Source organism: Aceticella sp. 75b-Ac, assembly GCF_056032965.2.
Map to the genome: position 1 here is coordinate 417672 of NZ_CM190971.1, position 115343 is coordinate 533014.

Here is a 115343-nt window from a genome sequence, read left to right on the forward strand (position 1 = left end):
ATAGAGGTGCGGGTTTTAACCTCTATAAATATAAGGTTATTATCTTTTTCAGTTATAATATCTATTTCACCAATGCTGCATTTAAAATTTTTATCTATAATTTTATAGCCTGAATTTTTCAAAATCTTTTCAGCTATTTTTTCACCTAAATTGCCTACAATTTTGTTATTCACCTTAAGTTCATTCCTTTCACAGGGCTATTTTAATATTTTATGTAAAAACGTAGTTCTATGTAATGGACATGGTCCATATTTTTTTAATGCTTCAATATGAACTTTTGTTCCATAACCTTTGTTTTTATTAAATCCGTATTGTGGATATTTGTAATGATATTCCTTCATAATCTTATCACGTTTAACCTTTGCAATAATAGATGCTGCAGCGATAGAAATACTTTTTGAATCACCTTTAATTATAGATGTTTGATGTATGTTAATATCAGGAATTTTAATAGCATCTACAAGCAAACAATCAATATTTATATTGATTTGTGATATTGCGATTTTCATAGCCTTATATGTAGCATTTAAGATATTAATCCTGTCAATTTCATCGTTTTCTACAATACCAATACCATATGCTATTGCATGTTTTTTAATTACATCAGATAAGATTTCTCTTTTTTTTTCACTGAGTTTTTTTGAATCATCAATATCAGGTATAAAACTGGATTTTGGTAAAACAACACAGGCAGCAACAACAGGTCCTACAAGAGGACCTCTACCGACTTCATCCACTCCGGCTATGAAATTATAATTTAAATCATACATTTTATTTTCAAATATATTAAGCATGTTCATCCTTATAATCTCATTAGTTAACCATTTTTTTGCATTATCTATTAAATTCAAATTATTTAGATTGCATGGTCCATTTTTATATATGTATTCTTTTAAATTTTTTATATTGATCTTTTTATTTTCCAATTTAATCACCTATTTTTAAATTCGACATGTTAATGTGAAATTCCTTCATTTTTAAATATATTTATATTATAATGTAAGTGTTTTTATGTTATGAAATTTTTGTAAGAAGGTGTAATGATGGATAATAATAAGGTTTTTGCAATATGGTTAAGTTCCATTAATGGAATAGGATCAAAGACTTTTAATAAATTAGTTGATTATTTTGGCAGTCCAGAAGCTGTATATAAAGCGGATAATAAAGAACTTATAAAATATCTGGGGAATGGCGTTACATATAAAAATATAGTAGAAGCAAAAAAGCAAAACCCATTTAAGAATATAGATATTTTGATAAAAAATAAAATTGAGGTCTTACTGATAACTGATGAGGATTATCCAGAATTACTTAGAAATATTTACAATCCTCCTCCAATACTTTATATAAGAGGAAAATTAAAAAAATGTGATGAAATATCCATTGCTGTTGTAGGATCACGTAATGCGACTGCATATGGTAAGTTTATAGCAGAAAAGATTTCCTATGATATTGCAAAACATGGTATGACAGTTATAAGTGGAATGGCAAGAGGTATTGATAGTTATTCGCATAAAGGGGCAATGAAAGCCCAAGGAAGAACAATTGCTGTATTAGGCTGTGGCGTTAATATTACCTATCCTAAAGAAAATGAGAAACTGATGAATGAAATTATAGAAAATGGAGCGGTTATATCAGAATTTCCTATTGATTATTTACCTGTTTCAGGTAATTTTCCAGCCCGAAACAGAATAATAAGCGGTCTTTCATTGGGAGTTCTTGTTGTTGAAGCAAGTGTCAAAAGTGGTTCCTTGATAACCGCAAAATTTGCGCTTGATCAGGGAAGGGATGTTTTTGCGGTACCGGGGAATATAACCAGTGCATATAGTAAAGGAACTAATGAGCTGATAAAACAAGGAGCTAAATTAGTTAATGATGTTAATGATATTCTTGAAGAATTTGATTTAAGAACCGATATAAAAGAAAGAATAAATGAACAAATGATAAATACACTAAACAATGACGAGAAAAAAGTTTATGAATTTATATGTGATTGCACACGGGATATAGACGAGATAATCAATTACATGAATTATTCTGTAAGTAAAATAAATTGTATATTGACATCTTTAACTGTTAAAGGTTTTATTAATAGAGTACCAGGAAATAAATATGAAAAGAATTTTGAAAAATTTTAAAAAGTTGATATACTGAGAAGTATTTGGGGGTATAAATATGTCTAAATCATTAGTTATAGTTGAATCACCGTCTAAAGCAAAAACAATATCGAAATTTTTAGGTAAAGGTTTCAGGGTTGAAGCTTCTATGGGTCATATAAGAGACTTGCCTAAAAGTCAGCTGGGAATAGATATTGATAATAATTTTTTGCCAAAGTATATTACAATTCGAGGAAAAGGAGAAATCATTAAAAAATTAAAAAAAGAAGCCAAATCTGCATCAAAGATTTACTTAGCAACAGACCCTGATAGAGAAGGTGAAGCGATATCATGGCATCTTGCCAATATATTAAATTTAAATATTAATGATTTATGCAGGATTGAATTTAATGAAATCACAAAGAATGCTGTTCAAAATGCCATAAAAAATCCACGTAGCATAAATATGAACTTAGTCGATGCACAACAGGCAAGAAGGATATTAGATAGACTTGTAGGTTATAATATAAGTCCTCTATTGTGGAAAAAAATCAAAAGGGGTTTAAGTGCAGGAAGAGTGCAGTCTGTTGCTACAAGATTAATTTGTGATCGTGAAAAAGAAATAGAAAACTTTAAACCGGAGGAGTACTGGTCTATTTCAGTATTTTTATATGAGGAGAATCCTTCTCATGCTTTTGAAGCCAAATTTTATGGCAGTTTAGAGAAAAAAATAGAACTTAAGAACGAAGAAGATGTAAATAAAATAATAAAAGATTTAAAAGATGAATATATTGTATACAAAGTAAAGACAGGAATTAAGAAAAGGAATCCATCACCGCCTTTTATTACAAGTACGCTTCAGCAAGAAGCCTCGCGAAAACTTGGTTTTACTGCAAAAAAAACTATGATGATTGCACAACAGTTATATGAAGGTATTGATATAAAGGGTGAAGGGAGTCTTGGACTTATAACATATATGAGAACGGATTCAACCAGGGTATCAGAAGAAGCTAAAAAGGCAGCATATAAATATATACTTGATAAATATGGAAAAGAATATACAAATCCTGGTGCAACCTATACTAAAAAAAAGGGGAACATTCAGGATGCCCATGAAGCCATAAGGCCTTCATATATAGATAAAGAACCTGATATAATTAAAGAATCATTAAAATCAGATCAATATAAATTATATAAGCTTATTTGGAGCAGATTTATATCCAGCCAGATGTCACCTGCTATATATGATACAATAAATATGGATATTATTAATAATAACTATATTTTCAAGACATCAGGTTCAAAAATTAAATTTCCGGGTTTTACGAAGGTATATACAGAAAATGCAGGTCAGGAGGAAGAAGAAAAAAACTTACCGCTTCTTTCTGAAGGACAGAAACTTAAGATTAAAGAGTTAAAACCTCTTCAGCATTTTACAAAACCGCAGCCAAGATATACAGAGGCTACCTTAATAAAAGAGCTTGAAGAAAAAGGTATTGGAAGACCCAGTACCTATGCGCCTATAATATCTACATTATTAGACAGAGGATACGTAATTAAGGAAAGTAAAAATCTAAAACCGACAGAACTGGGTTTTATTGTCACAGATGTTATGAAAGAATTTTTTGCCAATATTGTCAATGTAGAGTTTACGGCAAATATGGAAAAACAACTTGATCAGGTAGAAGAAGGTATTAAAAAATGGATAGAGATTATCGACAGCTTTTATAATGATTTTAATCATTTGCTTAAAATTGCAGAAGAGCAGATGAAGGACATTAAGCTTAAAGATGAGGAAACCGATATAAAATGTGAATTGTGTGGGCGAAATATGGTTATAAAATACGGACGTTATGGGAAATTCCTTGCTTGTCCAGGTTTTCCGGAATGCAAAAACACAAAACCCATAGTTGAAAAAACAGGTGTTAAATGCCCTAAATGTGGTGGTGAAATATTATCAAAGAAAAGCAAGAAAGGGAAAAATTATTATATTTGTGAAAATTCTCCGAAATGTGATTTTATATTGTGGGATAAACCTGTAAATGAAAAATGTCCCAAATGTGGTAGTATCCTCATTGAAAAACACAGAAAAAATAAAAAGATAATAAAATGTTCTTCTTGTGATTTTGTTAAGTAATTTAAATTTAATAAAAATTATGAATTTATATTGATATTATGTTAATTTTGTGATAATATAATAATGCTTTTGGGGGTGAAAAATTGTTTAAAGGAACTACAATAGTCGCTATAAGGAAAGATGGTAAGGTTTCGATGGCTGGAGATGGTCAGGTAACGTTTGGTGAAAATACAATATTAAAACATGGGGCTAAAAAAATACGCAGATTGTATAACAATGAGGTAATAGTTGGTTTTGCTGGGTCAGTAGCAGATGCTCTAACATTATCAGAAATGTTCGAGGAGAAACTTGAACAATATGGTGGAAATCTTAAAAGAGCTGCTGTTGAACTGGTAAAGGAATGGAGAAATGATAAAATTTTAAAAAAATTAGAAGCTCTCTTAATAGCAGTAAATAGAGAAGTTACTTTGGTAATATCAGGAAATGGAGAAATTATTGAGCCAGATAATGATGTGATTGCAATTGGCTCTGGTGGTAATTATGCAATGGCAGCAGCACTGGCTTTAAGGTATAATACAGAACTTTCTGTTGAAGAAATAGCCAGAAAATCCCTTGAGATTGCATCAGAAATATGTGTATTTACCAATAATCACATTACTGTCGAAAGTTTATAAGGAGAGAATTTTAAAAATGAAGAATTATACACCAAGTGAAATTGTAAACGAACTTGATAAATACATTGTTGGTCAGGAGATGGCAAAGCGCTCTGTTGCAGTTGCACTTAGAAATAGGTACAGGAGAAATCTTCTGTCTGAAGAAATGAAGTCTGAGATAACGCCGAAAAACATTCTTATGATAGGACCAACCGGTGTTGGAAAAACTGAAATAGCGAAAAGGATTGCTAAATTAGTTGAAGCTCCTTTTGTAAAAGTTGAGGCAACAAAGTTTACGGAAGTAGGTTATGTTGGAAGAGATGTAGAATCGATGATACGAGATCTTGTGGAGGCATCTATAAGAATGGTAAAAGAGGAAATGCTGCAAAATGTTATGGAACGGGCGAAATTACTTGCTGAAGATAGAATAATTGATTATATAATTCACGGTAAAAAACGGGGTTATACTAAAAATCCCTTTGAGATGATATTTAATAGCCAAAACGAAAAAAACATTCAGGATGTCGATGAAAATGAAAATAGTTTCAAAAAAAATGAGTTAAGACAGAAATTAAGGTCAGGAGAATTAGATGATAGAATTATCGAAATCGAGATAACTGATACGTCCTCACCTATGCTTGAAATGTATTCAAACATTGGCTCTGAAGAAATGAATATAAATTTACAAGATATGTTTTCAGATATTCTTCCAAAGAAGAAAAAATACAAGAAATTGCCAATAAAAGAAGCGAAAAAAGTTTTAGAGGCTGAGGAAGCTCAAAATCTTATAGATATGGACGATGTAATTAATGAAGCTATAGAAAGAGCTGAACAGGACGGGATAATTTTCATTGATGAGATAGATAAAATTGCAGGGAATGGTTATTCTAATGGTCCAGATGTTTCACGGGAAGGTGTTCAAAGGGATATATTACCGATTATTGAAGGTAGTACCGTTATGACGAAATATGGACCGGTAAAGACGGATTATATTCTTTTTATAGCGGCAGGAGCCTTTAATGTTTCTAAGGTTTCAGATTTAATTCCAGAACTTCAAGGCAGATTGCCTGTAAGAGTAGAGTTAAAGTCACTTACAAAAGGAGATTTTGTAAGGATATTAAAAGAACCTAAAAATGCTTTAACGAAACAATACAGTGAATTATTAAAAACAGAAGGTGTTGATATTAAATATACAGATGATGCTATTGATAGAATTGCTGAAATAGCATATTTAATAAATCAACAAACCGAAGATATAGGTGCAAGAAGACTTCATACAGTAATGGAAAAATTATTCGAGAAACTTTCATTTGAAGCACCTGAAAGAAATAATGAGCAAATATTTATTGATAAAAAATATATTGACGAACAATTAAAAGATAGTTTAAGTAAATTTGATGTAAATAAATATATATTATAAATAGGAATAAATAGGAGGATTTCCATGGAAAAACTTTTAGATAAAACAAGAAAAGTCAACAGGATTTTACAGCAAGCTAAAAAGGAACCATTTGATTTTAACGAATTAGCTCAAATATTAAATGATGTAATAGACTGTAATGTTTATATCTTAAGCAGAAAAGGGAAATTGCTGGGGCTTAGTTTATTGGAGAATTTTGAAACATCGCTTGGAGAAAGCAGCATTGTTACAAATAAAGCAATTTCAAGTATTTATAACAAAAAGCTTTTAAAAATATCTGAAACAAAGCAGAATGTAACAATAAAAGATAATATTTATCCATTTGAAGAATCAGATAAATTTAAATTTATAACGATTGTACCTGTAAATGGCGGCGGGGAAAGATTAGGAACCCTACTGCTTGCTAAGATTGATAATGAATTTACAGAGGATGATTTAATTTTAGCCGAATATGGAGCAACGGTTATTGGACTTGAAATATTAAGGTCCAAAAACGAAGAATTAGAAGAAGAAACGAGAAAAAGAGCGGTAGTGCAGATGGCTCTTGGAACCTTATCATATTCAGAGCTTGAAGCAGTTAATCATATTTTCAATGAACTTGATGGTAACGAGGGATTACTTGTAGCAAGTAAGATTGCTGATAAGGTTGGTATAACAAGGTCTGTTATTGTAAATGCGTTAAGAAAATTTGAAAGTGCCGGTGTAATAGAATCAAGGTCACTTGGAATGAAAGGTACCCATATAAAAGTTCTTAATGATAAGTTGATAGAAGAATTAAAGAAAATCAAAAGATAAGGAGGTCCTATGGAAAATAGGACTTTTTTCTTATAGTTAAATATTGATAGAGATGATATAATAATATCTGACAAATATTGATATAATTTAACATGAATATTATTTTTATTGATAAATAATAAATTTTTTTTATTTAATCAGGAGGATTTTTAAAAATATTGTCGAATATTAAAATTGAAAGAGAGGAGGGTTAAAATTGGTTGGATTAGATTTTGGTAATATTAATTTCATGGGAAAAGCGCTTGATGCTGCAATGTTAAAAAACAATGTTATAGCTAATAACATCGCAAATGTTGATACAGTTGGTTTCAAAAAATCCGAAGTCAGATTCGATGAAATTTTAAAAGATTCTATTGATAACCAAAAACTTCAAGGTTTAATAACAAATTCAAAACATATTCCTATAGGTGTACCTTCATTAGATGATATAAAACCCCAAGTTATTCAAGATAATAATACTTCAATGAGGCTTGATGGGAATAATGTAGATATCGATGCCGAAATGTCAAATTTAGCCAAGAATCAGATTTATTATAATGCAATTGTTCAGAGGGTAAATGGTGAATTAACTTCTATAATGACTGCTGTCAAGGATGGGAGGTAATAATAATGGGTTTTTTGAGTTCCTTTGATATCAGTGCATCTGGCTTAACAGCACAAAGACTTATGATGGATGTAGTATCCCAGAATATTGCAAACGTAAATACAACAAGGACGAGCAGTGGTGGACCATATAGAAGAAAGCTCCTTGTTTTTAAAGAAATACAAAACGATCAAAACTTTAGCAACATGTTAAATATGGCAAGAGGAACAAATCTTGGAAATGGGGTTGAAGCAACAGAAATTATTGACGATACAAAGACACCTTTACGAATGGTATATGATCCGGGCAATCCTGATGCTGATAATACTGGATATGTAAAATTGCCGAATGTAAATGTTGTATCTGAAATGGTTGATATGATATCGGCAACAAGAGCATATGAGGCAAATGTTACAGCAATAAATGCTACAAAATCAATGGTACAAAAAGCTTTAGAAATAGGAAAGGCTTAGGTGAATTTAAATGATTAATCCGGTTTCACAGATAAATACGATTAACCCGATTAGCAATATATCAGATAACAATACAGTAAATTCATTTAGCGGTCTTCTGCAATCTGCTATGAATGAGGTAAACAATTTGCAGATTCAATCACAAGTAAATGACAAAAAACTTGTTACAGGTGAAATTGACAATTTACATAATGTAATGATTGATGCAACAAAAGCAGATATAGCATTACAGTTTACTATCCAGATAAAAAATAAAATACTTGATGCATATCAGGAGATAATGAAAATGCCTGTTTGATTTCTGAGGTGAGGTGGATAAATGCCTGTTTTTATTAACAATATAAAAAATCAAGCTGTAGATTATTGGAATAAACTTGAAACAAAGCGAAAATATCAAATTGGGATCATATCTTTATTAATAATTGGAAGCATTGTGCTATTAGTCTATTTAATAAACAGGCCTAATTATGAAGTTTTATATTCAGGTTTAAATGTCAAAGATGCCGGTGCAGTTATTGATAAACTTAAGAACGATATAAAAATTCCATATAAAATTACCGGCAATGGAAGTACCATCATGGTTCCGGCGCAATATAAAGATGAAGTAAGAATGAAGTTGGCGACAGAAGGAATCCCTCAAGGTGGATTTAGCTTTAATGATGCGATGAATAATTCTCTTGCAACGACTGACCAAGAAAGAAGACAAAAATATTTATATTTCGTGCAAAACGAGATACAAAATTCCTTAAAAACCATAGATGGAGTTCAAGATGCAAAGGTAAATATTGTCGTGCCAGATCAAAATAATTTTGCATTATCTAATAATGAAAGCACAGCATCTGCTGCTATCATGCTTGTATTAAAGAACGGAACTACCTTGTCGGCACAACAAATAAACGGTATTACAAGTTATGTTTCAAAAAGTATAGAGGGTTTAAAGCCTGAAAATGTTACTATAATAGATGGCAATGGTAAAATACTTGTAGCTCAGAATGATAATAATACTGACAATGCAAACAATCAATTTGAATTGCAGAATAAGGTACAGAATGACCTTCAAAATAATATTCAGTCTCTTTTGGAGCAGGTATTTGGTCCCGGAAATGTTATAGTAAGAGCAAATGTAAGTTTAAATTTTGATAAAGAGGTTACGGATAAGGTTGAATGGCAGCCTGTAATAGATAACAAAGGTATTGTAAGAAGTACACAAGAATTGAAAGAAGTAGCTACAGGCGGAGCACAAGGTAGTCCCAATGGTACACCCAATAACAATACACCACAATATCCAGGCAGCAGTAATAATAATTCTAGTTATAATAAGACAGATACTACAATAAATTATGAAATTAATCAGATTAAAACAACCCTTACATCGGCACAGGGTAAAATACAGAAAATATCTTTGGGGGTTGTTGTTAATAATAACAATTTAAACAGTTCAATGAAGCAGCAAATAAGCGATCTTGTATCAAATGCCGCCGGAGGCAAAAATGTTTCAGTTACTGTTCAGGGGATTAAGTTTAATACTGATTTATTGAATCAAATGAAAAATCAGAAAAACGCTGCAGGTTTTCCTTATGTTTGGATACTTCTTATATCGGTTTTAATAATGATAGGAGTTTATTCATATTTAATGTTTAAACGTAAAAAGGCTGCGGAAAGTTTGACAGGAGAAGAAGCTGTTTCATTAATAAGACCAATAGAGGAAATTGATGTTGAAGCAACTGAAAAAGACGAAAAGAAAAAACAAATAGAGAAATTCATTAAACAAAAGCCTGAAATTGTTGCACAATTAATAAGAACATGGCTTAGTGAAGAATAGGAAGGTGTCACAATGGGAAGGAGTTCGATGACCGGAAGGCAAAAATGCGCAATGTTATTAATTGCATTAGGTCCATCAAATGCAGCACAAATATATAAACATTTAAGAGAAGAAGAAATTGAACAATTGACACTCGAAATAGCCAATATAAAAAATATAAAACCTGAAGAAAAGGAAAAGATTCTTGAGGATTTTTACAGCATGTGCCTCGCACAGGAGTATATAGTCGAAGGTGGTATCGAATATGCTAAAGACATATTAGAAAAGGCATTAGGTACACAAGAGGCATATGATGTTATCAATAAACTAACATCAAGTTTAAAAGTTAGACCTTTTGATTTTATTAGACGTGCTGATCCATCACAGGTATTAAGTTTTATACAAAATGAGCATCCACAGACGATTGCGATGATTCTATCATATTTAAAACCACAACAAGCAGGGACAATACTTTCATCACTTCCGGAAAATATACAATCGGAAGTTGCAATGAGGATAGCAACGATGGAAGGAACATCTCCTGAAATAGTGAAAGAGGTTGAGAGAATATTAGAGAAAAAACTCTCATCACTTGTTACACAGGATTATACAGCCGTAGGAGGCATACAGGCAATTGTAGAAATACTAAATTCCGTTGATAGAGGAACTGAAAAAAATATTATTGATGCACTTGAAACAAAGGATGTAGAGCTTGTAGAAGAAATCAAAAGAAGAATGTTCATTTTTGAAGATATTATTACGTTGGATTCTCGCTCTATTCAAAGGGTTCTTAGGGAAGTTGAAAATCATGATATTGCTCTTGCACTTAAAGGTTCCAGTGAAGAAGTCCAGAAGGTTATATACAGCAATATGTCAAAGCGCCTTGCCGATATGATAAAAGAGGATATAGAATACATGGGTCCTGTAAGATTAAAAGATGTGGAAGAGGCGCAGCAAAAGATTGTCAATATAATCAGGAAACTTGAAGATGCTGGTGAAATAGTAATTTCCCGTGGTGGAGGAGATGATATTATTGTTTAAGGTTATAAAAACAGGTGCTGTAGATATTTTACCTCCAGTCGAGATAGATAAATCAATAAACCTTAAAAAAGACATAGGGAATCAGGATACATTAAATGAAGAACATTTTAATTTTATAAAGAAAGAGCTAAAAAAAATACAGAATATACAGAATAAAATCATTGAAAAAGCTCATATAGAAGCAGAAAACATCTTGGAAGAAGCCCATATGAAAGCCAGCCAAATTGAAAAAGAGGCTGAAAAAAGTGGATATGATGTAGGCTTTAAAAAAGGTTTTGAAGAAGGAATAAAAAAAGGTAATTTTGAAACAAGCAAGATTATTGATGAAGCGAAGAAAATCAAAGAAGAAATACTGATTGAAAGGTCAAAGCTTTATGATGAATATGAAAGTGACATGGTGCAAATTATTATAGATTGTGTAGAAAAACTAATAGATATCAATATGGAAGATAATAATGATTTAATAATAAATTTAATTAAAAAAGGAATGGAGAATTATGAGGCTTCTGATAAGGTTATAGTAAGAGTTTGTGAAAAAGATTATGACTATTGTATAAAAAATAAAGAAAAAATAATAAAAAATATTAAATTTGTAGATGATATAAATTTTGTAAAAGATTTATCTCTTAAAAAGGGAGATTGTGTTATAAATACACCGTATGGAATGATAAATTCCGGAGTATTAGTTCAAATAAATACATTAAAGGAAATATTAGAGGGTGTATTAAATGAGCAATAAAATCTTGGATAAATATAAAAATATCCTTATGGAAAAAAATTTTATACAATATTCAGGTAAAATATCACAGGTTATTGGGTTGACAATTGAAAGCATTGGTCCGATTTCAAATATTGGAGAGGTTTGCAAGATAAAATCCATAAATGGAACCACTATATTAGCTGAAGTTGTTGGCTTTAAAAAAGATAAAGTATATTTAATGCCGTTTGACAATATGGAAGGCATAGGTCCGGGTAACAGTGTTATTGCAACAGGTCAAAAATTAAAAATTGGCGTAGGTGAAAATCTGTTGGGAAGGGTTCTTGATGCACTTGGAAATCCATTAGATGGAAAAGGCTGTATCAAGTTTAAAAAGTATACCAGCATAAACAATACGCCACCCCTTCCACTAAAAAGAAAAAGGATTCATGAGGTCATGCCTCTTGGTGTAAAAGCTATTGATGGCTTGTTAACCTGCGGGAAGGGTCAAAGAATAGGTATTTTTTCCGGCAGTGGGGTAGGGAAAAGTACATTGCTTGGTATGATGGCAAGAAATGCAAAAGCAGATTTAAATGTTATAGCTTTAATTGGCGAAAGAGGGAGAGAAGTTAATGAGTTTATTGAAAAAGATTTAGGTGAAAAGGGACTTAAAAAATCTATATTGGTTGTTGCAACTTCAGATACACCTGCTTTAATGAGAGTAAAAGGCGCTATGACAGCAACAGCAATTGCTGAATATTTCAGGGATAAGGGTCTTAATGTACTTTTGATGATGGATTCAATAACTCGTTTTGCTATGGCACAAAGAGAAGTTGGTTTATCAGTGGGTGAAGCACCTGTATCCCGTGGATATACTCCATCTGTTTTTTCGGTTTTGCCAAAGCTTTTAGAAAGGACAGGATGCTCTAATTTAGGTTCTATTACGGCACTTTATACTGTTTTAGTTGACGGCGATGACCTAAATGAGCCTATTACAGATGCCGTAAGGGGAATATTAGATGGACATATTGTTTTATCAAGGAAATTGGCTAATAAAAACCACTATCCTGCGATTGATGTTTTATCAAGTGTTAGCAGGGTTATGAATGATATAATTTCAGATGAACATAAAGAACTAATTGCAAAATTTAAAAATATATTGACGGTTTATACAGAATCTGAAGACTTGATAAATATAGGCGCATATACATACGGAAGTAACCCTAAAATCGATGAGGCAATCTCATTAAATAACAGCATGATGGGCTTTTTAAAGCAGCAGACTAATGATGTATACAGTTTTAAAGAAACTGTTGAGATGCTTAAAAATATTTTAAACAGGTGATAAAATGAAAAAATTCGAGTATTCACTTCAACCAATTTTAAGTTTTAAAAAACATACTCAAAAACTTGAAGAGGAAAATTTGGCTGTTGTAATTAATAAATATGAATATCATAAAAAAAGATTAAATGAATTATCAAAAGAAGTAACAAGGCTTATAGAAAATAATAATAAGCAGACAAAAACGGGTATGAAAGCAAGAGATATTATTCAAAACAACTTATATATGAACATAATATACAAAAAAATAGACGAACAAAAAAATATTATATGCGAATTAAAAAAAGAAATAAAATTTAGAAGAGAAAAACTTATTGAGGTCAATAAAGAAAAAAAATCCCTTGAAAATTTAAAAGAAAGAAGATATTTGGAATATCTGTATTTGCAGAGTATAGAACAAAATTTATTCATAGATGAACAAATTTGCTTTAAGATTGCAAAATCTATAACAGAACTATAATAGGAGGAAGAAATTCAATGGAAAGTCAGCCATTAAAAAAAAACGGTCTATTAAATTATTAATGATAATTTTTATATTAATAATTGCTGCTGCTTCTGGTGCATTATTTTACTTTAATATTGGTGGTATTAGCAATCGAGTATTAACACAAATCAGTAAAATACCAATATTTAAAAATATGATTTCTGCTAAAAAGGTTGATAATAGTCAGGATCAATTAAAGAATTTAGAAAATGAATTATCACAAAAAGAAAAAAAATTAAATGAAAGAGAAGCAAGCCTTAATGATAAGCAAAAACAGCTTGATGATTTGCAAATGCAATTAAATAAAAAAGAAAGTGATTTAAATAATTTAAAGCTGCAACTGGATGCAAAAAAAACGAGTATGAAAGACCTTGCAACATATTATGATAATATGGACCCACAAAATGCGGCAGGTATTTTAAACAAAATAAGCGACGATAATATTGTAATAACCATATTAAGTAATATGAATAAGGATAGTGCATCTAAAATACTAAGCTTTATGAATGCAGATAGAGCAGCTCAGATAACAAAAATATTAGTAAATAATACTCAAAAAATTCCATAGAAAGGAGGTGAAATAATGATTCAGCCCGTAATACAAAATATAGTCCAGTTAAAGATGGCAAAAAGCAATACAGAAGATAAAAACAATGCAGTAAAATCTTTTAAAGATGTAATTGGTGAAAATCTTGATATAGAGCTATGTAAAACGGCATTATTTTCACAATTTAAAAGTAGTAAAAAAATTAATAATACGGTTTTTACCTTAAATTCTTTGAAAGATAATACTATATCAGAAAAAAATGCAAATCCTTTAACATTATCAATCCTTCAAAACATGATAAATAATATATTAAAAGATATTAACAAAGGAAATATTACAGCTATGGATAATAATGAATTACAACAATTTGGAACAAATCTAATAAAAAATTTGAGTATAAATAATCTTGATTTAAAAGAGGTATCAAAAAAGATTTCGCAAATTTTAGAAAATAATTTTGGTATAAAAATTGCTCCTGATGATATTTTGAAAGGCATGAAAGAAAATAAGCTTGATAAAATAAATGATGACTATGATACAAAAGCTGATATGACTTTAAATAACAAAGCAGCTTTAATTTCAGAGGTAAATAGTGGTAAAGATTCTGTTTTAGTTACAAATATGCAAACTAAAGCAGAAAGTACTCATTTGCTTGTTCCATATGAAGAATCAAATATAAAGAACAAAGAAAATATAAAAGCAAAAAATAATATTGATGTGGAACAAATAGAAGACCAAAAAATAATTAAAAATATAAAATACGTAAATCAGCAAAGAAATTTTCTCCAAAATGATAATCAGACAATGAAAGATGACAGTGGCATTGCAGAAGATAATATAATTAAAATTAAAAATTCACAGGATAAACAAAGTGAAAATAAACCACATGAAGATTTCAAAATGAGTTTTGAGAACAATCAGAATATTTCAAATGATTTTCCTTTAAAAACTACAACTAATAAAGTGATTTCAAATAATAAAGATGTAAGGCTGCCTGATAAGGATGTTGATATTATTAACCAGATTGTTAAAAATATTAATCTTTCCAAGACTGAATCTACGTCAATATTAAAAATACAATTAAAACCGGATTTTCTTGGAAAAGTGGAGATAAACCTGCAATCAAACGGCGGCAATTTAATTGCAAATATAATTACAGAAAATGAAAAAGTCAAGCATCAAATTGAGGCTAATGTAGGTATCTTAAATAGCCAACTGGAGGCAAAGGGCATAAAAATTGATAACTTTAACGTTTCTGTTGATAAAAATATGCAGTTTGCATCCCAGTATAATGGACAGAACTTTAAAGGGGAGGGAAATAGTCAAAATTCAGGCAATAGAAGTTTCATGTTTACTTCGTATAATAACTATTTTTTAGAAAATAGTGCTGTATCAGAGAATATAAATAATTTTATATCAGATGACCATGTTGATGTCATGGTATAAGAAGGGGGCTAAGTCAATGGATATTAATACTAATTACAACAATTATTTAAACACAAATGCGCCGGTTGCAAACCCTAATTCTGCCCTGGGTAAAAATGATTTTTTACAGCTTCTTGTAACACAATTAAAAAATCAAGACCCTTTAAATCCAATGGATGATAAGGAATTTATTGCTCAAATGGCACAGTTTTCTTCATTAGAGCAAATGCAGAATTTAAATTCAAGTTTTAATGCGGTAAAAGCATATAACCTTTTGGGTAAAACAATATCTGCTACAATAAATGACGGAGGAGTATCAAAAAATATTAATGGAAAAGTAGAAGGTGTATTTTCTCAAGATGGTCAATTTTATCTAAAAGTTCAAGATGCAGATGTTCCTATTGATTCAGTTGTAACTGTTACTACTTAAGGTGTTGATACTAATGGATAAAATAAAATTAACAGGATATGTATATGTTAATGGTATTTCAAATAAGACAAGCAGTGTAAAAAACAATAAATTTGAAGATATATTTAGCAAAAAGAAAGAAGAATTAAAATTTTCCAAACATGCAATAGAAAGAATCAGTATGAGGAATTTAAATATTTCTGAAACCGAATATAATAAGTTGATTGAAGCTGTAAACAAGGCTGAATCAAAAGGTATTAGAAATACTTTAATATTAATCGATAGAAAAGCCTTTGTAGTTAATTTAAAGAATAGAACAGTAATTACTGCCATGGATGGACAAGCACTAAAAAATAATGTTATAACAAATATTGATGGTGCTGTAATAATATAAGCTGGACCATTATGGAGGCTTGTTGCTTTTGAACGATAGATAAAGCAGACAGCACAGAATAAAGGAGGATAAAAGAATGTTAAGGTCAATATATTCTGCAGTTTCAGGTTTAAGGGCACATCAGGCAAAAATGGACGTTATAGGAAATAATATAGCAAATGTCAATACTATTGGATATAAATCCAGCAGGATGACATTTAAGGAAATATTTAGTCAAACAATAAAAGGTGCTTCTGCGGCACAGGGAAATGGCGGAGGTACAAATCCACAGCAGATTGGGCTTGGAGTTGCTATTGGTTCAATTGATACTAATTTTTCAAGAGGTGGTGCGCAGAGAACTGACAACTCAACTGACCTTTCAATAGATGGTAATGGCTTTTTCATTGTTTCAAACGGAGGAGCTAATTTGTATACACGAGCAGGAAATTTTTCCTTTGATTCAAACGGTGAACTTGTAACACCTGATGGTTATAAGGTTTTAGGATGGATGTCGTCTGATGGTAAGACAATTAGTACAGATTCTAGCAGTATTAAGCCTATCAGCTTAAAAGACTGGTCTAATACAAATCCCGCAACAACAACGCAATTACAAATAGGTGGTAATCTCAATGCTGCAACACCAATAAATAGCAGTGCATCGTATAATGTAACAGTTTATGATTCGCAAGGTGGAAGCCATATTGTGACAATAAATTTTAAAAGAACTGCTTCTAACACTTGGGATTGGAGTGCAAATTCATCAGATTCCAGTATAACATCTATTACAGGTAATGGTACTTTGACCTTCGATGCTAATGGTAATATTTCTGGTACTGCAACTGGAACATTAACATTTACCATGGATATCACTAAAACCAATGCTACAATAGGTCCGGTTAATACAGATTTGTCAAAGCTCACAATGTTTTCTAATGATACAGATATACGGGAGCTTAGTAAAGATGGGAATGCTGCCGGTTCTCTTGAAAATATAAACATTGATAAATATGGTGTAATATCAGGAATTTATTCTAATGGTAGAAGACAGGTTATTGGCCAGATTGCAACAGCAGATTTTCAGAACCCGATGGGGCTTGAGAAAACCGGAAATACCATGTTTATCAATACCGTTAACTCAGGCGATCCAATGATAGGAGCACCGGCAACTTCTACGAGGGGTGCTTTAAATCCCGGTACACTGGAAATGTCAAATGTTGACATTGCAAACGAATTTTCCGACATGATTACAACAGAAAGAGGATTTCAGGCAAATTCTAAGGTTATCACGACATCAGATGAAATACTTCAGGACCTTGTAAATTTGAAAAGATAATATAATCAGGCTTATAATGCCTGGTTATATTAAGGTGGTGTAATATGATAAGTGTAACGAGGATTAATGGGGATGAATTTATAGTTAATGCTGATTTAATAGAATTTATTGAAGAAACACCTGATACTGTTATTAGTCTTACAACCGGCAGAAGGATAGTTGTTAAAGAGAGTAAAGATGAGATTATTAATAAAGTAATCCTCTATAAAAGGAAAATTTATAAGTGACTGATATAATAGATTATATACTTTAAGAAAACCAGATAGAGGTGTTTGTATGAAAAAGAATATGTTAATAATAATTTTAATTGTAATAATCATTGCTTTAGGAGGTTCCTTCTTTTATTTTAGCAATAATTCAAAACCTAAGCCTATTGAATACTATAATTATTCACCCGGCAAAGAATTTGTAACAAACCTTAAAGGTGATAATAAATTTATTAGGGCTGTAATAGAATTTCAAGTAACTGATAAGACCCTTTTGGATTCATTGCAAAAGGAAAACCCTAAAATAAGAGATGTAATAATTCAAATTTTAAGGAATAAATCGTCAGATGATATAGACGGTGCACAAGGGCAATTGAAGCTTCAAAATGAAATAAAAACAGAGGTAAATAAAATAATTGGATCAGATAAAATTAAAAATGTATATTTTGACGATTTTATTGTTCAGTAGAAAAGGAGGGTTCTAATGGCAGAAATATTGTCACAAAATGAAATTGATGCACTTTTAAAGGCCTTTGATTCCGGAAAAATCGATGTAAAAGAAATTAAAAATGAAAAAAAAGAAAATAAGATTAGGCCTTATGACTTTAAAAGACCAAATAGATTTTCAAAAGAACAATTGAGAACTCTCCAGATGATTTTTGAAAATATGTCAAGAAGTTTTACTACTTTTTTATCTGGCTATTTAAGAACATTGGTACAGGTATCTGTTGTTTCTGTTGAACAAATTACATATTATGAATTTAGTAATTCCCTTACAAATCCCGTTTTTATTGCAATAATTGATGCAGAACCTTTGGAAGGTCCTATATTGCTGGAACTAAATAGCAATACAACATTTGCAATTATTGATAAAATTTTAGGCGGCGTTGGGAAAACAGAAATGTTGCAAAGGGATTATACGGAAATAGAAATAGGTTTATTGACAAGGATAGCAAAGCAGTTAATGCCTTTTGTTAAGGATTCATGGAATAATGTTACAGAATTTTCTCCTGAAATAACAAAGATAGAAACAAATTCGCAGTTTATGCAGATTATATCTCCAAATGAAACAATTGCTTTGTGTACATTATCCATAAATTTAAATGAAAGTGAGGGATATATAAATTTTTGCATACCACATATTGCAATAGAACCGGTGTTGCCAAAGTTAACTACTAAATTTTGGTTTTCTAATAATAATAAACAAAAGGAAGGAAATATTCAATATTTAAAGAGTAAAATAAGCAATACATATGTGCCAGTAACAGCAGTTATTGGTACGTCACAAATTACTGTTAAGGATTTATTGAATTTTGAAATTGGGGATATCATTCTTATTGATAGAAAATATAAAGAACCTATTGATATTATGATAAATGGTAAAGTAAAATTTAAAGGTAAGCCAGGGATAAAAAATAGGAGAAACTGCGTGAAAATTACTAAGACGGGCATCAAAGGAGATGAAGGAAATGAGTGATTTTTTATCACAGGAAGAAATAAATGCACTATTAAGCGGTGTAAATGATGATGATATATTGACGGCTGAAGAGCAAGATGTCCTGGGAGAAATAGGTAATATAAGCATGGGAGCATCTGCAACAACCCTTTATACATTATTGAGAAACAAAGTTACTATAACTACCCCTCGTGTAAGTATAATATCATGGGAGGAGTTAAAGCAAGAATTCAAAATTCCATATGTTGGGGTTCAAGTTGAGTATACAGAGGGTCTTAAAGGTAACAATTTATTAATATTGAAAAAGGAAGATGTTCTTAAAATTACCGATTTAATGATGGGTGGTAATGGAGATGTTAAGGAAGAAGAAATAAGCGAATTACATTTAAGTGCAATTGGTGAGGCAATGAATCAAATGATTGGTTCTGCTTCAACATCACTTTCAACCTTGTTAAATATGAATATTAACATTTCACCACCTAAGGCTTTTATTGTAGATGTTAATACCCGTTTGCCTGAGGATATATCTTTTACGGGTGACAAAGTAGTCAAAATTGCCTTTAAAATGGTAATAGGGGAAATTATCGATAGTGAAATTATGCAGTTATTGCCTATAAGTTTTGCAAAGCAGCTTGTAGAACATGTTGTTACAAAAAATAGAGAAGAAGATAAAAAAGAGTCTTTTCAGAGTGATAAAAATGAGATAATTGACAACAGTACTGAGATTGAAAATGAAAAGACCACAGAAAATAATGAAAAGACCATAAAAGAAAAACAAAGGGTACCAGTTAAGCCTGTTATTTTTCAAAACTTTGATGATATAGCAACTGAGGGAGGAGAAGAGAACGAAGATAATTTAAAATTAATTATGGATATACCTCTTAATGTTACAGTTGAGCTGGGAAGGACAAAAAAATTAATAAAAGACATATTGGAATTAAATGAGGGTTCAATTATTGAACTCGATAAAATTGCAGGTGAACCTGTTGATATACTTGTAAATGGAAAATTTATTGCAAAAGGAGAAGTGGTAGTTATCGATGAAAACTTTGGAGTTAGGATAATTGATATAATTCAGGAAAATAAAAGGATTAATTCCATATAATTAAGGGGAGGAATAGATGATGAGTAAGATACTAATTGTTGATGATGCAGCATTTATGAGAATGATGATTAAAGATATTTTAACGAAAAATGACCTTGGAACAGTAATAGAAGCGGAAAATGGTGGAATAGCAGTAGAAAAATATATAAAGGAAAAACCCGACCTTGTAATTATGGATATCACAATGCCTGAAGTTGATGGAATACAGGCTGTAAAACTTATTAAAGAAAAAGATCCTGATGCCAAGATAATAATGTGTTCAGCGATGGGACAGCAGGCAATGGTTATTGAAGCTATACAGGCAGGTGCAAAAGATTTTATTGTAAAACCCTTTCAACCTGATAGAGTGATAGAAGCAATAAAAAAGATGTTGAAATGAGGAGTAAAATATGACGGGCTTCACAGGAACATTATTTAATATCATATGGGTTTTGGCGATTTTTGTATTTATTCTATTTATGGCTTATTTTGTAACGAAAATATTGAATCAGAAAACTTTAAGTTATACCAAAAGTAATAATATGCAAGTAATTGAACATATATTTTTGGGACATGATAAAAATCTCTATATTGTAAAAGTAGGCAGCGAATACATATTGATTGGCGTAACAAGCAGTAATATAAATTATATAAAAAAGATAAAAAAAGAGGATATAGCAGTAATGGAAAACAAAAAAAATGATTTTAAATGCAATCTGGATATTTCACTTAAAAAATTAAAAACCTTATCTAATAAGTATTTAGGCGGTAATAAAAATGATATCGATGAAAAAAATTAGCATAGTTACAGGGATATTAATTGTTTTACTCACAGGAACTGCCTATGCAGATCCTGCAACTCCAAATTTAGGAATATCCTTAGGTTTTTCATCAAATCCTAAGGATATAGCAACAAGCCTTCAAATTGTTTTATTGTTAACTGTTTTATCCCTTGCGCCATCAATATTAATTATGATGACATCTTTCACAAGAATAATAATAGTGCTATCCTTTTTAAGGAATGCCCTTGGACTTCAGCAAATGCCTCCGAATCAAGTATTGATAGGTCTTTCATTATTTTTAACATTGTTTATTATGGCACCAATAGGTACTCAAATAAACAATAATGCTTTACAGCCTTATATAGCAGGCAGAATATCAATACAGCAGGCATATACAAATGCAAAAGAGCCCTTAAAAAATTTCATGCTAAAACAAACAAGAAAAAATGATTTAAATTTATTTATAGAATTGTCGAAATCCAAGGTAAATAATGTTGAAGAATTGCCAATGAGAATTGTAATACCATCATTTATAATAAGCGAATTAAAAACGGCATTTGAAATTGGTTTTTTAATATATATACCTTTTTTGATAATAGATATGGTAGTTGCCAGTGTTTTAATGTCAATGGGAATGTTTATGTTACCTCCGGTATTAATATCTTTACCGTTTAAGTTGTTATTGTTTATATTAGTAGATGGCTGGAATTTACTTGTCAAATCATTAATTATAGGATTTAGATAGGGGTGGTTTTTGTGAATACAGGTATAGTACTTGACATAGGAAGAGAGGCATTAAAAATTACTATTTTGATATCTGCACCTCTCCTTATTATAGCTCTTTTGGTAGGACTTATAATCAGTATTTTTCAGGCTACTACGCAGATACAGGAACAAACATTGACATTTGTTCCTAAAATAATAGCTGTATTTATATCGATTATCTTGTTTGGACCATGGATGTTAACAACAATGATAAATTATACACAAAAATTATTTATGAATATAAATAATTTTATTAAGTAGGTTAAATATGTGGATAAGTGATGTTATATTAAACAATATTCAATATTTTATAATTATTTTTGTAAGAATATTGGGTATTTTTATACTTACACCAATATTTGGGACAAAAACACTGCCATCTATATTTAAGGTTGGATTAGCTTTTTTTACAACCCTTATACTGGTGAATTTTGTTCAGGTAAACATTGATATGAATAATATATACCAATATACATGGATAGTTTTTACGGAATTTATTGTTGGTTTATTAATAGGGCTTGCTTCAATGATTTATTTCAGTGCAATTTATCTTGCTGGTCAGCTCATAGATTACCAATTAGGATTTGGGATAGTAAATATACTGGATTTGCAAAGTGAAACACAGGTACCTCTTATGGGAAATTTTATTTACATAATAACCTTGCTTTTGTTTTTGCTAATTAATGGACACCATGTTTTGTTTATTATGCTTGCCAAAAGTTATGTTTTAATACCCGTAGGAGGAATATCATTCCAATTAAACAATATGAATAGTATAATAACAAAAATAGTATCAACGATGTTTATATTAGGTTTTAGGATTAGTTTTCCAATAATCCTTGCTACAATGTTGTCGGATTTGACGTTAAGCATTATATCAAGGACAATACCACAGCTTAATGTTTTTATGGTTGGTATGCCTTTAAAAATTTTTATAGGAATTTTTACTTTGTTCATTATGCTGCCGATGTATCTGTCAATAATTGATGTCTTGTTTAACGGCATGTATGCAGATATATTTTTGTTAATGAAAGCAATGATAAAAGGATGATGTTTAAGCTATGAATATACAGCTTTTTGCCGGTGGAAAAACTGAGCCGGCTACACCTAAAAAAAGACAGGATATTCGAAAAAAAGGTCAGGTTTTTCAAAGTAAGGAAATAACATCGGCATTAATTTTGATAACCGGATTTTCAGTTTTATATTTATCATTGGATTCAATAGTAAGTAAATTTATTAATTTGTTTAAATATTTATTTTACACTTATCCAGGTGCAAATGATGAAGTGTTTACAGTTAAAGGAATAGAACGGTTTGGAAATGTTATTTTTTCAAATTTCATAGGAATTATATTGCCAATAATATTAGCAGTTTTTTTGATATCCATAGTAGTTACATATGCACAAGTTGGATTTCTATTTACATTAGAGCCTTTAAATATAAAGATTGAAAGAATAAATCCTTTTGAAGGATTCAAAAGAATATTTTCGAAAAAAGCATTGTTGGAGCTTGTTAAAGCCGTAGCGAAGATTTCAATAATGATATATGTAATTTACTCTTTTCTAATAGGACAATATAAAGGAATACCAGAATTGCTTGATATGTCTGTACAGGATATAATGAAGTACAGTCTTTGCATAATAAGTGGTGTGCTTTTAAAAATATCAATTGTTTTAATTGTACTTAGCATAATAGATTATATATTTCAGTGGAGAGAGTTTGAAGCAAATATAAAAATGAGTAAAGATGATATAAAAGAAGAATTTAAAGAAACAGAGGGAAATCCACAAATAAAATCGGCAATCAAAAGAAAACAAAGGCAGATTTCCATGAGGAGAATGATGAGGGATATAAGTAAAGCAGATGTAATCATTACAAATCCTACTCATATTGCAGTTGCATTAATGTACGACAATAAAATAAATGATGCACCTATTGTTATTGCAAAGGGGCAGGACCTTGTAGCTATTAAAATCAAAGAAGAAGCCCAAAAATACAATATCGCTATTGTCGAAAACAAGCCTTTAGCACAGGCTCTTTATAAATCAGCGGAGATAGGAGATATTATTCCACCTGAATTATATCAGGCTGTTGCGGAAGTTCTTGCATATGTTTATAGTTTAAAGGAAGAATAGGAGGATTATTTTGAAATACTCTGATTCACTTGCAGCCATTTTTGTCGTTTGTATAATATTGATAATTATCATACCGGTACCGACTGAGATAATGGATTTTTTGTTAATTTTAAATATAACTTTATCGATTATAATACTACTTACAACAATGTACATAAAAGACCCAATGGAGTTCTCAATATTTCCTTCCATACTTCTTGTTACCACATTATTGAGATTATCTCTAAACATTTCAAGCACGAGGCTTATTTTAAGTAAAGCCTTTGCCGGACAAGTAATACAGGCCTTTGGTAGTTTTGTCATAGGTGGTAATCCTATAGTAGGTTTACTTGTTTTCATAATAATAGCAATAGTTCAGTTTATTGTTATTACAAAAGGTGCTGAAAGGGTTTCAGAAGTTTCTGCAAGATTTACTCTTGATGCAATGCCAGGAAAGCAAATGTCTATCGATGCGGACTTAAATGCTGGTATTATTACTGATAAAGAAGCAACAAACAGAAGAAGGAAAATACAAGAAGAAGCAAAATTTTACGGTTCCATGGATGGTGCTAGTAAATTTGTCAAAGGTGATGCAATTGCATGTATTATAATAATGGTAATAAATATATTAGCAGGGTTGGTTATTGGTATAACAATGAAGGGAATGGATATCACTCAAGCTGTAAATACGTATACTATTTTAACTGTTGGAGATGGACTTGTAAGTCAAATCCCTGCGTTATTGATTTCAACTGCAACAGGTATAATAGTAACCCGTTCAGTTTCAGAATCAAATATAGGTACTGAAATTTTAAAACAGTTATTTCGCGAACCCCAAATATTAAAAATCACGGCTGTTTTGCTGTTTATCATGGCATTTATTCCGATGTTGCCAGCAATACCTTTGTTATTAATAGGTTCATTATTTGGTTATCTCGGTTATATTAATGATAAAAAAATTATTCCTGAGGAAGATGAAAAAACTGAAAATATAAAAGAGCTTGAAGAAATACGGGATCCTAAAAAGGTCTATGATTTATTACAGGTAGATCCAATTGAATTAGAATTTGGTTATGAATTAATACCTTTTGCAAGCAACGAACTATTAGATAGAATTGTAATGATTAGAAGGCAGATAGCCCTTGACCTTGGAATAGTTGTTCCAATGGTAAGATTAAGAGATAATATACAATTAAAACCAGATGAATATGTAATAAAGATAAGGGGTACAGAAGTAGGAAGGGGGAAGGTTTATATTAATAGATATTTGTGCATGCAAGCTGGAGATAAAAATGATAGTATCAAGGGAATCCCCGATAAAGAACCTGCTTTTGGATTTCCTGCCTTGTGGATTGAAGAAATCGAGAAGTCAAAAGCTGAAGCATTAGGATGTACGGTTGTTGATGTGCCATCAGTTATATCAACACATTTAACAAATATCATAAAAAAACACTCATACGAATTAATTGGCAGGCAGGAGGTACAAGGACTGCTTGATAATATAAAAACAACCAATCCTGCTCTTGTTGAAGAAATAGTACCAAAATTATTAAGTCTTGGAGAAATTGAAAAAGTCTTAAGTAATTTATTAAGAGAAGAACTATCAATAAGAGATATGGTAACAATACTTGAAACCCTTGCTGATTATGTACCAACAACAAGAGATACGGATATTTTAACAGAATATGTAAGACAGGCGTTATCAAGAACTATTTCGAATAAATATGCTGTAAATGGCAAAATAAAAGTTATAACATTGGAGCCTTCAATTGAACAGTCGATACAGAGTGCAATAAATCAGACGGAACATGGTACCTACCTTACTTTAGAACCTGATTTAATGCAAAAGATTATAAGGGCTGTTAATGATACGGTAAGGAAGATTATGTTACAGGGGGATCAGCCAATAATTTTAACGGCTCCTGTAATAAGATTTTATTTTAAAAAATTAGTTGAACAAATATCAAGGGACATTGTTGTATTATCATATAATGAGTTATTACCAAATATTGAGATTTTATCAATTGGGATGGTGAAATTAAATGAAGGTTAAACGCTATATAGCAGATAATTATCAAGATGCTTTGCAAAAGATAAAATTAGATATGGGAAGCAACGCAATAATACTACATCAAAATAAAATAAGAAATAAGGGGATCAAAGGTTTTTTTCAAAAGAAAAAAGTGGAAGTTTTTGCAGCAGTAGAAGAAAATCATATATCAGAAAGTAATATTTTAAAAAAAGATGTTTCTGAGATAAAAATGCTGCTGAAAGCATTAAAAGATAAGGAAAAAGATGATGCTGTATTTGAAGAAACAAATAATTTAGTAGAATTTTTATTAGAAAGAGGCGTTGATAAAGAATTGACCTCTTTATTGACTGAGGGCTTAATGTCTATCAATAATGAAACTATTGAATTATTACGTAAAAGAATGAAAACTTTTATGGGTATTCCACAACAGTTGAAGATGTCTGAAAAAAACAGGATTCTGTTTATTGGACCAACAGGTGTTGGAAAAACTACAACAATTGCAAAGATAGCTTCTAATTTAATTTTAAAAGAAAATAAAAAGGTTATTCTTGTAGCAGCAGATGTTTTTAGAATAGCTGGCGTGGATCAATTAAAAATTTATGGTGATATTCTTGGTGTACCTGTAATAGTAGTTAATAATATTTTTGAATTGCATAAAGCCAAAGAAAAACTTGATATGTATGATATGGTTCTTATTGATACTGCTGGAAGAAGCCACAATGATGAAAAAAAGATTAATGAGTTAAAAAGTTTTGTTCAATACAGTGCTTGCAATAAAGTCTATTTATGCTTAAGTGCTGCTACTAAATCAATGGATTTGAAAAAAATTATTGATACATATGAATTCATAAACAATTATAGTTTGATTTTTACAAAACTGGATGAAACAGATAATTATAGTACAATATTAAACTCTGTGTATTATTCAAAAAAACCTTTATCTTACATAACAAATGGACAAAATGTTCCTGATGATATACAATTGGCTGATATTGATATTATAATTAAAAATATATTAAAGGTGAATTAATATGGATCAAGCACAAAAATTAAGAGAATTATTTTCAAAACCTTCCCATTCAAAAAGCAGGGTAATTACAGTAACTGGAGCAAAGGGGGGAATTGGCAAAACATGCATAGCAGTAAATATATCCCTTGCTCTTAAGAAATTAGGTTATAATACACTCCTTATTGATGCAGATATAGGTTTTTCAAATGTTGAAATAGAGCTTGGTACTATATCTAAATATACTTTGTATGATGTACTTTATAATAAAAAGAAAATAATCGATATAATAAACGAAGGTCCTCTTGGATTAAAGTATATTACATCCGGTGGTGATTTTGATTTTTTAAAATCAGATATGGATTTTGATATATTTTTAAACAATATAAGGATTTTAGATTATTATTCAGATTTTATAATAATTGATACAGGAGCAGGTATTAATAGTACCGTACAAAAGTTTATTAATGCAGCAGATGAAGTGTTAGTAATAATTACTCCAGAGCCTACATCAATAATGGATGCTTATTTATTGATAAAAAACTTGCTTGCTAAAAAAAATACTGTAATCAATATTATTGTGAATAAAGCAAAAAATTACAATGAGTACAAAAAAGTATTTAATAGATTTAATAGTGTAGTATCTCATTTTATAGGTATTAAAATTAATGATTTTGGATTTTTATTAGAAGATGGGAGAATAAGTGAATGTATAAAGGCGCAAATTCCTATACTTATTAAATATCAAAATAGCAATATATCAAAAGATATTATGGAAATAGCAATGAAAATTTCAAAAACAGAAGTAAAATATAAACAAGATGGGTTGATGGGAATTTTTAAAAAAATTTTTAAAAGATAAATGGGGTGTTAAATATGCTAAAGAATTTAAAACCAGGTCAAAGAATAGAAATTGGTATAGGAAGAAATAAAAAATATTACTTTACTAAAGTAGAAGATGTATCAAAAGATGGGACAATATTGATTGATACACCCATCTATCATAATCATTTAGTTCCGATACATCTAAGCTCAATTATTCAGATAATATTTTTTAATAAAAATGGTCAATTTGCTTTTGATGCAGAGGTCATCAATAAATTTTCTGGAAATCTATCTTTTTTACAGGTAAAACAGATATCAGAAATAACTAAAATTCAAAGAAGAAAATATTATAGATTGGAGAAAATAATTCCTTTCACTTATAAAGAAGCAGATGATGAAAAAGAAAATTTTTTTACAGGTTTAATAAAAGATATCAGTGGTGAGGGATTTAAAGCTGTAATAAAACATAGGAATACAAATAATTCAATTATTTTTTGTAATATAAAATTATCTGATTTATTAAAGGAAATTGCGGTTAAAGGTAAAATTATCAGATGTGATTTAAATAAGGATAGATATGAGATTGGAGTACAATTTGTTGATATAAATGATAAACTTCGTGACCAGATAATAACTTTTATCTTTGAAGAAGAAAGGAAATATAAAAAACGTGATATGTATTTTTAGCATGTATTGGAGGAGGAAAAATGGATAATAATCAATATCTCGAAATGTTTTTACAGGAATCCCAAGAACATATTGAAAGCTTAAATAACAATCTGCTTGACCTTGAAAAGAACAGTAATGATAAACATATCATAGATGAAATATTTAGATCTGCTCATACAATCAAGGGAATGGCGGCTACAATGGGTTTTGGGAATATGAATAAATTATCACATAAGATGGAGGACTTACTACAGGATATCAGAAATAATACAATTGAAGTTACAGATAATGTAATGGAGATATTATTTAAATGTGTTGATACACTAAGTGAAATGGTTGATTTGATAACAGAAAAAGGTAATGATACATTAAATGTTGAAGATTTAATCAATTTACTTGATAATATAAATTCCGATAAAAATGAAATAGCTGCAACAAATATTAAGGTAACTCCAACAGAAACAGAACAAGATATAAATATATATGAAAAAGATCTCATTGAAGAGGCCTTGAAACAAGGATATAACTCATTTAGGATTAAAATCGTTATTGACAAAAGCTGTATAATGAAATCTGCAAGAGCTTTTATTATTTTTAATGAATTGGAAAAGATGGGTAATATTATTAATTCTTCGCCATCTATAGAGGACATTGAAGACGAAAAATTTGAAAGTGAATTTTCAATCCATTTATTAAGTAAATTTGATAAGGAATACATAAAAGAAAAATTGCTTTCGATCAGTGAATTAAAAGAGATAACAATTGAAGAAATATTATTTCCAAGAGAAATGTCAAAAGTCGAGAAGAAAGAAGACAATGAAATCAAAAATGTTCAAAAAAATACTAAAACTACAAAAACAGTGAGGGTTGATATTGAAAGACTTGATAATCTGATGAATCTTGTAAGTGAACTTATAATTGTAAAGACAAGATTAGAAGATATTGAATCTGATAATAAAAATTCTGAAAAAGCTTCTACAATAGAATATCTTGAAAGAATTACAACGAATCTACATGATGCTGTAATGAAGGTTAGAATGGTACCAGTCGAAAGAGTTTTTAGTCGTTTTCCAAGAATGGTAAGGGATGTTTCACGTGAATTAAACAAAAAAATAACATTAAATATGTATGGGGAAGAAACTGAAGTTGATAGGACCATAATTGATGAAATTGGTGATCCACTTGTTCATTTAATAAGAAACTCAATAGACCATGGAATTGAGACACCAGAAGAAAGAATAAAGATGAAAAAATCAGAAACTGGGATTATAAACTTGAAAGCATATCATGAAGGAAATAATGTTATTATTGAAGTTAGTGATGATGGAGCTGGCATTGACTTAGACAAAATAAAAACAAAAGCTATAGAAAAGGGCTTTATGTCAAAAGAAGAGCTAAATCAAATTTCAAAAGACAAGATAATAAAAATATTGTTTGAACCCGGGTTTAGCACCTCTGATAAAATATCCGACATTTCAGGTAGAGGTGTTGGTCTTGACGTAGTAAAAACTAAAATTGAAGCGTTAAATGGTGATGTTGATGTTATAACTGAGAAAAACAAGGGAACTAAATTTGTTATTAAGTTACCTTTAACATTAGCAATTATACAGGCTCTATTAATAAAAGTCGGAGATGAGAAATATGCTTTTCCACTTAATTCAATTTCAGAAGTTGTACATAAAAATATAAATGAAATTCACAAAGTACAGGGGAAAGAAGTAATATTATATAGAGGCAAGGTAATACCCTTAATTAGATTAAATGAAATACTAGAAATAGAAAACACAGGATTAAATGTTGATTTAATATGTGTTATTCTTAAAAAAGGTGAAAATTTAGCTGCATGTATCATTGATGAATTAATAGGTCAGCAAGAAATTGTTATAAAGCCACTTGGGAAATATTTAAGTAACATTAAAATTGTTTCAGGTGCAACAATACTTGGCGATGGACAAGTTGCTTTAATAATAGACTCTAATAATTTATTTTAAAGGGGTGTTTTTAATTGAGTTTATATATTGTTACTAAAGTAGAAGATGAAGATTATGCAATTGAGATAGATAAAGTTCAATCAATAGAAAAGATAATGAAAATAACAAGGGTTCCAAAGGCTAAATCCTATGTGGAGGGTGTTGTAAATATACGCGGCGATATAATCCCGATAATATCATTGAGGGAAAAATTAGGATTTAATAAAAATCAATTAAAAGATAAAAACCGTATTGTAATACTGAAACATGATGATATTTTAATAGGAATAATTGTTGATAGTGCAAATGAGATTGTAGAAATCGATGAAAAAAACTTAGATGTTACAGAAGATAATGATAATTCTATTACAGGCTTAAATATGGTCGATAAAATTTGCAAAATTGGTAATAGAATTTTACTTATTGTTAATTTAGATAAATTAATATCTTAATAGGATGTGAAACAATGGAAATAGAGAATTTAAACAATAAATATTTGGATATATTGAAAGAATTGGGTAATATTGGGGTAGGAAATGCGATTACGGCACTTGCTACAATGCTTAATCAAAAAATAGATATGAAAATTCCTAAGGTAAAAATTATGGATTTTACTCAGCTACAAGAGATTTTTGGTTTGCCGGAAACAATCATAGCAGGTATTTACTTCAATTTAGAAGGAAGTATAAATGGAAACATATTATTTTCTTTAGATATAGAAAGTGCAGCATTCCTTGTTGAATATTTAATGGGAGTTAAAATAAATAACAAATTTGATGAAATGGCAAAATCAGCTTTACAGGAAATAGGTAATATAATGGCAGGTAGTTATATATCTTCATTATCCACTTTAACATCATTAAATATAAAGATATCGCCTCCTGCAATATGTATAGATATGGCAGGGGCTATATTAAGTGTACCGGCAATTAAATTTGGTGAACTATCTGATAAAATATTATTTATTGAAACGCAATTTTCTGAAGGAAATAAACAAATACAGGGAGACTTTTTTCTGATACCGGATATAGATTCTTTTAATTTAATTTTAGATTCACTTGGAGCTGAATAATATGGAAGATTTTAACAACATAAGGGTTGGAATGGCAGATGCCAAGGTAATTAAATATCCGGGGAAATTGCATACAATAGGCTTAGGGTCATGTGTAGGGATTGCACTTTATGATATTGATACTAAAATATCTGGGCTTGCACATATTATGCTTCCATATAGCAGCATAACTGCTCATAATACAAATAAATTTAAATTTGCAGATACTGGTATTGAAATGTTAATTAATATGATGGAGGAAATTGGCGCAAAACGAAAAAAAATAGTTAGTAAAATAGCCGGTGGTGCTCAAATGTTTTCTTCTAAAGTAAATTTAGATATTATGAATATAGGTAATAGAAATGTTGTTGCAACTAAGGAAGTTTTAAGTGAGTTTAATATTCCTTTAATTTCAGAAGATACAGGTGGTAATTATGGAAGAACAATAGAATTCAATTCAAATGACGGTAAAATGCTTATTAAAACTATAGGACATGGTATAAAATTTATTTAATGGGGGATGTTTTTTATGTCCATTATAGAGCAAGATTTATGGAGAAAATATATTTCCATGAAAGACGATAAGATAAAAGATGATATTATAATTAGATATATGCCTCTTGTTAAGCATGTAGTAAAAAAATTATGTATTTCAGAAATAAGTCAGGCTGACTTTGATGACCTATTAAGCCAGGGAATGATTGGCTTAATTGATGCAGTTAATAAATATGACATATCAAAAGGAGTAAAATTTGAAACATATGCTTCCATAAGAATTAAAGGTGAAATAATAGATTACTTAAGAAAAAAAGATTGGATACCAAGAAGTTTGAAAAAAAAGTATAAAAAAATTGAAATAGCAATTGAAATTTTACAACGGAAATATAAGAGAGATCCCTCAATAGAAGAAATAATAGATGTTTCAGGTTTGCCAAAAAATGATATTTTAAAGACATTAACTTATATCAATGCTGGCATTATAAGTTCACTTGAGGAGGCTATTGAAAATAATATAAAGATAAATTCCTTGACAAATAATGATTTAGTAAATCCAGAAGACGAAATAATAGCACAGGACCTTAAAAAAAAGATTGCAAAGGCAATTGATGAATTACAAGACAAAGAAAAACTGGTAATATCTCTTTATTATTATAAAGATTTAAATTACAAGGAAATAAGTCAAGTTTTAGGACTTACAGAATCCAGGATATCTCAAATCCATTCAAAGGCAATAAATAAATTGAGGGGAATTTTATCTAATTATTATTAATTTACATCTGGAGGATTTAATATATGTATGATTTAAGATACAGTTTTAAAATTGATATCACAAAAGATAAACAAGAGGCTTACTTAACAATTGTAAAGGATTTAGATGGAGAGATATTAACAGAAGTTAATATTTTAAATACTTTGAAGAAATATAATATTTCATTTGGAATTATATATGAGAATATAGAGAAAATTTGTAAAGAACATAGTTTAAATAATAAGATTCTGATAGCACAGGGTATTAAACCAATTGATGGTCAAGACGAAAAAATAGAATTGAATATTGATTTTAATAATATTTCAACTCTAAAGATATTGAAAAATGAATGTGTAGACTATAAAGATTTGCAATTATATAAAAATGTTAAGAAGGGTGATCTTTTAGCAAAAAAACTGGATTCTGTTCCAGGCAAAGATGGTATTAATATATTTGGAGAAATAGTAAAATGCAAAGAAGGAAAAAAAGTAGATTTACCAGCGGGGAAAAATACTTATATTGAAAACAATTTATTACTATCATCAATTGATGGACATGTTATAAAAAAAAATGGAAAATTAGAAGTTAATGAAGTCATTGAAGTAAAAGATATTGATGCATTTGTAGGAAATATAAAAACGAATGCAAGTTTAATTATATCTGGAAATATAAGGTCTGCTTTTTCTGTAGGAAGCGAAGGAGATATAGAAATATTTGGTGTAGTAGAAGGAGCAACAGTTAATGCCAAAGGTAATATTATAATACATAAGGGTATTCAAGGTAATGGTAAAGCCAAACTGATTTCTGGTGGAGATATAGTTTCAAAGTATATACAAAATTGTGATATTTCAGCAGATGGCGACATAACAAGTGAGGCTATAATTTATAGCAATGTTAGGTGCAATGGCAGCATAAACATGATAGGTAAAAAAGGGTTAATTGTTGGAAGCACAGTTGTAGCAGCAAAATCAATAAATGCTAAAAATGTAGGTTCAAAGACGTCTACACGAACTGAACTTCAAGTAGGGGTTTCACCTGAAAAAAGATTAAGGATAAAAGAGATATCAGACAAAATAAATGTTAATACAAAAAATATTAATGATCTAAAAAAAATTATAGATTATTTTGAAAAACTTGGCATATCTGATAATAAAATTGAGATATATAAAAAAGTAAAGATTTTTGTAGAACAATTAGTTGAAGAAAATCAAATACTTTTAGATGAGTTAAATGAATTAAATATGATCACAAAAAAAGAAGGTTATGGTATAATAAAAGTGTCGGAAAATATTTATCCCGGTTCAAAAATTATTATTGACGAAATAACATTGCAAATAAATGATACATATGAATATACTATGTTTATTAAAGACGGTAGTAACATTAAAATTTTACCATATAAATAAGGGGATGATGTTATGTCTATTAACCCTCTTGACCTGCAGGTTGCCATACCGAAATCAGTTGAAGTAAGTAATATTAAGCAGATAGAAATTCAAAAAAATGATGTTTATGTTCAGCAATTTGCAATATCATATGACAATGAGAATAAAATAAAAAAGAATAGAATAAATAAAACAATGAAACATTTAAGATGCATATAAAAGGAAATAATGAAAAAAGAAATGAAAAAGAAAAAAAGAAAAAGAAAAATAAATTTTTAGGGCATATTGACATTAAGGTTTAAATTAAAATCATTAGTTTTTGCAGAAGCAAATTTTACGGCAATATTTACTATAGGAAAAAATGAATACAGTATAAATGGACAACCTTATCCAATGGATGTTGCACCATATATAAAAGATGACAGAACATTTTTACCGTTACGTTATATTGCTTATGCCGATCGATTTAAAAACTGTATTTACATTCTAAGACAAACCAGCATGAATCTTCTAAAAAATATTGACACATTTTTATATTAAAGCTATAATAACAAATAAACAAATGATATCGAGAATTGCAATGATTAGGAGAGTAGTAATAACAGGTATACAGGGAGAAGATACCGTGACTGAAAGTATCTTTATATTCATGTGATTATGAAAGACACCTATGAGCAGAATAGCCGATATGTAGGTTATATCCGTGAATCTGCGTTAAAGAAATAAGTTATAATCAGGGTGGCACCACGGGAAAAACCTCTCGTCCCTGCAATGAATATTGCAGACGTGGGGTTTTATTTTATGTAATTTTAAGGAGTTGATACAATGTTAACAAAAGCCCCAAGAGGAACAAGAGATGTATTACCATTAGAAATATATAAATGGCAGTATATAGAAAATAAAATTAGAAACATATGTAATAATTTTGGATTTAAGGAAATTAGGACTCCATGTTTTGAACATACTGAATTATTTTTAAGAGGTGTGGGTAAGTCAACAGATATCGTACGAAAAGAAATGTATACTTTTACTGATAAAGGAGGCAGAAGTATAACACTGAAGCCTGAAGGAACTTCGCCTACTGTCAGGGCGTTTATAGAACATAACCTATATGCAGAAACTCAACCAACAAAACTTTATTATTTTACACCTGTATACAGATATGAAAGACCACAATCGGGTAGATTAAGAGAACATCATCAATTTGGTGTTGAAATGTTTGGAGCAAAAGATGCCTCCGCTGATGTTGAAATAATAAGTATTGCAATGACGTTATTTGAGGAATTGGGATTAAGAAATCTTGAACTTAATATTAACAGTATTGGTTGTTCTGAATGCAGAAAGGAATACAATAAGGTTTTAAGAGGATTTTTAAAAGAAAATTTAGAAAATCTCTGTGATGATTGTAAAGCCAGATATGAGATAAACCCAATGAGGGTTTTAGATTGCAAGGTTGAAAATTGTAAGAAAATCTTAAAAGATGCCCCGCTTATTTTGAATTTTCTTTGTGATGATTGTAAAAAGCATTTTGATGATTTGAAAACATATTTGACAGCCATAGGGTTTAAATTTTTAATTAATCCGAGAATAGTAAGAGGACTTGATTATTATACGAGGACAGCATTTGAAATAATATCAAATGACCTAAGTACACAGGGAACGGTTTGCGGTGGAGGTAGATATGATGGTCTTGTGGAAGAATGCGGAGGTCCCGCCTTTCCAGCTGTTGGTTTTGGATTAGGTCTTGAAAGGCTTATTCTTTTACTTGGAAATAGCGGAATAGAAATACCATTACCAACAGGACCAGACCTTTTTATTGCATGTGCAGGTGAAAATACAAAAAAATATATTTTTTCTCTTGTTTATAAGCTTAGGCGTGCAGGTTTAAGTGTTGAAATGGATAGCATTAAAAGAAGCCTAAAGGCACAGATGAAATATGCCAATAAGCTTAATGCTAAATTTGTAATTATAATAGGGGAAGATGAAGTTCTAAAGAAAAGTGCTAAGCTGAAAAATATGGCAGATGGTTCTGAAATAGAGATAAAAATTGATGAAATATATGAAAAAATAAAAGATTATATAGGGAGGAATAAATAATGGAAAAACAAAAAAGAACTCATATGTGTGGGGAATTAACATTAGATGATATAAACAAAGAAGTTGTTTTAATGGGTTGGGTTCAGAAAAGAAGAGACCTTGGGGGATTAGTATTTATTGAATTACGAGATAGGACAGGTCTTATACAGATTGTATTTAATGAGCAAATTTCAAAAGAAGCTTTTGATAAAGTACAATCTGTAAGGACAGAATATGTTTTAGCTGTAAAAGGAAAAGTAGTAAAAAGATCTGATGAAACCATAAATTTAAAATTAAAAACAGGTAAAATAGAGGTCTATGTAGAAACATTAAAGATTTTAAGCAAATCAGAAACACCACCATTTATGGTAGAGGAAGACAATAATGTTTCTGAAGCAGTGAGGCTTAAATATAGATATATAGACTTAAGAAGACCTTCAATGCAAAAAACATTTATGACAAGATATAAAATAACAAAGTTAGTAAGGGAATATCTTGATAAAAATGGGTTTATCGATATTGAAACACCTTTACTAATAAGAAGTACGCCAGAAGGCGCAAGAGATTACCTTGTTCCAAGCAGGGTACAACCGGGTAAATTTTATGCACTGCCGCAATCTCCCCAGATATTTAAACAGCTTTTAATGCTGTCGGGTTTTGATAGATATTATCAAATTACTAAATGCCTTAGAGATGAAGATTTACGTGCTGATAGACAACCGGAATTTACGCAGATTGATATGGAAATGTCTTTTATAGATGTTGATGATATACTTTCATTAAATGAAAAAATGATAGCAAAGCTATTTAAAGAAATATTAGATGTAGATGTTTCTTTACCATTTAAAAGAATGACATATCAGGAGGCTATGGACAGGTTTGGCTCTGATAAACCTGATATGAGATTTGATATGCAATTAAAAGATTTAACAGATATTGTTTCAAATTGCAGTTTTAAAGTATTTAATGATGCTATTTTGAATAAAGGTTCTGTTAGGGCAATAAATGTAAAAGGTGCAGCTGCAATTCCAAGGAGACAGATAGACGAATTAATAGAATTTGTTAAAACATATAAAGCAAAAGGAATGGTATGGATACAAGTAATGGAAGAAGGTATTAAATCACCTGTTGCAAAATTTCTTACAGATGAGGAAATGTCTTTAATTTTAAAAAGAATGGAAGCAGATAAAGGTGACTTGATATTAATGATTGCCGATAAAAATAATTCAGTTGTTTATGATTCATTAGGGCATTTAAGACTTGAGATGGGCAGAAGATTTAATTTGATTGATAAGAATAAATATGAATTTTTATGGGTGTTAGATTTTCCCCTTTTAGAATACAGCGAAGAAGAAAAAAGATATGTTGCAATGCATCATCCATTTACATCTCCAAAGGATGAGGATTTGGAATTGCTTGATTCAAATCCGGGAAGTGTAAGAGCAAAAGCATATGACATGGTAATAAATGGTGTTGAAATAGGTGGAGGAAGTATTAGAATACATGATACAGAACTTCAAAAAAAGATGTTCAAGATATTGGGTTTCAGTAATGAAGTGATCCAAGAAAGATTTGGATTCCTTGTTGATGCATTTAAGTATGGTGCACCACCACATGGCGGTATTGCATATGGACTTGATAGGCTTACAATGCTTATGACCGGAACAGAGAATATAAGAGATGTCATTGCATTCCCTAAAACTCAAAATGCTGTCTGTCTTATGACAGATGCACCATCTCTTGTATCAGAAGGTCAGCTTGAAGAATTGCATATAAAAATTGAGAAATAAACGTTTACTATTGAAATAAAATTAAAAAAGTGTTAAAATATAAATAGAAAAAGTAGATACCCTGTGGTGTTCGTGTAATACGGTCATTGTTTTGAGCCAACACATATTAAATGGGAGCTTAACTCTGACAGCGGAATATATGCCATCTACGAATGGAAATATGAAACTGCCAGGAGAGCACCCACCTGCGAGAGCAGGTTCAAAACTGCCGCATAACGGCACCATGGGGATTTATTATTGGAGGAATATAATGTTTCATTCTTTTTCAAGAACGGAATTATTAATAGGCAAAGAAAATCTTGATAAATTGAAAGTTAGTACGGTTGCTGTATTTGGAGTAGGCGGTGTTGGTTCATATACAGTTGAAGCACTTGCAAGGTGTGGTATTGGCAAGCTTGTAATTGTAGATAATGATATGATTTGCATTACAAATATAAATAGACAATTAATTGCCACAAGAAAGACCCTCAGAAAACCAAAGGTAGAGATAATGAAAGAAAGAATCTTAGATATTAATCCTGATGCAAAGGTATTAGCATATAAAGAATTTTATTGTGCTGAAAACAGTGAAAAATTATTGTCACAAGATTATGATTATATTGTAGATGCCATCGATACGGTTTCTTCAAAGATTGACCTTATTACTAAAGCGAAGGATATGGGTATACGGATTATAAGCTGTATGGGGGCAGGAAATAAGCTTGAACCTACAAAATTTGAAGTAGCTGATATATATGAAACCAGTGTATGCCCACTTGCAAAAGTTATGAGACATGAACTTAAAAAAAGAGGGGTGGAATCTTTAAAAGTTGTCTATTCAAAGGAAAAGCCTTTAAAGCCATTTTATGAAATTGATATAAATGAAGAAAATTACAGTTTAATCAGCAATGAAAAAACTTCTACTGAAAGAAATCATATTCCCGGAAGCATTTCATTTGTTCCATCAGTTGCAGGTCTTATATTAGCTGGTGAAGTAATTAAAGATTTAATTGGTTACCAAACTTATTTAAGCCAATGAGAGAATGAAAGCATAACTTTAAACTTTTTACTGAAAAAGCAAGGTGAGAAAATACCTTGCTTTGTACTTGAAATATTATTCAAGCGATCCAGTTCCAAGTTGTAAAAAGAATAAAGAAAAAAGCTTGAATCATTGGTAATGCGATCATAAGAGCTATTTTTAAGTTAGGTCTATCCTTAACCATCTGTGCCAATGTAACCATTATGGGGAAGATTACAACAATATAACGTGACATACTGGCTAATGGTGTCATGGAATGAAGAGTAGGGGCTGACATTGGAATCAAAACACAAATCAAAGCAAATATTATCCATGACCAAGGCAGCCCGTAGCGACGTCCTAAAAGAGATAAAAATATTCCAGCCAAAGCTGATACTCCGTCAATCAAGCTGTAAAATGGAGCAAATTGCGGTTTCCAGGCACTTATATAAATATTTTTTGACCATATGAAGGGTGGCGCAGGTGTTACTATTCGATAAAAAGCCATAGCAATACCCATCCATGGCGGTTGCAGGACTCTTCCCCAGCCACTCTCCGCATGAACAAACCGTAAAGGGTCTTTAGTATTCCACCACAGAAATAATGCCCAAAGTGCAAAAGCCCCCGGAATAAGAAGAAGTGGTATACATTTACGCCAAGCTCTTTTGCCATATTGTTCCCATACAAGCAATATTAAAGGAATAATAAGCATGATACCTAAATTACGTGTTAAGGTAGCAATAGCTCCTCCTATACCCGCCAGCCACCAACGGTTGCGATCTGCAGCCCAGAAGGCTATCACTGTTCCCATCAAAAAAAGGGATTCAGTATAAATTGCAGAAAAAAAGAAGGCTGTTGGGAAAAGTATAAGAAAAAGCACTGTTGTATGAGCTACTTCTGAACCAAAGCGCTGTTCTACTAATTGGTTGAGAAATAACAATCCAACAATAAAAAAGAGGTTAGAAAGTATTACACCAATTATTACAGGAGGAATACCTGTAAGCCTTTCAACCAAACCTATTAACATAGGGTAAAGCGGAAAAAAGGCTTGTGGAGAATAATGAGAATTAATTGGAATATTGTAGCCATGTTGTACAATAGCAAGATACCATTGGGAATCATATCGGTCCCACATAGTAAATAAAAGTGGTTCATTTGGCATAGGCCAAGGTTGTGATGGATTGCCTCCTGGGATACGAAGATTTGCCCCCCATCCTATAAAAAGCAAAGCAAGACGTGAAATAGCCCATGCTGATAAAATCCATAATATTTGTTTTAAATTATGCTGTTTGTACATATGATTTCATGGTTTATATAACCATTTCTCTCCCTTCATTCATTTTTTATTTTTGATGCTTGATTTAATATATTTTTCCTTTATGATTATATCATAAATTTGTCAACAACTTAAAAAATATGCAAACAAATATAAAAGAATAGTATATAGCATACTTTTTTAGATTTGGGATATAATCAAAAGTGGTATATGAAGACATTATCATAAATCAATCAGTTGTAGGAGAACTCAAAAAATGGATATATTGACAAAACATCATTAATGAATTATAATTAAGGTACCTTATAGGGGTATAGGAGGATAGGATATATATGGATTCTTATAAAAATAAAAAAGATGATTTGATTAGAAGGTTAAGGAAAATTGAAGGTCAAGTTAAAGGATTGCAAAAGATGATAGATAAAGACACGTATTGTATAGATGTGCTTGTACAGGTTGCAGCAGTTAGGTCTGCCATAAACAGTGTTGGTAAAATACTTCTTAAAAGTTATACATGCAGTTGCGTTAGAGATGCAATGACGACAGAAAAACAGGATGTAATAATAGATGAACTTGTGGATGTATTTATAAAATTTATAAAATAAGATATCTTTAAATATTAAAGATATAAAATTAACTGAGGAGGAATTAAAAATGTCTATAACTGAAATTACAAATCAAAATTTTGAGAAAGAGGTTTTAAATTCCAATATTCCGGTTGTAGTAGATTTTTGGGCTGAGTGGTGCGGTCCGTGCAGAATGGTATCACCAATAATTGATGAATTAGCACATGATTATGAAGGCAAAGTCAAGGTAGGCAAGATAAATGTAGATAAAAAAAATGAACTTGCTATGAAGTTTAAAGTAATGAGTATTCCTACAATTATAATATTTAAAGATGGGAAAATAGTTGAAAAGATTGTTGGTGCAAAACCCAAAGCAGAATTTGAGAACTTTATTAATAGAAATTTATAATGATTTAAATAAAATTTTATCATACAGACAAGAGAACCGTCCCTTGTCTGTCTTTGCGAAAAGGTGATATATATGAATATGTTTGATATGGCAAGAAATAATTTTAGAAACAAAAATGCTCCGTTGGCAGATAGAATGCGCCCTAAAACCATTGATGAATTCATAGGGCAAAAGCATATTCTTAAAAAAGACAAACTGTTATACAGGGCAATAAAGGCTGATAAAATAACCTCACTTATATTTTATGGACCACCCGGTAGCGGTAAAACAACACTTGCTAATATTATTGCAAATACGACAAAATCCAATTTTGAAAAAATAAATGCAGTTACATCAGGTATTTCCGATATAAAAAAGATTGTTGCTGAAGCAAAGGACACCCTCTCAATGTACGGCAAAAGGACAATTCTTTTTATTGATGAAATTCATAGATTCAATAAATCACAACAGGATGCATTGCTTCCATATGTTGAAGATGGAACGGTTATTTTTATTGGTGCAACTACAGAAAATCCTTATTTTGAAGTTATAAAACCATTAATATCAAGGTCAATGATTTTTGAGCTTTTTCCTCTAAGCAATGAGGATATTAAGGAAATATTGTTAAATGCAATTACTGATAAAAAAAGAGGATTGGGAAATGAAAATATAAGAATAACAGAAGAAGCGCTCAATCATATAATAAATAATGCCGATGGAGATGCTAGAGCTGCTCTAAACGCTATAGAACTTGCTTGTTTAACAACATCACCTGACAAAAACGGAATTATATATATAGATTTAAATGTCGCACAAGAAAGTATACAGAAAAAAGCATTGAAGTATGATAAAAATAGTGATAACCATTATGACACAGTATCTGCATTTATAAAAAGTATGAGAGGCTCTGATCCTGATGCAGTATTATACTGGCTTGCAAAAATGATATATGCAGGTGAAGATCCAAAATTCATTGCAAGAAGAATTGTAATATGCGCTGCCGAAGATGTCGGAAATGCCGATCCCAATGCTCTAATTCTTGCTGTATCTGCTTTTAATGCAATAAATTTCATAGGCATGCCTGAAGGAAGGATTATATTAGCACAAGCTGCGATATATGTTGCTTGTGCTCCTAAAAGCAATTCGGCTATTAAAGGTATAGACATGGCATTAGAAGATGTAAAGAGCTTAAGGACAGGTACAGTACCAAAACATTTGCAGGATTCTCATTATGAAGGAGCAAAAAAATTAGATCGGGGTATTGAATATAAATATGCACATAATTATAAAAATCATTATGTTATTCAGCAATATCTGCCAGATGAATTAATTGGGCGTAAATATTATAGTCCTTCATTCTTGGGATACGAAAAAAAGATGAAAGAATGGCTGGAAAACTTGAAAAAATAAAATAAGGGAGGATAAGGATGTGGAAGCTGTCGGGATTGAAGATGGGTATTGCACATTAAATAAGGTTCACGCTAAAGCATGATGGCATTTTAGCGGGTTCAACATATGAATATTTAAAAAAATTATTAAAACGGTATAAAAAATTAATTTTTTATACCGTTTTAATGTATACTTTATTCTTTAAAAGGAAATAATCTTATTACTAAAATAAATTATAGATCTGGAGGAATATATTTGTATCGCATACCTGACCATATAGGCATAATTCCGGATGGCAATAGGCGTTGGGCTGTTAGCAAAAACATGTCCAAAGAAGCGGGATATGTTTTTGGATTAAACCCCGGCTTAGAATTATATAGACTTTGCAAACAACTAGGCGTTAGAGAATTAACATATTACGGTTTTACACAAGATAATACAAGAAGACCACCTGTTCAAACGATAGCTTTTCAAAAAGCCTGCGTGGATGCGGTGAGAATGCTTGAAAAAGAAGATGCGAACCTTCTGGTAATCGGTAACTACAATTCACCTATGTTTCCGAAAGAACTGCTTCCATATACCAAACGGATTCAATTAGGAAACGGTAAAATAAAAGTTAATTTTCTTGTTAATTATGGATGGCAATGGGATTTGAATTCTGCATTTATTAATTACAAAAATGCAAACGTCAATGCTAATATATTGAGTTTTTTGCCGTCAGCAGATATATCACGGGTAGATTTGATAATAAGATGGGGAGGGAGAAGGAGACTGAGCGGTTTTTTGCCTATACAGTCCATTTACGCTGATTTTTATGTAATAGATGATTACTGGCCTGATTTTAAACCTGAACATCTATATAATGCATTAGAGTGGTATTCCAGACAGGATGTGACACTTGGAGGTTAAAAAAGCTCGTTTATGGGAGCTTTTTGTTTTATGTAGAACACTTTTGGTTATTAACGAGATTTACGAATATAAGAAATTATAAAAGTTTAATAATATAAAACAAAGGAAATTTGAGCAAACTGTGATTTTAATAAACTATGATATTGACAAAACTCAAATATAGTGGTATTCTTTTTATGTAATTCCGAGCTGAATAGTAGGAATTAGGAGTGTGGTTCCATGAAATTATCAACAAAAGTCAGATATAGTGTACGAGCAATGTTTGAACTTGCATTGTATTATGGAGAAGGACCGATTTCTTTAAAAACAATTGCTGAAAATGAAGGATTATCTGAACAATACCTTGAACAACTAATAGCAATACTTAGAAGAGCGGAACTTGTAAAAAGTGTAAGAGGAGCGCAGGGAGGATATATGTTATCCTTACCACCTGATAAGATAACCGTTGGTGATGTTATTAGAACACTTGAAGGGTCATTAGCACCTGCAGATTGTGTTATAGAGGATGTTCCTTTCGAATGTAATAGAGCGGATAAATGTCCGACAAAAATTGTTATGGAAAAGATAAGAGATAGTATAAATAAAGTTATTGACTCAATAACATTGCAGGACATGTTAGAGGATTACAAAAAAACGGATCAAAAAAACGCATTTATTTTATAAATTTATTATAGTATTTAGGAGGAATTTTAATGAAAAGAATCTATCTTGATAATGCGGCAACCACTCCTGTAAGATCCGAGGTATTAGAATCAATGCTGCCGTATTATAAAAATCTCTTTGGAAATCCATCTTCCTTATATTCATATGGGCAGGAAACAAAAAAGGCAATAGAAGAAGCAAGAGATAAGGTTGCAAAAGCAATTGGAGCTAATTCAGATGAAATATATTTTACAAGCGGCGGTTCAGAGTCTGATAACTGGGCATTAAAGGGTGTTGCTTATGCGTTGAAAAACAAAGGCAATCATATAATTACGACATCAATAGAACATCATGCCATCCTTCATACATGCCAGTATCTTGAAAAGCAGGGATTTGAAATTACATATCTCCCTGTTGACAAATATGGATTAGTGAGCCCAGAAGACTTAAAAAATGCGATTACAGGTAAAACAATTCTTGTGTCTATTATGTTCGCAAATAATGAAATAGGTACGATAGAACCAATTGAAGAACTTGCTCGGATAACGCACGAAAAAGGAATATATTTTCATACAGATGCTGTACAGGCAGTTGGAAACATACCAATAGATGTGAAAAAAATAAACATTGATTTATTATCGTTGTCTGCTCATAAGATATATGGACCTAAGGGTGTTGGAGCATTGTATATAAAGAAGGGTGTTAAGTTGCATTCGCTTATACATGGTGGAGCACAGGAGAGAAACAGAAGGGCAGGTACTGAAAACGTAGGCGGTATTGTGGGACTTGGTACAGCAATAGAGCTTATTACAAACGATCTGGATTCTCATATAAATAAACTGAAATATTTAAGAGATAAGCTTATAAATGGAATATTGGAGAAAATACCTTATACAAGATTAAATGGACACCCAACAAAAAGGCTTCCAGGTAATGTCAATGTATCCATAGAATTTGTTGAAGGTGAATCAATGATTTTAAGCCTTGATATGGCTGGAATATGTGTGTCAAGCGGTTCGGCATGTACTTCCGGTACACTTGATCCGTCACACGTATTGCTTGCAATCGGGCTTCCGCATGAAATAGCACATGGCTCATTGAGACTGTCTATAGGCAAAGAGAATACAGATGAAGATGTTGAAAAAGTTTTAGAGGTTTTACCAAATATAGTTAATAGATTAAGGGAAATGTCACCATTATTTAAAAGGGTTAAGGAGGAGAAAAAACTTGTATAGTCAAAAAGTCATGGATCATTTTATGAATCCAAGAAATGTGGGAGAAATTGAAGATGCGAACGGCGTTTCTGAAGTTGGCAATCCTGTTTGCGGAGATATAATGAAGATGTATCTTAAAATTGAAGACGGGATAATTGTTGATGTAAAGTTTAAAACCTTTGGATGTGGTGCAGCAATAGCAACAAGCAGCATGGCAACCGAAATGATAAAAGGAAAAACGATAGATGAAGCGCTTAAACTTACAAATAAAGCTGTTGCAGATGCTTTGGACGGACTACCACCTGTTAAAATGCACTGTTCCGTCCTTGCTGAACAAGCTGTAAAAGAAGCTATTGAGGACTATTATAAAAAACAAGGTGTAGAGGTAAATAAATGAGATAAACAAAAAATAATTAAATATTAATATTAAAAAATGTACATTTAATGTGTGCATTTTTATTTTATTTAGGGGGAAAATAATATTGTGCTAAAAAGGGGGGATTAGGGTGATATTTTTAAAGAACATAATCGGTATGCCAATAGTATCCCTACAGGATAAAACAACATTAGGTGAAATAAATAATATTTTATATAAAAATATAAATGGAAAAATAATTGGGATATTAATTGATGAAGAAGGCTTTCTGAAAAACCCAAAAATAATTTATAATGATGATATAATAGATATCAATAAGAAAATATTTATTAGAAATTCAGAATCAATATTTGATATTGACAAAAGCAAAGTATTGCTTGATATTATTAATGGGAAATATAATATTTTAGATAAAGATGTTTATGATTTGAAAAATAATTTTTATGGTAAAGTATATGACCTTATATTAGATGAAAAAATGAGAACAATAAATTATATAGAAATAAGTAAGGGCTTTTTAACAGATTTAATGAATGGGTTAAAATTAATTAAAACTAAAGATTTAGATATAATAGAAGATAAGATAATATTAAGAAACCCTACATTTTTTACAAGGGGAGGTATAAAAAACTTATTATAAAAATACAGAAGGAAGGTGCTATCATGAACGAAAAAGGAAAATATATAAAAAGTTTTCTTGCTGGTGCAGCAATGGCAGCTTTTGTATTTCCAAGAATAAAATCAAAAAAAATGAGACAGGTTTTGCAAATGGGATTATCAAAATTATTTCACAAAGTTAATAAATTATAAAGGGCCAAAGTGCCCTTTTATTTTAAGGTGGAGGTTATGAAATCTATTAAAAAATATATTATATATGTAATTGGAACTTTAATAATAATATTTTTTCTATATTTCATTTTTAAAGATACAGAAAAAATTAAAGAGATATTATTTCCATTTTTCATATCCTTTGTAACAGCATATTTAATAAGTCCGTTTGTAAGATATTTTGAAAAGAAAGGTTTAAATCTGACAGTTTCAATAATAGTTGTATTTTTATTGTTATTAATTTTAATGTTTGTGTTTGTATTATATATAATTCCGTTTATTTTAGATGAATTTGCCAATATATTTAAAATGCTGCCTGTATATATTAATCATATCAATGATTATCTGTACAATATAAAACATAATTACCTTATATATCTGCCAAGAGAATTCGAAGATATTGCAGATAAAAATATTGAAAAAGCAAATGCATTTTTTGTAAATAAGGCAAATAATATTATTAAACATATATTATCATTTACTGGAATAATTATGAATCTAATATTAACACCTATTATAACCTATTATTTAATTAAAGATAAAGATATATTTAAAAATGAAATAAAAGACATAATACCTGAAAAAAATAAGGATAAATTTATTTTGGTTTTAACTGATATTGATAAGGTTTTAAGCAAATTTGTAAGAGGGCAAATTTATATTTCGCTTTTTGTCGCATTGTTTACCTCCTTAGGCTTGCTTTTAATAAAGGTGAAGTATGCCATAATAATAGGTATAATAGCAGGAGTATTAAATATTATACCTTATTTTGGACCAATTTTAGGGGCAATACCTGCGGTAGGGATGGGACTGCTGGATTCGCCTTATAAGGGAATGTGGGCTTTTATTATTTTCATACTTGTACAGCAGGTGGAGTGTGGCTATTTAGCCCCAAAAATTATGAGCGATAGTGTTGATCTGCATCCTATTACAATCATTGTATCTTTGCTTATTGGAGAAGAATTTTTTGGGATATGGGGAATGCTTTTTTCAGTACCGATTACAGCTATAATAAAGGTTATATTGAAGGATATATTTATTGAGGTATAAAAATTAAAACTTAACGCTATTATTGACTTAATATCTTTTTTTCAGTATAATATACTCAAAAAAGAAGGAAATTCCCGTCCCTCTGAGGACGGTTTTTTAACAGTTTAAGGAGGTAAACATGGAAAAACTCGGAATGAATGAGTTAAGGGAGAAATATCTAAGTTTTTTTGAAAGCAAAGGGCATTTAAGGTTACCAAGTTTTTCATTAATTCCTAAAAACGACAAGAGCTTATTGCTAATAAATGCTGGAATGGCACCGCTTAAACCATATTTTACAGGGAAAGAAATACCTCCCAGTAAACGGGTAACAACATGTCAAAAATGCATAAGAACACCAGATATTGAAAGAGTCGGAAAGACAGCAAGACATGGAACATTCTTTGAGATGCTGGGAAATTTTTCGTTTGGTGATTATTTTAAAAAAGAAGCTATACTCTGGGCATGGGAATTTGTTACCAAAGAACTTCGATTACCTGAAGAAAGGTTATGGGTTACAATATATGAAAAAGATGATGAGGCATTTGAAATATGGAATAAAATCGTTGGGCTTCCTGCTGGGAAAATTGTTCGTATGGGAAAAGAAGATAATTTTTGGGAAATTGGTATAGGACCATGTGGTCCCTGCTCAGAAATATATTTTGATAGAGGAGAAGATAAAGGTTGTGGTAAGCCTGAGTGCGGCATAGGCTGTGATTGTGATAGATTTATTGAATTTTGGAATCTTGTGTTTACACAATTTAATAAGGATGCAGAAGGTAATTATAATCCTCTTCCAAATCCTAATATTGATACAGGGATGGGACTTGAGAGAATTGCAACAGTAATGCAGGATGTTGATAGTATTTTTGATGTGGATGTTGTTAGAGGTATAACGGATTTTGTTGGAGAAATTTCAGGCGTAAAGTATGGAACAGACAAAAAGGCGGACATATCCTTGAGGGTTATTACTGACCATATAAGAGGAGTTGTTTTTATGATTTCTGATGGTATCCTGCCGTCAAATGAAGGAAGAGGATATGTTTTAAGAAGAATTTTGAGAAGGGCTGCTCGTCATGGTAAACTTCTTGGTTTAAATGAAGCTTTTTTATATAAAATTGTTGATGTTGTCATTAAACATTATGGAGATGCATACCCTGAATTAGTTGAGAGAAAAGATTATATAAAGAAGATTGTAAAAATTGAAGAAGAAAGATTTAAGGAAACAATAGATCAAGGGTTGAATATTCTTAATTTATATGTTGAAGAGCTTAAGAATCAAGGTGAAAATATACTTGATGGCGTAAAGGCATTTAAGCTTTATGATACATATGGATTTCCTATAGATTTAACAAAAGAAATTCTTCAGGAAGTTGGAATTGATGTTGATGAAGAAGAATATAAGAAAGAACTTGATAAGCAGAGGATAAGAGCGAGAAGCAGCAGAAAAGAAGATAACAATATATGGGAAAAGGATATATATGAAGGTTTAAAAGATATAAAAACACATTTTGTTGGTTATGACAATGTAGAAACACACTCCAAAGTTTTATCCATAATAAAGGATAACGAACTTATTGAAAGTGCAGAAGCGGGTGATGATGTCAGCATTATACTTGATGTTACACCATTTTATGCTGAAAGTGGGGGTCAAACAGGGGACCAGGGAATTCTTAAAAATGAAGATGTTTTAATAAAAATCAATGATTGTAAAAGGGTTGCAGGTGATAAATTTATACACATAGGCACTATAGAAAGAGGTATAATAAACACTGAGGATATGGTGGAAGCCTTGATTGATATTGATAAAAGACTTGATACTGCCAGAAACCATACAGTAACACATCTTCTCCATAAAGCATTAAGAGATACTCTGGGGGAGCATGTGCACCAAGCAGGTTCATATGTGTCATCTGAAAGATTGAGATTTGATTTTACGCACTATCAGGCAGTAACAAAAGATGAATTAAAACGTATAGAAGATATTGTAAATGAAAAAATATATCAGAATATTGATGTCGCAGTAGAGGTTATGACATATGATGAAGCATTGAAAAATGGTGCGATGGCATTATTTACAGAAAAGTATGGAGATGCTGTCAGGGTTGTTAAGATTAATAATTATAGTAAGGAACTGTGTGGTGGTACACATGTAAAAAATACGGGCTTTATAGGTCTTATTAAGATTATATCTGAAAGCGGTGTAGCTGCAGGTACCAGGCGTATTGAGGCTGTAACGGGTCGCAATGCAATTAAATACATAAATGAAAAAGAATTAATTCTTGATACGGCTGCTGAAATTTTAAAAGTTCCAAAAAAAGATATAATAATTAAAATAGAACAGTTAAATCAAAATCTTAAAGAAATGCAAGATGAGACAGCACAATTAAAAATGAATATAGCCATGTTAGTATCAGATAATTTGGAAAAGTCCCATATTGATGTACAAGGTATAAAATTCGTATCTGCACGTTTAGAAGATTTTGACATGGATAGCTTAAAAATAATAGGCGATATACTTAAGGAGAAATTAAAAACTACTGTTTTAATTTTTACCTCTCAAAAAAATAATAAAATTAATTTCTTAGGAATGGCTACAAAAAACACAGTGAAAATGGGTGTAAATGTAGGAAATATTATAAGGGAAATATGTAAGCTGACAGGTGGCAACGGCGGTGGAAGACCTGATATGGCTCAAGGCGTAGGTAAAGATGCCAATAAAGTTGATTATGCATTACAAGAAGCTTTTAATATCCTAAAAAAGCAAATCAAATAAAAGCTTGATTATTTCCATTATTTAATATATTATAAAATTAAAAGATATTAAATAATGGGTAATTTACCTTAGGAGTGATATAAAATGGTTAATAAAAATAATGAAACGATGAGATACCATGTGGAAAATGAAAAAAACAAAGCTAAGGAAATATTGCTTAAGGTGTATAATGCTCTTTCTGAGAAGGGTTATAACCCTATTAATCAGATAGTTGGCTATCTATTATCAGGTGACCCAACATATATAACAAGCCATGAAAATGCGAGAAACCTAATTAGAAAGATTGAAAGAGATGAATTAATCGAAGAACTCGTGAAAAATTATTTAGAAAAATAAATATCCACCTCACATAATTGCTGTGAGGTGGATATTATAGTTGTTGAATGGGGAGATAAATATTGCGCATAATAGGATTAGATTTAGGCGATAAAACAATTGGTATTGCTGTTAGTGATCCATCAGGTCTTATTGCACAGGGAATGAAAACAATAAGGAGAACGGTAGAGAATGAAGATATAGAAGAAATAAAAAAGATCGTCGAAAATTTTATGGTTGAAGAAATTGTTGTGGGATTTCCTAAAAACATGAATGGTTCGATAGGACCTCAAGGAGAGAAGGTCATAAGATTCGTTGAAAATCTTAAAAAAGAAATAAGTTTACCGATTTTTTTATGGGATGAAAGACTTACAACTGTTGAAGCAAACAGGATGTTGATAGAAAAAGCGGATGTAAGGCGTTCAAAAAGAAAATTAGTCATTGATAAAGTAGCTGCAACGCTAATACTTCAAAGTTATCTTGATTCAAAAAGAAAAGATTAACTTTGCTTGACAGGAAAAAAATTGTATTATACAATTAGACTATCTTAACAGAAGAGGTGATTTTTTTGGATAATGAAATAATTCAATTGGTTGATGACGAGGGAAATGAGGTAAATTTTGAACTTATTGCATCATTTGAACTGGACGATAACAAATATGCGGTTGTTGCACCGATTGACGATGATAGTGATGATGCTTATATTTTAAAAGTTGAGCAGGATGAAAACGGAGAAGACTTATTTGTTGGAATAGAAGATGAAGATGAATTTAATGATGTGGTTGAAGCATATAATGAGCTTATGGAGGAATATGGTGAAGACTGCGATAATAATGAATGTAATTGCAATGATGATAAAGGATGTAATTGCAGTCATAATCATGAAAATTAAGATATACCAAATGGTATATCTTTTTTAATAAAGATAATACAAATTAAAAATAAAATTTATCCTTTTAAACATAGACTTATAAAATATTGTTTAATAAGTTTTAAACAGTATTTTTATTTTTTATTGACAATTGAGAATGTAAAGCATAAACTAATAAAAATGAATCAAATCAAGGTGGGGGAAAAATGAATAATATAGACAATCTTAAAAATAGTTTAAGGCAAAAGGGATTTAAACTTACAACACAAAGACGTGTAATACTTGATGTTATTATGGAAAACCAAGGGAAGCATTTATCTCCGGAGGAAATATATGACCTTGTCAAGAAAAAAAATCCAGATATAGGACTTGCAACTGTTTATAGAACCCTTCAGCTTTTTGATGACCTTGGAATCATCTTTAAAGTGAATTTTGATGACGGTAGAAGCAGATATGAGTTGCATCATGATGAAAATCATCAACATCATCATTTAATATGCCTTAAATGTGGAAATGTAATAGAAATGGAAGGAGACTTATTGGAAAATCTTGAGGAAATCATTGAAAAAACAAAACACTTTCAGGTTATTGACCATAATGTGAAATTTTTCGGTTACTGCAGTAAATGCAGAACAAATCATTGAAAAAGCTTGCCAGTAAAAGCAGGCTTTTTCAGTTTTCTCTGACTACTCCCCGTCACAAGTGGCGGGGTTTTCTGTAAATTTACTTGAACTAATTAATTAAATAAAGTATAATAAAATTAATTAGTGTGTTGTACGGGTAAAGCTGTTTTTGATCTATATTAAATTGGACAAAATAATATTACAAATATAAACCTGAAGGGAGATATGTATTTGACAAATAAAGCAAAATTAAAAATAATTCCACTGGGTGGGCTTAACGAGATCGGTAAGAATATGACTGTATTTGAATACGGAAACGACATAATAGTTGTGGATTGTGGTCTTGCCTTTCCGGATGATGAGATGCTGGGAATAGATCTGGTTATTCCGGATATATCCTATTTGTTGAAAAATAAGGACAAAGTGAAAGCTATTGTTTTGACACATGGACATGAAGATCATATAGGAGCACTTCCATATGTATTAAAACAGTTAAATTTACCTATATATGGAACACGTTTAACTTTGGGTCTTGTTGAGAATAAATTAAAAGAGTACGGTTTATTAAGGGATAGCAAATTAATAACTGTAAAACCAAAAGAAACAGTTAAGATAGGGCAATTCAAAATAGAATTCATAAGAACAACACACAGTATAGCAGATTCAGTTGCACTGGCAATTCACACACCGGTGGGAGTAATATTTCATTCCGGGGACTTTAAAATTGATTATACACCGATTGCCGGAGAGGTTGCTGACTTTCACAGGTTTGCAGAACTTGGAGCACAAGGAGTTTTGGTAATGTTATGTGATAGTACAAATATTGAAAGACCCGGTTATACAATGTCTGAAAGGACAGTAGGAGAAACCTTTGACAACCTTTTTAGAAAAGCGGAACAAAGGATTATTGTTGCAACATTTGCATCAAATATACACAGAGTCCAGCAAATAATTGATTCTGCACATAAGTTTGGACGCAAAGTTGCCATTTCCGGAAGAAGTATGATAAATGTTGTAAATGTTGCAAAGGAACTGGGTTATTTAGATATACCTGCTGATATATTAATAGACCTTGATGAAGCAAATAAGCTTTCCTTTGATAAAGTTGTTATAATAACGACAGGAAGTCAAGGCGAGCCCATGTCTGCACTTACGCGTATGGCATCATCGGAACACAAAAAGGTGGAAATTGTTCCCGGTGATACTGTAATTATTTCAGCATCAGCAATCCCAGGAAATGAAAAGTTTATTTCCAGAGTAATAAATCAATTATTTAAAAAAGGAGCAGAAGTTATTTATGATACATTAGCAGATGTTCATGTATCGGGTCATGCTTGCCAAGAAGAAATAAAATTACTTCACACACTAATTAAACCGAGGTTTTTTATTCCCGTACATGGAGAATATCGACATTTAAAACAGCATGCGCATCTTGCTGAAAGTCTTGGCATGGATCCAAAAAATATTTTTATTGCTGATAATGGTACAGTTCTTGAATTTACAAAAAGTTCTGGAAGAATTACCGGTACAGTAACAGCAGGTAAGGTTCTAGTGGATGGACTGGGAGTAGGAGATGTTGGAAATATTGTATTAAGAGATAGAAAACATCTATCACAGGATGGATTGTTTGTAGTTGTAGTTACAATTTCGAAAGAAAAAAGAAGCATAATAGCAGGACCTGATATTATATCACGTGGTTTTGTTTATGTCAGAGAATCAGAAGATTTGATTGAAGAAGCAAAAAACCTTGTTAGAAAGACATTGAGTCAATGCGAAAAAGATGATATATGTGAGTGGACTTCAATAAAAACAATGATAAAAGATTGTTTAAGTAGTTTATTATACGAAAAAACCAAAAGGAATCCTATGATATTACCAATAATAATGGAAATCTAATGGAGGTAATATTATGAATGTATATGATAAGGCATATGAGTTGAAAAAGGCAATCGAACAGTTACCGGAATATATTTCTTATAAAGAAGCTATTAAAAAAATAAATTCAAACGAAGAAAATAAAAGAATGTTAAAGGACTTTAAGGAAAAACAACTGGAAATACATGCTAAAGAATTATCCGGTAAAAAACCAGATGAGCAGGAAATAGAATCTTTGAAAAAGTTATATGACATTTTAAATTTGAATCCGGATTTAAGTTCATATTTGTATGCAGAATATAGTTTCTCGAAGATAATGGATGATATAACGAAGATTATAATGGAGGTCGTTAACGTAAATTCTACGAACAAGTGAGCAATTGCTTGCTTGTTTTTCTTTGTTTAAAATTATATAATCTTTGTATAATAAATGTATTTTAGGAGAGAATTTTATGATAAATGTAAAAAACAAAAGAAAAAAGGGGAGTAGATTATTAATAATTATTGTAATATTTTTTATTTTATCTTCTTTTTTGTATTATGAAAATTTATTTACTCCTGTTAGTAATAGCAATATACAGAAAATTGTTAAAATACCTGATGGTTATACAACACAAGATATCGCAAAAGTTCTTTATTCGGAAGGTCTTATAAAAAATAAATCATTTTTCATACTAAGAGTAAAAGCTAATAATTGTGAAAATAAAATTAAAGCTGGAAAATATCTTTTAAGTACAAATATGACTACAGATGAAATAATAAATAAACTTAAATCCGGAAAATCTCAGATTGATACAATAAAATTTACTATTCCGGAGGGATTTACGGTCGAAGACATTGCTAATAGGCTTTCAGATATGGGGCTTGCAAATAAAGATAAGTTTATGTGGGAAGCACAGAATGGGGTATTTAATTATGATTTTTTAAAGAATATTCCTCAAAATCGTCCTGATAGATTAGAAGGATATCTTTTTCCTGATACCTATGAGATAAGTATTGGTACTAATGAACATGACATAATAAAATTAATGCTTTCAAGGTTTGATAATATATATCAAAAGTATATTAGAAATAATTCTGCAAACATTGGAATGAATCCTGATCAGGTTGTAATTGTTGCATCAATGATTGAGAAAGAGGCTAAGGTAGAAAAAGATAGACCCTTGATTGCTGGAATTATATATAATAGACTAAAAAAAAATATGAAACTGCAAATAGATGCTACAGTACAATATGCATTAGGAGTTCATAAGGATAAGTTGTCATATAAGGATTTGGAAATTAAATCTCCTTATAATACCTATATAAATTTTGGCTTGCCGGTAGGACCTATAAGTAATCCCGGTTTGAAGTCTATTGAGGCTGCATTATATCCTAAACATAATGACTACTATTATTATTTTGCAAAAAACGATGGTACACATGTGTTTAGTCAGACATATAGCCAGCATTTAGAAGAACAGAAGAAAATAGAAAATCATTAAGGATGAAAGATATGAGTGAAATTGAAATGAAACATTTAAGACTATATAGAACCAAAGAATTATTAAAAGAAATAGAATTCTATGCTGAAACAAATTATATTCCTATTATCAAACCGGAAGTAGCAAATTTTTTAAACATAATTATTAAAATAAAAAAACCTCTAAATATCCTTGAGATAGGTACTGCAATTGGATATTCTGCTATCATTATGTTAAATTCATATAAAAATGCAAAATTGCTGACAATAGAAAAGGATATAGACAGAGCAGAAATGGCAAGGAATAATTTTAAAAGGGCATCCCTTCTCGACAGAGTAGAATTGATATTGGGTGATGCGATAGAGGTTCTTCCAAATTTAAACAAGAAATATGATGTAATATTTATAGATGCTTCTAAAGGTCATTACGAAGAATTTTTTAATGAATGTTTACGAATCTTAAATAAGGATGGCTTACTTATATGTGATAATATATTGTATAAGGGATATATAGAAGGTGAAATGAGTGTGAAGCATAAGAGGAGGACAATTGTATACAGAATGAGAAATTTTATTGATACCCTTGTTAATAAAAGTGAACTTACAACATCAATAATACCGATTGGGGACGGATTGTCTTTAAGCATTAAGGAGGAAGCAAAAAATGATTGAACTTTTATCACCGGTAGGGGATTTGGAAAGGCTTAAAATTGCAGTAAACTATGGAGCAGATGCTGTTTATTTCGGAGGGAAGTCTTATGGCTTAAGAGCTACGGTTGGTTTAAGCCTTGATGAAATAAAATATGCAGTGAATTATATAAAAAAACATGGCAAAAAGGCATATATTACCATAAATATTTTTCCACATAATGAAGATTTAAAAGGTTTATCCGAGTATATAGAAGAAATAAACGATATAGGGATTGATGCTGTTATTTTATCTGATCCCGGGGTTTTTTCAATTGTGAGAGAAATTGCACCAAAAATGGAAATACATATAAGCACACAAGCAAATAATGTTAATTATAAAAGTGCACTTTTTTGGTATAAACTTGGCGCTAAAAGAATAGTTCTTGCAAGGGAACTTTCTTTGGAAGAAATAAAAGAAATAAGAGATAAAACACCACCCTCACTTGAACTTGAAGCATTTGTACACGGAGCAATGTGTATTTCATATTCTGGCAGATGTCTTTTAAGCAATTATCTTACAGGACGTGATGCCAATAAAGGTGAGTGTTCACATCCCTGCAGATGGAAATATTATCTTGTTGAGGAAAAACGCCCGGGAGAATATATGGAAATTACTGAGGATAATCGAGGTACCTATATAATGAACTCGAAGGACCTTTGCATGCTTAAGTATATTCCCGAAATAATCAAATCGGGTATTACAAGCCTTAAAATAGAGGGGCGCAACAAAAGTTCATATTATATTGCAGTTGTTACAAAAGCATATAGAAAGGCAATAGATGATTATCTTGAAAAAGATGGCTCTTATGTTTTTGATGAAATGTTAATGGATGAAATCACAAAAATAAGTAATCGTGGTTTTACAACAGGTTTTTACTTTGGTAAACCTACCACAAAAGATCACAATTATGCCACATCTTCGTATATAAGAAACTATAATTTTGTTGGGCTTGTGTTAGATTATGACGAAAAAAGTGGTATTGCAACAATAGAACAAAGGAACAGGGTATTTAGGGGAGATACGGTTGAAATTATAGGTCCGGATGAACAATTTGAACAGATTATAGAAAATATGCGAGATGCAAATGAAAACGAAATTGAAGTTGCGCCACATCCACAAATGATAATTAAAATACCTGTAAAAAAACCTGTAAAAAAGTATTATATGCTTAGGAAGAAAGTTAATTAAAAAATGTATTCACAAACTCTTTTCAGGGAATAATAAATTTATCCCGAAAGGAGTTTTTTTATGTATGAAAAGAATTTTAGGATAAAAATATTGACTTTTGTTTTGATACTTCTTACATTTGTTTTATTGTTTAGACTTTATTACATACAAATAATTAACAGTGAAATATATTCGCAAAAAGCTGTTCAACAAAAGATAAAAAGTTTTAACATAGGTAAAAAACGCGGAGAGATATTTGATAGAAATCTTATTCCTTTTACAGACCGAAGTTTACATGAATACATATATGTGGTTCCTGGAATGATTGTAGATAAGGATTATGTGTCAAAATTTTTAAGCAAACTTACCGGTAATTCTATAAATGATATTAAAAAGGAACTCTGCTCAAAAAAGGATTTCTTAAAATATAATTATACAGGGAAATATCAAGGAAAGTTACCAGTTGGTGTTTATATGCTTTCAATTCCTTTAAGATATGATACTGATACACTTGCGAGACATGTCATAGGATATATCGGTGATAAAAATATAGGTTTGGAAAAAACCTTTGACAAAATTCTTACTACCGAAGGAAATGAATCTATTGCGGTTTTTAAAGATGGCAATAATAATGATTATCTTAAAGGGCTTGGGCTTAAGATAAGATATTCTTCTGAAAACATATACGGTATTAAAACAACACTTGATTATCATATTCAAAAAGCAGTGGAAAATATCCTTGATAAAAATTTTATCAATGGTGCTGCAGTGGTTATAGACGTAAAAAATGGTGACATTCTTGCAATGGCTTCAAGACCAAATTATGACCAGAACAAAATACAGGAATATATTGGCAGTAAAAATGAGGAACTTATTAATAAAGCATTGATGGCATATCCTCCAGGTTCTATATTTAAGATAATAGTGGCATCAGCAGCACTTGAAAAAGGGAAAGTAGACCTTAAAGATGAATTTATTGATACGTCTTCATATGAAATAAATGGTGTGGTATTTCATAATTTTAAAAATGAAAGTAATGGAATCATAAATATAGAAAAGGCATTTGAAGTTTCCTCCAATACAACGTTTATAAAAATAGGGGAAGCAACAGGAGGAGATAATATAATAAAAGTGGCTAATAAATTCGGCATCGCCTCAAATAATAATTTGCCTTTGGAAGAAGAAAACGGTATGTTGCCTTCAATAGAAGACACGTATGGTGCTGGAATAGGAAACCTGTCAATTGGTCAGGGTAAAGTGCTTATAACCCCTCTTCAGGCGGCAGATATGGCTGCCACGATAGCTGATGGAGGAATACGACATGTGCCTAATCTTGTAAAATCAATTGTTGATGAAAATGGAAAAGAGGTAGAAGACTTATATAAAGAAAAATTCTACCGAGTAATAAGTAAAGGTACTTCGGAAATTATTAAAAAAATGATGAGGGATGTTGTATTAAATGGAACAGGAAAAAATGCAGAAACACAGTATGGTTCAGCGGGCAAGACCGGTTCGGCAGAAGTAAGCAAGGATTTAAACATTTATCATGCTTGGTTTACAGGCTTTGTTCCCTATGAAACGCCCAGATATGCAATATCAATCTTTGTGAAAAACGGTGATATTGGTGGAGTAAAAGCCGCCCCAATCTTTAGACAGATTGCTGATGAAATAATGAAATATTACAGATAATACAGGCACAATACAGTATTTTAAACATATAATTTATATGTGGCATTAAAAATGGAGGTGGCAATAATGTGGGCGGCAATTATTGCACTTGCAGCATCTATCGTTAAAGAAATTTTAAATTTTGGTTATTTAACAAATGCCAATTCATTTCCTCAACCATTAACACCAGATGAGGAAAAAAAATACCTTGAAGCATACAAAAATGGTAATGAAGATGCTAAAAATATATTAATAGAAAGAAACCTAAGACTTGTAGCCCATGTGGTCAAAAAATACGGTAATACAGGAAAAGATATTGATGATTTAATATCAATAGGGACTATAGGGCTTATTAAAGCAATTTGCACATTTGATTTGTCAAAAGGTACACATTTAGCAACATATGCAGCACGTTGTATAGAAAATGAAATCCTTATGTCATTACGTTCTGAGAAAAAAACAAAATACGAAGTTTCTTTACAGGACCCAATAGGCATAGACAAAGAAGGCAATGAAATCTCCCTTATAGATATACTGGGAACAGATGCAGATGAAATTAGTGATGAGGTAGAACTTAGAATGCAGGTTAAAAAACTTTATAATAAAATAAATAGTGTTCTAAAAAACAGGGAAAAAATAATAATTGAATTAAGATATGGACTTAAAAACGGTGGACGTAAAACCCAGAGAGAAATAGCGAAAATGCTGGGTATATCAAGGTCATATGTGTCAAGAATAGAAAAAAAAGCTTTAAGTAAATTATTAAAGGAATTATCAATATAACGGTTATTTTTTCTTTTCTTCTTGTTATTTTAAAATCTTCTCCAGACATAATGTTAGAGAAGATTTTTTATTGACATTATTTTTAATCTAATTTATTATATGAATACGGGGTGAATCTATTGTACCATAAATTAATACCAGATATGCGTGTAAAAAATATATATGAAATTAATTTTGACAGTCTAAAAAAAATGGGTATACAATATTTAATCATTGATATTGATAATACCTTAGTACCTCAAAAGGTAAGATACGTAGACAATAAAATATTAGAATGGTTTAAAAATATAAGTGAAAATGGTTTTAAGGTATGTCTCATATCAAATAATACCAAAAAAAGGGTCAACGGATTTAAAGAAAAAATTGGAGTTCCGGGTATTGCATGGGCTATTAAACCAAGAAAGAGTCCTTTTAAAAAAGCTCTTAAAATACTCAATGCCAAACCTTCTGAGACAGCAGTAATAGGAGACCAGATTTTTACAGATATTTTCGGAGGGCATAGGGCTGGACTCTATACTATATTGGTTGTGCCTATCTCAAAGGAAGAGTTTGGATTAACCAAAATTGTTAGAAAATTTGAAAAACACATACTTAAAAGGATGTGAGTATATGAATATTGATGCAAGTACAAAAATCTATGGGCTTATTGGTCACCCCATAAAACATAGCTTATCACCTATAATACATAATACTGCCTTTGAAAGTATCAAATCAAACTGTATTTATGAAACATTCGACGTGGAACCTCATAATTTGAAATCGGCAATAGATGGTATAAGAGCACTTAAAATAATGGGTATAAATGTGACAATACCACATAAAGAAAATGTATTACAATATCTTGATTACATATCAGATGAAGCTAAAACCATCGGTGCAGTTAATACTATTGTAAATGAGAGGGAATGCTTAAAAGGATATAACACAGATATGATAGGTTTTGTTGAATCCTTAAAAGAAGAGAATGAAAAAATTGAAGGAAGAGATTTTATTATTATTGGTGCTGGTGGTGCTGCAAGGGCTGTAAGTACTGCGGCTGCAATTAATGGTGCAAAATCTATCATTATATCAAATAGGAGCATTGATAAAGCAGTGAATTTATCAGAATATATAAAAGAGAAGTTTCATTTAAATTGCACATGTTGTTCTTTAGAAGAGCTTGCTAAATTGAAAAAAATAGACATTCTTGTAAATGCTACAAATATAGGCATGTACCCTGATATAAACAATTCTCCTGTTTGCGAAAATATAATTTCAAAATCTAATTTTATCTATGACCTGATATATAATCCCGAAAAAACCTTATTTTTAAAATACGCTGAAAAATATGGTATAAAATGTACAAATGGTTTAAATATGCTGCTTAATCAGGCAAATGCCTCTTTTAAAATATGGACTGGAAAGAATTTTAATAAAAATTTGATAAAAAATATTATAATTAAGAAGGAATTTATAAAATAATGTAGAAATATAATATTAAATGTCTTAATTTATCAAGGGCTTACGGGGGATAAAAATATGGGCAAAAAAAGGCTTGGAGACTTATTGATTGAAGTAGGTTTTCTGACAAGAAACCAGCTTGAAAACGCCATAAATATTCAGAAACGTACTGGTGAAAAGCTTGGAAAGATACTTGTTAAAGAAGGCTATGCCACAGAAGAAAAGATATTGGAAGCTCTGGAATTTCAACTCGGTATACCACATGTAGATTTGCAAAAATTTTATATTGATCCGGATATAGCTAAGATAATACCTGAAACTCTTGCCAAAAGGCATATAGCAATACCGATTAAAAAAGATATTGACGGAATACAGGTGGCAATGGCAGATCCCTTAAATATATTTGCTATTGATGATATTAAACTTATTACAAAACAAAATGTAAAACCCTTGATTGCATCAGAAGACGGTATATTAAAAGCAATTGATAAAATCTTTTGCAAAGAAGAGGCAGAGAAAGCGGTACAGGACTTTAAAAAAGAATTGAAAGAAGAAAAAAAATATGAAATCATAGAAGATATCTCTTCTGATGAAATAAACAATGCACCTGCAGTAAGGCTTGTAAATTCAATAATAGAGCAAGCGGTTAAAGAAAGGGCATCAGATGTACATATTGAACCAAATGAAAAAGATTTGAGAATAAGATTCAGGATTGATGGGCAACTACATGAAGCCATGAGAATAATTAAAAATACACAAGGACCTGTTATAACCCGTATAAAGATTATGGCAAACATGAATATAGCAGAAAAAAGAGTCCCTCAGGACGGAAAGATAGAAGTATTTGTTGATGGCAGAAATATTGATATCAGGGTATCGTCGCTTCCAACTGTATTTGGCGAAAAGATAGTATTAAGGATACTCGATAAGAATGGTTTTATAATTATAAAAGATCGGCTTGGACTTGATAATGATGAAATGTCTCTTTTTGATAAACTATTAAGCTATCCCAATGGTATAATTCTCTTAACAGGACCTACAGGAAGCGGAAAGACCACTACATTATATGCCATGTTGAAGGAACTTAACAAACCCAATATAAATATAATTACTGTTGAGGACCCTGTTGAATACTCCCTTGAAGGTGTAAATCAAGTGCAGGTTAATGAAAAGGCGGGACTTAGCTTTGCTACAGCTTTAAGGTCAATTTTAAGGCAGGATCCTAATATAATTATGATAGGAGAAATAAGAGATAGGGAAACAGCTGAAATAGCAATACGTTCCGCTATAACGGGGCACTTAGTCCTTTCAACACTTCATACGAACGATGCTGCTTCTTCCATAACAAGGCTTATTGATATGGGTATTGAGCCATATCTTGTATCATCATCTGTCGTTGGTATAATTGCACAAAGATTGGCAAGAAAGATTTGTACAAATTGTATGATAAGTTATGATGCATCTGATAGAGAAAAAGAATTACTTGGCATAGATAAAAATGAAGGATTAGAACTTCGCCGCGGACGTGGCTGCACAGTTTGCAATAAAACAGGATACAGAGGCAGGATACCTATATATGAGATAATGACAATAAATCAAGAAATGAAAGAATTAATAAACCAAAAAATATCATCAGACATTATTGAAGATAAAGCAATAAATAATGGGATGAGAACTTTAAGGAAAAGTGCTAAAAAGCTTGTTATAGAAGGAATGACAACTATTGATGAAATGCTTAGGTTAACATATGAGGATTGAAGGGGGCAAACATGAAGACAAACGAATTGCTTACATTGGTTATTGAAAAAGGTGCATCTGATTTACATATTACCGTAGGGATTCCTCCGGTTTTGCGGATTAATGGCTATCTTACAAAACTCAATCTGCCTCCTCTTACACCGCAGGATACTGAAGAAATAACAAAAGATTTATTGACAAGTAAAGAATTGGAAATACTTGAAGCAGAGGGGGATATTGATTTATCATATTCAGTAAAAGGACTTGGGAGGTTTAGAATTAATGCATATAAGCAAAGAGGTACATATAGTCTTGCAATTAGGGCTGTTGCCTTAAGAATTCCTTCAATAGATGAACTTGGGCTTCCTGTTGTAGCAAAGGAGCTTGCATTGATGACAAGAGGGCTTATTCTTGTTACAGGACCTACAGGAAGCGGAAAATCTACAACATTGGCTTCCATGGTGGATTTGATAAATTCTAAAAGGACTTGTCACATTTTGACTCTTGAAGACCCTATTGAATATTTACATAAACACAACAAAAGTATGGTTAACCAAAGGGAAATTGGCCATGACTCAATTTCTTATGCAAATGCGCTGAAAGCAGCACTTCGCGAAGACCCTGATGTAATTCTTGTAGGTGAGATGAGGGATTTAGAAACGATACAGATTGCTATTACAGCAGCTGAAACAGGGCACCTTGTATTATCTACATTACATACAATAGGTGCTGTAAAAACAATTGATAGGATAATTGATGTTTTTCCTCCTTATCAGCAACAGCAAATAAAAGTTCAGCTTTCAAATGTGCTTGAAGGAATTATCTCGCAGCAGCTGCTCCCCAGAATAGATAATTCCGGTCGTATTGTAGCTGTTGAAGTAATGATAGCAACTCCTGCTATAAGGAATCTTATAAGAGAAGGAAAAACATTTCAGATACAATCGATGATTCAGACAGGAAATAAATTTGGTATGATATCGATGGATATGTCGATACTCCAGCTTGAAAAGAAGGGTTTAATATCTATGGATGATGCTTTTACATATTCTATTGATAAAGAAAATTTTAAGCGAATGGTTTAGAGGTGGTTAAATGCCGGTATATAACTATAAAGTAAGAGATTTTGAAGGAAATCTTTTAACAGGTAAATTAGAGCTTGATTCAAAAGCACTTTGCATTGACAATCTAAAACAAAGGAATTATTACATACTTGACTTGAAGGAGGAAGCAGAGAAAAAGGATATTTTTGATAGTCTTAAAAATTTAAGAAAAGTAAAGGTAAAGGATATAGCTGTATTCTGCCGACAGTTTGCAACCCTCATAAATGCGGGTCTTCCCATAGTAACATCAATTGCTACAATGGTTCAACAGGTGGAAAACAAAAGACTTAAAAAAGTATTGTCGGAGGTTTATGAGGATGTACAAAAGGGGAAAGGTCTATCTGAGTCTATGAGAAAGCATCCCGATGTATTCCCGATGCTTTTATTCAACATGATAGAAGCTGGTGAGGCAAGCGGTACCCTTGACAATGTACTTAACAAAATGGCAGATTATTTTGAGAAAGAAAATAATTTACGACAAAAGATAAAGTCTGCCCTTACATATCCTATAGTTGTTTCAATTGTGGCTATATTGGTTGTAATATTCTTAGTGACAAATGTTATTCCGACATTTGTGGGAATATTTGAAGATATTGGTGCACAGTTACCATTGCCAACGATGATACTTTTAAGGTTAAGCAATTCTATTTCGCATTATTGGTATTCATATATAATAGTCCTTGCATTAACGGTATTTTTGATAATGAAGGCATTAAAAACAGATAACGGTAGAAGGTTTTATTATGCTTTATCGTTGAAAGTGCCTATATTTGGATTATTAAATAAAAAAGTCATTACATCGCGGTTTTCGAGAACATTAGCTACACTAATAAGTGCCGGTATACCTTTGATGGAAGCAATGGAGGTTGTTGAAAATATTATCGGTAATATAATGGTATCAGAAGGCTTAAAAGAGGCAGCAAATGATATTAAAATGGGAAAGGGGCTTGCTGAGCCTCTTAAAAGGATAGGAATTTTTCCGCCTATGGTTATTCAAATGATAACCGTAGGGGAAAGTTCCGGTTCTCTTGACAGTATATTAAAAAAGACAGCAGATTTTTATGACAGCGAGGTAGACACAGAAGTATCCCAGATGACCACCTTGATAGAACCTTTGATCATTGTAGTACTGGCATTGGTAGTTGGCTTCATAGTAATATCAATCGTGATGCCGATGTTTAAGATTTATAATTTTGTTGGGCAGTAATTTATATTTGAAGGGAATGAGAATGATGATATGGCTGACAAAGGCATTAAACAGAGATGAAAAAGGTTTTACATTGATTGAATTGATCGCAGTAATAGCTATTCTTGGAATACTTGCTGCAATCGCAATACCAAGAATTACAGGTTCGGTTTCCACTGCTAAAACAAACGCTGATAAAGCAAATGCACAAATTATAGGACAAGCAGCTGAAAGGTATATGACTGAAAAAGGACTTGATAAAGTTCCAAATGATAATATAAATCAATTAGTAGCAGATGGATATTTGAATAAAGTTCCAAAAACATCAGCAAACGGAGATTTTATACTTAGCACATCTGATAGCAAGGCAACTGTTAAAATTGGCACTATAGAGTATTATCCAACACCACCATCTAATTAAATAATTTAACTGGGATGGCAGTTATTTTTTCAGCTTTTTCTTAGGAGGTAAGTAATGTTGTTATATATTTTTCTATTTATATTCGGCACAATCATAGGAAGTTTCTTAAATGTTCTTATATACCGCATACCGCGAAAGGAATCAATTGTGTTTCCATCATCCCATTGTACAAAATGCGGTCATGAGTTAAAGCCTTTTGATTTAATACCGATAATAAGTTTCATAACATTAAAAGGCAGATGCAGATATTGTGGTACCAAGATATCCCTAAAATATCCATTAGTTGAATTATTAACCGGATTCGTATTTATTACCATATTTTATTATTTCGGTTTAACAGCAAAAACAATATCATTTATATTTTTATCGGCGATACTTATAACAATAAGCTTTATTGACATTGAATATAAGATTATACCAAATGAATTAATATTAACAGGTATCTTAGGCGGGATTGTATTCAGACTTGTTATGTACAGAGATGGTTTAACGGATTATATCATAGGTTTTCTGCTTGGCGCTGGTATACTCCTTCTGATATCTGTTATATCAGGCGGTGGTATGGGTGGTGGTGACATAAAACTTATGGCATTAATCGGCCTTTTTGTCGGATGGAAACTGACACTTACAACGATGTTTATAGCAGTTATTTTAGGAGCTATTTGTGGAATAATCTTGATTTTACTAAAGATAAAAACACGTAAGGATTATATACCATTTGGACCATATATAGCAGTAGCATGGTTAATATCCATATTGTACGGCTGTAATATTATTAATTTTTATATTAAGCTGATTTCGGGTACAGCTTAAAAAGGTTACTGGAGGAAATATGAAGCTAAATAATAAAGGATTAACATTAATAGAGCTCATTACGGTTTTATCAATTTTTTCGCTGTTTATACTTATTTCTTTTCCTTCAACAAATTTTTTTAAAAGCAGTACATCGCAGTTCAGGCTTAAAATATTGGCATATGAAGTGATAAATGATATAAGGTATATACAACAAAAAAGTATATTTGAAAATGAGTCGTTAAACATAGAACTATTTGAGGATCATACAGGTTATTTTATAAATAAGCCCGGGAATCTTATGAATACGAGAATTAAGATAAAAAAATTACCTAAAGGTATGTATATATATAAGCTTATTGATAAAGACAATCCTTTTAAGGATAGTATAAATAAAAAGACGATATATTTCAGCAATCTTGGAGCCCCAAATGGTGGATGCACAATTGTACTACAAAATGATTTAAATCGTCAGATTAATATAACAATTCTGCCGGCAACAGGAAGAACTATGATAAAAGGGGATTATTAAAGTGAATAATATAAGGCATTTAAAAGATGAATTTGGAATGACCTTAGTGGAAGTTTTAGTTTCAATAGCTATCTTTGTGATAGCAGCAGTACCGCTTTTAGGTTGTTTTTATGAATCTGTCATAACAAATGCAGATTCTAAAATTAAAACAAAGGAAGCAACGATTGCACAGAGGGTTGTAGAAAATATTAAATCAGGCAATGTCAAAGACAATAAAGATGTACAGGAAAAAATAACACCATTGTATATACAAGAAGGCTATTATCCATATATACCTAATGGATACCCTAAAAATTTTACTGACAACGTTATGGAATATAAAGTGGAGGTAAAAAAACTAAATTCCAAATTGGCGCCATATACCTTATTTACTGTTGCACCGGCAACAAGCATAACATCATATTTGCCACCTCCAATATTGCAACCATAAAACTCCTCCTGCATTACAATGGTGGGATCCAAATTGTGATTGGAGGTGGTTTTTTGAACCGGAAAAATGGAATTGGCAATAAAGGCTTTACATTGGTTGAGGTGTTAGCTACCCTTGCTATTCTTGGTATTGTCATATCTATATATTCATCATTATATTATTCGGGATATAAGGCATATGATAATACACAAAAAAATATCGATGTCGAACAAAATGTGAGATATGCCATGAATTATATAGTTGATAAAATTAACCAAAGTACAAATAAAAACAATATCTCACCTTATACAGATTCAAATGGGAATTCAGGAATTAAAATAGATGACCAAAATATAATCCTATATAACAATGTTAAACATACAATATGCGCATATGGGAATAATGGCAATGAAATTGCTGTAAATATATATGGTTTTAAGGTGATACAAAAAAATAACAATATAATATATATTGAGATAACAGGTCATAGCAAGAATTCTTTAAATACGTATACATTATCAACAGATGTTTTTTTAAGGAAGTGAGGTTATGTCAAATAATAAGGGTTCAGCCTTGATATTTACACTAATGGTTATATTAATACTTTCTGTTCTTGGGGTTGCTGTAATTGAGATGTCCTTATATGAGTATAAGGTATCATATGCATATGCGAACAGTATTTCAGTTGATTATTCTGCAGAAGCGGGTCTTGATATTGCAAAAGGATGTTTTAACAATAATGAATTAATAAATATTAAAAGTATTATGGATGAAACGAAGAATAACATCATAAATCAATATCAGCAAATCAATCAAGAACTTTTGTATACTGCAATATATCAAGCTGTAAGAAAATATCTCGAGGGTAGTTCTCCTGATTATAAGGATGGTATTTTTACTAATTACATTGGTAAGACATATTCATTAAATGATAATGTATCAGATATTAAAAATGCAACAACAATTAGCAGTATGAAAATTACAGATACATATATCTTTGATAAAAATAATCCATTGCCAAAATTCACAATTCAAGTTGAAACAATAGGTACCTATAGGAAACTTAAAAAATACGGTCATGCTGTTTTGATTCTTGACTTAAATAAACAGGGCAATCCATTATCTATAAAAAACTGGATAATCGATTCAAATCAATCATAATAGAGGGAGTGTTGTATAATGTTTTTAAAAAATTATATGGAAGAAGCTGTAAAAGGGATGCTTGATAATGTCTTAAAAGACCTTGATGTATGTAAATGTGACAGGTGTAAACTTGATATTATGGCACTTGCTTTAAATAACCTGCCTCCTAAGTATACAGTAACTGAAATAGGTGAGCTATATTTAAGAACAAATGAACTTCAGCAGCAGTTTGAAGTAGATATTGTAAGTGCAATAATAAATGCAGCACAATATGTAAACAAGCATAGACGCCATGAGGAGGCATAGTATGTTATGTATTGAAATCGGAAACTACCATATAAAAATTGGTGAATATGATAAAAAAGAAAGGTTATTAAAAAATAAAATCATAGAAAAAATACCTATAAATTGTATTAAAAATGGAGAAATAGTTGATGTTAATACATTATCAGAATATATAAGCAGTATTATAGAAGATAAACATATCAAGAAAAAGAATCTTTCTTTTTCTATATCAAGTACTGATATTATAATCAGAGAAATAAGCATGCCGACAATGAAGGAGGAGGAACTTAAGAATGCGCTTCAATATGAAATAGACCAGTACATACCAGATATTGACGACTATGTTATAGATCACAAAATACTCGGAAAATTATCTGATAAGGATAAAAACATAAGGGTTTTGCTGGTCGCAGCACCGAAAAAAATTATTGATGGATATGTAAAGCTTTCTGATATGTTACATCTACAGCTTGATGTTATAGATGTATACAATAACTGCCTTTATAAGGCATTAAAAAGATTATGTAAAATAGAAGGAGTTACAGCTGTTATTGATATCGGAGCGCTGTATACGAACGTGACAATTCTTGATGGAAGCAACTATGTATTCGGTAGAATGATATTATTTGGCGGTAATGAATTGACACAAATTATCGCAAACACGTATAATATAGATATTAAAACTGCAGAAGCATATAAAAGGACAAAACCTTTTTTAAATGGTACCGAAAAAGAAAACATAGAAGATATTATTGCAATCCCATTAAAGGATATAAACAGGGTATTTGATTTTTATACATCCACACATAATAAGGGTATAGATAAAATTTATCTGATAGGAGGTACATCTCTGCTTGTTGGTTTAAGTGAATATATTGAGGATTATTTTAAAATACCTGTAACAACTTTTGTTGATGATGACTATATTTATTATTTACCCATTTTGGGTTGTCAGATAAGGGGTGAATAGTGTGAAGGACATAAATCTTATTCCCAAGGAGATAAAGGATAGAAAAATAAACAGCAGGAAAAAAATAAATAATATGATAATATGTATTGTCAGTATATGTGTCTTTCTATCAATAATACTTATTCCAAATTTATATATGAAGATATTAAACAGGAATATCAATGTTTTAGATACCAAACTTAAACAGATGAAAACTGTATCAGAATTAGATAATAAAATACAGAATAATATTGATTATCTTAGGCAAAAACAAGCATTGATAAAAAAACTTAAAGTCAAGAAGTTTGATATGGCTGAAATACTTAAAGATTTATCCTTAAACATACCTGAAAAGGTATCAATAAATGAAATAAAATACAAAGATAATATTGTAGAAGTTTCGGGTGAAGCGATTTCAAATAAAGATATTTCGTATTTTATGCTTAATCTAAGGGCTTTAAAATATATTGAGGATATTAATCTTATATCTTCACAAGCACTAAATAATGGACTTATAAAATATATGTTACAGATAAAGCTTAAGGTGGTATAATTAATGAAACTGACAAATAGGGAAAAGGTTTTAGTTGCAATAACTGTTACGATAGGAATTATTACCTTGTATTATCAATTTATATTATCAACCCAAATATCAAATATTGGTAAATTAAATGTAGAAATAGATAAAAGGAAAATAAAATTAAATAAATTAAGCATGCTGAATGAAAACAACTTAAATGATAGGCTTGTAAAGATAGAAGCATCATTAAAAAATTCAAATGATGAGTTGCCGGATAATAAAGATATTGAAAATTTTCTTATTAAATTAGATGATATCATATCATCAACAGGTGTTACCTTTATGGAGGTAAACCTTACTAATCCCAGTGACAACAAAACCCAAAACCAGCAAACAGTATCAATCACTCAAGAGCAAAAGCAACAGGGAAGTAATGGAGATTCTGCATATGTAAAAATACCAATTATCATTAAAGTTTCTGGTAACTATGAAAAAATTTCTGCATTTATTAAAGGTATTCAAGATTTAAAACGAATTAATTCTATAAATACGGTTGATATATTAAAAAACAAAGATTCAGATAATCTTACACTTACAATGGATGTTATAATATATTCTGTAAAAAATACGGGTGGAAGCTGGTTGAATACAATGCTGGTTAAAGGGAAATCCGATCCATTTAAATCTTTAATTAATATTCAAACACCACAAAATAATCAGCAGGAGCTGCCTAGACCCGATATAAACAAAATAATAACGGATAGTGTTAATACTGTTATAAATAATATGATAAAGACTCCTGCGAATCAAAACAATGGGCAGGTAAATTCGGAACAAAACACACAACAAAACACACATACTAATGCATCTGGAGGAAAAATTAGTCAATGAAAAACATTGTTTTAACTGGTTTTATGGCAACAGGCAAAAGTACAATAGGTAAAAATGTTTCAAAAATAATGAGCTTTGGCTTTATTGATACAGACGAGCTGATAGAAAAAATTTGCGGCATGTCTATATCAAAAATTTTTGAAATACATGGTGAAAGATATTTTAGAGGTATAGAAAGAATAGCTGTAAGAAGAGCAGCAAGGTTAAAAAATTTCGTTATTTCGACTGGCGGTGGTGTTGTGTTAAATCCCTCAAATATAGTACAATTAAGAAAAAATGGTGTTGTTATTTGTTTAAAAGCAAGACCAGAGATTATACTTAGGAATATAGGTAAATCAAAAAAAAGACCATTGCTGCTTCAAAGTGATCCCATAATCAAAATAAGGCAGTTGCTGGATGAAAGACAGCATTATTATAAGTTCGCGGATTTTACTATAGATGTATCCGATATGAACGTAAGCGAAGCTTCAGCGGCTGTTATAGAAGCATACTCAAAACTTAAGGAAGTGTGATAACATATGAAAATCGTTGTAAAAGTAGGTACAAGTACATTGACATACGAAAATGGGCAGTTAAATCTTGAAATAATGGAAAAATTGTCGCGCCAGATATCAAATTTGCAAAATAGGGGGGATAAGGTTATATTAGTTACATCAGGAGCAATAGGAGCAGGTATGGGAAAACTCAAAATAACAAAAAAGCCAAAAACTATTCCGGAAAAACAGTCTCTTGCTGCTATTGGACAGGGCTTACTGATTGAACTTTATGAGAAATTTTTTAACGAATATGGCAAGGTTACTGCACAATTACTCTTGACAAAAGACGATTTTTCTACTAAGGAAAGGTATCTTAATATTAGTTATACACTTTCAAATTTACTTAATTTTGGGGTTGTACCTATAATTAATGAAAATGATACAGTTACAGTTGATGAAATAAAAATAGGAGATAATGATACATTATCGGCACTTGTTGCAGAACTGATTGAGGCAGATTTATTAATAATACTTACAGATATAGATGGACTTTACGATAAAAATCCTGCAATACATGATGATGCCGTGCTTATAGAAGAAGTAAAAGAATTCTCGGATTCCTTGTTTGATATAGCTGGTGTTGCAGGCACAGAAAGAGGTACAGGAGGTATGTATACAAAAATTCAGGCGGCTAAAATATGTTGGAATTCAGGAATCAAAATGATAATAGCAAATGGTAAGGAAGAAAATGTTTTGAATAAAATAGCAAATGGTGAAAAAATAGGCACAAGTTTTATTCCTATGTCGAATCCTATTAGTAGTCGAAAAAGATGGATTGCCTTTAACGCAAGGACAGAAGGTTATATTTTTATTAATGTTGCTGCTGCAAATGCCATATTAAAAGAAAGAAAAACCCTTCTTCCAAGTGGTATTACTAATATTGAAGGTGAATTTTCCACGGGAGATTGCGTAGGTATAATTGATTCATCAGGTAAAGAAATTGCCAGGGGGCTTATTAATTATTCTTCAAGTGAACTTAATAAAATAAAAGGATTAAAAACAAAAGAAATCGAAACAGTATTAGGATATAAAAGCTATGATGAAATAATACACAAGGATAACCTTGTAATAATAGTTTAAAATTAGGAGGTATAAAAGATATGGAAATTAAAATAAAGGCTGAAAAGGCAAAAATTGCATCAAGAAGGCTTTCAATTTTAGATGAAAATATAAAAAATTCTGCTCTTAAAAATATGGCAGATGCACTTATTAAAAACAAGGAAACAATATTAAAAGCAAATGAAATAGATGTAGAAAATGCGAAAGCAAGAAATATTTCAAATGCATTAATTGACAGATTAAGGCTTGATGATAAGCGTATAGAGGGTATGGCAAAGGGGCTTCTTGAAATAGTTATGCTTCCTGACCCTATCGGAAATATAGAGAAAATGTGGAAGAGACCGAATGGTCTTAGAATAGGCAAAATGAGATGTCCTATAGGTGTAATTGGAATCATATATGAATCAAGACCCAATGTAACAGCAGATGCTGCCGGTCTTTGCCTTAAATCCGGCAATGCTGTAATATTAAGGGGGGGCAGTGATGCGATTAATTCTAATAAAGCCATTGCTATTACATTATCAAAAGCTGCTTGTGAAAAAGGAATTCCAGAAGGTTCAATACAGCTAATCGAAGATACTGGTAGAGAAGAAGTTAATCAAATGATGAAATTAAATGGGAAAATTGATTTATTGATACCAAGAGGTGGGGCTGGTTTAATACAAAATGTTATTAAGAATTCAACGATACCTGTCATTGAAACAGGTGTTGGAAATTGTCATGTCTATGTTGATTTAAGTGCCAATCAGAATATGGCATTAGACATTATAGTAAATGCGAAAACTCAAAGACCCGGCGTATGCAATGCCATTGAATCTGTTCTTGTTCATAAGGATATTGCAAAGAGTTTTTTACCTATTATGGTAAAAAAATTGTCTGCCCTTAAGGTTGAAATAAGAGGATGTAATGTTACAACGAAAATATGCCCAGATGTTAAAGAAGCAGGGGAAGAGGATTGGGGAACCGAATATCTTGACCTTGTACTTGCAGTCAAAGTAGTAAATGATATTGAAGATGCACTAAATCATATAGCTAAATATTCTACAGGACATTCAGAAAGCATTATAACAGAAAACTATGACAATGCAATGAAATTTTTAAAATCGGTTGATTCAGCCGCTGTATATGTAAATGCTTCAACAAGATTTACAGACGGCAGTGAATTTGGCTTTGGTGCAGAAATAGGTATAAGTACTCAAAAAATACATGCAAGAGGTCCTATGGGTTTGGAAGAACTTACAAGCTATAAATATGTAATATTAGGTAATGGACAGATAAGAAAATAAATTTTGAATGTGAGGTGAGTATATGAAAAGAGTACTTGTTATTCACGGACCCAATATTAATTTTACAGGTACAAGAGAGCAAAATGTTTATGGTGAGATAAATTATGAAGAAATAAATAATATAATTAAAAGAGAGGCTTCTAAGCTTGATATAGCAGTAAAAATACAGCAGACAAATAGCGAAGGAGAGATAATTAATTTTATACATTCTGCTCAAAATAATTTTGATGCCATAATAATAAATCCAGCTGCATATACCCATTATAGTTATGCTATAATGGATGCCATTGGAGCTGTTCAGATTCCTGCGATTGAAGTACATCTGTCAAATATACACAGCAGAGAAGAATTCAGGAGAAAATCTGTCATTGCAAGCAAATGCATTGGGCAAATATCTGGTTTTGGTCCTTATAGTTATGTGCTGGCATTAAATGCCATCAAATTGCTGGAGAATTCAATGGAAGGATGATTGATATTTGAATTGTAGATTAAATATACTGAAAAGCCTATTAAAGGAAAGAGAAATTGATGCGTTTTTAATTCTAAAACCTGTAAATGTTACATATATTACCGGTTTTACCGGTGATGACAGTGTTGCAATTATAAGCAGGGATGTTTCGGCTTTTATTACAGATTCAAGGTATGTTGAACAAGCACAAGATGAAGTATCTGGCTTAGAAATCTTACAGTATAAGTATACTATGAACGATGCGATAAAAGAATTTGTTGACAAATTTAATATTAAAAGATTGGGCTTTGAAGAAGATTTTATTACGTATGCTCAATATAGTTCTTTACACAAAAAATTATGCATTGATTTAATACCTCAAAAAAATTTAATAGAAGATATGAGAAAAATTAAAGATGACAGTGAAATAGAAAACATAAAAAAAGCACAGTATATCACTGATGAGACCTTTAAATATTTTCTTTCTTATATAAAAATAGGGATGGAAGAAAAATATATTGCTGTTGAAATGGAATACTATATGAAAAAACTTGGAGCAGAGGAAAAATCCTTTGATTTTATAGTGGCATCCGGCAAAAGGTCGTCACTACCCCATGGCAAGGCATCCAAAAAAAAGATAGAATATGGTGATTTTGTAATATTTGATTTTGGCTGTAAGGTAAATGGATATTGTTCTGATATGACGCGGACAATTGTAATGGGGAAAGCCAGTGATAAACAGAAAGAGATATATAATATTGTTCTCGAAGCACAAATGAATGCTATTAACAATTTAAAATCGGGAATAAAAGAATGTGAAGGAGATAATCTTGCAAGAAAAATAATAAATGACAAGGGATATGGAAAGTATTTTGGGCATTCTTTAGGACATGGTGTCGGTCTTGAAATACATGAGGCACCATTAATGGGAACCATGGGACAAAACATTTTACAACCTAATATGGTGGTTACTGTAGAACCCGGAATATATATTTACGATTTTGGTGGCGTAAGAATAGAAGATATGGTATTATTAAAAGAGGGAGGAGTTATAGATTTAACTAATTCACCAAAGCATTTAATTGAAGTAAAGTAATGATGGAGGGATATTAATTGTTATCAGCAGGAGACTTCAGAAAAGGTGTTACAATTGACATTGACGGTCAGATTTTTACAGTAGTGGATTTTCAACATGTAAAACCAGGAAAAGGCGCAGCATTTGTTAGAACAAGGCTAAAAAACATTGTGACAGGTGCTGTCGTTGAAAGAACTTTTAATCCAACAGAAAAAGTTGAAGAAGCAATAATTGAAAGAAAGGATATGCAGTATCTATATAATGATGGCAACTTATATTATTTTATGGATACTGAAACCTATGAGCAGATTCCTTTAAATTACAGCAAGGTTGAAGAAGCAATGAAATTCTTAAAAGAAAACATGAAGGCTACAATAAAATTCTATAAGGGTGAGGCATTTTCAGTTGAACCACCAACCTTTGTTGAGCTTGAGGTCATTGAGACAGATCCTGGTTTTAAAGGTGATACTGCAACAGGGGGTTCAAAGCCTGCAAAAGTGGAAACAGGTGCAGTTATTCAGGTGCCGCTATTTGTAAATATCGGTGACATAATAAGAATTGACACAAGAACATCAGAGTACTTAGAAAGGGTATAAATTACTTAGATTATTAAATAATATTTATGAGGAGGTAAAACAGATGGAATATTTAAATGAAAGAGTAGCATATTTAAGGGGTTTAGTCGATGGGTTGGGAATAGATGATAATACAAAAGAGGGAAAGGTGCTTTTAGCTATTATTGATGTACTTGAGGATTTCGCAGATGCTGTGAATGACCTTGAGGAATCTCAATCAGACCTTGATGCGTATGTAGATGCAATAGATGAAGATTTATCAGATGTTGAAGATGAAATTTATGATAATGATGAAGAAGATGAATATGAAGATGAATACGATGATGAATATGATGATGAAGAATATGTTGAAGCGGAATGCCCACACTGCCACATGCTTATGAGCATTGAACGGGAACTTCTTGATGACAAAAATACAGAATTGGTTTGCCCGCATTGCAATAAAACAGTGGAAGTAAAAGATATAAAGGTTTTAGAAGAGGACAATGAAGATTAAACAATTTTATTTTCTGAATGATAGAAAGATGTTTACTATATTTTAGTAAGCATCTTTTTTTATTCATAAAAATAGAGATTATAAAATATAATTTTGTAGAGAGGAGGACATGTTAATGAAAAACGAAAGTAAAAATTATATTGAATTACTAAATTCTCTGCCCTGCAATGTTAGGAATATAGTAAAAAGATTATCAAAAAATGTAGTACAAAAGATGGAAGAGATACGCCTTCGTGTTAACAACCCCTTAATGATTCATATGGATAATGAAGAAAAATTTATTTCTTCTTCTGGAGAAATAGTTGATATGTTTAAAGATTCTTATATAGTTACACAGGAGGATTGTGAAAAAGCAATACAATTGATATCAAAATCTTCTATATATGCATTTGAAGAAGAAATAAAAAATGGTTTTATAACATTAAAAGGTGGTTATAGAGTAGGTATATGTGGAAAATGCGTTCTTGAAAAAGGTGAAATAAAAACTATAAAAAATGTATCTGGATATAATTACAGGATAATGAGGGAATTAATAGGCATATCTGATGAAATAATGAAATACATACTATTGTCACCAGATATAGTTTATAATACCTTGATTATATCTCCTCCGCAATGTGGTAAGACGACCTTATTAAGAGATATTGCAAGGAATATTAGCAATGGAATACCCCAAATGAACTATAAAGGACATAATATAGCTATAGTGGATGAAAGGTCGGAAATTGCAGCATGCTATAATGGTATTCCGCAAAATGATGTCGGCTACAGGACAGATGTATTAGATTGCTGTCCTAAGGATACCGGAATAATTATGCTTATAAGATCGATGTCACCTGATGTTCTTATAACAGATGAAATAGGGAAAATAGAAGATATAAAGGCAATACATGAGGCCTTAAATGCCGGGGTAAAAATTATAACAACTATCCATGGTTATAATATTAATGACATTATGAGAAAAGAATACATAAAAGAATTAATAACAGAAAAAGAATTTAACAGATATATAGTTTTAAGTAATAGATTTGGAGCCGGAACAATAGAAACAATTTTAGATGATAACCTTAAAGTAATTTTTAAAGGACCATACAGGGGGAAGGTTTCAATATGATAAAAATAATTGGGATGATTATGATTTTGATATCATCCACATTAATAGGATATATTATTTCTTTAAGATATTCATTAAGACGATGGACATTAAAATGTCTTATCTCAAGTTTAAACCTGCTAAAAACTGAGATTTCCTATTCAAAGACGCCGCTTTCAGAGGCCTTTGAAAAGATATCAGAAGTTTCGGATTCCAGTATAAGATTTTTATTTTCTAATACCGCAAAAATTCTTAATTTAAATGAAGGATATACAGCAGGTGAAGCATTGGAAATATCTTTAAGCAAATGGAAAGATAATAATTTCAATAAAGATGATATAGAAATAATCAAATCTTTAGGATATGGGCTTGGTAATTCAGATGGATATAATCAGGAAAATAATTTAGAACTTGCATTAGAACTTTTAAAAAAGCAATTAGCAGATGCAGAAGAACTTGGAAAAAAGAATGAAAGACTTTATAGAAATTTAGGTTTTCTAATAGGGGTTGTTATAGTAATACTATTCATATAGGGGGAGATGGAAATGAGCATAGATATAATTTTTAAAATTGCAGCAGTAGGGATTTTAGTAACAGTATTAAATCAGATATTAATAAGGTCAGGAAGGGAGGAACAAGCAATGATGGTAACACTGGCAGGTATAGTTGTTGTTTTAATGATGGTAATAACAATGATAAACAATTTGTTTACAGCTGTTAAGTCAATTTTCCAATTATATTAGGTGATATTATGGAAATCATTCAAATTGTTGTAATAAGTATAGTTAGTTTGATAATTCTTGCATTACTTAGGAAAACGAATCCTGATTTAGCTATTGTAATTAGTCTTATAACGGGAATAATAATATTTTTTATAGTTATTCCAAAGATTAGCTCTATTATATCTGTTTTAAATACATTATCTAATAAAAGCGGTATTAACAATATATATATTAAAACAGTTTTAAAAATAATTGCAATAGCATATATAGCAGAATTTGGTTCACAATTATCAATTGATGCAAATGAAAAAAATATTGCATCCAAGATTGAACTATCGGCAAAAATTATAATTATTTTTTTATCACTGCCAATAATAATTGCACTTATGGAAACTATAGTTTCCATAATGCCGTGAGGTGTTTAACATGCGGAAAAGTATAATTTTAATTACAATCTTAATTTTATTAACAGTTTCAATAAAAGTGGTTTATGCAGATGATAACTTGGATATAAAATCACAAATACAAGGTGTTGATACACATGAAATAGATTCGCTTTTAAATGGAATTAATGACAAGAATGGCAATATAATGCCGGTAACAAATATAAAAACATACATAACTAACATGCTTTCAGGAAAACAGACTTTTAATATAAAAGATATTTTCAATAATATATTAAATTTATTTTTTAAAGAAATATCATCATCTATAAAGTTACTTATTCAGTTAATAATTTTGGCAATAATAAGTGCTGTACTTACAAATATTGAGGGTTCTTTTGAAAGGGAAGGGATAAGTCAAATAGCATTTATTTCCGTATATGCTGTTTTAATAATTATAGCAATAAAAAGTTTTATGGGAGCACTTACAATAGGCAGGGATACCATTAACAGCATGGTTGATTTTATGCAGGCTGTTTTGCCTATGCTTATAACAATGTTGGTTTCTGTTGGCGCAATGGTATCGGCATCTTTTTTTCAACCAGCAGTAATTTTGGCAGTTGAATTTACAGCACAAATAATAAGGGATTTTGTTTTTCCTGCCATTTTATTTATGACTGTAATAAAGATAGTGAGTAATATATCCGACAAATTTAGTCTTAACAAGCTGGCTGATTTTATAAAGACAGTTTGTACAGGGTCTTTATCAATATTATTAAGTATTTTTTTGGGCATTATTACAATACAGGGCTTAACCTCATCAATAGCCGATGGCGTTCTGTCAAGAACTGCTAAATATGCTGTAGGCACATTTCTACCGGTTATCGGTGGAATTTTGTCAGAAAGTATAGATGCAATAATAGGAGCATCATTTTTAATAAAAGGTGCAGTTGGTACTTTTGGATTAATTGCAATTATTATGATATCGGCATTGCCCCTTATAAAACTCATGGTACTTCTGATTATATACAAACTGTCTGCAGCTTTAGTAGAACCTATAGCCGACAAAAAAATAGTTGCTTTTCTATCTGATCTATCTACATCTATAACATACATTTTTGCTGCACTTGCATCTGTAACAGTAATGATGTTTTTATCCATAACTGCTGTAATAAGTGCTGCAAGTGTAAGTGTAATGATGAGGTAGGTGAAGAACATGGAATTAGTTAAAAATTGGATTATTCAAATTGCATATATTTCCATATTATCTGTTATATTTGAATTTATGATACCCTCATCAAATTTAAAAAGGTATGTGAAGGTTGTAATAGGACTTATTATAATGATAACCATAATAAATCCTGTTTTAAACTTTTTAAAGGGTGGATTTGATATAAATAATGCTGTAATTAGCAGTAGCTATAATTTAGAAAGATTTGATGTAAATACAGCTTCAAAAGAGGCAAACAAACAAAGAGATATGCTTATAGGAAAAGAATTTAAAAAAAGACTATGTGAACAAATTAAATCAAGAATTTCATCGAAAATAAATGCATCAAATATAGATATAAATCTTGATATAATTGATGATATTAATGATAAAAACTTTGGCAAAATAAATAATCTATATATAGCATTAACAAATCCTACAGAAAAAAACGGAGATGATGATAAAAAAATAGAAAATATATCTGTTAAAATTACTAATTCCTCTAATGGGAAAATTGATTTAAATGATATTAAAAATGATATAAGTACCTTCTATAATGTTCCACTGAAGAATATAACTATAAAAGAGAATTAAAATGCAAGGAGGGATAAGATGTGTATCTTAACAAACTAAAGGAAAAAATATTAAAGACAGACAGTAAAACCGTCCATGACCTCATTATAATATTTATAATTGGTTTAATTATATTAATTGGCGCAAGTGTCTTTGTTAAACCACAACCTACAAATAAAAACAGCGATAAGCAGATGGTAATAAAACAAGATATAAATAATGATTACGCAAAGGAAGTAGAAAATAATTTGGAAAATGTACTTTCTAAAATACATGGGGTGGGAAAAGTCGATGTAATGATTACCTTGAATACAGATGAAGAAGTTGTAGCAGCAACGGATTCTGTACAATCTGAAACTTCAACAAATGAAAAAGATAATAATGGAGGTACTAGAGTAACTACACAGACAGAAACAAATAATAAAATAGTTACATCCCAAACAACTACTGGGCAAAATCAACCTATAATCTTAAAGAAAGTAATGCCGGAAATAAGAGGTGTTATTGTAGTTGCAGAGGGTGCCGATAACCCCAATATCCAATATCAACTTTTATCTGCAGTACAAACAGCCCTTGGTATACCGGCATACAAAGTAAAGGTAATTTCATCAAATTAAAATCTTAGGAGGTATAAAAATGATGTATTTAAAGAAAAAATCAATATCAATAATTTCATTGATCTTACTAATCGCAATTGCATTTGTTATTAATTATACTTATCAAAATGAAAGCAATAAAGAAACAGGGGGTAAAAACCAAGTAACGAATACAAGCCAAACAGAAAAAGTAAAGTCTCTAAATACAAGCAGTACCAATACTTCATCAAAGGCTTTATCAAGCAGCTTAGCGTCAGGCTTGTTTGCTTCATACAGAGAAGAGAGAGAAGTAAATAGGAGCCGCAGTCTTGATGCCCTTAAAGAAATTGTAAACAATAAAAACACAACAAAGGAAACAAGGGATCAAGCACAAAATCAGATAATTAAACTAACAGAAGTCACACAAAAAGAAATGGCAATAGAAAATCTTATTAAAGCGAAAGGATTTCAAGATGCTGTTGTTCTTATAGATAATGACACGGCAAATGTCATTGTTCAAGCAGATAAATTATCTGAACAGGAGGTAGCACAGATACAGGATATTGTCACAAGACAAACAGGGATATCTATTGATAATATCAAGATAATGAATAGAATTAATTAAATTTGTTTGTAAAGTAAATTTTTTTTTGCTATAATATTATTATGAAAGGAGTGTAGATTATGGAGGAAAATATAAGTCAAGACTTAGAATTTGGCTCAATAAAGATTTCAGATGAGGTTGTTGCTATCATAGCAGGAATTGCAGCAACTGAGATACCTGGTGTTGCAGGTATGAGTGGCGGTGTAGTAAATGGAATTACTGAAATGTTGGGAAGGAAGAATCTTTCAAAGGGCGTCAAGGTCGAAGTCGGCGAAAAAGAAACAGCGATAGACTTATTTATAATAGTTGATTATGGTGTACGAATACCAGAAGTTGCATGGAATATTCAAGAAAATGTAAAAAAATCTGTAGAAACAATGACGGGACTAAAGGTTGTAGCAGTTAACATACATGTACAAGGTGTAAATATGGAGAAAGAACAAAAATCACAAGAAAGCGTAAAAGCAGATTAATTCAATATTCAAAACCCTCTGGCAAAGACAGAGGGTTAAATTTAAATTGGAGGGTAGGTATTAATGAAAGTTATTGATAGAATTTTAATTATAATTTTTATCATTGTAATTGTGTTACTATCTATTTTGCTAATCGGTTTAGGATTTAATTTAATAAAGGTAAATGATATTATTCCTGCGCTTGAACAAATACAAAACAATTGGTTATACGCATTGATTGGAATTCTGACTGTTGCAGCAAGCGGTTTATTGTTTTTTTCTGGAACAAATAAAAATTCCACTACTAAGTCGATAATAATTAACAGTAATTATGGTGATATTGGCATTTCATTTGATACCATTATAAGCTTAGCAGAAAGAGAAGCAAGGAATACAGAAGGAATAAAAACCAAAAATATATATGTATCAAGGAATAATGATAAAATAGTTTTAAATATGGATATTACAGTATTACCAGACTTAAATATACCGGATATAATTAAGAATTTACAAAAGGATATTAAAGAGTACATAGAAGGTACAACATCAATTTATTTGGATAATATCTATGTAAATGTAATTAATTTAAATTCCTCAATGAAATTAAAGGTGGAATGATTATGCATAAAGATGAATTACTGCTAATAATAAAAAAAAATGGTGGGAAAATCTTAGGAGTAATTTTGGGTTTAATCATAGCCCTATGTATTTTATTTATTGGTGTTTTTAAGACTATATTTATTGGTTTTGCAATTTTTTTGGGTTACTATATTGGTAGTAAGTTTGACTCAGGAGAAAGCTATGATGACTTTTTTAACAACTTGCTTCCTCCATGGAAAAAAGGGAGATGATTAAATTAAATGAATAGAACAAAAGCCAGGGAATGGATAATAAAGATGTTGTATCAATATGATGTATCCAAATTGGATATTGATATAATACTTGAAAACTTTTTTAAATCAAATAAACCCGGTGAGCAAAAAGATTATATAGTACAATCTGTTTATGGTATTATTGAAAACATAGATGAAATAGATAGCAGGATAAAAAAGTATTTAAAAAATTGGGATATTAATAGGATAGCTAAAATGGATTTTGCTATTTTAAGATGCAGTTTTTATGAAATACTATATAGAGATGATATACCTGTAAGTGTAACGATAAATGAAGCAATAGAAGTTGCAAAAGAATATAGTACAGAAAAGTCACCCTCTTTTATTAATGGAATTCTTGGGAATCTTGTAAAAGTAAAAAAATAAAGATTATGATTATACATGCAATATATTAATGACAATCATAAACAGTGGAGGTTATTTAATGTTTTTAAAGGCTCTCGAGGTAAAAGAAGTAAATGAATATATTAAAAAATTAATTAATGGTGATGTGATTTTAAGAAATTTGATGGTAAAAGGTGAAATTTCAAATTTAAAGTATCACAATCAAGCATTGTTTTTTACCTTGACAGATGAAACTTCATGTCTAAAATGTATTATGTTTAAAGAGTTTATTGAGGACTTTGATATCAAATTACAAAATGGTATATCGGTAGTAGCAACCGGAAAAATATCTGTATATGAAAGAAGCGGAACATATCAATTATATGTTCAGAAAATAAAGATAGATGGAATAGGAGCATTATATATCTCATTTGACAAATTGAAGGAAAAATTGAAAAATGAAGGTCTTTTTGATATCAGCCGAAAAAAACCTTTACCTAAAAACCCAAAAAAAATTGGAGTTATAACATCAATGAAAGGTGCAGCTGTACATGATATAATATCTGTATTAAAAAGAAGAAAACCATCAATAGACATAATAATCATGCCAATACTTGTCCAAGGAAATTCAGCGGCAGATGAAATTGAAAAAGCATTATATATACTAAATGAAAGAAATGATATTGACTTAATTATCTTAGGTAGGGGAGGCGGATCTTTTGAAGATTTATTCCCATTTAACGAAGAAAAAGTTGCAAGGGCAATATCTCAATCTAAAATACCGGTTATATCAGCAATAGGACATGAAACGGATTTCACAATATCTGATTTTGTTTCGGATTTAAGGGCACCTACACCTTCTGCGGCTGCAGAACTTGCAGTGTTAGACATGAATATATATATAAATCAGTTAAGTAATATAAAATATAGATTGCAGGAGACGATATTAAACATAATAAAAAACAGAAGGGATTATGTTAAGATATTAACCTCAAAGCTTTTTCGTGAAAATCCTGTAAGGCAAAAAGAAGAATTTAAAAGAAGATTAAAAGATTTAGAAAGAATAATGTATAATAGTATAAATAGCATAATTAATAACAAAAAAGCCAATTACATAAGAATTATAGACAAATTAAATTCTTTAAGTCCGTTAAATGTATTAAAAAGGGGATATACAGTTGCAATGGATAACAATAAGAAGGATATTATAACATCAGCAAAAAAAATTGAGAAAAATGACTGTATATATGTTCTTTTTAAAGATGGAAATATTAAATGTATTGTAGATGAGGTGCAGTATGATGAATGAAGAATTGAATTTCGAAGAGAATATGGACAGGCTTGAAAAGATAGTTTCAGCTCTTGAAAGAGGCAATTTGACCCTTGACGAATCTTTTAGGCTTTTTAAAGAGGGACTTGATATATCTAAAAAGCTTGAGGAGATATTAAATGATATTGAAGGGAAAATTACCATATTAATAAATGGGAAAGAAGAAATTCCTTTCGATTTTCAGGAGGAAAAAGATGTTTAAAGAGGAACTTAAAAGAATAGTGAACATAGTAGATGAAGAACTTAAAAAACTACTTGATATAAGTGATAAACCTTCGATTTTGTTTGATGCAATGAGATACAGTACTTTTGCCGGTGGCAAAAGATTAAGACCGGTTCTTTGTATTTCGACATGCGAACTTGTTGGCGGAAGCATAAAAGATGTATTACCGGTAGCTTGTGCAATAGAATTTATTCACACTTATTCTTTAATACATGACGACCTTCCTGCAATGGACAATGATGATTTAAGGAGGGGAAAACTCACAAATCATAAGGTTTTTGGAGAAGCCATAGCGATATTGGCTGGTGATGCATTGCTTAATTATGGTTTTGAAATCTTAATACAGTATGCACTTGATAATCCAAGGCTTTGCAACAATATATTAAAGTCAACAAAGGAAATTGCAAATGCTTCTGGAGGCAGGGGTATGGTTGCTGGACAGGTGATAGATATCTTATCGGAAAATAAAAATATAAGCATCGAAGAACTCGAATTTATGCATAAGCGTAAGACAGGAGATTTGATTAAAGCAGCAGTGAGTTCTGGTGCATATATGGGTGGTGCAGACGAAGATACGGTGAATAAATTAAAATGTTTTGCGGATTATATTGGACTTGTATTCCAAATAAAAGATGATTTACTCGATGTCTTAGGTGATGAAAAAAAACTCGGTAAAAAGACTGGAAGTGATTCGAATAACGGAAAATCAACATTTATTACAGTATTTGGACTAAAAAGGTCTAATGAAATGGTTAATGAATTAACTTTAAAAGCAAATGAAATATTAGATTTTTTTGGAACAAAGGGAAATTTTTTAAAAAACTTAGCCAATTATATGGCAGAACGAGCAAACTGATGATTGAAAGAGCATAGCTATACCCGATATAGTTAATACGTATAATACATGCAAAATAGTTTATATTGGTCAAGTACTTACCCAAAAGGCATTTGATAATAATATTTCCTGTATGGTATAATTTATTATGTCTTGAAGTGGCACAGTATCCTAGCTAGTCAGTACTGTTAATTCTAAGGACGGGCCTAAAAATCCGTCAAGGGCATATCGATGAAGTTCTTGGTGCTGGCTTTCGACGCCCAGTCGAGGGCTTGTGCTGGGAGTTAAGGAGAGAGGGGCGATCTGCAATGGCATGCGGGCGTTGACCCCCTCTCCGTGGAGACCTATTCCCGTGGTAGTTTGCCACGGCTTAGGGTGAACCTGCTTAGCGGTGAAAAGCTGTGGGTAGTGTAGCCTGCCTTGAGTGATTCCGGTGGAAACCAGTTTAAACCTTAATTCAAAGAGCTCTTGGATTTAGGCTATTGCTGGTTAAACCCGAATTGCAAAAGAGGATAGGAATTAACAGGCTGTAGAGGAAAGCTCCTAGGCTGTTCGAAAAGAGGTATATTGAGGATTACAGTGTGGACTAAGTGGTAATCCAGTTCTACCATTGGCAACAAGGTAGAGATAGATTTAATGAGAAATCGCCGAATGGTGACATACGGCATCTATCTGGGAAACCCTACTGGACCTAAGCCGCAAAATTTACTCAATATGCTGCCACTTCTCTACATACTGGAGGTTTATTTTTTTATATGAAAACAAAAAATTCTCATGCACAATTTAAAGGGATTACTTATATCACAGTTATGACATTTTTATTAGCTATTATCTTTAGTTTTTCTTCTGATATTCTTTTAAAAAAAAGTAATGTAATCATTGCATTTTTCATTCTTTTATTAATAGTATTTATTGGAATAATATTTGATATGATTGGAATAGCTGTTGCAACAGGGGATGAAAAGCCATTTCATTCCATGGCAGCAAATAAAGTATATGGCGCGAAGCAATCAATAAAACTTATAAGGAATGTAAACATTGTTACTACTTTTTGCATGGACGTAGTAGGTGATATAAGCGGTATTATTTCAGGTGCAGCATTAACAACTATAATTATTAAATTATCAATTCAAGGTACAAAAAGCACCATTTATTTTACTATATTAGGTGGTTTATTATCTGCAGTTACAATAGCTGGTAAAGCAATAGGAAAAAATATTGGCATAAATAAAAACCAATCCATTATTTACATTGCAGGCATATTTTTGGCATGGATTGAAAAAAATATCGGTATAAATATTTTTTCTGATTATAGAAACAAAAACAGAAAGTGAGTGAACATTCATTGCTTGAAAATATCAATACTCCATATGACCTTAAAAAACTTAATAAAAATGAACTTGAATTATTAGCTAAGGAAATACGGTGCTTCTTGATAGAAAATGTTTCAAAAACCGGCGGTCACTTGGCATCAAATCTCGGGGTTGTAGAACTTACCATTGCATTACACTATGTCTTTAATTCTCCAATTGACAAAATAATATGGGATGTAGGACATCAGTCATATGTTCATAAAATTTTAACAGGACGTAAAAGTAAATTTGACAAGCTTAGAAAATTTAATGGTATTTCTGGTTTTCCCAAAAGGTGTGAAAGCATACATGATGTATTTGAAACAGGTCACAGCAGTACTTCCATTTCTGCAGCCTTAGGCATAGCAAAAGCAAGAGATCTGAACAACGAAAAATATTCAGTAATTTCTGTAATAGGTGATGGTGCACTTACAGGGGGCATGGCTTTTGAAGCTCTTAATGATGCCGGCAGATCAAAAACAAATTTAATCGTTATATTAAATCATAATGAAATGTCGATATCTGAAAATGTTGGCAGTATATCGATGTATTTAAGTAAAATAAGGACAGATCCATATTATTTTAGGTTTAAAAAAGACATAGAAAATATAATGAATATAATTCCTCCTATAGGAAAAAGTATTTATAAATCAGTAGAAAAATTAAAATATTCCATAAAACAATTAGTGGTACCAGGCATGTTGTTTGAGGAAATTGGGTTTAAATACTTAGGACCAATTGATGGACATGATATAAATGCTTTAATAGAGGTTTTAAATAGAGCTAAAAATATAGAAGGTCCTATTTTAATTCATACAATTACAAAAAAAGGTAAAGGATATATACATGCTGAACAAAATCCTGATAAATTTCATTCAGCATCACCGTTTAATATTCAAACCGGTGAATTTAAAAAAAATGGACGCGATACCTATTCAGATATTTTTGGAAAAACACTTACAAAAATGGCTTTAAATGATCATAGCATTGTAGCTATAACTGCTGCAATGCCTGATGGTACAGGTTTAAACCATTTTGCTGAAAAAATACCTGACAGGTTTTTTGATGTAGGAATTGCAGAACAACATGCTGCAACATTTGCTGCGGGCATGGCAATAAACGGATTCAGACCTTATTTTGCTGTTTATTCAACTTTTTTACAAAGAGCATATGACCAGGTTATACATGATATTTGCATACAAAAATTACCGGTTGTACTTGCTATTGATAGAGCAGGATTGGTCGGGGAAGATGGAGAAACACATCAAGGACTTTTTGATATTTCTTTTTTGAGGATTATTCCTAATATTGTAATAATGTCACCTAAAAATGCTGATGAACTTGTGGAAATGATAAAATTTTCAAGAACATTGACAGGACCCTGCGCAATAAGGTATCCAAGAGGGAAAGTTGATAGCTATGATGTTAATAGGAAGTGTAATATACAACTTGGAAAAGCTGAAATTTTATCAGAAGGAAACACAGTTGCCATATTTGCATTTGGGAATATGGTTAATATAGCTTTAGAAGTCAGAGATAAAATATATGAAGAAGGGGTTTATCCATATGTTGTAAATTTAAGATTTGCTAAACCTCTTGACAGTGAATTAATTCTTGATATTGCAAATAAAGCAAAATATATTATAACAATTGAAGATAATGTTATTAACGGAGGGATAGGTAGCGCTATTTTAGAATTACTCAATAAATTTGGTATATATAAACCTGTTGTAAGATTGGGATTTCCAGATAAATTTATTGAACATGGGGATGTTAATACCTTGTTAAAAAAATATAATTTGGATAGTGATTCTATAAAAGAAAAGATAATAAGATTGTATAGAGAAATGTAATAAATTATAATACATTTGCGTCTTTAAACTTACACAGGTTTATATAACGGGATATTCATAGAGGTGAGGTCAAATGAAAGGCAAAGAAAGAATTGATGTCCTACTTGTTAATAGAGGCTTTTTTCCATCACGAGAAAAGGCAAAATCTTCTATAATGGCAGGAGAAGTATTTGCAGATGGAATAAGAATCGACAAAGCTGGAAGCATGGTAAATATTGATACGGAAATAAAAATAGAAGGAAAGCTGCTTCCATATGTAAGTCGCGGGGGGTTAAAATTAGAAAAAGCCTTGAAATATTTTGGGATTAACACATTTAATAAAATTGCACTGGATGTTGGAGCTTCAACGGGAGGATTTACCGATTGCCTTTTGAAAAATGGGGCTTTAAAAGTATATTCCGTTGATGTTGGCTATGGTCAGCTTGATTGGAAGCTTAGAAATGATACCCGTGTTATTAATATGGAAAGAACAAATATAAGGTATCTTGAAACCCTTTCTGAAATGGTTGATATTGTAACAATTGATGTATCTTTTATTTCACTTGGTATAGTGATACCCTCTGTTGACAAATTTCTTAAAAAAAATGGTGAATTAATCGCACTTATAAAACCACAATTTGAAGCAGGGAGAGAAAAGGTTGGGAAAAAAGGTGTTGTAAAGGATAAGAGTGTTCATATTGATGTTTTAGAGAAAGTAAATAAAATATGTAAAAGTTTGTCGTATGATATAATAGGTATTACTTACTCGCCTATAAAAGGACCAGAAGGCAATATAGAATATCTTATTTATGCGGTAAAGCGTCCATCTGGTAATATAAATATAAATATTCCCAATGTTGTAGAAACAGCACATAAAAATTTAAATTAAAAAGAAGGATATTTAAAATTTATATAGAATAAGGGGTATGAATATGTATAACTATGTGGTGATTTTATGAAAAAAATTGGAATTGTACCGAATATACATAAGGATAAGGATTTAGAAACGACAAAAATACTTGTTAAATGGATTTTGGAGCACAATGGGTTACCTTTTTTAAATGAAATAATAGCATCAAAAATAGAATATCCTGAATATGGCAAAGATTCCATAGAGATATATAAAGAATGTGATTGTTTAATAGTTTTAGGTGGAGATGGAACGATATTAAACATTGCCAGACAGTGTGCACCTTACTCTACTCCTATACTTGGAGTAAATTTGGGGCATTTAGGGTTTTTAGCAGAGGTAGATAGTAACAATATTTTTGCTGCTATGGAAAAATTATATAATGGTGAGTATACAATTGATAAGAGAATGATGCTTGAGGCTAGTATTATAAATAATGATATGGAAATAGTAAAATTCATGGCTTTAAATGATATTGTTGTAACGAGAGGTGTTTTTCCGCATATGGTAAGGCTTGAAGCATATGTGAATGACCAATATCTTGATACATATTTATCAGATGGAGTAATAATATCAAGCCCTACAGGTTCTACTGCGTATTCACTTTCTGCTGGAGGACCTATAGTATATCCAAATCTTGAATTGCTTATAATTACCCCTATTTGTCCTCATGCTTTACATTCTCGTTCCATAATAGTTTCATCAAATGATAAGGTGAAACTGAAAATAGCCGATGAAAATCAGGATATCATGGTTACAACTGATGGACAGCAGGGTTATAAATTAAACAGCCGAAATTTAGTTTATATCAAAAAGAGCAGCAAGTATACAAACTTAATAAAAATTGAAAATACAAATTTTTTTGATTTGTTAAGAGACAAATTATCTGAAAGAAATACAAACATAAGATGAGGTGTTATAAATAATGAAAATTATACGACACGCAAAAATACTGGAGATAATTGATAAAAATGAAATTGAAACACAGGAAGAATTAGCAGAAGCATTGCAAAAAGAAGGGATTAATGTGACACAGGCAACTGTATCACGTGATATTAAAGAACTTAGACTTATAAAAGTTCTAAGTGATGATGGGACTAAATACAAATATGCAACAATGAAAAAAGTAAACAGTAATGTTACTGATAAATTAATAACATTACTGGCTGGTTCCATTGTAAATATTGATTATGCTGGAAATACAATAGTTATTAAAACATTGTCTGGAACTGCACCAGCAGCAGCAGAGGCAATTGATACACTGAATTGGAATGATGTAGTTGGAACTCTTGCAGGAGATAATACGATTTTCATGCTTGTAAGAACAGAGAAATCCATGAAAGAGATCCTTGATAGATTGAATAAATTAATGAAGTGATTTTGGAGGGTTTCAAATGATACTTGCATTAAACATAAGAAATATTGCGCTTATAGATAATTTGCAGATTAATTTTGGCGAAGGTTTAAATATATTAACAGGTGAAACAGGTGCTGGAAAGTCGATTGTAATTGATTCAATGGTGTTATTATTAGGTGGAAGAGCAAATAAGGATATAATAAGAAATGGTACTGATAAAGGATTTGTAGAGGGAATATTTTATATAGATTCAAACAAAAAAGATATTATCAATATTATAAATGAAGCAGGAATAGATTATGAAAATGATGATACTTTAATAATAAGTCGAGAAATCACATCAAGTGGAAGAAATTATTGCAGAGTAAACAACCGCATTGTGTCATTATCGTTTTTAAATAAACTTGGTTCACTTCTTGTTGATATACTTGGTCAACATGAACATCAATTTTTGCTTGACAATACTAAACACATAATGCTTCTTGATAGCTTTCAGGATAATGAATTTTATACAATTAGAGAACAGCTAAGAAAGCTTCTTGATAAATATTATTCTATAGAAAGAAAACTTAAAGATTATTATCTTGATGACAATGAAAAATTATCAAAAATCGATTTATTAAAATATCAAATCAATGAGATAAAAAATGCAAATTTAAGGATAAATGAAGATAAGGAATTAACGGAAAAAAGAAATATATTAATAAATTCAGAAAAATTGTTTACATTTATGAATGAAACATATAATATCTTATATGAAGGTAGGGAAAATAACAATGCAGTTATTGATAGCATAAATGTCATAATAAAAAATATTGATTTATCAATGGCTATTGATAAAAAATTATCGGATTTAAAGGAATATATTGAAAATGCTTTATTTACACTTGAAGACTGCGCATTTCAGATAAGGAATTATATAGAAAATATTGATTTTAGTCCTGAAAGTCTCGATGAGATTGAAAATAGGCTTGACCTTATTAGCAATTTAAAAAGAAAATATGGTATAACAATTGAAGCTATATTGGAATTTCAAAAAGAAAAGGAAATAGAGCTTGAAAAATTATTAAACTCAGAAGAAGAAATAAAAAAAATTAATGATGAAAAAAACAGATTGAAAAATGAAATTATTAAGTTATCTGGAATTATACACGATAAAAGAACTCAAATAGCGGACTATCTTGAAAAAAATATAAAAATTATTTTAAATGAATTAAATATGAATAATGCAATTTTTAAAGTTGATATAAAAAATTTACAGGAACCTAATGAAAACGGTATGGATGAAGTGGAGTTTATGATTTCAACAAATGTTGGAGAACCTTTAAAGCCTTTATCTAAAATTGCCTCGGGTGGTGAACTGTCCAGAATAATGTTGGCACTTAAAACAATTTTAGCAGATTTTGATGGTATTTCAACATTAATTTTTGATGAAGTTGATACAGGTATAAGTGGGAGGGCTGCACAGGCTGTTGCAGAAAAAATAGCATATATTTCAAGGAACCGTCAAATAATATGTGTGTCACATTTACCACAGATTACATCAATGGCTGATGTACATTATAAAATTTTAAAAATAACAAAAGATAGTAAAACATACATTAATATACAAAAACTTGACTATGATGGTAAAATAAAAGAGCTTTCAAGGATAATCAGCGGTACAAAGGTAACAGAATTAACATTGAATCATTCTAAAGAGCTTATTGATATGGCACAAAGATTCAAAAAGAAGATAGAAATAAATAAAAAAGGCACTTAAGTGCTTTTTTTATTTAAAATTTGATTAACTTGTTTATATTTATAAATGATTTTGCTTTTTTCTATTAAGCCGATATATTGACAGTATATAAAGTCATTTATAAGGTTATTTTAAACTTAGACAAAATCAAAAAAATAATAGAAGGGAGTGGTATTAATTGAAGTGGCACAAAATCAAATATTTACTTTTTATTTTTTTATCAGGTTTACTTATATATGTAAGCTGTTTAACTCCTGTGAAGGATTTAACGAAAACTCCCTCAAATTTTAAATTTTTTAAAGGAGAGAAGGCAAATTTTAATTTTAACTTGCCTCTAAAAGTGAGTTTTTATACAGATAAAGATGGTATTTTAAAAATAAATAATGAAACAAAAGAAAATATCTTAAATTTAAACAAACCATTTACTATAGAAACATTGGAGCAGGGCAAGGTAAATATTAATTTTAAATTATATGGAATTGTACCTATAAAATCTGTCTCTGTAGATGTTCTACCGACGGTATACATTATGCCAGGAGGGCAATCAATTGGTGTAAGACTTAATACAAAAGGTGCTCTTGTTGTAGGATATTCAGAAATTATTGGAGAAAATAATAAAGTTTATAGCCCATATAAGGAAGGTGGTATACAAATCGGGGATATAATTTTAGAGGTTGATGGTAAAAAAATAAAATCTGCTGATGATATAACAAATATCACGAATAGCTTAAATGGCAATATTGTCAAATTAAAATTAAATAGAAAAGGTAGTATAGTTAATACAAGCATACATCCTGTTAAATCAAAGGATGATGGTCAGTATAGAATAGGTTTGTGGGTAAGAGATCATACTGCAGGAATCGGAACGCTTACATTTTATCTGCCAGAAAAAAAATTATATGCTGCATTAGGACATGCAATAACAGATATAGATACAGGTGATACTCTTTCCGTAGAAAATGGAGAAATCATGAAATCCAGAATAACTTCAGTAAATAGAGGCAGAAGGAGTAATCCTGGAGAATTAAGGGGTATTTTTCTTGAGGAGATTGATACAATAGGTAATATAGAAAAAAATACTGCATTCGGTATTTATGGAAGTTTATATGGTAAATTATCAAATAATATATATAATAAGCCTATACCAATTGGCTATCAATCACAGGTTAAAGAGGGTCCCGCAAAAATTTTAACAACAATAGATGATAATGGAGTAAAGGAATATAATATTCAGATAATAAGAAAAGTTCAACAGGAATCTTCTAATCAAAAAGGAATGATAATTAAAATTACAGATAAAAATTTATTAAGTAAAACAGGTGGTATTGTACAAGGAATGAGTGGAAGTCCTATTATTCAAAATGGTAAACTTATAGGAGCAGTAACACATGTATTTGTAAATGACCCAACAAAGGGATATGGGGTTTATGCTGAATGGATGCTTAAAGAGATGAATAATATTACAGACAATCAAAAAGTTTTCAAAAATTAAGGGAATCCCCCCTTAATTTTTTACATGTAAAAAGAAGGAATTTTGAAAGATATGTAGAATATTATAAATATAAATAAAAATAATGGGGAGGAGTTTATATTGTTAAAAAAAATTAAAATTGGTATTTCTGATGACAATAAAGAATTCTGCAATATACTTGTCGATTATCTATCATCAAAAGGTAACATTGAAATACTTGGCACAGCAAATGATGGAAACCAGACATTAGAATTGATTAAGAATAGCGAACCAGATTTACTTATACTTGATATTATAATGCCATACCTTGATGGAATAGGTGTTTTAGAAAAACTAAATGAATTAAATGTAAAAAGACCCAGGATAATAATTTTATCAGCAGTTGGGCAAGAAAAAATTACACAAAAGGCAATAAATCTCGGAGCAGATTACTACATATTAAAACCTTTTGATTTAGAAATACTTTCAAAGCGTATTGTTGAAATTATGGATATAGAAACGGATGTTGTTTCAAAAGCAGTTATGCCTGTAAGATCAAGTAAAAAAGATCCTGATATAGAAACGTTAATAACAAAAGTAATTCATGATGTTGGAATACCAGCACATATTAAAGGATATTCTTATTTAAGAGATGCGATTACATTAGTTATGGATGATATAGAATATCTAAATTCTGTAACAAAATTACTTTATCCAAAGATTGCTGAAAAATATGATACAACTCCAAGCAGGGTAGAAAGAGCAATTAGACATGCAATAGAAGTTGCCTGGAGTAGAGGAAAAGTGGATGTTTTAAATGAATTATTTGCTTATACAATTGATGAAAAAAGGGGAAAACCCACTAATTCGGAATTTATAGCACTTATTGCAGATAAATTAAGATTAGGTTTAAAAGCAAGTTAATACGGTGATATGCACCGTATTTTTTTTGTTTTGTCAAAATTAATTTTATGCTATAATAGACAAAGAATGATGTTCTGGAGGACTAACCATGCAAATAACTGGTTCGATTAAAATAGATGTAAAAACGAAAAATTTAGTAAAACGTATAAAACCTGGAGAAATCGCTGTTATTGATCATCTCGACATAGATGAGATTGCGGCAGAATCATTATCTGAAAAAAAAGTTTTGGCAGTTATTAATGCGAATAAATCAATAAGCGGTAAATATCCGAATTTAGGTCCTTTAATATTAAATAAAGCAGGTATTCCTATTATTGATGATGTTGGCAAAAAAATTTTTGAAGTTTTAAAGGAAAATGATAAAGTTACAATTATAGATAATGAAATATATAAGGATAATTCTTTAATTGCGAAAGGTAAAATTTTAACACATGATATAATAAAATATAAAATGGAAGAATGTAAAGAAAATCTTGAAATAGAGTTAAATAATTTTATCGAAAATACACTTGAATATGCAAAAAGAGAAAAATCTTTTATTATTAGCGATATAAATATTCCTGATATTAAAACAAACTTTAAGGACAGGCAGTCACTTGTTGTTGTTAGAGGCAAGGACTATAAAGAGGATTTATTCACTATAAAGCAATATATAAGAGATGTGAAACCTGTTCTTATCGGAGTAGATGGTGGTGCTGATGCTTTATTGGAATTTGGTTTAAAACCGGATATAATAGTTGGGGATATGGATAGTGTTAGTGATAAAGCATTAAAACAAGCAGGTGAAATAGTTATACATGCATATCCTGACGGAAGAGCACCGGGCTTAGATAGAATTAAAACACTTAATCTTGAGAAAACACATATATTTAAAGCACCAGGGACCAGTGAGGACATTGCTATGTTGTTAGCTTTTGAAAAAGGGGCAGATTTAATTGTGGCTGTAGGTACTCATTCAAGTATGATAGATTTTCTTGAAAAGGGACGAAAAGGCATGTCCAGTACTTTCCTTGTAAGATTAAAAATTGGCTCTAAATTAATTGACGCAAAGGGTGTAAACAAGTTATACAGGGAAAATTTCAAGATATCATATATATTTGGAATAATTTTTTCAGCTATGATACCGCTTGGAGTAATAGCATACTTTTCTCCACCTACACAACGATTAATGAAACTATTAGAATTGAAATTAAGATTATTATTAGGATTTTAGGAGGATTAGCATGAACATTAATATAAGATACTATGTTCTAACAATTGCAGCTATTTTTATGGCATTAGGAATAGGTATATTTATTGGATTTATGCTTGATGGACAAAAGGCTTTTTCAATTCAACAGGACACAATAATAAATCAACTTGAACAAAAATTTAAAGATATACAGTCAGAAAATTCAAATTTAAAAAACAATGTTCAGAATCTCACAAAAGAGAAGGATATACTTAATCAGTATGGTAAAATAGTTTTTCCTATCCTTGTTTCAAAAAAATTAGAGGGGGTCAAAGTTGCGATAATTGAAACAAATAATGACTTTATTTGTTCAGGTATGATAAATGCCCTAACAAAAGCAGGTGCTTCAATAAATTCCATAACAATATTTAATAACAATATAAATAATTTAAGTGATGCTGAGAAGAAAGATCTATCAAATTATCTGTCCAAATATGGTACTGTTGATTCAAAAAATATTACTGACTTTTTATCTGCTAAACTATCAAATGCTATTGCTACAGGGCAGGATAATGATTTAATAACTTATCTTAAAGATAAAGGTTACATTAATTTTAATGGTGTTTCTGGAAATACCGATTTTGTAATTATTGTAGGGGGTAGTAATAATAAAGATAATAATTTAAATAATATTGACATACCTATAATAAAACAGATAAAAACATTAAATATACCTATAGTTGGGGTAGAACCAAGTGATGTAAAATACAGTTATGTAGAAACTTATAAAAAACAAAGGTTATCAACCGTTGATAATATTGATAATATTGTAGGACAAACAGCTTTAATTATGGTGATGCAGGGCAAAGAAGGCCATTATGGTGTAAAACCTGGTGATTCAGCATTAATGCCAGATTCTTTTGCTAATACACCATAAACTATAAAAAACAATATGAGGTGAAATTATGACTTACAAAGCCAGTGTTTTAATACCAGCGTATAATGAAGCTGATAGGATAGGCGATACAATAAAAGGAATGAAGGACATTACAGAAATTGATGAAATTATAGTTGTTAATGATGGTTCAACAGATGATACGGTTGAAAAAGCCAAAAAAGCTGGCGCTAAAATTGTTAATATGAAAAATAATTTAGGGAAAGGTACTGCATTAAAAGAAGGATTAAAATATGTTAAAAATGATATTATCGTTTTTCTTGATGCTGATATAGGTCTTACTTCAAGAGAAGTTAAAAAATTATTATTACCTGTAATAAATGATGAAGCTGATGTAACTGTTGCAAAATTTCCAAAAATAAATATTAAATCTGGTTTTGGACTTGTTAAAAAGCTTGCAAAAAAAGGTGTAAAGGCATTAACAGGTTATGAATTTGAATCTGCTTTATCAGGACAAAGGGCCTTTAAGAAAGAAGTCCTTGAAGGAATAAAAAAGTTTCACAAGGGTTATGGGATAGAGGTTGGAATGACCATAGACATATTAAAAAAAGGATATAAAATTAAAGAAGTAGAGGTTAATATGACACATGCAGTTACATTAAGAGATATAAAAGGGTTTATTCATAGAGGAAGGCAATTTTTCGATATTTTGAAAGTTTTATTATACAAATCAATTAAAAAAGATTAAGGATAAAAAATAATTTTTATTTCATCCTGCCAAAAGATAAATGGGGGTTTTATTATGATTTTATATCTACCTTTTATTATTTCACTTTTTGCAATGATTATTACATGGAAATTTGTTTTTCAGATTTTGGATAAATCTATTTGCTTGCGGGAAAATTATAAAAAAGATTTAGTGCCTGCTTGTGGAGGAATATTATTTATCCCTGCTATTTTTTTATCTTTTATAGTAATAACCACAATAGGTATTAAAGAAAATAATATTTATTTATTTATGATATCTATAATAATAATGTCATATACCGGTTTAATAGATGATTTACTTGGTGATAGAAGCGTAACAGGTTTAAAAGGACATATAAGGTCAATGCTGTATGGAAAATTAACAACAGGAGGCTTAAAAGCCATTATGGGCTTTTTAGTAGCTTTATATTTAAGTATAAATATTAGTAAAAATATTATTAATATTATAATAAATACCTTGATTATTGCTTTATTTACAAATTTTTTAAATCTTTTAGATTTAAGACCTGGAAGAGCAGGAAAGGTTTTTATATTTTTATCGGTTGTTTTTTTAATCATTGGAAATGCACATCCGATTTTTCTTATGATAATGTTAGGAATTGTAATTATTTATTTACCATTGGATTTAAAAGGAAAAATTATGATGGGTGATGCTGGTTCAAATGTTTTAGGTTTGACTATTGGAATAGCCAGTGTTATTATTTTTAGCTTTAAAATAAGAATTATAATACTTATACTTTTAATTTTGATACATACATTAACAGAAAAATATTCCTTAACCAAAATAATCGAAAAAAACAAATTATTAAATTATATTGATATGATTGGCAGAAAATAAGAAAGGTTGGTAAAATGATTAGCATTAATTCTGGAATTGTTAAAAAGATTATTTTAAAAAGAAATGACATAACATTTGTTGAAGTTGAATTAGAAGGTGAAATTACAAAGGCGGTCAATTATGACCATATTTCAGGTGAAATAAAAGTCGGTGATAAGGTATATATTAATGAAACTGCAAAAAAACTTAATCTTGGTACTGGCGGATATGATTTTATACTGTTAAATACACGATATCATAAGCTTGATTTAAAAGGAAATGGTCATATAATGAAATTAAGGTATACACCGGCGCAAATAAATGTTTTATCGGTAGAAGAGCAAGATAGCCCATACCATGAGACTTTCAATAATTTCAAGAGTCTTGATGGAATCCCTGTTATTATAGGAGAACTTCACAGTATGGTTGCACCTGCATCTATTGTATTAAAACATTTAAAAACTGATATAAAGATAGCGTACATAATGACAGATTCTGCAAGTATACCAATATCTTTTAGTAATACGGTGTATTATTTAAAAAAAGAAGGCATTATAAATGAAACAATTACAATTGGGCATGCATTTGGGGGAGATTATGAAGCTGTTAATATTTATACAGCTCTTATTTGTGCTAAGGAAATCATAAAAGCTGATGTTATAATTGTTGCAATGGGTCCTGGTATTGTAGGTACAGGCACAAAATATGGTTTTACAGGTATAGATCAAGGATATTATATAGATGCGGTAAATAAGTTGGGGGGTAATCCAATTTTAATTCCAAGAATAAGTTTTAGTGACAAACGAGAAAGACATATGGGTATTAGCCATCATACAATTACTGTTCTTGAGGTATGTAATAGTAATTGCACTCTGACTTTTCCTGTGATGGAAAAGAATATGATGGAGATTGTAAATAAGCAAATTCAAAATAATCCTGTATTTAAAAAGTTCAACAAGGTATTTATTGATGCATCAATAACAAATGATTACTTAAAAAATTGCAGAATAAAAATTACAACAATGGGTAGAGATTACAGCTTGGAAAAAGAATTTTTTAACGCTTGTGGTGCCGCTGCAATCTACTGTAATACATTATTTTAAACTAATAAGTTCGCTTATTGTTGTATATTTCACGCTTAATTCTCTTAATATTTTCAATAATTCATGGAATTTACCTATAAAATATATTTTATTGCCATATATAATCATTTGTACCACCTCCTGATGATATTTTATGTAAATTTCTTCAAAATATACCTATGGAAAGGATGTTGATTATGGATCTTTTTGAAAAAACAATAGCTTCTAAAAAATTATATGAAGGGAAAATTTTAAATTTACGCATTGATGATGTAATACTGCCAGATGGCAAGAAATCAAATCGTGAAATTGTAGAGCATCCGGGTGGTGTGTCAATACTTGCTGTGAAAGATAATGGTAAAATATTGATTGTAAAACAATTTCGCAAGGCTGCAAATAAAGCTTTATTTGAAATACCTGCAGGGAAACTTGAATTTGGAGAAAATCCTGATGCTTGTGCTAAAAGGGAACTTATGGAGGAAACAGGATATACATCAGAAAAATTAAAACTTCTTTTATCCTTTTACCCTTCACCGGGATTTTCAGAAGAAAATATATATGTCTATCTTGCAGAAAATTTAAGGGAAGAACATGTTGATACAGATGACGATGAATTTTTAGAAGTGTATGAATACACTATTAACGAATTGGTTGAGATGATTAAAAAAAATGAAATTGTAGATGCTAAAACAATTATTGCAATTTTATATTATATTAATCTATAAAAATTTTCAAATAAATGAAATGAGGTTCTTTTGATGATATATAATGTAGATCTACATGTACATATAGGCAGAACTAAAAGTGGTAAACCCGTTAAAATAACAGCTTCAAATAAACTAACTCCGATAAATATTTTAGAACAATGTTTTATAAAGGGAATAGATATTGTAGGGCTTGTTGATTGTGCAGTTCCAGAGATTTTAGATGAACTAAATTCCATGATGAATAAAGATGTTTTAATACCTTTACATGGTGGAGGATTAAGATACAAAAACAGGATAACTCTTTTATTGGCAAGTGAAGTGGAAATAGGTGGAGAAAAAAAAGGGTCTCCTCATATATTATGCTTTTTAAGAGACATTAAGTCTATGAGGAAATTTTCTAATATATTATCAAATCATATAAAAAATATTAATTTAAGTAGCCAGAGATGCAGTTTAAGCAGTATAGAAATTTATAAAATCGTAAAAGATTTAGGAGGATTTTTAATTCCGGCACATGTATTTACTCCTTTCAAAAGCTATTATGGCAGTTCAACAGAAAGATTGGGTGATATTTTTAAAGAATATTATAATGATTTAAATTCAATAGAACTTGGATTAAGTTCTGACACTGATTTAGCTGATGAAATAAGCGAATTAAAATCAAAAACTTTTTTAAGTAATTCTGATGCCCACTCATTAAATAAAATTGCCAGGGAATTTAATGTATTCGAAATGCAAGAGCCTGATTTTAATGAAGTTTTTTCTGTATTAAATAGGGAGGATGGGAAAAAGATAATAAAAAATTATGGTTTAAACCCGGAACTCGGCAAATATCACAGAACTTTTTGCTTAGACTGCGGTAATGTATCAACAGAAGTTCCGCCCGTATATAGCTGTACAAACTGCGGCAGTAAAAATATAGTATTTGGCGTAAAAGACCGTATTGCTGAGATAAAGGATCAGGATATTATACATCCTAAATTCAGACCTGAATATGTGTATCAAATTCCTTTGGAGTTCATACCTAAAATTGGCTATAAGACAATTAAAAAGCTTGTTAATGAATTTGGAACTGAGATTTATGCTCTACATAGGGCTTCTTACCATGACCTTGAAAAAGTTGTAGGTTCAAAAGCAGCAGAAAATATATTTAAGATAAGACAGGGAAATTTCACTTTGAGAATTGGTGGTGGAGGATTTTATGGTAAAATAATATAAATATGGTATATACCCCTCCTTTGCAGCATAAATTTTATTATGGATTATTTCATAAGGAGGGACAACATATTTGAAAATGGTTAAAGAAATAATTTCGAAACATATTAAAGATAATTCTATTTTATATATAATAGTAATCATGTCATTAATGATTGGAATAGCATCAGGTGCATTTACAATCAATACATTAAATGATATCCAGAAAGAAAATATAATGAAATATATAGTAAGTTTTTACGATATTTTAGGACATACACAACTGAATGCAATTAATATATTCAAACAATCCATATTAAATAACTTTGAAACTGTGTTTATACTTTGGCTATTAGGTGCTACGATTATCGGTATACCCTTTATTTTTTTTATAATTGGAGTTAGAGGTTTTATATTAGGATTTTCTATAGGTTTTTTAATTAGTGAATTCAAATTTAAAGGTATTTTATTTGCTTTAACTGCTATATTGCCTCAAAATATACTGATTTTACTTGTTATTTTATTTATATCTGTAACGAGCATAAATTTTTCTTTGTATATATTAAAAAACCGCAGATTTAACATGAAGGATTTGTTTTCGCAGTTTGTTTCATATACATTAATTGTTTATACAGCATTTGCGGTAATGATTTTGAGCAGCTTAGTTGAGGCATATGTAACGCCATATATATTGTTTTTACTAAAAGATATCATAAAGTAAGGTAAGTTGTAAAATAAAGTGACGGAACAAGCAAAAATTGGACTCATGGTAAATCCGATGTATAATATTAAGTGATAAAACAAAACAATACAAAGGAGATTATACCATGAGTCAATATGATAATATCATAGAATTGAGAAAATATAAACACCTTACAGCAAAAGAAAGATACAAAATAGAGATATTGCTGAAGGAAGGACTAAAACCTTATGAAATTGCACAACGAATGGGAAGAGGGACCAGGACAATTGAAAGAGAAGTAAATAGAGGGAAGGTAAGACTTCTAAATTCTGATTTAACATATAGAGAAGAGTACTGTGCAGATGCAGGACAGCGCATATATAATGAAAATGCAAAGAATAAAGGACCTGGTCTAAAGATAGGGAAAGACCATAAACTGGTTAAATATATAGAAAATAAGATAATCAAAGAAAATTACTCACCTGATGCAGTAATTGGAGAGATAAAAAAAAAGAAAATAAAATTTAAAGCCCAAATATGTACAAAGACATTATATAACTATATAGATCGGGGTGATGTATTTCTAAAACTTACAAATAAAGATCTTCCTGTAAAAAAAGAAGGAAAAAAGAGAGACTATAAGAAAATAAAAATACCACATAAAAATCTTAAAGGAACAAGCATTGAAGAAAGACAACCAGAGGTAGATAACAGAAAAGAATATGGGCACTGGGAAATGGATTGTGTTGTAGGAAAACGAGAAGGGAAAGGTGCGGTATTACTGGTATTAAGCGAAAGAAGCATACGAGAAGAAATCATTATTAAAATGCCGGCAAAGACGCAAGAATCAGTTATTGCATCACTTGACAGATTAGAAAGAAAATATGGAAAAGCATTTAAAGAGAAATTCAAAACAATAACGGTTGATAATGGCAGTGAATTCTTGGATTATGAAGGAATAGAAAGGTCTATAAAGTATAAAGAAGAGAAAAGAGTAAAATTGTATTATGCACATCCTTATAGCTCATGGGAGCGAGGGACAAACGAAAATATCAACAAACTAATAAGGCGGTTTATACCAAAAGGGATGGATATAAGCAAGATAAGCAATGCGAGGATAAAATACATAGAAAATTGGATAAACAGCTATCCAAGGAGGATATTTGGATATAAATCAGCAAAAGATATGATGACAGCATAAAAGGCAAAAAGTTTTTTAAGAATCCAGTTGACAACGAGCCTCTCCTATATGATGACCAGCCAGCGAGCCATCCCTCCATGCCCCCGAAGCATGTGCAAGGAGAAAGGCTATGGGGCATAAATGGCTGGCTATCCAGTAAGGCTATCATACAGGAACCTCTCATTATAAACCGCACTTAAAAAACTTTTTGATTAGCTTTGCAATAAACCATATTGAAATGAAATAAGTAATCAATTAACATTATACATATTTACCAAATATTTCACGTCACTTAAACTTGCAATTTTTAGATATCATAAAGTAATAAAAATTCTGTTGACTTTTAAAAAGTAATATGAGATAATTAAAATATATTTATAATAAAAATTTGGCCTGACACTACTATACAAAATAAGTAAAGGATAGATGAAATGTGAATATGAAACAAGAAATAGAAAAATTAAAAAAAGAAGGAGCACGTTATATTACTTCTTTAGCTCATTTGGATTTAGAATCGGACGAAAACATAATCTTAAAGTATCTATTTGATATAAAAGGTGAAATAAAGGAGATTTCTTTGTCAAGTAAATTTCCGGGAAACTTTGAAAGTATAAGATCTGTGTATCCAGCAGCAGAATGGGCAGAAAGAGAAATTATGGAGATGTATGGTATTACATTTAAAGATTATGAAGACACAGAAAAAGGACTTTTAATGACAGCCCAGACTTCAATAGAACCTCCTCTTGCGAAACTTGAAAGAGAAAGAATTTTGAAGCAAAGAGACAAAAGAAGGTGATTTTTTGGCAAACCAAAAGAAAACATTTTTGTTACCAGTTGGACCTTTCCACGTAGCATTAGAAGAACCTGTTCATTTTAAGATAGAAAGTGAAGGCAATATTATTAAAGAAGTCAGCATAGAAATTGGTCATGTGCATAGAAGCATTGAATATCTTGCTTGCACAAGAAACTTTTATCAGGTTATTCCCCTTGTTGAAAGGGTATGTGGAATTTGTTCTCATACACATCCTGTTTGTTTTGTCCAGGCTATTGAAAGTATAGCTAAAATTGAGGTACCTTTGAGAGCAAGGTATCTGAGAACATTGGTGGGAGAACTGGAAAGAATCCATTCCCATCTTTTATGGGCGGGAATAGCCTGTGAAAATATGGGTTTTCAGACATTATTTATTAAATTTTTTAATACAAGGGAAAATATAAAAGACCTCATGGAAGCAGTCACAGGCCATAGAGCAAATTATGCATTTAATACTATAGGGGGTGTAAGAAAAGATATAGAAGATACAGATAGAATAAAACACATTGTAGAGAGAGTTAAACAAGATACACTAAGGCTTATAGATGAAGCACTGGAAAGTTCTACGCTTATCAGCAGAACAAAAGGGATAGGTATTTTAACCTATGAGGATGCTGTAAATCTTTCTGTTGCTGGTCCCTTAGCAAGAGCTTCGGGGGTGTCTTTTGATGTGAGAAAGGATGTTTGTATTCCTGGAGCTGCTTATGAATTTGTAGATTTTGAAAAAATTGTAGAAAAAGATGGAGATGTTTTAGCAAGGCTTAAAGTAAGGCTTTTAGAGGTTATAGAAAGTATTAAGATAATAGAACAGATTCTTATGCAAATTCCAAATGGTCCTGTAAAATTGGACAGGCTTCCCTTTATACCAAAGGGAATTGGTATAGGGCGATGGGAGGCACCGAGAGGTGAGGCTTTGTATTATTGTTTAACAGACGGTAGTGATGTACCTTTTAGAGTAAAAATAAGAACTCCTAGTTATGTAAATATACCTGCTGCTAAGAAAATGCTTATAGGACAGGATATTGCCGATGTTACACTTATAGTAGCAAGCATTGATCCATGTTATTCTTGTGCACAAAGGTAGGTGTTATATTTGAAAATCAAAGCAGATTCAACAAAATGTATAGGTTGTAGGGCATGTGAAAAAATGTGCATGAAGGTACATGCATCTGATGCTCCTCGTATTTTTATTTCAAAAGTAGATAAAAAAAACAAGATAAATATATGTACTCAATGCGGAATTTGTGCCAAGGTCTGTCCTGTAGGAGCCATAACCAAAGTTGACAAAGCCTTTATTATAGATCAGTCGGTTTGCGTTGGTTGCAAAATCTGTTATTATATGTGTCCATTTGGTGTTATTGAAATGGTCAATAATGCCAATAGATACATTGATATGGTTGCACAAAAATGTGATTTATGTAAGGATAGAAATTTCGAGCCAGCCTGCGTTAAGGTATGTAAGCATGGAGCCCTTACGAAGGTTGAAAAGTAAAGGAGATATGTGTTATGTTTTTAGAGATTTCTGTGGGAGTACTTTTTTTGGGTGCTTTATTATCTTCTGCTTTTTACAAAGTTAAACGTGCAAGTTTTCACGGTACGATAAGCATTTTAACATCCTTTGTATCTTTAATTGGCATAATATATCTTTTGTTAGATGTATTGAAAGGAAAAATATCATCTGTAAATATAGGAATTGGTCCTGTTTTAGAAAATGCAAATTTCAATCTGATATTGAGAGCTGACGGACTTAATGTTTTTTTTGCACTGTTTGGCTGTTTCGTAAGTTTTTGCGTTATTATTTATGCAACTCAGTACATGGAACATGAAAAAGAGGGTTTACCTAGGTTTTTTGCTTTTACCCAGCTTTTTGTAGCAGGATATATAGGTCTTGTTTTAAGCGATAATCTTATATGGTCATATGTATTTTTTGAACTTATAGGATTATGTTCTTATCAATTAATCGGGTTTTGGTATAAGAGCGATATTTCAAGTTTTTCTGCCAAAAAGGCTTATCTTATGACACATATAGCAGGATATGGTTTTCTTTTTTCAGTGATACTTATATCTGCTTTAACAAAAGGGAATACTGTTATATCAGAACTGAACAAATATAACCTTGGAAGATATGAAAACCTTATTTTATTAGGATTGATAATTGCTGTAGCTGCAAAGTCTGTCCAATGGCCTTTATATACGTGGATACCCTTTGCTATGAATGCACCTACGCCTGTAAGTGCACTTCTGCATTCAGCCTGTCTTGTTAAAGCTGGTGTATATCTAATAGTTCGATTCTATTCAGTAATAGGACCTTATACTGTTGATTGGAAAATATTAATAACATATCTAGGTGCACTATCTTCTCTTGTGGGGGTGCTATATGCATTAAAGCAAAGTGATTTCAAAAAACTTCTTGCTTTTCATACAGTGAGTCAGATAGGTTATATGGTTTCTGCCATTGGAATAGGTACGCCCCTTGCAATTGCTGCTGGGCTTTTTCACGTGCTTAATCATTCCTTATTCAAATCTCTTTTGTTTCTTGTAGCAGGTATTCTTCAGCATTCTACAAAAACAAGAGATCTTTCTGAAATGGGAGGACTTTATAAAAAACTTCCTAAAACTGCAGCAATTTTCATGATTGGAGCAGCATCAATTTCTGGTGTTCCCGGTTTCAATGGTTTTGTCAGTAAGTGGATGTTTTATAATGCATCCCTTCAGGCTGGTTTTCCTGTTATAACTGCCATAGGACTTATTGTCAGTACACTTACAATGATTTCATTCTTGAAAATTATGGATACAGCATTTTATGGAAAACTCCCTGAAAAATACGAGAAAATAAAAGAAAAGGATTATAAGGCAATGATTTTTTCGGCAGGTCTTTTATCTGTTCCCTGTATTGTAATTGGAATTTTTCCTCAATTAGCAATAAAATATCTGATATTGCCTGCTTTAAAAGCAGTTAATTTAAATGATGGAGGGTCTGTATGTTACTTATATAATTATGGGATATTGTTAAAAGGAGAAGGAGCATATCCTGCGACTACAATGGCACTTTGGGGAATAGTTGTATTGTTTGTTGGTTTTGTAATATATACTGTCTTTTTAAGAAAACATAATGTGAAAGAAGCAGCAGCTTTTACAGGAGGAGAGGCCGAAGAGTCATTAAATCCTACTGCGGAGGATTTTGTTGTTGAGATTGAAAACAGAATGGTAACTTTTTATAAATACTCTGATCCTGATAGGTATTTAAACATGGTTAATCAATGTATATCAAGAAGCTTTAATAAATTATATAAACTGTTTAATATGATAGAAAAAAAAGCTTGGAGAACAGCTATAATTGCCGGGTGTTTTGTTTTAGCTTTAATAATATTTTTAGTTTAAAGAAGGTGAAAATGACATGTTAAATATATTATTGTCCTTTGTTCTTGTTTTTATGACAATAATTATAGGGTTCTTTTATTATAAAAATTACAGACAGAAGGAAATTCTTTTATATTTGCTTTTTCTTCTTTTATCAGAATTATATATTTTACAAACTGGTAGAAATATTTTTGGTTTGATAGCTGAGGTTTTTTGTATAATAATGTTTTTGATGATTATGAAATTAAGAAAATCTATAGATGCTTTTAAGGTATTTGCATTTATGGGAAGTATTTACATTTTCCTTTCATTAATATCAGAAATTGGGTCGGAATACAAAGTATGGATTTATGGTGTTTTGATAATTGCAGTTTTACTAAAACTTGCAGTATTTCCCGTGATGTGGTGGCTTCCGAAGGTTGTGGAAGATACAGATTCAATTACTGCGGCTACTGTCATATGTTTGTCTGAGGTGGTTGATTTTACAGTACTTATGGGTGCTATGGAGAGGTTGAGTTATATAAACAGCGTATTTTATTTAAAGACAAAAATGTTTTTAATTTTTATTGGAATTTTGACGTTACTTGTTGCTGCTATAATGGCTTTTGTAGAAAAAGATTTAAAAAAGATGCTTGCATATTCTTCTATTGATGATTCAGGATATCTTTTAATTGGAATTGGGATTTTTTCAAATATAAGCATAATAGCTTCAATTATTCTTCTTATAAATCATGTTATTGCCAAACTTGGTATGTTCCTTATTGCAGATAAACTGGAAAGGATATCAGGGACACTTGACATGGAAAAACTTGGTGGACAGGCAGAAAGGTTTCCTATAGGTGCGGGAGCTTTCCTTGTTTTTGCTCTGACATTAATAGGAGTGCCTTTTACCCCGGGCTTTACAGGTAAATACTTGATATATCTGTCAGGCTTTAAAGAAAATCTGTGGCTTGCATTAGTTATGATACTAAGTAGTATAATTACCCTTATTTACTACATTAAAGCATATCACAATATATTTCTGGGAAGATATAAAGCTGAATTTGAACGGGTTAAGAAAGAATCTGATTTTATTTTACTTATTATAGCTATCTTATTTATATTAGCTGGTATTTATATAAGTTTACCAATTTTCTTTATTAAATGGAGTAATTTGACTTTTCTCATAGGGAGGTAAATATATGTTTAAAAATTTATGCGAGAAATCTCCATGGATTTATCATATGAATACTGGTTCCTGTAATGGATGTGATATAGAAATTTTAACATTATTTTCTTCCAAATTTGATGTTGAGAGACTGGGAATAAAAATGGTCGGCAGTCCAAAACATGCTGATATACTGCTTATTACGGGTCCTGTAACGGCAAGATGTAAAGAGCCGCTTTTAAAGGTTTATGAAATGATTCCAGAACCTAAGGTGGTTGTAGCGGTTGGTACCTGTGCTATAAGTGGAGGAGCTTTTAGTGGTGGATATAGTATAGTTGGACCTGCAGACAAATTTATTCCAGTGGATGTTTATGTAAGCGGATGTTCTGCACATCCAAATGCTATTATAGAGGGCTTAATGAAAGCAGCAAAGATTTTTGGGGAGTTGAGAAAAAAATGAAAGAGCTTTTAGCAATATTTATTTACCCTGGTTTATTGTTTGCAATCTTACTTGGAGGTTGTATGGAAGGATTCAGGAGAAAGATAAAAGCGAGGATGCAGTTAAGACAAGGTCCTCCTATTTTTCAACCATTTTATGATATAGGAAAGCTTTTGTTTAAACAGGTTGTAAAAACAAGAGAGGTTTCTGGCTTTATATACTATTTTGTGCCATTTATAGGTATTATATCTTTAATGTTAGCTTTTTCTTTATTTCCTTTGCCTTTTAATTATCAAAGGAATATAAGTGCCTTCAAAAGTTCTTTTGATATGATCATTATATTATATCTTTTGGAAGTTCCATTAATTTCTCAGATACTTTTTGGTTATGGCACAAGGTCGCCATATGGATTTTTAGGAGCTTCAAGGATGGTTCAGATGCTTTTTTCTTATAATATACCATTGCTTATAATCCTGACCTCAATAGCTTTCATGGTAAATCCCATACCCTCTTTTAATTTAATGACCATTGCTAAGACTACATGGTCAGGTCCGGATGTACTTATAAAAATTTTAACATTGCCTATATTTTTAATATGTATGCAGGCAGAAATAAAATTGAATCCTTTTTCTATTGCAAATGCAGAAACAGAGATTTTAGAAGGTATTATGGTAGAGGCATCGGGTTTGGTTTTGCTTATGTTTGAAGTAATGCATTATTTGGAATTGGCGGCTGTTGCTTTTCTATTTGCTATATTGTATTTACCAGTTTTATTAGTTCCACCAACGGTGGGTTTGTTAATAATTATTTTATCTTCATTTTTGCTTACTTTTATAATGACTTATTTTGAAGCAGCAACGGCAAGATTGCGGCTTGCTCAAGTTTCAAGTTTTTATTTTAAAGTGGTTCTTCCAGCATCTATTGTTATGCTATTATTATCTTATTTGATGTGAAAGAGGTGAAAATACAATGAATAAAACCGGCAAATTTCTTCTTAAAAGTCTTTTTAAAAAGCCAATTTCCGAGAAATTTCCGAAGGGTCCTTTACCTGAGATGAGTGAGAATTACAGGGGTTTCCCTAAACATAAGCCGGAAAAATGTATCGGATGCGGTATATGTATATATTTTTGTCCTACGAACGCCATCAGGATGGAGGATAATACAGATGGAAAAATATATATTATAGATAAGGGTAAATGTATATCCTGTAAGCAGTGTGCAGACGCATGTCCTATGGGAGCTATTGAATTTATTAATACACCTGTAATGTCGGTATTTGATAAGAAAAATATGGTAGATACGACAAAAGTTGAATTTGTGAAATGTAAATCCTGTGGAGAATTGATGCCTAAACCTGCTCTACTCGCAACAAAAAATTTAAAGAAAAAAGATAATGTACCATCATATCTTTTTCTTTGTCCAAAATGCAGGAGAGTTTTTGAAAAATAACAAACTTAAATTTTGAGTATTACGGCTTGCATCTTTTCAAGAAATTGAAAATATGCAAGCGTTTAATTTTTATGCTTGCTTTTGATATAATAAGATCTTAGAAAGATAAGATAATAATTTACAAACAATGTATTATAAAGTTATTACCAATATTAAGAAAACGAGGAATATTATGAATAAATATGTAGTTGATTTTATATTTTTGCCTTTGATTGGAGCATTTCATGGATATTTAACCAATAAAGTTGCTATTTGGTTGCTATTTAATCCAAAAGAACCTATTAGGATTCCAATAATAAAGTATGATATTCAAGGCGTGCTTCCGAAAAGGAAAGCTGCTATTGCTGATTCATTAGCTGATGTTGTCGAAAACGAATTGTTTTCACAAAATGATATTAAAAAATTTTTCCAAGAAAACAAAATTTTTATAAAATCAATACCGATGATACATCAGCATATTATGAATAGAATTGAAGAGCAACTACCAAAATGGATTCCAATTGTTATTCGTAGGTCTATTATGGATTATCTATCAAATGTAATGATGAAAGAACTCTTTAGTTTGTTTAAACAATTTGGCGATTATATTGAGGAGGTTCAGACAGCACTTCCGATAAAAGATATTGTAAAAGATAAAATACTAAAACTTAATTTTACTGAATTGGAGCTTTTGGTACGAAAGGTTGCAAAAAAAGAGCTTTCATTTATAGAATGGCTTGGTTTTTATATGGGTTTAGGAATTGGTTTGATTCAAGGAATATTTCTCATTGCAATCGGACATTGATAAAAAGCAATATTCTTACTATATTAATCCATATCAAAAAAATAAAAGGAATAATAATTCCTTCTCGAGAAAAAATAAGTTTAGAGAAGGAGGTATATATTTATGTATAAAAAGATGATTATTTTATTTATATTATTTGTATTTACATTTACAATAATATCTGAAAATAACATATATGCAGAAAGTTTTGAATTAAAATCAAAATCAGCTATTTTAATGGACGCAGGTACAGGAAAAATATTATTTGAAAAAGACATCCATAAAGAATTACCACCTGCCAGTGTCACAAAAGTTATGACAATGCTTCTAATAATGGAAGCAATTGATTCCGGACAAATAAAACTTACGGATAAAGTTGTTACAAGCCAACATGCTTTTGAAATGGGGGGTACACAGATTTATCTTGAGGTAGGAGAGGAAATGTCTGTAATAGATTTGCTTAAATCAATTGCGATGAATTCAGCTAATGATGCTTCAGTTGCAATGGCTGAATATATAGCAGGCAGCGAAGAAAAATTTGTTGAATTAATGAATAAAAGAGCTAAAGAATTAGGTGCAAAAAATACAAATTTCAAAAATGCATCTGGTTTACCGGAAGAGAATCATCATACATCAGTTTATGATATTGCTTTAATATCAAGAGAACTTACTAAACATAAAGATATTTTTAATTTTTTAACTGATAAAATTGACTCTGTAAGAAATGGAAAATTTAGCTTAGTAAATACAAATAAACTTTTGTGGAGATACCCTGGTGCTGATGGTATAAAGACAGGTTCAACATCAGAGGCTTTGTATTGCCTGTCAGCTACTGCTAAAAGAGGTGATACAAGGTTAATTGCTGTTGTTTTTGGTGCCCCTGATTCAAATATAAGATTTAAAGAAGCTTCAAAGTTATTAGATTATGGATTTAGTAATTATGAAACAAAGAAAATTGCAGCTGCCGGCGAAATATTTGGTAAAACAACCGTATTAAAGGGAAACGAAAATAAAGTTGATGCTATAGCAAATTATGATGAATATATTCTTTTAAAGAAAGGTCAGTCAAAGAATATAAAAGAAAAGATAGAAATGAATAAATATATCTATGCACCGGTAAAAAAAGGTACTAAAATAGGTGTAATAAAAGTCTTTGACGGAAATAATATTATTAAAACAATAGATTTGTACACTGCAAAGGATATTAAAAAATCAAATGTTTTTAATTTTTATAAAAAGATAACAAAAAGCTGGTTAACTATAAATGATTAAATTGTAAAAAGCATATGTTTAAATGTAAATAGATTATTTTAAGAATTCCTCCTTGTTTTGTTGTATTTTTTATAGTAAAATATAACAAAACAAGGAGGAATTTCAATTTGTATATCGAATATATAATGTGGAGGGATGAAAATGAATATTAGCTTTAAGAAGGTATCTAATACATTAATTGTTAAAGTCAAAGGTGAACTTGATCATCATACAGCAAATATGTTTAAAGAAGATGTCGATAAAGAATATGGAAAGGGATTCAAAAATATTATTTTTGATTTTAAACAATTAAATTTTATGGACAGCTCTGGAATTGGTGTGATTTTAGGGAGATATAAAAAAGTCAAAGAAAATAAAGGTAATATATCAATAGTTAATCCTAATTCTCAATTATTAAAGGTCATTGAATTATCAGGGCTTTTAAGAGTAATTAACTATTATGATAAAATTGATGATGCAATTAATAACTTTTAAGGGGGATAATTATGAATTATTCAAATAAAATGGAATTAAAATTTTTAAGCAAATCTCAAAATGAATCATTTGCAAGAACGGTAATAGCAGCATTTGCAACGCAATTAGATCCAACAATAGAAGAAATAGCTGATATTAAAACGGCTGTTTCTGAAGCTGTTACAAATTCAATATTACATGGATATGAAAATAAAACAGGAGATATTATTTTAAAATCAGAAATTGATGGTAATAAGATATACATAGAAGTTATTGATTATGGTAAGGGCATTGATGATATTAAAAAAGCAATGGAACCTTTATATACATCAAAACCTGATGAAGATAGGTCTGGTATGGGATTTACAGTTATGCAAACCTTTATGGATGAACTTGAGGTTGAATCAACACCTGGAAAAGGCACAACAGTCAGAATGATAAAATATATTAACACACATAGATGAGGTGCAACTATGTTTAATAAAGACTTTGAAAGGAATGGTGACAGCTTTGACCTTATTAAAAAATCACAAAATGGTGATAAAATCGCATTAGAAAAATTGCTAATAGATAATAGCGGACTCGTATGGAGCATAGTAAAGAAATTTTCAAATAGGGGTTATGAAGCTGAAGATTTATATCAAATTGGCTGTATAGGATTTGTTAAAGCTATATATAAATTTGATATGTCTTACAATGTAAAACTAACTACATATGCTGTACCAATAATCCTTGGAGAAATTAAGCGGTTTATAAGAGATGATGGATTAATAAAAGTCAGCAGATCTTTAAAGGAACTATCAAATAAAGCTTATTTTGAAAAAGAAAGATTAGAAAAAGTTCTTAATAGAGAGCCATCAATACAAGAAATAGCAAATGAATTAGATGTTTCTGCTGAAGATATTGCCATGGCTTTTGAATCAAGATCTGCAACTGAATACCTTTTTGATAATCCTCAGCATAATGATGGTGACAATATATCCTTGATTGATAAAATAAGCACAAATGATAATAATGAATATTGTATAGAAGATAAATTAGCATTGCGAATGATTCTTCAGAAATTAAAATCTCGCGAAAGGCAAATAATTATATTAAGATATTTTAAGGAAATGACACAAACTGAAGTAGCAAAACTTTTAAAAATATCACAGGTTCAGGTCTCGAGAATTGAAAAAAAAGTATTACAAAAAATAAAATCTCAACTTACATAGCCTATGTAGGTTAAAGTTTTTGAATGAAAATTTTAATATATCACATAATATAAATGTAGTTGAGGTGAAACTAATGAAAAGAATAATAATAATTTCTGCTACTGTGTTAATAGCAATTGCAGCTCTATTTTTATTTAAGCATAGTACGATAAAAAGAATACCTGAAAATGCAAAATTGGTATATATCATGAAGGAGGTAAATAAAATGGCAGTTGTTAAGATATTAAACGTTGTGGGAGATTCGACAAAAAGCTGGGATGATGCTATTCAAAGTGCGGTAGAAGAAGCATCAAAAACTGTTGATAATATATCGGGGGTAGAAGTAATGAATCAGACAGCTAATGTCAGAGATGGGAAAATCGTAGAATATAAAGCAAATGTTCAAATTGCATTCAAAGTCGACAGATAGTTAAAGAGCACCATTC

Annotated in this window: 136 protein-coding genes, 1 other RNA gene and 1 other annotated feature (1 of these 138 only partly in view); of the genes, 134 read left to right on the forward strand and 3 right to left on the reverse strand. The window is 30.6% G+C overall.

Going from position 1 to position 115343, the window contains the following annotated elements:
- On the reverse strand, positions 1-173 hold the beginning of the coding sequence (locus tag AC0LWJ_RS02195; RefSeq protein WP_474237012.1) for a YraN family protein. The gene continues 196 nt to the left of window position 1, outside the view; 173 of the gene's 369 nt are visible here — the first part of the coding sequence; it begins with the start codon at positions 171-173; its stop codon lies beyond the left edge, outside the window.
- Positions 174-197: 24 nt separating this feature from the next.
- The gene (gene rnhB, locus AC0LWJ_RS02200) at positions 198-926 is read right to left on the reverse strand and encodes a ribonuclease HII (protein WP_474237011.1); all 729 of its coding nucleotides are present in this window, start codon (positions 924-926) and stop codon (positions 198-200) included.
- A 117-nt stretch (positions 927-1043) separates the two neighbouring features.
- Between rnhB and dprA the strand changes: the two genes are divergently transcribed.
- From dprA to AC0LWJ_RS02420, 44 genes are all read left to right on the forward strand, one after another.
- Positions 1044-2138 (forward strand): DNA-processing protein DprA, encoded by a 1095-nt coding sequence (gene dprA / locus AC0LWJ_RS02205; protein WP_474237010.1) that lies wholly within the window; start codon positions 1044-1046, stop codon positions 2136-2138.
- A 37-nt stretch (positions 2139-2175) separates the two neighbouring features.
- The gene (gene topA / locus AC0LWJ_RS02210) at positions 2176-4233 is read left to right on the forward strand and encodes a type I DNA topoisomerase (protein WP_474237009.1); all 2058 of its coding nucleotides are present in this window, start codon (positions 2176-2178) and stop codon (positions 4231-4233) included.
- Positions 4234-4316: 83 nt separating this feature from the next.
- Positions 4317-4847, forward strand: a complete 531-nt coding sequence (gene hslV / locus AC0LWJ_RS02215) for an ATP-dependent protease subunit HslV (protein WP_474237008.1) — start codon at positions 4317-4319, stop codon at positions 4845-4847.
- Positions 4848-4863: 16 nt separating this feature from the next.
- Positions 4864-6246, forward strand: coding sequence for an ATP-dependent protease ATPase subunit HslU (hslU, locus tag AC0LWJ_RS02220; RefSeq protein WP_474237007.1), 1383 nt, complete (start codon positions 4864-4866; stop codon positions 6244-6246).
- Between the two features lie 24 nt (positions 6247-6270).
- Entirely contained in the window at positions 6271-7041 is a 771-nt protein-coding gene (codY, locus tag AC0LWJ_RS02225; protein WP_474237006.1) for a GTP-sensing pleiotropic transcriptional regulator CodY, read from the forward strand.
- A 196-nt stretch (positions 7042-7237) separates the two neighbouring features.
- The gene (flgB, locus tag AC0LWJ_RS02230; protein ID WP_474237005.1) at positions 7238-7645 is read left to right on the forward strand and encodes a flagellar basal body rod protein FlgB; all 408 of its coding nucleotides are present in this window, start codon (positions 7238-7240) and stop codon (positions 7643-7645) included.
- A 5-nt stretch (positions 7646-7650) separates the two neighbouring features.
- On the forward strand, positions 7651-8097 hold the full coding sequence (gene flgC, locus AC0LWJ_RS02235; RefSeq protein WP_474237004.1) for a flagellar basal body rod protein FlgC: 447 nt from the start codon (positions 7651-7653) through the stop codon (positions 8095-8097).
- Positions 8098-8107: 10 nt separating this feature from the next.
- A complete protein-coding gene (gene fliE, locus AC0LWJ_RS02240; protein WP_474237003.1) occupies positions 8108-8395 on the forward strand; it encodes a flagellar hook-basal body complex protein FliE in 288 nt (95 codons plus the stop codon).
- Between the two features lie 21 nt (positions 8396-8416).
- Entirely contained in the window at positions 8417-9919 is a 1503-nt protein-coding gene (gene fliF, locus AC0LWJ_RS02245; RefSeq protein WP_474237002.1) for a flagellar basal-body MS-ring/collar protein FliF, read from the forward strand.
- Between the two features lie 12 nt (positions 9920-9931).
- Positions 9932-10939, forward strand: a complete 1008-nt coding sequence (gene fliG / locus AC0LWJ_RS02250; protein WP_474237001.1) for a flagellar motor switch protein FliG — start codon at positions 9932-9934, stop codon at positions 10937-10939.
- Positions 10932-11678, forward strand: a complete 747-nt coding sequence (locus AC0LWJ_RS02255; protein ID WP_474237000.1) for a FliH/SctL family protein — start codon at positions 10932-10934, stop codon at positions 11676-11678. Before fliG ends, AC0LWJ_RS02255 begins: the two co-directional genes overlap by 8 nt.
- Positions 11668-12981, forward strand: coding sequence for a flagellar protein export ATPase FliI (fliI, locus tag AC0LWJ_RS02260; protein WP_474236999.1), 1314 nt, complete (start codon positions 11668-11670; stop codon positions 12979-12981). The genes AC0LWJ_RS02255 and fliI overlap by 11 nt, the downstream gene beginning before the upstream one ends.
- A 4-nt stretch (positions 12982-12985) precedes the next feature.
- On the forward strand, positions 12986-13438 hold the full coding sequence (gene fliJ / locus AC0LWJ_RS02265; protein WP_474236998.1) for a flagellar export protein FliJ: 453 nt from the start codon (positions 12986-12988) through the stop codon (positions 13436-13438).
- 61 nt (positions 13439-13499) lie between these two features.
- Positions 13500-14030, forward strand: a complete 531-nt coding sequence (locus AC0LWJ_RS02270; protein WP_474236997.1) for a MotE family protein — start codon at positions 13500-13502, stop codon at positions 14028-14030.
- 15 nt (positions 14031-14045) lie between these two features.
- Positions 14046-15455 carry a flagellar hook-length control protein FliK gene (locus tag AC0LWJ_RS02275; protein WP_474236996.1) on the forward strand — a complete coding sequence of 470 codons (1410 nt, stop codon included), beginning with the start codon at positions 14046-14048 and terminating at the stop codon, positions 15453-15455.
- A 16-nt stretch (positions 15456-15471) separates the two neighbouring features.
- On the forward strand, positions 15472-15864 hold the full coding sequence (locus tag AC0LWJ_RS02280; RefSeq protein ID WP_474236995.1) for a flagellar hook capping FlgD N-terminal domain-containing protein: 393 nt from the start codon (positions 15472-15474) through the stop codon (positions 15862-15864).
- Positions 15865-15877: 13 nt separating this feature from the next.
- On the forward strand, positions 15878-16237 hold the full coding sequence (locus AC0LWJ_RS02285) for a TIGR02530 family flagellar biosynthesis protein (RefSeq protein ID WP_474236994.1): 360 nt from the start codon (positions 15878-15880) through the stop codon (positions 16235-16237).
- Between the two features lie 76 nt (positions 16238-16313).
- Positions 16314-17549, forward strand: a complete 1236-nt coding sequence (flgF, locus tag AC0LWJ_RS02290; protein WP_474236993.1) for a flagellar basal-body rod protein FlgF — start codon at positions 16314-16316, stop codon at positions 17547-17549.
- 44 nt (positions 17550-17593) lie between these two features.
- Entirely contained in the window at positions 17594-17776 is a 183-nt protein-coding gene (locus AC0LWJ_RS02295; RefSeq protein ID WP_474236992.1) for a flagellar FlbD family protein, read from the forward strand.
- A 49-nt stretch (positions 17777-17825) separates the two neighbouring features.
- Positions 17826-18224: a flagellar basal body-associated FliL family protein gene (locus AC0LWJ_RS02300; protein WP_474236991.1), complete on the forward strand. Its 399-nt coding sequence runs from the start codon at positions 17826-17828 to the stop codon at positions 18222-18224.
- 15 nt (positions 18225-18239) lie between these two features.
- Positions 18240-19232, forward strand: coding sequence for a flagellar motor switch protein FliM (gene fliM, locus AC0LWJ_RS02305; protein ID WP_474236990.1), 993 nt, complete (start codon positions 18240-18242; stop codon positions 19230-19232).
- Positions 19225-20316 (forward strand): flagellar motor switch phosphatase FliY, encoded by a 1092-nt coding sequence (gene fliY / locus AC0LWJ_RS02310; protein WP_474236989.1) that lies wholly within the window; start codon positions 19225-19227, stop codon positions 20314-20316. Before fliM ends, fliY begins: the two co-directional genes overlap by 8 nt.
- Positions 20317-20335: 19 nt before the next feature.
- The gene (locus AC0LWJ_RS02315) at positions 20336-20695 is read left to right on the forward strand and encodes a response regulator (RefSeq protein ID WP_474236988.1); all 360 of its coding nucleotides are present in this window, start codon (positions 20336-20338) and stop codon (positions 20693-20695) included.
- Between the two features lie 10 nt (positions 20696-20705).
- A complete protein-coding gene (fliO, locus tag AC0LWJ_RS02320; protein ID WP_474236987.1) occupies positions 20706-21095 on the forward strand; it encodes a flagellar biosynthetic protein FliO in 390 nt (129 codons plus the stop codon).
- Complete coding sequence (gene fliP / locus AC0LWJ_RS02325; protein ID WP_474236986.1) at positions 21073-21822, forward strand: flagellar type III secretion system pore protein FliP; 750 nt, start codon at positions 21073-21075, stop codon at positions 21820-21822. The genes fliO and fliP overlap by 23 nt, the downstream gene beginning before the upstream one ends.
- 11 nt (positions 21823-21833) lie before the next feature.
- On the forward strand, positions 21834-22103 hold the full coding sequence (gene fliQ, locus AC0LWJ_RS02330; RefSeq protein WP_474236985.1) for a flagellar biosynthesis protein FliQ: 270 nt from the start codon (positions 21834-21836) through the stop codon (positions 22101-22103).
- 7 nt (positions 22104-22110) lie between these two features.
- Positions 22111-22893, forward strand: a complete 783-nt coding sequence (gene fliR, locus AC0LWJ_RS02335) for a flagellar biosynthetic protein FliR (RefSeq protein ID WP_474236984.1) — start codon at positions 22111-22113, stop codon at positions 22891-22893.
- Between the two features lie 10 nt (positions 22894-22903).
- Positions 22904-23977 carry a flagellar biosynthesis protein FlhB gene (gene flhB, locus AC0LWJ_RS02340; protein ID WP_474236983.1) on the forward strand — a complete coding sequence of 358 codons (1074 nt, stop codon included), beginning with the start codon at positions 22904-22906 and terminating at the stop codon, positions 23975-23977.
- Positions 23978-23987: 10 nt separating this feature from the next.
- Positions 23988-26009 carry a flagellar biosynthesis protein FlhA gene (gene flhA / locus AC0LWJ_RS02345; RefSeq protein ID WP_474236982.1) on the forward strand — a complete coding sequence of 674 codons (2022 nt, stop codon included), beginning with the start codon at positions 23988-23990 and terminating at the stop codon, positions 26007-26009.
- On the forward strand, positions 25999-27018 hold the full coding sequence (locus tag AC0LWJ_RS02350) for a flagellar biosynthesis protein FlhF (RefSeq protein ID WP_474236981.1): 1020 nt from the start codon (positions 25999-26001) through the stop codon (positions 27016-27018). Before flhA ends, AC0LWJ_RS02350 begins: the two co-directional genes overlap by 11 nt.
- Before the next feature lies 1 nt (position 27019).
- The gene (locus AC0LWJ_RS02355; protein WP_474236980.1) at positions 27020-27856 is read left to right on the forward strand and encodes a MinD/ParA family ATP-binding protein; all 837 of its coding nucleotides are present in this window, start codon (positions 27020-27022) and stop codon (positions 27854-27856) included.
- A 14-nt stretch (positions 27857-27870) separates the two neighbouring features.
- Positions 27871-28506 carry a flagellar brake protein gene (locus tag AC0LWJ_RS02360; RefSeq protein ID WP_474236979.1) on the forward strand — a complete coding sequence of 212 codons (636 nt, stop codon included), beginning with the start codon at positions 27871-27873 and terminating at the stop codon, positions 28504-28506.
- 20 nt (positions 28507-28526) lie between these two features.
- Positions 28527-30479 (forward strand): chemotaxis protein CheA, encoded by a 1953-nt coding sequence (locus AC0LWJ_RS02365; RefSeq protein ID WP_474236978.1) that lies wholly within the window; start codon positions 28527-28529, stop codon positions 30477-30479.
- 14 nt (positions 30480-30493) lie between these two features.
- Positions 30494-30910 (forward strand): chemotaxis protein CheW, encoded by a 417-nt coding sequence (locus AC0LWJ_RS02370; RefSeq protein ID WP_284679266.1) that lies wholly within the window; start codon positions 30494-30496, stop codon positions 30908-30910.
- 14 nt (positions 30911-30924) lie between these two features.
- On the forward strand, positions 30925-31530 hold the full coding sequence (locus AC0LWJ_RS02375) for a chemotaxis protein CheC (RefSeq protein WP_474236977.1): 606 nt from the start codon (positions 30925-30927) through the stop codon (positions 31528-31530).
- A 1-nt stretch (position 31531) separates the two neighbouring features.
- Positions 31532-32023 carry a chemotaxis protein CheD gene (locus AC0LWJ_RS02380; protein WP_474236976.1) on the forward strand — a complete coding sequence of 164 codons (492 nt, stop codon included), beginning with the start codon at positions 31532-31534 and terminating at the stop codon, positions 32021-32023.
- A gap of 15 nt (positions 32024-32038) precedes the next feature.
- Positions 32039-32779: a FliA/WhiG family RNA polymerase sigma factor gene (locus AC0LWJ_RS02385; RefSeq protein ID WP_474236975.1), complete on the forward strand. Its 741-nt coding sequence runs from the start codon at positions 32039-32041 to the stop codon at positions 32777-32779.
- A gap of 23 nt (positions 32780-32802) precedes the next feature.
- Positions 32803-34164 (forward strand): flagellar assembly protein A, encoded by a 1362-nt coding sequence (locus AC0LWJ_RS02390; protein ID WP_474236974.1) that lies wholly within the window; start codon positions 32803-32805, stop codon positions 34162-34164.
- 12 nt (positions 34165-34176) lie between these two features.
- The gene (locus AC0LWJ_RS02395; RefSeq protein WP_474236973.1) at positions 34177-34362 is read left to right on the forward strand and encodes a hypothetical protein; all 186 of its coding nucleotides are present in this window, start codon (positions 34177-34179) and stop codon (positions 34360-34362) included.
- A gap of 66 nt (positions 34363-34428) precedes the next feature.
- The gene (locus tag AC0LWJ_RS02400; RefSeq protein WP_474236972.1) at positions 34429-34683 is read left to right on the forward strand and encodes a copper amine oxidase N-terminal domain-containing protein; all 255 of its coding nucleotides are present in this window, start codon (positions 34429-34431) and stop codon (positions 34681-34683) included.
- 31 nt (positions 34684-34714) lie between these two features.
- Positions 34715-34914 (forward strand) — a binding site (T-box leader).
- Positions 34915-34968: 54 nt separating this feature from the next.
- Positions 34969-36240 carry a histidine--tRNA ligase gene (gene hisS, locus AC0LWJ_RS02405; protein WP_474236971.1) on the forward strand — a complete coding sequence of 424 codons (1272 nt, stop codon included), beginning with the start codon at positions 34969-34971 and terminating at the stop codon, positions 36238-36240.
- On the forward strand, positions 36240-38009 hold the full coding sequence (gene aspS / locus AC0LWJ_RS02410; RefSeq protein ID WP_474236970.1) for an aspartate--tRNA ligase: 1770 nt from the start codon (positions 36240-36242) through the stop codon (positions 38007-38009). Before hisS ends, aspS begins: the two co-directional genes overlap by 1 nt.
- Before the next feature lie 55 nt (positions 38010-38064).
- Positions 38065-38243, forward strand: a non-coding RNA gene (gene ssrS / locus AC0LWJ_RS02415) — 6S RNA.
- 16 nt (positions 38244-38259) lie between these two features.
- Positions 38260-39027 carry a tRNA threonylcarbamoyladenosine dehydratase gene (locus tag AC0LWJ_RS02420; protein ID WP_474236969.1) on the forward strand — a complete coding sequence of 256 codons (768 nt, stop codon included), beginning with the start codon at positions 38260-38262 and terminating at the stop codon, positions 39025-39027.
- Positions 39028-39106: 79 nt separating this feature from the next.
- Here AC0LWJ_RS02420 and AC0LWJ_RS02425 read toward each other — a convergent pair whose 3' ends face one another.
- Entirely contained in the window at positions 39107-40303 is a 1197-nt protein-coding gene (locus AC0LWJ_RS02425) for a mannosyltransferase family protein (RefSeq protein WP_474236968.1), read from the reverse strand.
- A gap of 311 nt (positions 40304-40614) precedes the next feature.
- Between AC0LWJ_RS02425 and AC0LWJ_RS02430 the strand changes: the two genes are divergently transcribed.
- From AC0LWJ_RS02430 to AC0LWJ_RS02875, 90 genes are all read left to right on the forward strand, one after another.
- Complete coding sequence (locus AC0LWJ_RS02430; RefSeq protein WP_284679256.1) at positions 40615-40887, forward strand: metal-sensitive transcriptional regulator; 273 nt, start codon at positions 40615-40617, stop codon at positions 40885-40887.
- Positions 40888-40936: 49 nt separating this feature from the next.
- Entirely contained in the window at positions 40937-41257 is a 321-nt protein-coding gene (gene trxA, locus AC0LWJ_RS02435) for a thioredoxin (protein ID WP_474236967.1), read from the forward strand.
- A gap of 72 nt (positions 41258-41329) precedes the next feature.
- Positions 41330-42646 carry a replication-associated recombination protein A gene (locus tag AC0LWJ_RS02440; protein ID WP_474236966.1) on the forward strand — a complete coding sequence of 439 codons (1317 nt, stop codon included), beginning with the start codon at positions 41330-41332 and terminating at the stop codon, positions 42644-42646.
- Positions 42647-42880: 234 nt separating this feature from the next.
- A complete protein-coding gene (gene uppS, locus AC0LWJ_RS02445; protein ID WP_474236965.1) occupies positions 42881-43534 on the forward strand; it encodes a polyprenyl diphosphate synthase in 654 nt (217 codons plus the stop codon).
- A gap of 219 nt (positions 43535-43753) precedes the next feature.
- A complete protein-coding gene (locus tag AC0LWJ_RS02450) occupies positions 43754-44197 on the forward strand; it encodes an RrF2 family transcriptional regulator (RefSeq protein WP_284679230.1) in 444 nt (147 codons plus the stop codon).
- A gap of 29 nt (positions 44198-44226) precedes the next feature.
- The gene (gene nifS, locus AC0LWJ_RS02455) at positions 44227-45411 is read left to right on the forward strand and encodes a cysteine desulfurase NifS (protein WP_284679229.1); all 1185 of its coding nucleotides are present in this window, start codon (positions 44227-44229) and stop codon (positions 45409-45411) included.
- Complete coding sequence (nifU, locus tag AC0LWJ_RS02460; RefSeq protein WP_474236964.1) at positions 45404-45787, forward strand: Fe-S cluster assembly scaffold protein NifU; 384 nt, start codon at positions 45404-45406, stop codon at positions 45785-45787. Before nifS ends, nifU begins: the two co-directional genes overlap by 8 nt.
- Positions 45788-45896: 109 nt before the next feature.
- Complete coding sequence (locus AC0LWJ_RS02465; RefSeq protein ID WP_474236963.1) at positions 45897-46406, forward strand: PRC-barrel domain-containing protein; 510 nt, start codon at positions 45897-45899, stop codon at positions 46404-46406.
- Positions 46407-46429: 23 nt separating this feature from the next.
- Complete coding sequence (locus AC0LWJ_RS02470; RefSeq protein ID WP_284679227.1) at positions 46430-46576, forward strand: hypothetical protein; 147 nt, start codon at positions 46430-46432, stop codon at positions 46574-46576.
- 36 nt (positions 46577-46612) lie between these two features.
- Positions 46613-47644 (forward strand): AI-2E family transporter, encoded by a 1032-nt coding sequence (locus AC0LWJ_RS02475; protein WP_474236962.1) that lies wholly within the window; start codon positions 46613-46615, stop codon positions 47642-47644.
- A 118-nt stretch (positions 47645-47762) separates the two neighbouring features.
- The gene (gene alaS / locus AC0LWJ_RS02480) at positions 47763-50396 is read left to right on the forward strand and encodes an alanine--tRNA ligase (protein WP_474236961.1); all 2634 of its coding nucleotides are present in this window, start codon (positions 47763-47765) and stop codon (positions 50394-50396) included.
- 84 nt (positions 50397-50480) lie between these two features.
- A complete protein-coding gene (locus tag AC0LWJ_RS02485) occupies positions 50481-50732 on the forward strand; it encodes an IreB family regulatory phosphoprotein (RefSeq protein ID WP_474236960.1) in 252 nt (83 codons plus the stop codon).
- A gap of 62 nt (positions 50733-50794) precedes the next feature.
- Positions 50795-51214, forward strand: coding sequence for a Holliday junction resolvase RuvX (ruvX, locus tag AC0LWJ_RS02490; RefSeq protein ID WP_474236959.1), 420 nt, complete (start codon positions 50795-50797; stop codon positions 51212-51214).
- Positions 51215-51279: 65 nt separating this feature from the next.
- A complete protein-coding gene (locus tag AC0LWJ_RS02495; protein ID WP_474236958.1) occupies positions 51280-51603 on the forward strand; it encodes a DUF1292 domain-containing protein in 324 nt (107 codons plus the stop codon).
- Positions 51604-51788: 185 nt separating this feature from the next.
- Positions 51789-52226, forward strand: a complete 438-nt coding sequence (locus AC0LWJ_RS02500) for a Fur family transcriptional regulator (RefSeq protein WP_474236957.1) — start codon at positions 51789-51791, stop codon at positions 52224-52226.
- A gap of 210 nt (positions 52227-52436) precedes the next feature.
- Entirely contained in the window at positions 52437-54101 is a 1665-nt protein-coding gene (locus AC0LWJ_RS02505; RefSeq protein WP_474236956.1) for a ribonuclease J, read from the forward strand.
- 13 nt (positions 54102-54114) lie between these two features.
- Entirely contained in the window at positions 54115-54456 is a 342-nt protein-coding gene (locus tag AC0LWJ_RS02510; RefSeq protein WP_474236955.1) for a YlbF/YmcA family competence regulator, read from the forward strand.
- Between the two features lie 76 nt (positions 54457-54532).
- A complete protein-coding gene (gene mltG / locus AC0LWJ_RS02515; RefSeq protein WP_474236954.1) occupies positions 54533-55564 on the forward strand; it encodes an endolytic transglycosylase MltG in 1032 nt (343 codons plus the stop codon).
- Positions 55565-55575: 11 nt separating this feature from the next.
- Positions 55576-56214: an O-methyltransferase gene (locus AC0LWJ_RS02520; protein WP_474236953.1), complete on the forward strand. Its 639-nt coding sequence runs from the start codon at positions 55576-55578 to the stop codon at positions 56212-56214.
- A complete protein-coding gene (locus tag AC0LWJ_RS02525; protein WP_474236952.1) occupies positions 56207-57421 on the forward strand; it encodes a peptidase U32 family protein in 1215 nt (404 codons plus the stop codon). Before AC0LWJ_RS02520 ends, AC0LWJ_RS02525 begins: the two co-directional genes overlap by 8 nt.
- A gap of 60 nt (positions 57422-57481) precedes the next feature.
- On the forward strand, positions 57482-59089 hold the full coding sequence (locus tag AC0LWJ_RS02530; RefSeq protein WP_474236951.1) for a peptidoglycan D,D-transpeptidase FtsI family protein: 1608 nt from the start codon (positions 57482-57484) through the stop codon (positions 59087-59089).
- Positions 59090-59155: 66 nt separating this feature from the next.
- Positions 59156-59851, forward strand: coding sequence for an RNA polymerase sporulation sigma factor SigK (gene sigK / locus AC0LWJ_RS02535; RefSeq protein ID WP_474236950.1), 696 nt, complete (start codon positions 59156-59158; stop codon positions 59849-59851).
- Positions 59852-59970: 119 nt separating this feature from the next.
- Positions 59971-60456 carry a YqeG family HAD IIIA-type phosphatase gene (locus AC0LWJ_RS02540; protein ID WP_474236949.1) on the forward strand — a complete coding sequence of 162 codons (486 nt, stop codon included), beginning with the start codon at positions 59971-59973 and terminating at the stop codon, positions 60454-60456.
- Between the two features lie 4 nt (positions 60457-60460).
- Positions 60461-61312 carry a shikimate dehydrogenase gene (gene aroE / locus AC0LWJ_RS02545; protein ID WP_474236948.1) on the forward strand — a complete coding sequence of 284 codons (852 nt, stop codon included), beginning with the start codon at positions 60461-60463 and terminating at the stop codon, positions 61310-61312.
- Positions 61313-61369: 57 nt separating this feature from the next.
- Positions 61370-63049, forward strand: a complete 1680-nt coding sequence (locus AC0LWJ_RS02550) for a GspE/PulE family protein (RefSeq protein ID WP_474236947.1) — start codon at positions 61370-61372, stop codon at positions 63047-63049.
- Positions 63050-63060: 11 nt separating this feature from the next.
- Positions 63061-64110: a type IV pilus twitching motility protein PilT gene (locus tag AC0LWJ_RS02555; protein WP_474236946.1), complete on the forward strand. Its 1050-nt coding sequence runs from the start codon at positions 63061-63063 to the stop codon at positions 64108-64110.
- Positions 64111-64120: 10 nt separating this feature from the next.
- A complete protein-coding gene (locus AC0LWJ_RS02560; RefSeq protein WP_474236945.1) occupies positions 64121-65335 on the forward strand; it encodes a type II secretion system F family protein in 1215 nt (404 codons plus the stop codon).
- A 25-nt stretch (positions 65336-65360) separates the two neighbouring features.
- Positions 65361-65735: a competence type IV pilus major pilin ComGC gene (locus AC0LWJ_RS02565; protein ID WP_474237063.1), complete on the forward strand. Its 375-nt coding sequence runs from the start codon at positions 65361-65363 to the stop codon at positions 65733-65735.
- A gap of 54 nt (positions 65736-65789) precedes the next feature.
- Positions 65790-66548 (forward strand): prepilin peptidase, encoded by a 759-nt coding sequence (locus AC0LWJ_RS02570; RefSeq protein ID WP_474236944.1) that lies wholly within the window; start codon positions 65790-65792, stop codon positions 66546-66548.
- A gap of 19 nt (positions 66549-66567) precedes the next feature.
- A complete protein-coding gene (locus tag AC0LWJ_RS02575) occupies positions 66568-67059 on the forward strand; it encodes a prepilin-type N-terminal cleavage/methylation domain-containing protein (RefSeq protein ID WP_474236943.1) in 492 nt (163 codons plus the stop codon).
- Position 67060: 1 nt separating this feature from the next.
- The gene (locus AC0LWJ_RS02580; protein ID WP_474236942.1) at positions 67061-67489 is read left to right on the forward strand and encodes a type IV pilus modification PilV family protein; all 429 of its coding nucleotides are present in this window, start codon (positions 67061-67063) and stop codon (positions 67487-67489) included.
- A 53-nt stretch (positions 67490-67542) separates the two neighbouring features.
- Positions 67543-68013, forward strand: coding sequence for a PilW family protein (locus AC0LWJ_RS02585; RefSeq protein ID WP_474236941.1), 471 nt, complete (start codon positions 67543-67545; stop codon positions 68011-68013).
- Between the two features lie 4 nt (positions 68014-68017).
- Positions 68018-68629 carry a pilus assembly PilX N-terminal domain-containing protein gene (locus AC0LWJ_RS02590; protein WP_474236940.1) on the forward strand — a complete coding sequence of 204 codons (612 nt, stop codon included), beginning with the start codon at positions 68018-68020 and terminating at the stop codon, positions 68627-68629.
- 18 nt (positions 68630-68647) lie between these two features.
- Positions 68648-68917 (forward strand): late competence development ComFB family protein, encoded by a 270-nt coding sequence (locus tag AC0LWJ_RS02595; RefSeq protein ID WP_284679202.1) that lies wholly within the window; start codon positions 68648-68650, stop codon positions 68915-68917.
- Between the two features lies 1 nt (position 68918).
- Entirely contained in the window at positions 68919-69866 is a 948-nt protein-coding gene (gene pilM, locus AC0LWJ_RS02600) for a type IV pilus assembly protein PilM (protein ID WP_474236939.1), read from the forward strand.
- A 1-nt stretch (position 69867) separates the two neighbouring features.
- Positions 69868-70398, forward strand: coding sequence for a PilN domain-containing protein (locus AC0LWJ_RS02605; protein ID WP_474236938.1), 531 nt, complete (start codon positions 69868-69870; stop codon positions 70396-70398).
- A gap of 3 nt (positions 70399-70401) precedes the next feature.
- The gene (locus tag AC0LWJ_RS02610) at positions 70402-71256 is read left to right on the forward strand and encodes a type IV pilus inner membrane component PilO (RefSeq protein WP_474236937.1); all 855 of its coding nucleotides are present in this window, start codon (positions 70402-70404) and stop codon (positions 71254-71256) included.
- Complete coding sequence (locus AC0LWJ_RS02615; RefSeq protein WP_474236936.1) at positions 71253-71768, forward strand: shikimate kinase; 516 nt, start codon at positions 71253-71255, stop codon at positions 71766-71768. The genes AC0LWJ_RS02610 and AC0LWJ_RS02615 overlap by 4 nt, the downstream gene beginning before the upstream one ends.
- A gap of 6 nt (positions 71769-71774) precedes the next feature.
- Positions 71775-72872: a glutamate 5-kinase gene (gene proB / locus AC0LWJ_RS02620; protein WP_474236935.1), complete on the forward strand. Its 1098-nt coding sequence runs from the start codon at positions 71775-71777 to the stop codon at positions 72870-72872.
- 20 nt (positions 72873-72892) lie between these two features.
- A complete protein-coding gene (locus tag AC0LWJ_RS02625; RefSeq protein WP_474236934.1) occupies positions 72893-74137 on the forward strand; it encodes a glutamate-5-semialdehyde dehydrogenase in 1245 nt (414 codons plus the stop codon).
- A 22-nt stretch (positions 74138-74159) separates the two neighbouring features.
- Positions 74160-74606: a type II 3-dehydroquinate dehydratase gene (gene aroQ / locus AC0LWJ_RS02630; protein ID WP_474236933.1), complete on the forward strand. Its 447-nt coding sequence runs from the start codon at positions 74160-74162 to the stop codon at positions 74604-74606.
- Between the two features lie 7 nt (positions 74607-74613).
- Positions 74614-75681: an aminopeptidase P family protein gene (locus tag AC0LWJ_RS02635; RefSeq protein WP_474236932.1), complete on the forward strand. Its 1068-nt coding sequence runs from the start codon at positions 74614-74616 to the stop codon at positions 75679-75681.
- Between the two features lie 17 nt (positions 75682-75698).
- Positions 75699-76256, forward strand: coding sequence for an elongation factor P (gene efp, locus AC0LWJ_RS02640; RefSeq protein WP_474236931.1), 558 nt, complete (start codon positions 75699-75701; stop codon positions 76254-76256).
- Between the two features lie 43 nt (positions 76257-76299).
- Positions 76300-76731, forward strand: coding sequence for a CD1247 N-terminal domain-containing protein (locus tag AC0LWJ_RS02645; protein WP_474236930.1), 432 nt, complete (start codon positions 76300-76302; stop codon positions 76729-76731).
- 115 nt (positions 76732-76846) lie between these two features.
- The gene (gene spoIIIAA, locus AC0LWJ_RS02650; protein ID WP_474236929.1) at positions 76847-77845 is read left to right on the forward strand and encodes a stage III sporulation protein AA; all 999 of its coding nucleotides are present in this window, start codon (positions 76847-76849) and stop codon (positions 77843-77845) included.
- The gene (spoIIIAB, locus tag AC0LWJ_RS02655; protein WP_474236928.1) at positions 77842-78357 is read left to right on the forward strand and encodes a stage III sporulation protein SpoIIIAB; all 516 of its coding nucleotides are present in this window, start codon (positions 77842-77844) and stop codon (positions 78355-78357) included. Before spoIIIAA ends, spoIIIAB begins: the two co-directional genes overlap by 4 nt.
- Before the next feature lie 12 nt (positions 78358-78369).
- Positions 78370-78567: a stage III sporulation protein AC gene (spoIIIAC, locus tag AC0LWJ_RS02660; RefSeq protein WP_284679189.1), complete on the forward strand. Its 198-nt coding sequence runs from the start codon at positions 78370-78372 to the stop codon at positions 78565-78567.
- A gap of 8 nt (positions 78568-78575) precedes the next feature.
- Positions 78576-78962 (forward strand): stage III sporulation protein AD, encoded by a 387-nt coding sequence (spoIIIAD, locus tag AC0LWJ_RS02665; RefSeq protein ID WP_474236927.1) that lies wholly within the window; start codon positions 78576-78578, stop codon positions 78960-78962.
- A gap of 10 nt (positions 78963-78972) precedes the next feature.
- Positions 78973-80136: a stage III sporulation protein AE gene (gene spoIIIAE / locus AC0LWJ_RS02670; protein ID WP_474236926.1), complete on the forward strand. Its 1164-nt coding sequence runs from the start codon at positions 78973-78975 to the stop codon at positions 80134-80136.
- Positions 80137-80145: 9 nt separating this feature from the next.
- Positions 80146-80733: a stage III sporulation protein AF gene (gene spoIIIAF / locus AC0LWJ_RS02675; protein ID WP_474236925.1), complete on the forward strand. Its 588-nt coding sequence runs from the start codon at positions 80146-80148 to the stop codon at positions 80731-80733.
- 20 nt (positions 80734-80753) lie between these two features.
- Complete coding sequence (spoIIIAG, locus tag AC0LWJ_RS02680; protein WP_474236924.1) at positions 80754-81329, forward strand: stage III sporulation protein AG; 576 nt, start codon at positions 80754-80756, stop codon at positions 81327-81329.
- 19 nt (positions 81330-81348) lie between these two features.
- Positions 81349-81912, forward strand: a complete 564-nt coding sequence (locus AC0LWJ_RS02685; protein ID WP_474236923.1) for a SpoIIIAH-like family protein — start codon at positions 81349-81351, stop codon at positions 81910-81912.
- Between the two features lie 59 nt (positions 81913-81971).
- Positions 81972-82364: an Asp23/Gls24 family envelope stress response protein gene (locus tag AC0LWJ_RS02690; protein ID WP_474236922.1), complete on the forward strand. Its 393-nt coding sequence runs from the start codon at positions 81972-81974 to the stop codon at positions 82362-82364.
- Positions 82365-82427: 63 nt separating this feature from the next.
- On the forward strand, positions 82428-82961 hold the full coding sequence (amaP, locus tag AC0LWJ_RS02695) for an alkaline shock response membrane anchor protein AmaP (protein WP_284679182.1): 534 nt from the start codon (positions 82428-82430) through the stop codon (positions 82959-82961).
- Between the two features lie 2 nt (positions 82962-82963).
- Complete coding sequence (locus AC0LWJ_RS02700; RefSeq protein WP_474236921.1) at positions 82964-83194, forward strand: DUF2273 domain-containing protein; 231 nt, start codon at positions 82964-82966, stop codon at positions 83192-83194.
- Between the two features lie 9 nt (positions 83195-83203).
- Positions 83204-83602, forward strand: coding sequence for a transcription antitermination factor NusB (nusB, locus tag AC0LWJ_RS02705; protein WP_474236920.1), 399 nt, complete (start codon positions 83204-83206; stop codon positions 83600-83602).
- 58 nt (positions 83603-83660) lie between these two features.
- Positions 83661-84869, forward strand: coding sequence for an exodeoxyribonuclease VII large subunit (gene xseA / locus AC0LWJ_RS02710; protein ID WP_474236919.1), 1209 nt, complete (start codon positions 83661-83663; stop codon positions 84867-84869).
- On the forward strand, positions 84862-85092 hold the full coding sequence (gene xseB / locus AC0LWJ_RS02715) for an exodeoxyribonuclease VII small subunit (RefSeq protein ID WP_474237062.1): 231 nt from the start codon (positions 84862-84864) through the stop codon (positions 85090-85092). The genes xseA and xseB overlap by 8 nt, the downstream gene beginning before the upstream one ends.
- A complete protein-coding gene (locus AC0LWJ_RS02720) occupies positions 85085-85969 on the forward strand; it encodes a polyprenyl synthetase family protein (protein WP_474236918.1) in 885 nt (294 codons plus the stop codon). The genes xseB and AC0LWJ_RS02720 overlap by 8 nt, the downstream gene beginning before the upstream one ends.
- Before the next feature lie 734 nt (positions 85970-86703).
- A complete protein-coding gene (locus AC0LWJ_RS02725) occupies positions 86704-87282 on the forward strand; it encodes a hypothetical protein (RefSeq protein WP_474236917.1) in 579 nt (192 codons plus the stop codon).
- Between the two features lie 11 nt (positions 87283-87293).
- Positions 87294-89153, forward strand: a complete 1860-nt coding sequence (dxs, locus tag AC0LWJ_RS02730) for a 1-deoxy-D-xylulose-5-phosphate synthase (RefSeq protein ID WP_474237061.1) — start codon at positions 87294-87296, stop codon at positions 89151-89153.
- Positions 89154-89226: 73 nt separating this feature from the next.
- Positions 89227-90021 (forward strand): TlyA family RNA methyltransferase, encoded by a 795-nt coding sequence (locus AC0LWJ_RS02735; RefSeq protein ID WP_474236916.1) that lies wholly within the window; start codon positions 89227-89229, stop codon positions 90019-90021.
- A gap of 66 nt (positions 90022-90087) precedes the next feature.
- Positions 90088-90954, forward strand: coding sequence for an NAD(+)/NADH kinase (locus AC0LWJ_RS02740; RefSeq protein ID WP_474236915.1), 867 nt, complete (start codon positions 90088-90090; stop codon positions 90952-90954).
- 10 nt (positions 90955-90964) lie between these two features.
- Positions 90965-91420, forward strand: a complete 456-nt coding sequence (locus tag AC0LWJ_RS02745) for an arginine repressor (RefSeq protein ID WP_474237060.1) — start codon at positions 90965-90967, stop codon at positions 91418-91420.
- Between the two features lie 16 nt (positions 91421-91436).
- The gene (gene recN, locus AC0LWJ_RS02750) at positions 91437-93161 is read left to right on the forward strand and encodes a DNA repair protein RecN (RefSeq protein ID WP_474236914.1); all 1725 of its coding nucleotides are present in this window, start codon (positions 91437-91439) and stop codon (positions 93159-93161) included.
- A gap of 157 nt (positions 93162-93318) precedes the next feature.
- A complete protein-coding gene (spoIVB, locus tag AC0LWJ_RS02755; RefSeq protein ID WP_474236913.1) occupies positions 93319-94632 on the forward strand; it encodes a SpoIVB peptidase in 1314 nt (437 codons plus the stop codon).
- A gap of 99 nt (positions 94633-94731) precedes the next feature.
- Positions 94732-95514, forward strand: coding sequence for a sporulation transcription factor Spo0A (gene spo0A / locus AC0LWJ_RS02760; RefSeq protein ID WP_474236912.1), 783 nt, complete (start codon positions 94732-94734; stop codon positions 95512-95514).
- Positions 95515-95602: 88 nt separating this feature from the next.
- Positions 95603-96727: a putative cytokinetic ring protein SteA gene (gene steA / locus AC0LWJ_RS02765; RefSeq protein WP_474236911.1), complete on the forward strand. Its 1125-nt coding sequence runs from the start codon at positions 95603-95605 to the stop codon at positions 96725-96727.
- Between the two features lie 10 nt (positions 96728-96737).
- The gene (locus tag AC0LWJ_RS02770; RefSeq protein ID WP_474236910.1) at positions 96738-97622 is read left to right on the forward strand and encodes a copper transporter; all 885 of its coding nucleotides are present in this window, start codon (positions 96738-96740) and stop codon (positions 97620-97622) included.
- A gap of 28 nt (positions 97623-97650) precedes the next feature.
- Positions 97651-98328 carry a glycosyltransferase family 2 protein gene (locus tag AC0LWJ_RS02775; protein WP_474236909.1) on the forward strand — a complete coding sequence of 226 codons (678 nt, stop codon included), beginning with the start codon at positions 97651-97653 and terminating at the stop codon, positions 98326-98328.
- Between the two features lie 57 nt (positions 98329-98385).
- On the forward strand, positions 98386-99186 hold the full coding sequence (locus AC0LWJ_RS02780; protein ID WP_474237059.1) for an MraY family glycosyltransferase: 801 nt from the start codon (positions 98386-98388) through the stop codon (positions 99184-99186).
- Positions 99187-99200: 14 nt separating this feature from the next.
- Positions 99201-100268 carry a DUF3866 family protein gene (locus AC0LWJ_RS02785; protein ID WP_474236908.1) on the forward strand — a complete coding sequence of 356 codons (1068 nt, stop codon included), beginning with the start codon at positions 99201-99203 and terminating at the stop codon, positions 100266-100268.
- 176 nt (positions 100269-100444) lie between these two features.
- The gene (locus tag AC0LWJ_RS02790) at positions 100445-100972 is read left to right on the forward strand and encodes an NUDIX hydrolase (RefSeq protein ID WP_474236907.1); all 528 of its coding nucleotides are present in this window, start codon (positions 100445-100447) and stop codon (positions 100970-100972) included.
- 33 nt (positions 100973-101005) lie between these two features.
- Positions 101006-102172: an endonuclease Q family protein gene (locus AC0LWJ_RS02795; protein WP_474236906.1), complete on the forward strand. Its 1167-nt coding sequence runs from the start codon at positions 101006-101008 to the stop codon at positions 102170-102172.
- 76 nt (positions 102173-102248) lie between these two features.
- Positions 102249-102869 carry a stage II sporulation protein M gene (gene spoIIM, locus AC0LWJ_RS02800; protein ID WP_474237058.1) on the forward strand — a complete coding sequence of 207 codons (621 nt, stop codon included), beginning with the start codon at positions 102249-102251 and terminating at the stop codon, positions 102867-102869.
- Between the two features lie 106 nt (positions 102870-102975).
- Positions 102976-104031, forward strand: coding sequence for an IS30 family transposase (locus AC0LWJ_RS02805; protein WP_284680322.1), 1056 nt, complete (start codon positions 102976-102978; stop codon positions 104029-104031).
- Between the two features lie 418 nt (positions 104032-104449).
- Complete coding sequence (locus tag AC0LWJ_RS02810; RefSeq protein WP_474239926.1) at positions 104450-104806, forward strand: NADH-quinone oxidoreductase subunit C; 357 nt, start codon at positions 104450-104452, stop codon at positions 104804-104806.
- Between the two features lie 4 nt (positions 104807-104810).
- The gene (locus AC0LWJ_RS02815) at positions 104811-105905 is read left to right on the forward strand and encodes a hydrogenase large subunit (protein ID WP_503031459.1); all 1095 of its coding nucleotides are present in this window, start codon (positions 104811-104813) and stop codon (positions 105903-105905) included.
- A gap of 9 nt (positions 105906-105914) precedes the next feature.
- Positions 105915-106313: a 4Fe-4S dicluster domain-containing protein gene (locus tag AC0LWJ_RS02820; RefSeq protein ID WP_474239920.1), complete on the forward strand. Its 399-nt coding sequence runs from the start codon at positions 105915-105917 to the stop codon at positions 106311-106313.
- Between the two features lie 14 nt (positions 106314-106327).
- The gene (locus tag AC0LWJ_RS02825; protein ID WP_474239918.1) at positions 106328-108202 is read left to right on the forward strand and encodes an NADH-quinone oxidoreductase subunit 5 family protein; all 1875 of its coding nucleotides are present in this window, start codon (positions 106328-106330) and stop codon (positions 108200-108202) included.
- 16 nt (positions 108203-108218) lie between these two features.
- Positions 108219-109358 (forward strand): proton-conducting transporter transmembrane domain-containing protein, encoded by a 1140-nt coding sequence (locus AC0LWJ_RS02830; protein ID WP_503031460.1) that lies wholly within the window; start codon positions 108219-108221, stop codon positions 109356-109358.
- 4 nt (positions 109359-109362) lie between these two features.
- Positions 109363-109788 (forward strand): NADH-quinone oxidoreductase subunit B family protein, encoded by a 426-nt coding sequence (locus tag AC0LWJ_RS02835; protein ID WP_474239915.1) that lies wholly within the window; start codon positions 109363-109365, stop codon positions 109786-109788.
- Positions 109785-110720: a respiratory chain complex I subunit 1 family protein gene (locus tag AC0LWJ_RS02840; protein WP_474239912.1), complete on the forward strand. Its 936-nt coding sequence runs from the start codon at positions 109785-109787 to the stop codon at positions 110718-110720. The genes AC0LWJ_RS02835 and AC0LWJ_RS02840 overlap by 4 nt, the downstream gene beginning before the upstream one ends.
- Before the next feature lie 16 nt (positions 110721-110736).
- Positions 110737-111216, forward strand: a complete 480-nt coding sequence (locus tag AC0LWJ_RS02845; protein WP_474239910.1) for a 4Fe-4S binding protein — start codon at positions 110737-110739, stop codon at positions 111214-111216.
- 172 nt (positions 111217-111388) lie between these two features.
- On the forward strand, positions 111389-112000 hold the full coding sequence (locus tag AC0LWJ_RS02850; RefSeq protein ID WP_474239908.1) for a DUF445 domain-containing protein: 612 nt from the start codon (positions 111389-111391) through the stop codon (positions 111998-112000).
- Positions 112001-112102: 102 nt separating this feature from the next.
- A complete protein-coding gene (locus AC0LWJ_RS02855; RefSeq protein ID WP_474239906.1) occupies positions 112103-113251 on the forward strand; it encodes a D-alanyl-D-alanine carboxypeptidase family protein in 1149 nt (382 codons plus the stop codon).
- A 141-nt stretch (positions 113252-113392) separates the two neighbouring features.
- A complete protein-coding gene (spoIIAA, locus tag AC0LWJ_RS02860) occupies positions 113393-113725 on the forward strand; it encodes an anti-sigma F factor antagonist (protein WP_284679162.1) in 333 nt (110 codons plus the stop codon).
- A gap of 11 nt (positions 113726-113736) precedes the next feature.
- Positions 113737-114168: an anti-sigma F factor gene (gene spoIIAB, locus AC0LWJ_RS02865; RefSeq protein WP_474239904.1), complete on the forward strand. Its 432-nt coding sequence runs from the start codon at positions 113737-113739 to the stop codon at positions 114166-114168.
- A gap of 9 nt (positions 114169-114177) precedes the next feature.
- Positions 114178-114918, forward strand: a complete 741-nt coding sequence (sigF, locus tag AC0LWJ_RS02870) for an RNA polymerase sporulation sigma factor SigF (protein ID WP_474239902.1) — start codon at positions 114178-114180, stop codon at positions 114916-114918.
- A gap of 73 nt (positions 114919-114991) precedes the next feature.
- Positions 114992-115327, forward strand: a complete 336-nt coding sequence (locus AC0LWJ_RS02875) for a dodecin family protein (RefSeq protein WP_474239900.1) — start codon at positions 114992-114994, stop codon at positions 115325-115327.
- Positions 115328-115343: the final 16 nt, after the last annotated feature.

Bases quoted from the DNA above. Each gene is read 5' to 3' on its own strand.
- AC0LWJ_RS02845 (WP_474239910.1), top strand. From the start codon at position 110,737: ATGAATAAAACCGGCAAATTTCTTCTTAAAAGTCTTTTTAAAAAGCCA.
- sigF (WP_474239902.1), top strand. From the start codon at position 114,178: ATGTTTAATAAAGACTTTGAAAGGAATGGTGACAGCTTTGACCTTATT.
- AC0LWJ_RS02850 (WP_474239908.1), top strand. From the start codon at position 111,389: ATGAATAAATATGTAGTTGATTTTATATTTTTGCCTTTGATTGGAGCA.
- hisS (WP_474236971.1), top strand. From the start codon at position 34,969: ATGTTAACAAAAGCCCCAAGAGGAACAAGAGATGTATTACCATTAGAA.
- AC0LWJ_RS02590 (WP_474236940.1), top strand. From the start codon at position 68,018: ATGTCAAATAATAAGGGTTCAGCCTTGATATTTACACTAATGGTTATA.
- AC0LWJ_RS02595 (WP_284679202.1), top strand. From the start codon at position 68,648: ATGTTTTTAAAAAATTATATGGAAGAAGCTGTAAAAGGGATGCTTGAT.
- AC0LWJ_RS02825 (WP_474239918.1), top strand. From the start codon at position 106,328: ATGTTTTTAGAGATTTCTGTGGGAGTACTTTTTTTGGGTGCTTTATTA.
- AC0LWJ_RS02440 (WP_474236966.1), top strand. From the start codon at position 41,330: ATGAATATGTTTGATATGGCAAGAAATAATTTTAGAAACAAAAATGCT.
- AC0LWJ_RS02360 (WP_474236979.1), top strand. From the start codon at position 27,871: ATGCTAAAGAATTTAAAACCAGGTCAAAGAATAGAAATTGGTATAGGA.
- AC0LWJ_RS02740 (WP_474236915.1), top strand. From the start codon at position 90,088: ATGAAAAAAATTGGAATTGTACCGAATATACATAAGGATAAGGATTTA.
- AC0LWJ_RS02565 (WP_474237063.1), top strand. From the start codon at position 65,361: ATGATATGGCTGACAAAGGCATTAAACAGAGATGAAAAAGGTTTTACA.
- AC0LWJ_RS02425 (WP_474236968.1), bottom strand. From the start codon at position 40,303: ATGTACAAACAGCATAATTTAAAACAAATATTATGGATTTTATCAGCA.
- AC0LWJ_RS02805 (WP_284680322.1), top strand. From the start codon at position 102,976: ATGAGTCAATATGATAATATCATAGAATTGAGAAAATATAAACACCTT.
- AC0LWJ_RS02385 (WP_474236975.1), top strand. From the start codon at position 32,039: ATGTCCATTATAGAGCAAGATTTATGGAGAAAATATATTTCCATGAAA.
- fliY (WP_474236989.1), top strand. From the start codon at position 19,225: ATGAGTGATTTTTTATCACAGGAAGAAATAAATGCACTATTAAGCGGT.
- AC0LWJ_RS02610 (WP_474236937.1), top strand. From the start codon at position 70,402: ATGAAACTGACAAATAGGGAAAAGGTTTTAGTTGCAATAACTGTTACG.
- AC0LWJ_RS02350 (WP_474236981.1), top strand. From the start codon at position 25,999: ATGAAGGTTAAACGCTATATAGCAGATAATTATCAAGATGCTTTGCAA.
- flgF (WP_474236993.1), top strand. From the start codon at position 16,314: ATGTTAAGGTCAATATATTCTGCAGTTTCAGGTTTAAGGGCACATCAG.
- AC0LWJ_RS02835 (WP_474239915.1), top strand. From the start codon at position 109,363: ATGTTTAAAAATTTATGCGAGAAATCTCCATGGATTTATCATATGAAT.
- AC0LWJ_RS02510 (WP_474236955.1), top strand. From the start codon at position 54,115: ATGAATGTATATGATAAGGCATATGAGTTGAAAAAGGCAATCGAACAG.
- spoIIIAF (WP_474236925.1), top strand. From the start codon at position 80,146: ATGGAATTAGTTAAAAATTGGATTATTCAAATTGCATATATTTCCATA.
- fliM (WP_474236990.1), top strand. From the start codon at position 18,240: ATGGCAGAAATATTGTCACAAAATGAAATTGATGCACTTTTAAAGGCC.
- AC0LWJ_RS02720 (WP_474236918.1), top strand. From the start codon at position 85,085: ATGTTTAAAGAGGAACTTAAAAGAATAGTGAACATAGTAGATGAAGAA.
- recN (WP_474236914.1), top strand. From the start codon at position 91,437: ATGATACTTGCATTAAACATAAGAAATATTGCGCTTATAGATAATTTG.
- nifS (WP_284679229.1), top strand. From the start codon at position 44,227: ATGAAAAGAATCTATCTTGATAATGCGGCAACCACTCCTGTAAGATCC.
- fliO (WP_474236987.1), top strand. From the start codon at position 20,706: ATGACGGGCTTCACAGGAACATTATTTAATATCATATGGGTTTTGGCG.
- dprA (WP_474237010.1), top strand. From the start codon at position 1,044: ATGGATAATAATAAGGTTTTTGCAATATGGTTAAGTTCCATTAATGGA.
- AC0LWJ_RS02430 (WP_284679256.1), top strand. From the start codon at position 40,615: ATGGATTCTTATAAAAATAAAAAAGATGATTTGATTAGAAGGTTAAGG.
- spoIIIAA (WP_474236929.1), top strand. From the start codon at position 76,847: ATGAAAAACGAAAGTAAAAATTATATTGAATTACTAAATTCTCTGCCC.
- flhB (WP_474236983.1), top strand. From the start codon at position 22,904: ATGAATATACAGCTTTTTGCCGGTGGAAAAACTGAGCCGGCTACACCT.
- fliE (WP_474237003.1), top strand. From the start codon at position 8,108: ATGATTAATCCGGTTTCACAGATAAATACGATTAACCCGATTAGCAAT.
- pilM (WP_474236939.1), top strand. From the start codon at position 68,919: ATGTTATGTATTGAAATCGGAAACTACCATATAAAAATTGGTGAATAT.
- spoIIIAC (WP_284679189.1), top strand. From the start codon at position 78,370: ATGAGCATAGATATAATTTTTAAAATTGCAGCAGTAGGGATTTTAGTA.
- AC0LWJ_RS02280 (WP_474236995.1), top strand. From the start codon at position 15,472: ATGGATATTAATACTAATTACAACAATTATTTAAACACAAATGCGCCG.
- AC0LWJ_RS02380 (WP_474236976.1), top strand. From the start codon at position 31,532: ATGGAAGATTTTAACAACATAAGGGTTGGAATGGCAGATGCCAAGGTA.
- AC0LWJ_RS02560 (WP_474236945.1), top strand. From the start codon at position 64,121: ATGCCGGTATATAACTATAAAGTAAGAGATTTTGAAGGAAATCTTTTA.
- AC0LWJ_RS02615 (WP_474236936.1), top strand. From the start codon at position 71,253: ATGAAAAACATTGTTTTAACTGGTTTTATGGCAACAGGCAAAAGTACA.
- flgC (WP_474237004.1), top strand. From the start codon at position 7,651: ATGGGTTTTTTGAGTTCCTTTGATATCAGTGCATCTGGCTTAACAGCA.
- hslU (WP_474237007.1), top strand. From the start codon at position 4,864: ATGAAGAATTATACACCAAGTGAAATTGTAAACGAACTTGATAAATAC.
- sigK (WP_474236950.1), top strand. From the start codon at position 59,156: ATGTGGGCGGCAATTATTGCACTTGCAGCATCTATCGTTAAAGAAATT.
- AC0LWJ_RS02550 (WP_474236947.1), top strand. From the start codon at position 61,370: ATGGGCAAAAAAAGGCTTGGAGACTTATTGATTGAAGTAGGTTTTCTG.
- fliP (WP_474236986.1), top strand. From the start codon at position 21,073: ATGATATCGATGAAAAAAATTAGCATAGTTACAGGGATATTAATTGTT.
- AC0LWJ_RS02645 (WP_474236930.1), top strand. From the start codon at position 76,300: ATGGAATATTTAAATGAAAGAGTAGCATATTTAAGGGGTTTAGTCGAT.
- AC0LWJ_RS02855 (WP_474239906.1), top strand. From the start codon at position 112,103: ATGTATAAAAAGATGATTATTTTATTTATATTATTTGTATTTACATTT.
- AC0LWJ_RS02530 (WP_474236951.1), top strand. From the start codon at position 57,482: ATGTATGAAAAGAATTTTAGGATAAAAATATTGACTTTTGTTTTGATA.
- alaS (WP_474236961.1), top strand. From the start codon at position 47,763: ATGGAAAAACTCGGAATGAATGAGTTAAGGGAGAAATATCTAAGTTTT.
- aspS (WP_474236970.1), top strand. From the start codon at position 36,240: ATGGAAAAACAAAAAAGAACTCATATGTGTGGGGAATTAACATTAGAT.
- AC0LWJ_RS02500 (WP_474236957.1), top strand. From the start codon at position 51,789: ATGAATAATATAGACAATCTTAAAAATAGTTTAAGGCAAAAGGGATTT.
- AC0LWJ_RS02775 (WP_474236909.1), top strand. From the start codon at position 97,651: ATGACTTACAAAGCCAGTGTTTTAATACCAGCGTATAATGAAGCTGAT.
- topA (WP_474237009.1), top strand. From the start codon at position 2,176: ATGTCTAAATCATTAGTTATAGTTGAATCACCGTCTAAAGCAAAAACA.
- spoIIAA (WP_284679162.1), top strand. From the start codon at position 113,393: ATGAATATTAGCTTTAAGAAGGTATCTAATACATTAATTGTTAAAGTC.
- amaP (WP_284679182.1), top strand. From the start codon at position 82,428: ATGAAAGTTATTGATAGAATTTTAATTATAATTTTTATCATTGTAATT.
- mltG (WP_474236954.1), top strand. From the start codon at position 54,533: ATGATAAATGTAAAAAACAAAAGAAAAAAGGGGAGTAGATTATTAATA.
- AC0LWJ_RS02315 (WP_474236988.1), top strand. From the start codon at position 20,336: ATGAGTAAGATACTAATTGTTGATGATGCAGCATTTATGAGAATGATG.
- AC0LWJ_RS02790 (WP_474236907.1), top strand. From the start codon at position 100,445: ATGGATCTTTTTGAAAAAACAATAGCTTCTAAAAAATTATATGAAGGG.
- AC0LWJ_RS02470 (WP_284679227.1), top strand. From the start codon at position 46,430: ATGAACGAAAAAGGAAAATATATAAAAAGTTTTCTTGCTGGTGCAGCA.
- xseA (WP_474236919.1), top strand. From the start codon at position 83,661: ATGTTTTTAAAGGCTCTCGAGGTAAAAGAAGTAAATGAATATATTAAA.
- AC0LWJ_RS02275 (WP_474236996.1), top strand. From the start codon at position 14,046: ATGATTCAGCCCGTAATACAAAATATAGTCCAGTTAAAGATGGCAAAA.
- AC0LWJ_RS02285 (WP_474236994.1), top strand. From the start codon at position 15,878: ATGGATAAAATAAAATTAACAGGATATGTATATGTTAATGGTATTTCA.
- AC0LWJ_RS02375 (WP_474236977.1), top strand. From the start codon at position 30,925: ATGGAAATAGAGAATTTAAACAATAAATATTTGGATATATTGAAAGAA.
- AC0LWJ_RS02300 (WP_474236991.1), top strand. From the start codon at position 17,826: ATGAAAAAGAATATGTTAATAATAATTTTAATTGTAATAATCATTGCT.
- spoIIIAD (WP_474236927.1), top strand. From the start codon at position 78,576: ATGGAAATCATTCAAATTGTTGTAATAAGTATAGTTAGTTTGATAATT.
- AC0LWJ_RS02840 (WP_474239912.1), top strand. From the start codon at position 109,785: ATGAAAGAGCTTTTAGCAATATTTATTTACCCTGGTTTATTGTTTGCA.
- AC0LWJ_RS02830 (WP_503031460.1), top strand. From the start codon at position 108,219: ATGTTAAATATATTATTGTCCTTTGTTCTTGTTTTTATGACAATAATT.
- AC0LWJ_RS02875 (WP_474239900.1), top strand. From the start codon at position 114,992: ATGAAAAGAATAATAATAATTTCTGCTACTGTGTTAATAGCAATTGCA.
- AC0LWJ_RS02270 (WP_474236997.1), top strand. From the start codon at position 13,500: ATGATAATTTTTATATTAATAATTGCTGCTGCTTCTGGTGCATTATTT.
- spoIIM (WP_474237058.1), top strand. From the start codon at position 102,249: ATGGTTAAAGAAATAATTTCGAAACATATTAAAGATAATTCTATTTTA.
- AC0LWJ_RS02365 (WP_474236978.1), top strand. From the start codon at position 28,527: ATGGATAATAATCAATATCTCGAAATGTTTTTACAGGAATCCCAAGAA.
- AC0LWJ_RS02725 (WP_474236917.1), top strand. From the start codon at position 86,704: ATGAAAACAAAAAATTCTCATGCACAATTTAAAGGGATTACTTATATC.
- spoIIIAE (WP_474236926.1), top strand. From the start codon at position 78,973: ATGCGGAAAAGTATAATTTTAATTACAATCTTAATTTTATTAACAGTT.
- AC0LWJ_RS02625 (WP_474236934.1), top strand. From the start codon at position 72,893: ATGGAAATTAAAATAAAGGCTGAAAAGGCAAAAATTGCATCAAGAAGG.
- AC0LWJ_RS02520 (WP_474236953.1), top strand. From the start codon at position 55,576: ATGAGTGAAATTGAAATGAAACATTTAAGACTATATAGAACCAAAGAA.
- AC0LWJ_RS02795 (WP_474236906.1), top strand. From the start codon at position 101,006: ATGATATATAATGTAGATCTACATGTACATATAGGCAGAACTAAAAGT.
- AC0LWJ_RS02395 (WP_474236973.1), top strand. From the start codon at position 34,177: ATGTCTATTAACCCTCTTGACCTGCAGGTTGCCATACCGAAATCAGTT.
- AC0LWJ_RS02685 (WP_474236923.1), top strand. From the start codon at position 81,349: ATGATGTATTTAAAGAAAAAATCAATATCAATAATTTCATTGATCTTA.
- AC0LWJ_RS02555 (WP_474236946.1), top strand. From the start codon at position 63,061: ATGAAGACAAACGAATTGCTTACATTGGTTATTGAAAAAGGTGCATCT.
- fliI (WP_474236999.1), top strand. From the start codon at position 11,668: ATGAGCAATAAAATCTTGGATAAATATAAAAATATCCTTATGGAAAAA.
- AC0LWJ_RS02810 (WP_474239926.1), top strand. From the start codon at position 104,450: ATGAAACAAGAAATAGAAAAATTAAAAAAAGAAGGAGCACGTTATATT.
- fliJ (WP_474236998.1), top strand. From the start codon at position 12,986: ATGAAAAAATTCGAGTATTCACTTCAACCAATTTTAAGTTTTAAAAAA.
- aroE (WP_474236948.1), top strand. From the start codon at position 60,461: ATGAATATTGATGCAAGTACAAAAATCTATGGGCTTATTGGTCACCCC.
- AC0LWJ_RS02525 (WP_474236952.1), top strand. From the start codon at position 56,207: ATGATTGAACTTTTATCACCGGTAGGGGATTTGGAAAGGCTTAAAATT.
- nusB (WP_474236920.1), top strand. From the start codon at position 83,204: ATGAATAGAACAAAAGCCAGGGAATGGATAATAAAGATGTTGTATCAA.
- AC0LWJ_RS02700 (WP_474236921.1), top strand. From the start codon at position 82,964: ATGCATAAAGATGAATTACTGCTAATAATAAAAAAAAATGGTGGGAAA.
- aroQ (WP_474236933.1), top strand. From the start codon at position 74,160: ATGAAAAGAGTACTTGTTATTCACGGACCCAATATTAATTTTACAGGT.
- xseB (WP_474237062.1), top strand. From the start codon at position 84,862: ATGAATGAAGAATTGAATTTCGAAGAGAATATGGACAGGCTTGAAAAG.
- AC0LWJ_RS02570 (WP_474236944.1), top strand. From the start codon at position 65,790: ATGTTGTTATATATTTTTCTATTTATATTCGGCACAATCATAGGAAGT.
- trxA (WP_474236967.1), top strand. From the start codon at position 40,937: ATGTCTATAACTGAAATTACAAATCAAAATTTTGAGAAAGAGGTTTTA.
- AC0LWJ_RS02770 (WP_474236910.1), top strand. From the start codon at position 96,738: ATGAACATTAATATAAGATACTATGTTCTAACAATTGCAGCTATTTTT.
- codY (WP_474237006.1), top strand. From the start codon at position 6,271: ATGGAAAAACTTTTAGATAAAACAAGAAAAGTCAACAGGATTTTACAG.
- AC0LWJ_RS02735 (WP_474236916.1), top strand. From the start codon at position 89,227: ATGAAAGGCAAAGAAAGAATTGATGTCCTACTTGTTAATAGAGGCTTT.
- AC0LWJ_RS02690 (WP_474236922.1), top strand. From the start codon at position 81,972: ATGGAGGAAAATATAAGTCAAGACTTAGAATTTGGCTCAATAAAGATT.
- AC0LWJ_RS02575 (WP_474236943.1), top strand. From the start codon at position 66,568: ATGAAGCTAAATAATAAAGGATTAACATTAATAGAGCTCATTACGGTT.
- proB (WP_474236935.1), top strand. From the start codon at position 71,775: ATGAAAATCGTTGTAAAAGTAGGTACAAGTACATTGACATACGAAAAT.
- spoIIIAB (WP_474236928.1), top strand. From the start codon at position 77,842: ATGATAAAAATAATTGGGATGATTATGATTTTGATATCATCCACATTA.
- fliF (WP_474237002.1), top strand. From the start codon at position 8,417: ATGCCTGTTTTTATTAACAATATAAAAAATCAAGCTGTAGATTATTGG.
- AC0LWJ_RS02785 (WP_474236908.1), top strand. From the start codon at position 99,201: ATGATTAGCATTAATTCTGGAATTGTTAAAAAGATTATTTTAAAAAGA.
- AC0LWJ_RS02295 (WP_474236992.1), top strand. From the start codon at position 17,594: ATGATAAGTGTAACGAGGATTAATGGGGATGAATTTATAGTTAATGCT.
- AC0LWJ_RS02420 (WP_474236969.1), top strand. From the start codon at position 38,260: ATGTTTCATTCTTTTTCAAGAACGGAATTATTAATAGGCAAAGAAAAT.
- AC0LWJ_RS02355 (WP_474236980.1), top strand. From the start codon at position 27,020: ATGGATCAAGCACAAAAATTAAGAGAATTATTTTCAAAACCTTCCCAT.
- AC0LWJ_RS02390 (WP_474236974.1), top strand. From the start codon at position 32,803: ATGTATGATTTAAGATACAGTTTTAAAATTGATATCACAAAAGATAAA.
- steA (WP_474236911.1), top strand. From the start codon at position 95,603: ATGCAAATAACTGGTTCGATTAAAATAGATGTAAAAACGAAAAATTTA.
- fliG (WP_474237001.1), top strand. From the start codon at position 9,932: ATGGGAAGGAGTTCGATGACCGGAAGGCAAAAATGCGCAATGTTATTA.
- AC0LWJ_RS02450 (WP_284679230.1), top strand. From the start codon at position 43,754: ATGAAATTATCAACAAAAGTCAGATATAGTGTACGAGCAATGTTTGAA.
- AC0LWJ_RS02485 (WP_474236960.1), top strand. From the start codon at position 50,481: ATGGTTAATAAAAATAATGAAACGATGAGATACCATGTGGAAAATGAA.
- fliR (WP_474236984.1), top strand. From the start codon at position 22,111: ATGTGGATAAGTGATGTTATATTAAACAATATTCAATATTTTATAATT.
- AC0LWJ_RS02475 (WP_474236962.1), top strand. From the start codon at position 46,613: ATGAAATCTATTAAAAAATATATTATATATGTAATTGGAACTTTAATA.
- spoIIAB (WP_474239904.1), top strand. From the start codon at position 113,737: ATGAATTATTCAAATAAAATGGAATTAAAATTTTTAAGCAAATCTCAA.